Raw genomic sequence first — 95784 nt, forward strand, 5'->3', positions numbered from 1 at the left:
ACGCTGCCCGCCGTGAGCGGGCTGAGGGTTTGGGGCAGGGCGGGGCAGTTGAACAGCAGGCTGCAGTAACCGCACTTTTCCCACATCACATGCAGCTGGCCATCGTTGCCGTGGCCTTGGTGATGATCGTGGTCATGCGCCATGGGCATGGCCATCGACATGTCCATCGGCATGGACATGCCGGCGTGGTGCTCCATCGGCATCGACTGGGAAACCAGTGGGCCGATGAAGATCATCCACATGGCGAACAGGCTCAGCCAGCCGCCACCGACGCGCCTGCGATCAGGGTGGGTGCTGCGCACGGAGCTGTTGCGCGGCAGGCTCATGGCGAGCGCCTGTCAGCTGATCAGTGTGCGTGTTCGTGCGAGGCTGGCTGGTCGGCCGGCGGCTGCTTCTGCACCGCGACGTCGACGGTGACGTCACCGGCTTTTTCGAAGTGCAGGGTCAGCGGGAAGCGCTTGCCGTCGGTGAGCAGGCTGCGGTCCTTGGGCTGCATGATCATCACGTGGTAGGCGCTGGGGGCGAACACCACATCCTTGCCGGCCGGCACCGCTACGCTTTGCACGTGTTGCATCTTCATGGCGCCGGCGGCGCTCATCACGTGCTCGTGCAACTGGGCGTCATTGGTGATGGGGCTGTCCACCGAGAGCAGGCGGTCATCGGCCTTGCCGTTGTTGTGCACCACGAAGTAGGCCGCCACGTTGGGTGCGTTCGGCGGCAGTTCCAGCGACCAGGGGTGGGCAATGTGCAGGTCGCCGACGCTGTATTCGTGGGCGTTGGCATAGGCGCCGGGCAGCAGCAGGGCGGCCAGGACAAGGGCTTGCTTGAGCATGGGTGAATCTCCGGTCTGTTCAGGTTCTGATGGGCAGCGTAGTGAACATCAGGCCAGCGGAGAGGCACGGGGATTGAGCGCGGGCCATAACTGGCGCGGCGTGGGCTGGTAGTCGGCGAGGTGTGGGATGTGCCCGGCCTGCAGCAACGGCGGGATGTGCAGTTGTGGCGGGTAGCTGGGCAAGGCCAGCAAAGGCGCCGCGCCCGAGCAGCACCAGCAGTTCATCATGCTGGCGCTGTCATCGCTTTGCGTGCCGAGGTCGATCTTGGCCAGGGCCTGTACATCGACCTTGGCCTTGTTCGCCATGCTCGAACAGAAAGCCCCCCACAGCAGCTGTTCGGCCGGGCCCTTGGGCGCGGCAGAAGACAGCGGCATGGCCAGCAGGTTGAACAGCACTGCAAGGCAGGCTATCCAGGCGATGTGCCGACGTGGGGGCATGGAGAGATCCGGTCAGGAATCGTGGTGGCTATTGTACGGCGGAGTATAGGTAAAAATGCCGGGGTGCGGTGAAGTGCCGCACCTGGGACTGCTTTGCAGCCCTTTCGCTGGCAAGCCAGCTCCCACAGGTGTTGCGGCGAACCCTGTGGGAGCCGGCTTGCCGGCGAAAGGGGCGCAAAGCGCCCCCGGCGATTTCAAGCCTTGCCGCGCCCCATCAGGCCACGCACGGTTTCCTGCAGGTCGGCCGGCAGCACCACGACTTTCGAATTGTCGCTGCTCGCCAGGTTTTCCATCGCGCCAATGTAGCGCTCACCCAGCAGATACATGGCCGGCACGGTCTCGCTGCCCACCGCTTCCTTCACCAGGGTGATCGCCCGGGCCGAGGCCTCGGCCAGGTTCACCTGGGCTTCGGCATCCAGCTTGGCCGCCTGCAAGCGTGCCTCGGCTTCGAGAATGGCGGCCTGCTTGTTGCCTTCGGCGCGGGTCACGTCGGCTTTACGCTCACGCTCGGCGGCGGCCTGGCGCTCCATGGCAGTCTGCATGCTTGGCGATGGCTTGATGTCCTGGATCTCCACCGAGCGCACGGTCACGCCCCAGTCCTCGGTCTGCTCGGACATCGCCTCGCGCAGGCGTGCCTTGATCTGCTCGCGGCTGGACAGCGCTTCGTCCAGGTCCATGGCGCCGACGATGGCGCGCAGCGAGGTCATGGTCAGGCTGGTGACGGCGAACGAGAAATTCTGCACGCCGTAGGAGGCTTTCTGCGGGTCCACGACCTTGGCGAAGCACAGGGCGTTGGCGACGATCACCGCGTTGTCCTTGGTGATGATCTCCTGCTGCTGCACGTCGAGGATGATGTCCTTGGTCGGCAGGCGGTAGGCGACTACGTCCATGTACGGGATGACGATGTTCAGGCCGGGCTTGAGGGTGCTGTGGTAGCGGCCCAGGCGCTCGACGATCCATTCCTCGCCCTGGGGCACGATGCGTACCCCTTTGAATACGGTGATCAGGACGAATACGGCGAGGGTGGCGACGACGATGAGACTGGTCATGTTTGCGAACTTCCTTTTAGTGCGGATTCAGGCCCGGGTAACCCGGGCGGTGTTGCCTTCGATGGCGGCCAGGCGCACACGCTCGCCGGCGGGGATATCGCTGTCGGCGATGCAGGTCCATTCCTCGTTGCCGAGGATCGGCTTCTGGAAGCGCACGCGGCCTTTCTGGAACTGCGAGACGCTGGCGGTCAAAAGGCCGACCTCGCCGATCACGCTGTCGGCGGTCCAGCGCACGTCCGGCTTCTTGCGGCGCAACACCTTGAACCACAGCACGGTGGTGATGGACGAGAACACCACCCACAGCAGCCCTTGCATATCCAGTTGCAGGCTGGGGGCGAGCAGCGCGATGAACGACACCAGCACGGCGCCGATGCCGAACCAGAGAATGAAGAAGGTGGGGAGCACCAGTTCCAGCAGGATCAGGGCCACGCCGAAGACGAGCCAGATCCACCATTGCATTTCCATATGGGTGGGGCCTTCCAGTAGAGGGGGAGTGATTTTACGGCAAGATCAGGATACAGGGCCATTGAGTGGCCATGGGCGTCAGCGGCAAGTCGACAGCCAATCTTCCACACGCAGGCCGGGAACGCGCTGGAACTCGCGCAGGTTATTGGTTACCAGGACCAGGCCACGTGCCCGGGCGTGCCCGGCGATCATCTGGTCATAAGGGCCAATGGGTGTTCCGGCCTTGGCCAGCTCCGCGCGCAACTGGGCGGTATGGGCCGCACCAAGGGTGTCGTAGTCGAGTACTTCGAGCCGGGCAGTGAAACCTTCGACCACAGCAAGATTGCGTGCTGGGGCTGCTGACTTTTCTGCGCCGTAGACAAGCTCCATCAGTGTCACGGTGCTGATCGCCAATTGGCCGTAATGGCGGTTGAACGCCTCACGCACGACCTGCGGCTTGTTCTTGATGGTGAAGATGCAGATGTTGGTATCGAGCATGTACCTGAGCATCAGAATCCTTCGCGCTCCTGGTCGGCAGGTTGCTCTCGGCTGGCCATGTAATCCGCTGTCACGTCATCGCCTTCGAACCAGTTGTCCCAGGCTTCGCCTGCGGGCGAAATGATGCGTGAGCGCCCGACCGCGACGATATCCACGCGGGTGACGTTATCCGGAAGGGCAAGTGCTTTAGGCATGCGGATGGCCTGGCTGCGGTTGCTTTTGAAGACTGCACCTTGCTCCATGATGTGCCTCCTTGAAAGCGCGAATGTATGACAGGAGTTTATGCGCGACTGTGTATATGTCAACGGGATATACGTTGCGGGCCGCTCAATGGCGGGGAAGCTCGAGTGCCGCCAGCAATTGATTTACGTCTGAGAACTCTTGATCGACTGCGGGCAGTATCGGCCGCTTGAGCACCAGCACCGGCACCCCCCGTTCACGCGCCACTTCCAGCTTCGGCTCAGTCGCCGTACTGCCACTGTTCTTGCTCACCAGCACATCGATCTGCCGGCGCTCGAACAGCGCGCGCTCATCGTCGATACGGAACGGCCCCCGTGCACCAATCACTTCGCAGCGCTCATTGCCTAGGTAGGCTTCGAGGGCGCGCAGGGTCCAGAACTGGTGTGAAGGAATCTCGTCCAGATGCTGCAGGGGCTCGCGCCCGAGGGTGAACAGCGGGCGCTGGAAGGGCGCCAGGGCCTCGATCAGCCCGGCCCAGCCCTCGACCTCGCGCCAGTCGTCCCCCGCTTGCGCCTGCCAGGCCGGGCGCCTGAGGGCCCAGCAGGTGGTGCCGGTCAGCGCCGCAGCCTGGGCGGCGTTGGCGCTGATCTGCGCGGCATACGGGTGGGTGGCGTCGATCAGCAGGTTGATACCTTCGTCACGTAGGTAGCGCGCCAGGCCCTCGGCGCCACCGTAGCCACCGACCCGCACCTGGCAGGCCAGGTCCTGGGGCACCCGGCCGATGCCAGCGAGGCTGTAGACATGCTGCGGCCCGAGTGTGCGGGCGATGGCCAGGGCCTCGGTCACCCCGCCCAGCAGCAGGATGCGCCCGTTCATTGCACACCCGCCTTGCCGACGATGCCGCCCTGGCGGTCGATGGCGAACACTTCCACCTGTACCTGGGCCGGCACCACGCTGCGGGCGAAGGCCAGCGCGTGGCGGCAGACCTCGTCGCCCAGGGCGATACCGGCGGCAAGGGCCAGGGCGAGGGCCTGCTGGCTGGTGTTGGCGTCGACGATAGCCGCTTGCAAGGTTGCATCGGCGCCAATGTCGGCGGCCCAGCCGGCCAGCTGCGGCAGGTCGATGCTCGAATGGCGGCTGTGCAGGTCCATGTGCCCGGCGGCCAGTTTGCTGATCTTGCCGAAGCCGCCGCACAGGCTCAGGCGCGGCACCGGTACCTTGCGCAGGTGCTTGAGCACGGCGCCGACGAAGTCGCCCATCTCGATCAGGGCGATTTCGGGCAGGCCGTACACCCGGCGCATGGTGTCCTCGCTGGCGTTGCCGGTGCACGCGGCGATGTGGGTGTAGCCGTTGGTGTGGGCCACATCGATACCTTGATGGATCGAGGCGATATAGGCCGCGCAGGAGAACGGCCGGACGATGCCGCTGGTGCCGAGGATCGACAGGCCGCCGAGGATGCCCAGGCGCGGGTTCATGGTCTTCAGGGCCAGGGCTTCTCCGTCGCGGACATTGACCGTGACTTCGAAACCACCGGCGTAGGCACATTCGTGTGCCAGCTGCTGCAAGTGTTCGCTGATCATCCGCCGGGGTACCGGGTTGATCGCGGGCTCGCCCACGCCCAGCACCAGGCCCGGGCGGGTCACGGTACCCACGCCTTGCCCGGCGACAAAGCGGATGCCGGGCTCGGCCAGCAGGCGCACCTGGCTATAGAGCAGTGCCCCATGGGTGACATCCGGGTCGTCACCGGCATCCTTGAGGGTGCCGGCCTCGGCGCCCTCTGCCGTGGCGCGGCAGAACTCCAGGCGCATCTCTACCACCTTGCCCTTGGGCAGGGTGATGTGCACCGCATCGTTGTGCTGGGCGGTCAGCAGCAGGCGCGCCGCCGCAAGGCTGGTGGCGGTGGCGCAGCTGCCGGTGGTCAGGCCGCTGCGCAGGGGCGCGGGTTGTTCGCGGGTTTCTTCACGCATCGAGGGGTTTGACCACGTCGAGCAGGGTGATCGGCAGCGCCTGGCGCCAGGTGTCGAAGCTGCCCAACGGCTGGGTGTGGGCGATATGGATACGGGTCAGTTCGCCGCCATGCTGCTCGCGGAACTGCGCCAGGGCCACTTCGCTCTGCAGGGTCACGGCATTGGCCACCAGCCGCCCGCCGGGGCGCAGGCGCTCCCAGCACAGCGGCAAAACGCCTTCGCGGGTGACGCCGCCGCCGATGAAGATCGCATCGGGGCGCTCCAGGTCGTGCAGCGCCTGCGGGGCCTTGCCGCGAATCAACTGCAAGCCGGGTACGCCCAGGGTGTCGCGGTTGTGTTCGATGAAACCCTGACGGCCTTCGTCGGCCTCGATGGCCAGGGTGCGGCAGCTGGGGTGGGCGCGCATCCACTCGATGCCGATCGAGCCGCAGCCGGCGCCCACGTCCCACAGCAGTTCGCCGGGCTGCGGCGCCAGGCGGGCCAGGGTGATGGCGCGCACATCGCGCTTGGTCAACTGGCCGTCGTGACGCAAGGCGCTGTCGGGCAAGCCGGCGACGCGGGGCAGGCGCGGGGCGTCGACGCTGGCCTGGCAGTCGATGGCGACCAGGTTCAGCGCGGCGATATCGGTGTGCGGCCAGTCTTCGGCCGTGCCGCTCAGTTGGCGCTCCAGGGGCCCGCCCAGATGCTCGAACACCTGCAGGCGGCTGGGGCCGAAACCACGTTCATGCAGCAGCGCTGCGATGGCGGCTGGGCTGTGCTGGTCGTTGCTCAGCACCAGCAGGCGAAGGCCGCTGAACAGGTGGGCATTGAGCGCGGCCAGCGGGCGGGCGACCACAGAGACTACCTGCACGTCCTGCAAAGGCCAGCCGAGGCGGGCGGCGGCGAGGGCGCAGGAGGAGGGCATTGGCAGCACTTGCATCTCGCTGCTGGGCAGCTGGCGCGCCAGGCTGGCGCCCACGCCGTAGAACATCGGGTCGCCACTGGCCAGCACGCACACTGGCTGGCCGCGCAGGGCCATCACCGGCTCCAGCGTGAACGGGCTTGGCCAGTGGATCTGCTTGGCGCTTGAGCAGTGGGGCAGCAGGGCCAGCTGGCGCGGGCTGCCGACGATGTGCGTGGCCGCCAGCAGGGCGCGTCGGGCCTGCTTGCCCAGGCCGCTGAAGCCGTCTTCGCCGATGCCTACTATGGTGAGCCAGGGGGCCATGGAGTCCTCTTAGAGCGTATGGGGGCGCTTTGCGCCCCTTTCGCGGCACAAGGCCGCTCCTACAGGGGGTCGTGAATACCTGTAGGAGCGGCCTTGTGCCGCGAAAGGGCTGCGCAGCAGCCCCCGGAATTCTGTGTTCGACCACCGGCTTTTCATGCCGCCGGACAAAGCAGGCATAATACCGCGCCTTCTACACTGAAGCGCACTTTCACGATTGCCGGATGCCCCTTTGAAGCAGGCCCTGCCCCCCGACCTCTCACCCCGTCCCTCGGCCTGCCCGGGGTTGTGGCGCATCGTCGCCGCGCGCGACGGCGGCATCTGCCGGATCAAGCTGCCCGGCGGCCTGCTGCTGGCCGACCAGGCCGACGCGGTGGCCGACGCCGCCGAGCGCTTCGCCGGTGGGGTGATCGAGGCCACCAACCGCGCCAATCTGCAGATCCGTGGCATCGGCGACGACCACCGCGGGCTGGTCGAATACCTGCTGGCAGCGGGCCTGGGCCCGCGCGAGGCGGCCGGCGACGATGTGCGCAACCTGATGCTCAGCCCGCTGGCCGGGCTCGACCCCAGCCTGCTGCTCGACACCCGGCCATTGGCCGGGCAGATCCTCGAGCTGCTCGAAGGCACACCACGCTTCCATGAGCTGTCGGCCAAGTTCGCCGTGCAGCTCGACGGCGGCGAGGGGCTGGCGATGCTTGAACACCCCCATGACCTGTGGCTGTCCGCCGCGCAGTTCGAGCAGCGCACCTGGCTGGTATTCGGCCTGGCTGGCTGCCCGGTCGGCCAGCCAGTGGGCGCGGTGCCGGTGGAGCAGGGGTTGGCGCTGGTAAGGGCAGTGCTTGCACGCTTCCTCGACCTGGCCACGCCCGAGCAGTCGCGCATGCGCCAGTTGCTGACGACCTGCAGCGTCGAGCAGTTCATCGACGGGCTGGACATCCGCCGCGACGATGCTGTGTTGAGCTGGCGGCGAGCCGAGGCACTGGGCGCCTGGTTGGGCGTGTTGGCGCAGCGCCAAGGTGTGGCCCTCGGCGTGGCACCGCCGTTGGGGCGGCTGACCCCGGCCATGTTGCGCGGTGCTGCGCGCATCGCCCGGCAGTGGGGGGACGCCAGCCTGCGCCTGAGCCCCTGGCAGAGCCTGGTGTTGACCTCCCTCGACCCTGCGCAGATCGACGCCGCCCGCGATCGGCTCGCGGCGCTGGGCTTGCTCTGCGCCCCTGACCAGCCATTGGCCCGTGTCAGCGCCTGCACGGGCTCCAGCGGTTGTGCCAAGGCCCTGGCCGACACCAAGGCCGACGCCGTTGCCCTGGCCGCCCGGCTGCACCCTGGCGCCCCCGCCAGCGTGCACCTGACTGCCTGCCCCCGTTCCTGCGCCGTGGCCCATGTCGCCCCGGCCACCCTGCTGGCCCGGGCCCCGGGCCGTTACGACCTTTACTTGCGCGACGCGCGCCTGCCGGGTTTCGGCCGGTTGCGCGGCGCCAACCTCACCCCAGAAGAAGCAGGCGCCATGCTCGACCTGCCGACGGAGCACCTTGATGATTGACTACATCCGCGATGGTCAGGAGATCTATCGCAATTCCTTCCGCATCATTCGCGAGGAGGCCCGGCTCGAGCGCATTCCCGCCGACCTGGAAAAGCTCGCCGTACGGGTGATCCATGCCTGCGGCATGGTCGAGGCCATCGATGGCCTGCAGTTCTCCGAAGGCGCCGGCACTGCCGGGCGTGAAGCCCTGGCCAAGGGCGCGCCGATCCTGTGTGACGCGCACATGGTCGCCGAAGGCATCACCCGCGCGCGCCTGCCGGCGAACAACCCGGTGATCTGCACCCTGCGCGACCCCAGCGTGCCAGACCTGGCCAAGGCTGAAGGCAACACCCGCTCGGCGGTGGCCCTGGAGCTGTGGCGCCCGCACCTTGAGGGCAGCGTGGTGGTGATCGGCAACGCGCCGACCGCGCTGTTCTACCTGCTGGAAATGATCGATGCCGGTGCACCCAAGCCTGCGCTGATCCTCGGTTTCCCGGTCGGTTTCGTCGGTGCTGCCGAGTCCAAGGCCATGCTCGCCGCCGACAGCCGCGGCGTGCCCTTCGTGATCATGCAGGGCCGCCTGGGCGGTAGCGCCATGGCCGCCGCCGCGGTCAATGCCCTCGCCACGGAGGTGGAATGATGCACGCACGCGGACGACTGCTGGGCCTGGGCGTGGGCCCGGGCGACCCTGAACTGATCACGGTCAAGGCCCTGCGCCTGCTGCGTGAAGCGCCGGTGGTGGCGTACTTCGTGGCCAAGGGCAAGCGTGGCAACGCCTTCGGCATCATCGAGGCGCACCTGCAGGCCGAGCAGACCCTGCTGCCGCTGGTGTACCCGGTGACCACCGAGGCGCTGCCGGCACCGCTGTCCTACGAGCAGGTGATCAGCGACTTCTACGACGAAGCCAGTGTGCAGGTGGCCGAACACCTGGATGCCGGGCGCGATGTGGCGGTGATCTGCGAGGGCGATCCGTTCTTCTACGGCTCCTACATGTACCTGCACGACCGCCTGGCCTCGCGCTATGAGGCCCAGGTGATCCCCGGCGTCTGCTCGATGCTTGGCGGTGCCTCGGTACTGGGCGCGCCGCTGGTGTATCGCAACCAGACCCTGACCGTGCTCTCCGGCGTGCTGCCTGCCGACGAGCTCCAGCGCCGCCTGGCCGACGCCGACGCGGCGGTGATCATGAAGCTGGGGCGCAACTTCCCCAAGGTTCGCCAGGTGCTCACCGAGCTGGGCATGGAGGGCCGCGCGTTGTACGTCGAGCGGGCGACCATGGCCAACCAGAAAATCGTGCCGTTGGACGAGGTAGACCCACAGTCCTCGCCGTACTTCTCGCTGATCATCGTGCCGGGTGAAAAATGGCAGGGATGAACAACGCACCGGCCATCGTCATTCTTGGCCCCGGCAGCCTGGCGACCGCGCAGCGCATCCAGCAACGTTATCCACAGGCCGTGATCCATGGCCTGCAAGGGCGCGTGGAGGGGGCCGAGCGCTACTACAGCGCATTCGGCGACACCCTGCGGGCGCTGTATCGGCAGGACACCCCGATCATCGCCCTGTGCGCCGCCGGTATCGTGATCCGCACCCTGGCGCCGCTGCTCGACGAGAAAGGCAGCGAGCCGCCGGTGCTGGCCGTGGCCGAGGATGGCAGTGCCGTGGTGCCGCTGCTCGGCGGGCTGGGGGGGGTCAATGGCATGGCCCGGGACATCGCCGAGGCCCTGGGCGTGAACGCCGCGATCACCACCAGCGGTGAACTGCGCTTTGGCACCTGCCTGCTCAACCCGCCCGAGGGCTATGCCCTGGCGGACCTGGAGCAGGGCAAGCGGTTCGTCTCGGACCTGCTGGCCGGTGAAGCGCTGCGCATCGAAGGCCATGCGCCTTGGCTCGACCAGGCGCAGCTGCCGGTCAGCGACAACGCGCAACGCACCCTCCATGTGGGCAGTGCCGCGCGCCCGGCCAACCGGGACGAGCTGGTGATCCATGCGCGTTGTGTGGTGGTGGCGGTTACGGCCGGTGGCGCCGACCTGGCCCGGCAGGTGCGTGACGCCTTGCAGGCGGCGGGTATCGCCGAAGCGGCGCTGGCTTGCCTGCTGGCGAGCGAGGCCGACATGGCCGAGCCGGCCTTGCACGAGGCTGCCCAGGCGCTTGGCGTTGCCCTGCGCTTCGCCCCTGCGGCCAGCAGCCTTGAGCAGATGCTGGTCGATACGCTGCCGCAGGCGCGCGTCGAAACCCACGCCGGGTTGGCTGTGGCGGTTGCTGGAACGCCGGTCGACAGCGCGCAACTGGGGCGCCGCCGTGGTCGCCTGGCCGTGATCGGCCTGGGCCCTGGTGCTGCCGATTTGATGGTGCCGGCGGTCAAGGCTGAACTGGCCCGCGCCCAGGATGTGTTGGGCTATGAAACCTACGTGCGCATGGCCGGCCCGTTCCGCGACGACCAGGTACTGCACTGCACCGACAACCGCGAAGAGATGCAGCGCGCCCGCCATGCGTTCGAGCTGGCGGCTCAGGGGCGCTCGGTGGTGGTGGTGTCGTCGGGCGACCCGGGCGTGTTCGCCATGGCCGCTGCAGTGCTCGAAGCGCTGCATGAATCAAGTGACCTGGGCTGGCAACGGGTTGACCTGCAGATCCTGCCGGGCGTTTCGGCGTCGCTGGCCACCGCCGCGCAAGCCGGTGCGCCGCTGGGCCATGATTTCTGTGTGATGTCCCTGTCGGACAACCTCAAACCGTGGTCGATCATCGAGAAGCGCCTCGAGCTGGCGGCCCAGGCTGACCTGGTGCTGGCGTTCTACAACCCGATTTCCAAGTCGCGGCCGCATCAGCTGGGTCATGCACTGGAAGTGGTGCGTCGCCATCGCGAGGCCCATACGCCGGTGGTGCTGGGGCGTGATATCGGTAGGCCGGGGCAGACCCTGAGGACCGTCACGCTGGGCGAGCTGGAGCCGGAGATGGTCGACATGCGCACCATGGTACTGGTCGGCTCGTCGACCACCTGCACCTTCCCCCGTGCCGATGGCCGCGAGTGGGTCTACACCCCGCGTTGGTACCCTGCGAAAGCCTGACCTGCAAGGAAGGCTGACCTGCTGAACGGCGCATTCTGACCTGCATAGCCTTCGAGTCTCACCCGGCATCCGCCGGGTTCTGACTCAAGGATATGCATGATGAGCAATAACCTGATTTCCGATACCAATTCTGCCGCCGTCGTCGAGCAATCGCTGATGGCTTTCGCTGCCGGCATGAACCTGCAGAATCGCACCGATGTCATGAATGCCTACCAGTTCGCCTCGCTGGTGGCCTCCAAACTCTATGATGGCGAGCACCAGAGCGAGGCGTGGTACAAGCAGAACCTGAAAGTGATGGAGGACTTGGGCTGGCTGACCGTGCGTCGTACCTACGAGCGCGAGATGTCTGAATCGCAGTCGCTCACCGTGGGCGCCGTCGCCTTTAAAGCCATGCGGGTTGTCGGCCAGGCCGCATTCGGTGGCCCAATAGCCGACGCTATCGGCAAAGTGGCCGAGGCTGCCCTTGAAGGCCTGGGACAAATCACCGAGGCCCAGGACATCTTCAAACACAACTTCAAGGACAGGCTGGTCGGGACCATTGGCCTGGCGGCTTGCCTTGAAACCGACGACGGTCAACTGATGATGGTGCATACCGCCGTCAGCACCAAAGGCATGAACCGCGACCTGGATACCGTGGCCTTCGAATGGAAAAGCACCGGCACCTACCACTACTCGGGCACCGCGCTGCTGACCTTCAACAACCATCACTACGCCCGTGTGCGCGAGCATGTGGAGGCGCGCTTGGGTGATCGTCGTTTCGAGAACGTGCTGCAATACGAAATCTGATCCATGAGCCTTGGTTGCCGCCCGCTATGGCTGCGGCGGTGGCCAGGCCTGCCCGGCAGACAAGGGCCGGGTGCTGACAAGGGAGCACGCATCATGGACAAGCACAGAGCGGCAGTGGCGGGTAGCAGCCTGCTCGCATTCTTGCCTGGCGTTACCGCTGCGCAGCGTAGCGCGGTGCAACTGGCAGCGTTGATGGCCGAGCGCGTGACGCGCACCGACCATGACCAAGGGTTGGTGACTGACTGGTTCAACCATTACCGCAGGCAACTGCAGTTTTATGGATGGGATGCCTTGTCGGCCGAGCAGGAGCATTGGCCTGGGCTCGAGCGCCCTGGCATCGTCAATGCCGCGCTGCGACGGATCGATGCCACCGCGGGCGAGCGTTACTCGACTGTGCTGGGCCTGGCGATGGCGGGGTTGGCCGAGAACGAATGGGCGTTGCTCAATTTCGAGCAGCGAACCCGGGAACGTGGGGTTTTCCAACTGTTGCCGTGTGCGCCCAGCAAGCCGGGATATGTGGATCTGGTGCTCTATCGCGAACACTGCGAACGCGACATGCTCAACACCGGTTTTTTGCTGCGCAATCGTGAAGCGACACGGGTGCAGGCGGAGCTGGTGCGCTTCAATACGCGCTTGTTCGACCAGGCGTATCGCAGCCTGGTGGAGCAACGCCTGGAAAAGGTCGCCCGGCAGCAGATCCTGTCCTTCGAGTGCTGAGGCGCGTTACGGCACCATGTAGCCCTTGATCCCGGTGAAGATAATCTGCGCCGCCAGTGCGCAGACGAACAGGCCCATCAGCCGGCTGACGATCTGCAGGCCCTGGTCGCCAAGCAGCCGTTCGATACGGTGCGAGAGGTACAGCACCAGGCCCACGGTGAAGCTGGCCAGGGCAATACTGACAATGGCCAGCAGCTTGTCGTCCCAGTGCGGCTGGCTCACGCCCATCACCAGCAGCGCACCGATGGTGCCCGGGCCGACGGTCAGCGGGATGGTCAGCGGCACGATGGTCACGTCCTGCTGCACGTTGTCGGTCTGGACCGCCGACTTGCCCTGGGCCATGGCCAGCGCCGAGATGAACAGCACCGAGCCCGCGCCGATACGGAAGGCGTCGGCGGTGATGCCGAACACGCCGAAGATCACCCGCCCGAACAGGTACAGCAGCACGCTGGCGATCAGGGTGGCGATGGCCACGCGCCAGGCCAGTTGCTTGCGCTCCTTGCTGGAGTGGCCGCGGGTCAGGCTGATGAAGCACGACAGCACGAAGAACGGGCTGTAGAGCACGAGCATTTTCAGGTAGACGCTGAACAACTCATGGAGCATGGGGTGGGTCCGCGGCGGGGTAGAGTGGCAACTGTATAGCACGGATCCTGTAGGAGATCCCCCAACCCTGCGGGCTGCGCTGTCGTGCAGGGAACATTGCCAGCACCCGCACCGCGATCCCCTGTGGGAGCGGCTTTAGCCGCGAAGCAGGCGACGCGGTGGATGGCACCGGCTTCGCCGGTGTTCGCGGGCAAGTCGCAGCGGCGAACCGCCGCTCCCACAGGGATCGCGTAGGCTTTTTTAGAATCTGAGCAAGACAGTTGCTCCTACAGGATCTGCGTGGTGTCGCCGGACACCACCTGGCGATGCCCCGCCCAGTGCTGGATCAACTCTCGCAGCTGCGACAGCTCCACCGGCTTGGCCATGTGCCCGTCCATGCCGGCCAGGCGTGCGCGCTCCTTGTGTTCGGCGAGGATGTGCGCGGTCAGCGCCACCACCGGGGTGCGCGGGCGTTGGTTGGCGGTTTCCCAGGCACGCAGCTGTTGTGTGGCGGAAAAACCGTCGAGCACCGGCATTTCGCAGTCCATCAGCACCAGGTCGTAGCGCTTGGCCTTCATCGCCTGCAGGGCCTCTTCACCGTTGCTGGCGGTGTCCGGTTCGAGGCTCAGCTTGCCGAGCATGCCGCGGATGACCTTGGTCGAGATGCTGTTGTCCTCGGCCACCAGTACGCGGAAATCGTGCGGCAGGTCGAGCGGCTGCTGAGTCCCCGGTGGCAAGGGCGGTGCGGCCAGTTCGCGGCCGCGCAGGGCCAGCTCTTCGGCCAGCGTGGTCTTGAGCGTGTAGCCGGCCACGGGCTTGGCGAGGATGCGCTTGACCCCGGCATTGCGCGCGATGACCTTGCTCGGCGCATTGCTGATGCCGGTGAGCATGACCACCAGGATGTCGTGATTGAGGCTAGGGTCTTCCTTGATCTTCGCCGCCAGTTGCATGCCGGTCATGCCGGGCATGTTCTGGTCGAGCAGCACCACGTCGAAATAGTCGCGCAGGTGCGCCTTGGTGCGCAGCAGGGCCAGTGCCTCCTTGCCGGACGGCACGGCGCTGACGTTCATGCCCCAGGCGCTGCATTGCTGCACCAGGACTTTGCGGCAGGTGTCATTGTCGTCGACCACCAACACCCGTGCGTCGCGCAGCGGGCCGTCGAGGTCGGCAGGCGGTTGCTCCAGGCGCTGAGGGTCCAGTGGCAGGGTCAGCCACAGCGTGTTGCCCATGCTGGTGCTGGTCTTGATGCCGAACTCGCCCTGCATCAGGCCGATCAGTTGCTTGGCGATCACCAGCCCGAGGTGGCCGCCGAGCTTGTTGCTGGAGAGGAAGTGGCGGCTGTGCAGTTCGGCCTGCAGCAAGGCGTCGCGTTCGGCCGGCGCCATGGGCGCGCCGCTGTCCTGCACGGCAATGCGCAGGCGCGGGGTGTCGCCACGCTGGTCGAGGGCCACCACCAGCAGGATCTCGCCCTGCTCGGTGTTTTTCAGGGCATTGTCGAGCAGGCTCGACAGGGCCTGGCGCAGGCGGGTCGGGTCGCCGCTGACCACCCGTGGCACTTGTGGCTGGGTGAAGCTGATCAGCTCGATGTTCTGCTGCTCGGCCTTGGCCCGGAAGATGTTCAGGCAGTCTTCGATCAAGGCGTTGAGGTCGAACTGCACGTCGTCCAGTTCGATCTGCCGTGATTCGAGCTTGGAGATGTCGAGGATCTCGTTGATCAGCGTCAGCAGTTCGTTGCCGGCGCTGTGGATGGTCTGCACGTAGTCGCGTTGCTTGACCGACAGCGGCGTGCCCAGCAGCAGCTCGGTCATGCCCAGCACGCCGTTCATGGGGGTGCGGATCTCGTGGCTGATCTTGGCCAGGAACTCGGCCTTGGCGTTGATCTCGGCGTCGCTGGCGGCCAGGGCGCGGCTGGCGCGGAAGCGCTCCTCGCTGATGCGCCGCAGGCGCTCGCTGACCGCCAGGTTGAGCAGCAGGCCGCTGACCACCGTCAGTACCATCAGGATGCACAGCAGCCAGGGCGTGGGGGTGCGCGTAAGGCCCAGCAGCGCCGGCAGCAGCACCAGGCCGCCGATGTTGTACACCAGCATGGCCAGGGCAAACAGCCGCGCCGGCCCGTAGCCCTTGTACCAGTGATAGCTGCTGACCAGCAGCATGCTCAGGCTGCCCAGGGCCAGCAGGGCGTAGGTCATCAGGTTCAGCGGCAGGGTGTCGACGAACAGCAGCACCAGGCCACTGACCGCGGCCACCAGCATTTCCCCGTGCAGCAGGCGGTTAAGGCGTGCCGAACTGCAGGGGGCGAAGAAGTGCAGGGTGAAATACAGGCCGGCCAGCCCGGCCAGCACCAGGGTCAGGTAGGCGGCTGGGGTCTGGGCGCTGTACCACAGGTGCCACCAGGGGCCGCTGAGGTTGAGCAGAATGAGTGCGCTGAGCAGCATCAGGGCGTGGTAGAGCGCCAGGATCAGGGTGGTGCTGGAGCGGCTGTAGGCGAAGCGGATCAGGTTGTGCAGGATCAGCATCAGCAGGCCGCCGAACAGCAGGCCGAACAGCAGCGGCTGGCGCTGGTCGGCGGCGGCCTGGGCGGCAGGCTCCAGGCTGATGGCTGGGCGCAGCTGGTGTTCCGACACCAGCCGCAGGTACACATCCACCGCCTGGCTGCTGCGTGGCAGTGGCAATACGTGGTCGCTGCCATGGACCGACAGGGTGCTGGCTTCGCCCTGGCGCCCGTGGTGCAACTGGCGCAGCAGCTTGCCGCCTTCGAGGGCGTAGAGGTCGATGCGTGACAGGTCGGGGGCGAAGATGCGCAGCAACTGCTCCTGCTCGCCCGGTTCAAGGCGGTAGTGCAGCCACAGGGCCTGGTCGGGGAGGGCAGCGTCCAGTTCGTCGAGCGGCAGGGGGCTGAACTGGTTGCGGTAACGCTCGGAGCGCACGTCGGAAAGCTGCAGATTGGCCTGTTCATCGAGCAGCGCCGACCACCCGCCGGCGTCTTCGGCCGCAGCCGGGAGCAGGCAGAACAGGGTCAGCAGGCTGATGATCAGGGCTGTGGCAATCCGAAGCCGACGCACGACGAAATCCCTTCTTAGCTAATGTGCCGGATAGCAACTATGCGCGGCGCGCCAAGGCGAAGGCAAGGCCCCGTGGGGCCTGGCCGACGAGCCGAGGGCCGTGCGCGACGGCCCTGGGCGACAGCATTACTGCTGGTGTTCACCGCGCTCGCGGGCAATGGCCCGGTAGCCGATGTCGCTGCGGTAGAAGCTGCCTTGCCACTTGACCTGTTCGGCCAGGCGGTAGGCTTGTTGCTGGGCGGCCTCGACGGTATCGCCCATGGCGGTGGCGCAGAGCACGCGGCCACCGGCGGTGACCACCTGGCCATCCTTGAGCGCGGTACCGGCATGGAACACCTTGCCTTCGAGCTTGGCGGCAGCGTCCAGGCCGCTGATTGCCGCGCCCTTGGCGTAGTCACCCGGGTAGCCGCCGGCAGCCAGTACCACGCCCAGGCTCGGGCGCGGGTCCCACTGTGCTTCGACCTTGTCCAGGGCCTTGGCGAAGGCGGCTTCGATCAGCAGCACCAGGCTCGACTCCAGGCGCAGCATGACGGGCTGGGTTTCCGGGTCGCCGAAGCGGCAGTTGAACTCGATGACCTTGGGGTTGCCCGCCTTGTCGATCATCAGGCCCGCGTAGAGGAAGCCGGTGTAGACGTTGCCTTCCTCGGCCATGCCGCGCACGGTCGGCCAGATCACCTGGTCCATCACGCGCTGGTGCACGTCGGCGGTGACCACCGGGGCCGGGGAGTAGGCACCCATGCCGCCGGTATTCGGGCCGGTGTCCTGGTCGCCGACGCGCTTGTGGTCCTGGCTGGTGGCCATTGGCAGCACGTTGTGGCCGTCGACCATGACGATGAAGCTGGCTTCTTCGCCGTCGAGGAACTCTTCGATCACCACGCGCGAGCCGGCTTCACCGAAGGCATTGCCGGCGAGCATGTCGCGCACGGCATCTTCGGCTTCCTGCAGGGTCATGGCGACAATCACGCCTTTACCGGCGGCCAGGCCGTCGGCCTTGATCACGATCGGCGCGCCTTTTTCACGCAGATAGGCCAGGGCCGGCTCGATCTCGGTGAAGTTCTGGTAGTCGGCGGTCGGGATCTTGTGGCGGGCCAGGAAGTCCTTGGTGAAGGCCTTGGAGCCTTCCAGCTGGGCGGCGCCCTTGGTCGGGCCGAAGCAGTCCAGGCCGCGGCTGCGGAACAGGTCGACCACGCCGATGACCAGTGGGGCCTCGGGGCCGACGATGGTCAGGTCGACGTTTTTCTCGGCGAAGTCGGCCAGTTGCTCCAGGGCGGTCACGTCGATGGCGACGTTTTCACACTTGGCTTCGGTGGCGGTGCCGGCGTTGCCCGGAGCGACGAAGATTTTCTCGACCCGTGGGTCCTGGGCGACTTTCCACGCCAGGGCGTGCTCACGGCCGCCGCTGCCGATGATCAAAACTTTCATGTAAGAACCTCGAAATCTGTTTTGCGGCGATCCCGTTCCCCTGTAGGAGCGGCCTTGTGTCGCGAAAGGACCGCAGAGCGGTCCCGGGATTTCTGTGTTGAAGCTTGAATCCTGGGGCCGCTTTGCAGCCCTTTCGCGGCACAAGGCCGCTCCTGCACGGGGCCGGCGATCGGCCTGGTATCTGATTAGTGGCGGAAGTGGCGCATGCCGGTGAACACCATCGCGATACCGGCTTCGTCGGCAGCGGCGATGACTTCGGCATCGCGCATCGAGCCACCCGGCTGGATAACCGCGCTGATACCCACTTTAGCCGCGTTGTCGATGCCGTCACGGAACGGGAAGAACGCATCCGAGGCCATGACCGCACCCTGTACCTGCAGGCCAGCATGCTCGGCCTTGATGGCAGCGATGCGTGCGGAGTTGACGCGGCTCATCTGGCCGGCGCCGACACCGATGGTCTGGCGCTGCTTGGCGTAGACGATGGCATTGGACTTGACGAACTTGGCCACTTTCCAGGCAAACACCAGGTCGTGGATTTCCTGCTCGGTCGGCGCACGCTTGGTGACGATCTTCAGGTCATCGGCGGTGATCATGCCGATATCGCGGCTCTGCACCAGCAGGCCACCGTTGACGCGCTTGAAGTCCCAACCGGCAGCACGCTCGGCTGGCCACTCGCCGCATTCCAGCAGACGCACGTTCTGCTTGGCGGCCACGACGTCGCGGGCAGCCTGGGAGATTTTCGGGGCGATGATCACTTCGACGAACTGACGGTCGACGATGGCTTGGGCGGTTTCGCCATCCAGCTCGCGGTTGAAGGCGATGATGCCGCCGAACGCGGATTCGGTGTCGGTGGCGTAGGCCAGGTCATAGGCCTTGCGGATGCCGCCTTCGTTTTCCGGTACTACCGCGACGCCGCACGGGTTGGCGTGCTTGACGATGACGCAGGCCGGCTTGACGAAGCTCTTCACGCACTCCAGCGCCGCGTCGGTGTCGGCCACGTTGTTGAACGACAGCTCTTTGCCCTGCAGCTGGATGGCGGTGGAAATGCTGGCTTCGCCTTTCTTGGCTTCCACGTAGAACGCCGCGCTCTGGTGCGGGTTCTCGCCGTAGCGCATTTCCTGGGCCTTGACGAACTGGCTGTTGAAGGTGCGCGGGAACTCGCTGCGGTCTTCGGTGCTCAGGGTGTCCTTGGCCTGGTCGATGGTGCCCATGTAGTTGGCGATCATGCCGTCGTAGGCGGCAGTGTGCTCGAACGCCTTGAGCATCAGGTCGAAGCGCTGGGCGTAGGTCAGGCCACCGGCCTTCAGGCCTTCGACGATACCGGCGTAATCGCCGGCGTTGACCACGATGGCCACGTCTTTGTGGTTCTTGGCTGCCGAACGAACCATGGTTGGGCCGCCGATGTCGATGTTCTCGATGGCGGTCGGCAGGTCGCAACCTGGCTTGCTGATGGTGGCTTCGAACGGGTACAGGTTGACCGCGACCAGGTCGATCGGCTTGATGCCGTGCTCGTTCATGATGGCGTCGTCGGTGCCGCGACGGCCAAGGATGCCGCCGTGGATCTTCGGATGCAGGGTCTTGACCCGGCCGTCCATCATTTCGGCGAAGCCGGTGTAGTCGGCCACTTCCACCGCGTTGACGCCGTTGTCCTTGAGCAGCTTGTAGGTGCCGCCGGTGGACAGGATCTCGACACCGAGCTGTTGCAGCTCACGGGCAAATTCGAGGATCCCGGTCTTGTCGGAGACGCTGATCAAAGCGCGGCGGATCGGCAGGCGGGTAGTCTGGTCGGTCATTTCAGATTCCATAACGCGGTGGAGTCAGCAAAAAAGGCGCCTCTTTGCATGAGCGCCTTTTTGGTTGGGGTTCTGGCCTTACAACAGATCGTACTGCTTGAGCTTCTTGCGCAGCGTGCCTCGGTTGAGCCCGAGCATCTCGCTGGCCTTGGTCTGGTTGCCCTTGACGTAGTTCATCACGCATTCGAGCAGGGGCGCCTCGACTTCGGAGAGCACCAGGTTGTACACGTCCGTGACGGTAGCGCCTTCCAGGTGGGCGAAGTAGTTGTGCAGCGCCTTCTCGACGCTGTCGCGCAGGGTCTGGCCCTCCTCGCTCGGCGTGTTCAGGTGCTGCTTGAGGTTGGCGTTGTCGCTCACGGGCGTTGTTCCACTCACTAATGTCTCGGTCATCATCGTCATGCGGCCACCCCTTGTTCGTCCTCTGTCCCAAGGCTCTGTCGACGTTCGGCGAAATAGGCCTGAACGTTGGCGCACTGCGCTTGTGTGTCTTGCAAAGCGTTGAACTGGCTGCGGAACTCCTTGCCGCCAGGTCGGGTTGCCAGGTACCAGCCAACGTGCTTGCGGGCGATCCGCACGCCCATTACATCGCCATAGAAGGCATGCAGCGCGGCCAGGTGCTCCAGCAGAATGCGTTCCACTTCGTCCAGCGCAGGGGCGGGCAGGTGCTCGCCGGTGCGCAGGTAATGCTCGATCTCGCGGAAGATCCACGGCCGCCCCTGGGCGGCACGGCCGATCAAGAGGCCGTCGACCCCGGTGGCGTCCAGCACCGCCCGGGCCTTTTCTGGCGAGGTGATGTCGCCGTTGGCGAATACCGGGATCGACACCGCCTGCTTGATCGCGGCGATGGTGTCGTACTCGGCGTCACCGGTGTACAGGTCGGCGCGTGTGCGGCCATGCACCGCCAGCGCCTGGATGCCAGCCTGTTCGGCGATCTTCGCCACGTTCAGGCCGTTCTTGTTCGCCCGGTCCCAGCCGGTGCGGATCTTCAGGGTCACCGGTACCTCGACAGCGCCGACCACGGCGTGGAGGATCTCGCTGACCAGGGCTTCGTCTCTCAATAAAGCAGAGCCGGCGGCCTTGTTGCAGACTTTTTTCGCCGGGCAACCCATGTTGATGTCGATGATCTGGGCGCCGGCTTCGACGTTGGCCCGTGCAGCGGCTGCCATCATCTGCGCATCACCGCCGGCGATCTGTACCGAGCGTGGCTCGGGATCACCTTCGTGGATGCGGCGCAGGCTCGACTTGCGGCTGTTCCACAGGCTCATGTCGCTGGACACCATTTCCGACACCACCATGCCCGCCCCCAGGCGTTTGCACAGCGTACGGAAAGGTTGGTCCGTGACCCCGGCCATGGGCGCAAGGATCAGGTTGTTGTGCAGTGTGTATGGGCCGATGCGTACCGCCGACATAGGTGTTCCCTGTTGTGGGGCCGAATCAATGGAGTTGAAAAAGGGTGGGCATGATACCCGCTCTCGATGACCGGATAAAGATGAATCTGGATAAAATCTGAACAGTTGCGGCGTTATGCCCAGGGGTTTGGGACAGCCGGTTGGCGCCGGTGATCCGGCGCCGGGCAGGGCCGGATCACTCCGGCGAACGGAAGCTCAGGCTGTAGTTCACCGCCTTCGGCCCCGGGTCGAGGATGTCCAGGGCGATATGGATCGGCGTCTGGCTGGGCATCTCGCCGCGGCCGGCCAACTCCCCCGACAGGTACTCGCTGGGCTTGAAGCGCCGGCTGGCGATCAGCTGGCCATTGAGGTCGGCGAAGCGCAGCTCCAACAGCGGGAAGGGCTGGGCGAAGGGGGCACGGTTGTAGATGATCGCGTCGACGATCAGCGCGCCCTTGAAGTCAGGGTGGCTGCGCACCACCAGGTTGCTGCTCTTGATCCGCGAGATGTCGACGCGGGTCGGCACCTGGCAGCCGACCATCGGGCACAGCTGCTGGAACCACGGGCGGTACTGGTCCTGGCGGGCCATTTCGTCGAAGTGGTACCAGACGTACTGGAACGCCAGCAAAGCGGCCGCCAGCAGCGTCAGCAGCCCCCACAGCAGGCGCTTGCCCCAGTTCGGGGCCGGTTTTTCCCAACCCAGTTGCAGCGGGTCGTCGACCACGTCGACCAGCGGCTCCTTGCGTGTGCGCTCGGGCTTGATCGTCAGGCTCGGTTCCAGGCGCTCGTCGGGTTGTTCGTCCAGGTCGTCGGCGTCGCGGGCCGACAGGCGTACGCTGCGGATATCGTCGTCCAGTGCCGACAGGCCGGGCACGGGGAGCGGCTCGTCGCGGCCGGACAGGCGCTCGACCGGGGCGTCGAGGTCATCGTCGAGTGGCTCATGGCTGACGACGGGTTCGTCATCCAGGTCGAACTGGGCGCTGCCCAGGGTCGGCTCGGTACGTTCGTCGGCGGCCGGTTCCAGGTCCAGCGGCTCTTGCTCGACCAGCACCGGCGCCTCGGTATGCTGCACTGAGGGCTCGACAGGCTCGTCGGTGGCGGTGCCGAACGGCTCGTCGCTGTGCTCGTCGACGCCATGCTCGTCACGGCGGGCATGCAAGGTGGGTGCTGGCGTGGCGGCCCGCCGGTCGCCCGGGCTGCGCCGCTCCAGGCGAGCCAGTTCCTGGTCGAGGTCGAAGTCCTCCAGCGCCTCGGCGGTGCTGGCCCAATCCCGCTTGACCGGTGGTGCAGGCTCGATGGCCGGCGCCACTATCGGCTCGGCCGCCTGTTCAAGCTCGGCCGCCTGTTCAGGTTCGGCGACCGGGGCGGCTGGCTGCCCCGTGGCCGCGCGATTCTGCTCCAGCAACTGCTTGGCGGCGTTGAACACCTGCAGGCAGTTGCCGCAGCGCACCACGCCACGCGCCACGCTCAACTGGTGATGAGTGACGCGAAAGCTGGTCTGGCAATGCGGGCACTGGGTGACGAAACTGTCGGTCATGCGGCGGTCCGGGGGCTGTGCAGGTGTTGAGTCTAGGCGTGCTTAGCGGCGACGACCACTGATACGTACCCAGCCATCGCGCACGACGATCGGGTCCAGGTCGAAGTCGGCGGCGTAGGCTGCGGCCACTTCCTCACCCTGTTCGGCCAGGATGCCCGACAGTGCCAGCAGGCCACCGGGGCGCACCAGGCCGGACAGTTGCGGTGCCAGCGCTACCAAAGGGCCTGCCAGGATGTTGGCGACCAGTACGTCGGCCTGCATGGCCGGCATGTGCTCGGGCAGGTACAGGGGGAATTTTTCGTCGGCGATGCCATTGCGCTGGGCGTTGTCGCGCGAGGCTTCCAGCGCCTGCACGTCGATGTCGGTGCCGACTGCTTCACGGGCGCCGAGCAGCAGCGCGGCGATGGCGAGGATGCCCGAGCCGCAGCCAAAGTCCAGCACCTGGGTGCCTTGCAGCTGTTGGCCGTCGAGCCATTCCAGGCACAGCGCGGTGGTCGGGTGGGTGCCGGTGCCGAACGCCAGGCCCGGGTCGAGCAGCAGGTTGACCGCGTCCTTCTCCGGCGCCTCATGCCAGCTCGGCACGATCCACAGGCGCTGGCCGAAGCGCATGGGCTGGAAGTTGTCCATCCAGCTGCGCTCCCAGTCCTGGTCCTCGATCACCTCGGCTTCGTGCTCGGGCAGCGTGGCGCCGGTCAGCAGGGTCAGGTGGGCAAATACCGCGTCGGGCTGGGTGTCGGCCTCGAACAGTGCCAGCAGGTGAGTGTGCGACCACAGCGGGGTGGTGTTGAGGTCCGGTTCGAAGATCGGCTGGTCTTCGGCATCCATGAACGTCACCGACACAGCACCCACTTCCAGCAGGGCGTCTTCGTAGGTTTCGGCTTGTTCCGGGCTGATGGCCAGGCGTACTTGCAGCCAGGGCATGGCGGGCACCTTTGGTAAATCGACAGGGGCAGCCCGAGGCTGCGCGAAAGGGCGCCAGTTTACGTCAGGCGGGCGCTAAAAGGGAGTGAGGCAGCGAGTGGGGCATAGCAATAGATACCGCGGATCCGTCTGCGCTCAGCGTCAGGCTGCAGCCACATTCACCGTGAGGTACTGATGATGACTAACGAAACACTGGGCGTTCGGCTGACTCAATGGGACGAAATTGTCGGCGAGCGTCTGGCCACGCAGCTGTCGTTGCAAGCCGTGATCGAAGAGCAGATTGCGGTCGAGTTCCAGTTTCTGGTGCCCGAAGTGGCACTCACCCCGCACCTGCTGTCGGCGCTTTACCAGGCCTCGGTGATGCATGCCAGCGGGTTGTTTGCGCAGATCGAGGCTGGCGCCGAGCAGGCATGGCGGGAGCAGGTGCCGCAAGACCAGCATGAAAACGTGGAGATCGTGATCGAAAGTGTCAGTGTGCGTTTCATCACTGCCTATGACGACGCGCTGCGGCGCCACTGGTCGCGACGCCCCGCCGATCTGGTGGAGTCGACGCTTTATGTGCAGCGCCTGCGCGAGGTGCTGTTCGATCATGTGATGGACCTGCAGGCACTGCTGGAGCAAGGGCATGCCGGTGATGCCCTGCAGGGGTATATCCAGGCTTACCAGCAGGCGTGGTTCGAGCAGGCGCCCTCGAAACTGCTGGCCTGACAGAACGTCCATGCAAAGGTGCGCCTAACGTCTGGGAGCTGTTGCGCAGCCCATCGCTGGCAAGCCAGCTCCCACAGGACAGCGCATATCTCAAGCTTTGCGCGGCCCATGTGGGAGCCGGCTTGCCAGCGACGGGCCGCCAGGCGGCCCCAAGCGATCAAGTGATCGACACTAGCACCCGGCCCTTTCACCGTTCACGACGCACCCGGCGAAACGATGATCTTGACGTTGTGCTCCTTGTTGTTGACCAGCTCCTCGAAGCCCAGCTCGACAATCTGTTCCAGCCCGATACGCCCGGTGACCAGCGGCCTGATATCCAGGCGCCCGTCATTGATGAAGGCGATCACGTCGGCGAACTCGCCGTTGTAGGCCAGCGCGCCGAGCACCTGTTTCTCGGTGGCCACCAGTTCGAAGAAGTTGAATTCGCTGGGCTCTTCGAAGATCCCCACCAGCACGCACTTGCCGGCCTTGCGAATCGTGTCGATGGCCAGCTTGGCGGTGTGCTTGTTGCCGATGCACTCGAAACTCACATCGGCCCCCAGCCCGCCGGTCAGTGCGCGGATCTCGGCCAGGGCGTCGCACTGGCTGGGGTCGAGCACGGTGCTGGCCCCCACTTCCAGCGCCTTGGCCTTGCGCGCCGAGGACATTTCCAGGGCAATCACCTGCGCCGCGCCGGCGGCCTTGGCACACATGATGGTGCACAGGCCGATGGTGCCGGCACCGACCACCACCACGTTCTGCCCCAGCAGGCTGCCGGCCTTCTTCACCGCGTGCATGCCCACCGCCAGCGGCTCGATCAGCGCCCCGGCCTCGCGCGGGAAGCCCTCGGGCAGCTTGTACAGCAGGTTGGCCGGCACGTTGACCCGCTCGGCGAAGGCACCGTTGTTCATCAGCCCGGTGAAGGCCAGCTGTTCGCAGATGTTGTACAGGCCGTGGGTGCAGTAGTAGCAGGTGCCGCAGTGCTGGCAGGCATCCGCCGCCACCGGGTCGCCCACGGCGTAGCCCTGCACGCCGTCCCCGAGCTGGACGATCTCGCCGCAGAATTCGTGGCCGAGGATGCACTGGCCCTGGATACCGGTCAGCGGGTGCGGCGCCTCGACCGGGATGAACACGGGGCCGGCGACGTACTCGTGCAGGTCCGAGCCGCAGATGCCGCACCAGTCCACCTTGATCTGCACCCAGCCAGGCGGTGGGTCGGCGGGCAGCGGCACCTGTTCGACGCGGATATCGTGGCGGCCATGCCAGACGGCGGCGCGCATATGGGTGTGGCTCAGGTCGTTCATTGTTGTTGTCTCCAGGCTCACGGGAAAAGGTCAGTGCTTGCGCAGGAACGCCAGCACCTGTTGGTTGACCTGCTCGGCGGCTTCCATCTGCACCATGTGGCCGACCGCCGGTATGACCTGTACTTCGGCGTCCAGGCCCTCGGCATGGCTGGCCGGGATGATCGCGTCGGCGGCGCCCCACACCACCAGCGTCGGGTGCTGGCCGAGCACGGCGCGCAGGTCGTGGCGCTGGCGGTCGCCCTCGGCGAGGGCGGCCGACAGTTGCTGCAGCGCGCTGTCGACACCCTCCAGGCGCTTGAACTTGAGCATGTCTTCGAGCAGTTGCCGGGTGACCAGCCCGGGGTCGGCGAACAGCTGGCTCATCGGCCCCTTCAGCGCATTGCGGTTGGCGGCGGCGACGAAGCCTTGCAGGTACTGGCCGTTGATGGCGTCGCCGAGCCCGGCGCTGGCGATCAGGCTCAGGCTGGCCACGCGCTGGGGCGCCCTGCGCGCGAGGTTGAGGCTGACCGCACCGCCCATGGAGTGGCCGGCCAGGTGCGCGCGGGGGATGTCCAGGTGGTCGAGCAGGGCCAGCACGGCGTCGCTCAGTTCATCCAGGTCGCCGCGTTGCAGGGCCTTGGCCGACTCGCCATGGCCGGGCAGGTCGAGGGCGATGACCCGCCGCTCGGCGGCCAATGCCGGGTGGTTGAACAGCCAGTTGTTGAGGTCGCCGCCAAAGCCATGCACCAGCACCAGCGGCGTGCCGCCTTCGCCCAGCTCGAACCAGCGCAGCAGGCGCCCGTTCACTTCGGCCTTGTGCGGGGTCGGCCCCTGGGCCTGCTCGCCACCACCCTGGGCGACGAACTCGGCCTGGAAGCGCTGCACCACGGCGTCGATCTCGGCTTCTTCGGCTTCGCCTTCGACCACCACCGCCAGCAACGCACCCACCGGCAGGGTTTCGTCGGGCTGCGCCACCAGCCGGCGCAACACGCCGCTGAACGGGGCTTCGACACTGCTGCTGATCTTGTCGGTCTCGACGTCCAGCACCTCGTCGCCCTTGTGGATTTCATCGCCCTCCTGCTTGAGCCAGGTGTCCACCCGGCCCTCGGTCATCGACAGGCCCCACTTGGGCATGGTCAGTGTGTGGATCTGGCTCATGCGGCGCTCCTTGCGGCTTCGATCACTTTGCGCACAGCGGCCTCGACCTTCGCCGCGTCGGGGATGTACAGGTCTTCCAGGGCGTCGGAGAACGGCACCGGGGTGTGCGGCGCGGTGACCATCTCGATCGGGCCCTTGAGGGCGCCGAAGGCTTTCTGCGCCACCAGTGCACTGATGTCGGTGGCCATCGAGCAGCGCGGGTTGGCTTCGTCGATCACCACCAGGCGCCCGGTTTTCTCGACGCTTTCCAGGATGCTGTCTTCGTCCAGCGGGCTGGTGGTGCGCAGGTCCAGCACTTCGCAGTCGATGCCCTGGCGCGCCAGGTTGTTGGCCGCCTCCAGCGCCACATGGACCATGCGCCCGTAGGTCACCAGGGTGACGTCGTCGCCGTCACGCACGAAGTTGGCCTCGCCGAACGGCACCGTGTAGACCTCTTCCGGCACCTCGCCCTGCAGGCTGTAGAGCAGCTTGTGCTCGCAGAAGATCACCGGGTCGTTGTCGCGGATTGCCTGGATCAGCAGGCCCTTGGCGTCGTAGGGCGTGGCCGGGCACACCACCTTCAGGCCGGGAATGTGGGTCCACAGCGAGGTGAGCATCTGCGAGTGCTGGGCGGCGGCGCGCAGGCCGGCGCCGTACATGGTGCGCATCACCAGCGGGGTGACCGCCTTGCCGCCGAACATGTAGCGGAACTTGGCGGCCTGGTTGAGGATCTGGTCCAGGCAGCAGCCGGCGAAGTCGACGAACATCAGTTCGCACACCGGGCGCAGGCCCTGGGTGGCGGCGCCCACGGCGGCGCCGACATAGCCGATCTCCGACAGCGGCGCATCGAGCACGCGGCCGGGGAACTGGTGGTACAGGCCCTTGGTGACGCCGAGCACGCCGCCCCAGGCATCGTCCTCGCCGGGCGCACCGGCGCCGCCGGCGACGTCCTCGCCGATGATGAACACCGTGCTGTCACGGCGCATTTCCTGGGCCAGGGCTTCGTTGATGGCCTGCTGGTAGCTGATCTTTCTTGCCATGGTGGTGCTCCTTCTTGTTCTTGTTGGTCCGGGCTCAGGGGTAGCTGACGTAGACGTCGGTGAGCAGGTCGGCGGGCTGTGGCTTGGGGTCGGACTTGGCGCGCTGCACGGCGTCCTCGATCAGGTCGGCGACACGGGCGTCGATGGCGTCGAGTTGCTCGGGGCAGAGCAGCCCGGCGCGGGTGGTCTTGTTGCGAAACTGCAGCAGGCAGTCGCGCTGCTCGCGCAGGTTCTTCACCTCGTCCGGGGCGCGGTAGGTCTGGGCGTCGCCTTCGAAGTGGCCGTAGTAGCGGCTGAGCTTCACTTCGATCAGCGACGGCCCCTGGCCTGCGCGGGCGCGCTCGATGGCGGCGCCGGCGGCCTCGTACACCGCGAAGAAGTCGAAGCCGTCGATGGTGACGCCCGGCATGCCGAAACCGGCGGCGCGGTCGGCGATATGGTCACAGGCCACCGACCAGGTCGAGGCGGTGGCCTCGGCATAGCCGTTGTTCTCGGCGACGAAGATGCACGGCAGGTTCATGATCGAGGCCAGGTTCATGGCCTCGAATACGGCACCTTCGTTGGAGGCGCCATCGCCGAAGAAGGCGATCGACACATCGTCGCGGCCCTTGAGCTTGGCCGCCAGGGCGGCGCCGGCCACCAGGGGCGCGCCGGCACCGACAATGCCATTGGCACCGAGCATGCCTTTCTCAAGGTCGGCGATGTGCATCGAGCCGCCCTTGCCGCCGCACACGCCGGTCTTCTTGCCGTAGATCTCGGCCATCATCCCGTACACGTCGACGCCCTTGGCGATGCAGTGGCCGTGGCCGCGGTGGGTGGAGGCGATGCAGTCGCTGTCGCGCAGGTGCGCCATGACCCCGGCGGCGGAGGCTTCTTCGCCGGCATAAAGGTGGACGAAGCCAGGGATTTCGCCGGTGGCGAATTCCACGTGCAGGCGTTCTTCGAAGGCGCGGATGGTGCGCATCACTTCATAGGCATGCAGCAGGTTTTCCGAACTGAGCTGATTGGACATCTTGTTGTTCTCCAGGGTTGTCTCAACACGGGGTTGCAGGGTGCAGCCGGTGGCCACGGGGGACCGCCAGCAGGTGATGGCGGGCGGCATGCGCGAGCACGGCTTCGACGTCCACGGTCAGCGGGCCCTGGGCATCGAGGGTGATGGTCGGGGTGTCGTGGGCGGCGAATTCGATCTCGCGCTCGCCGTCCAGGGCCAGGGTGCCGCTGGCCAGGCACAGGCGCTTGGGGATGCCGGGCGTGAGCGTGCCGCTGGCGCTGATCCCGCAGCCTTGCAGCAGGCCCGGGGCCAACGGGGCGAGCAGGGCCTGTTCGGCGCCGGGGTTCAGGCGTACCCAGGCGCCGTGCGGGGCCTGGCGCGAGACCGGCTGCCACAGCCCGCACAAGGCGGACAGGCCGATGGCGTGGGGTTCGGCGAAGCAGGCGAAGACCTCGGCCAGGTCATCGCTGCGGCTCAGGGCGCGGGCGCCGATGAAGCGCTGCGGCGATACCGCGACCTCGACCAGCGCCCATTCGCACAGGCCCTGCTCGGGCACCTTCACCAGCAGCCGTTTGTTGCGGCGCAGGCCGAGGCTGGGCGGGATGCGCCCGCTGGCCAGCAGGCCACCGGCCAGGCCGGCGCTGGTGGCTTCACGCAACTCGGGGAAGGCGTTGTTGGTGCCGGTGGACAGCGTCAGCAACGGCACGTCACCGGCCTCGGCGGCCACCGCCTTGTGGGTGCCGTCGCCGCCGAGCACGGCGATCATCGCCACGCCGGCCTCGACCATGCGCCGGGCGGCCAGGCGGGTGTCGGCGACGGTCTGGGTCAGTGGCAGGTCGAGCAGTTGCAGGGCTGGCCAGCTTTGCTCGCGGGCATGCGGGCCCTGGCTGGCCTTGAGCACGGCAGCGGCGATGCCGGTCATGTCGGTGGGCAGCAGCACCCGTGCGATGCCGGTGGCGCCGAAGGCGGCCAGCAGGCGCTGGATCGCCGAGGCCTTGTCGGTACTGGAGTACAGCCCGGCACTGGCGGTCAGGCGGCGCAGGTCACGGCCGGAGGCAGGGTTGGCGATGATGCCGATGGCGGCGGGTTGCGGCATGGCGCACCTCGAATTCTTGTTTGCCAGGGCAGGAGCAAGCGCGGTGCCAGGTTTTTTCAAAGGCGCTGGGAGTACCGACGCAGAGCGCTTTGGCCGCTGCTGACGGGGAGAGGCGAAGGCCCTTGGCGAGACGCCCGGTGCCAGGGCGGGCGGGGCTTGGGCGAGACGCTGAGACGCTGCGTCTCAGGTGGGCCGGCAATCACACAGCGCTTGTCGGGTTATCCGCGCTGGCGCTTAATGGCCGCACAACGACAAGAACAATGAGAACCGGAGGGCCCCAATGCTTGCCGCGAACTCCAAAGCCCATGTCGACTGCGTCAGCCGGGTGCTGAAGAACGCCGAACGCCTGCCCCAGGCGCCGGTGCCGCCGCTGATCCTCGATTCGTGGCGCCGTTCCATGGAGCTGTACCGCCTCGACCCTGCCTCCCAGCAGGGCCCGCGCATCCTTTCGCAAAGCCTGCTCAACGAATGCCGCGAGCGCGCCGAACTGTTCCTGCGTATCGCCAGCGATGCCGTCGCACGCCTGCATGAGCGGGTGCGGGGCGCCGACTACTGCGTGCTGCTCACCGATGCCCAGGGCCGCACCATCGACTACCGGGTCGAGTCGGCGATCCGCAACGACTGCCGCAAGGCCGGGCTGTACCTGGGCACCTGCTGGTCGGAAGGCGAGGAGGGCACCTGTGGGGTGGCGGCGGTGCTGACCAGCAAGGCGCCGGTCACGGTGCACAAGCGCGATCACTTTCGCGCCGCGTTCATCGGCCTGACCTGCACCGCGGCGCCGGTGTTCGACCCGGCCGGCGAGCTGCTTGGAGTGGTGGACGTGTCGGCGCTGCAGTCGCCGGATGACCGACGCAGCCAGCACCTGATCCGCCAGTTGGTGGAGCAGACCGCACGGGAGATCGAGAACGCCTTCTTCATGCACAGCGTGCAGGGGCATTGGGTGATGCGCGCCCATGGCACGCCGGGCTACGTCGAGAGCCAACCGGACTACCTGCTGGCCTGGGACAGCGATGGCCGCCTGCAGGCGATTAACAGCCTGGCCCGGCAGCGCCTGCTGGAGCGTGACGGGCGGCTGCCCGAGCATATCGGCGAGTTGTTCGACCTGGACCAGTTGCGCCGCGCCCACGATGCCTCGGCCCAGCGCCTGCCGGGGTGGGGCGGGCTGTATGGGCGGGTCAGCGCGCCGCAGCGGCGTGGGCGTGCGCAGCCCGTGCGCCAGGCCCAGGATGCGCGCATCGAACAGCACCTGCGCCTGGCCACGCGGGTCAAGGACTGCAACCTGGCGGTGCTGGTACAGGGGGAAACCGGGGCCGGCAAGGAGGTATTCGCGCGCCAGTTGCACCAGCAGAGCCAGCGCCGCGACGGGCCTTTTGTCACCCTCAACTGTGCGGCTATCCCCGAGAGCCTTATCGAGAGCGAACTGTTCGGTTATGTCGCCGGGGCCTTCACCGGTGCCTCGGCCAAGGGCATGCAGGGCCTGTTGCAGCAGGCCGGTGGCGGCACGCTGTTCCTCGACGAGATCGGCGACATGCCGCTGCACCTGCAGACCCGCCTGCTGCGTGTGTTGGCCGAAGGCGAGGTGGCGCCGCTGGGCGCGGCACGGCGCGAGCGTGTGGATATCCAGGTGATCTGCGCCACCCACCGCGACCTGGCGGCGATGGTCGTCGAGGGGCGTTTCCGTGAGGACCTTTACTTCCGCCTGGCCAACGCCCGCTTCGAATTGCCGCCGCTGCGCGAGCGTGACGACCGGCTGGGGTTGATCCACCAGTTGCTGGGTGAGGAGGCGGCCGCCTGTGGGGTCGAGGTGCTGTTGGCGGATGCGGCGCTGGAGGCGTTGCTGGTGTATCGCTGGCCGGGCAATTTGCGCCAGCTGCGGCAGGTGTTGCGCTATGCCTGCGCGGTGAGCGAGGGCGGGGAGCTGCGGCTGGAGGATTTGCCGCAGGAGGTGCGTGGCGAGCGGGTGGCCGTGGTGCAGGCGGCGTCTTGCCCGGCGCGGCAGCTGTTGCTCGATGCGCTGATTCGGCACCGCTGGAAGCCGGCGGAGGCGGCGCGGGCCTTGGGGATTTCGCGGGCCACGTTGTATCGGCGGGTGCATGAGCACCGGATCGAGATGCCGCGGATGAAGCGATGATCGCCGGGGGCCGCTGCGCAGCCCAATCGCCGGCAAGCCGGCTCCCACACGGAACGCGTACACCTTGTGGGAGCGGCTTTAGCCGCGAAACAGGCGACGCGGTGGATGGCACCGGCTACGCCGGTGTTCGCGGCTAAAGCCGCTCCCACATGGACCGCGCCATCCTCAAGGCTTGCGCCGTGCCTGTGGGAGCTGCGGTTCGCCGCTGCGACTTGCCGGCGATTGGGGCGCGCAGCGGCCCCAGGTTTTCTAAGGCCATAAAAAACCCCGGCACCGGGCCGGGGTTCTTTCATCTCGCTAACGCGATCACTCCTGGTTGGCCAGTTTGTGCTCGAGGTAGTGGATGTTGACGCCGCCTTTGCAGAAACCTTCATCACGCACCAGGTCGCGGTGCAGCGGGATGTTGGTCTTGATGCCGTCGACGACGATCTCGTCCAGGGCATTGCGCATGCGCGCCATGGCTTCGTCGCGGTCTTTGCCGTAGGTGATCAGCTTGCCGATCAGCGAGTCGTAGTTCGCCGGCACCGAATAACCGCTGTACAGGTGCGAATCGACGCGAACGCCGTTGCCACCCGGGGCGTGGAAGTGCTTGACCTTGCCTGGGCTCGGGATGAACTTCTTCGGGTCTTCGGCGTTGATCCGGCACTCCAGCGAGTGGCCGCGGATCACCACGTCTTCCTGGCGGAACGACAGCTTGTTGCCAGCGGCGATGCTGAGCATCTCCTTGACGATGTCGATGCCGGTGACCATTTCCGAAACCGGGTGTTCAACCTGGACGCGGGTGTTCATCTCGATGAAGTAGAAGCGGCCGTTCTCGTACAGGAACTCGAAAGTACCGGCACCGCGGTAGCCGATCTCGATGCACGCGTCGACGCAACGCTTGAACACTTCCTGGCGGGCCTTCTCGTCGATGCCCGGGGCCGGTGCTTCTTCGAGGACCTTCTGGTGACGGCGCTGCAGCGAGCAGTCACGGTCGCCCAGGTGCACGGCGTTGCCCTGGCCGTCGGACAGGACCTGCACTTCCACGTGGCGTGGGTTGGTCAGGAACTTCTCCAGATACACCATCGGGTTGCCGAACGCAGCACCGGCTTCGGTGCGGGTCAGCTTGGCCGACTCGATCAGGTCTTCTTCCTTGTGCACCACGCGCATGCCGCGACCACCACCGCCACCGGCGGCCTTGATGATCACCGGGTAACCCACCTCGCGGGCGATTGCCAGCGCGGTTTCTTCGTCTTCCGGCAGCGGGCCGTCGGAGCCCGGAACGGTCGGTACGCCCGACTTGATCATGGCGTCCTTGGCCGACACCTTGTCGCCCATCAGGCGGATGGTGTCGGCTTTCGGGCCGATGAAGATGTAGCCGGAGTTTTCCACCTGTTCGGCGAAATCGGCGTTTTCCGCGAGGAAGCCGTAACCCGGGTGGATCGCGGTGGCGCCTGTCACTTCGGCAGCGGCGATGATCGCCGGGATGTGCAGGTAGGAGTTCTTGGACGGCGCAGGGCCGATGCAAACCGTTTCGTCCGCCAGGCCCAGGTGCATCAGTTCAACGTCGGCCTTGGAGTAGACAGCGACGGTCTTGATGCCCATCTCTTTGCAGGCACGCAGGATCCGCAGGGCAATTTCCCCGCGGTTGGCGATCAGGACTTTTTCGAGCTTCCCAGACATCGTTGGCTCTCCGCGGTTCAAACGATGGTGAACAGCGGCTGGTCGTATTCAACCGGCTGACCGTCTTCTACCAGGATGGCGTCGATCACACCGCCGATTTCGGATTCGATGTGGTTCATCATCTTCATGGCTTCGACGATGCACAGGGTGTCGCCCTTCTTCACGGTCTGCCCCACTTCGGCGTAGTTCGGCGAGGTTGGCGAAGGCTTGCGGTAGAAGGTGCCGACCATCGGCGAGCGCACCACGGTGCCTTTCAGGGCTGGGGCGGCAGCGGCGGCTTCGGCAGCCGGGGCAGCAGCAGCGGCAACCGGGGCGGCGACAGGCGCGGCCATCGGAGCAGGTGCGTAGTACTGTTGAGCGGCCGGGGTCTTGCTGTTACGGCTGATGCGAACGGACTCTTCGCCTTCCTTGATCTCCAGTTCGTCGATGCCGGACTCTTCCAGCAGTTCGATCAGCTTTTTGACTTTACGGATATCCATTAATCAGCAACTCCCAAGGTTCGGTCGGGGACTTAATTTGAAAACGTGTCGAAAACGTTTCTTCTGAGCCTCGGCCCGTGGGCCAAGGCTTTGTGTCATCAGGGCTGTGCGTTGGCAGCCAGGTGTTCCAGCGCAGACTCAAGGGCCAGCCGGTAACCGGTGGCGCCCAGGCCGCAGATCACCCCTACGGCAACATCGGAGAAGTAGGAGTGATGACGGAACGGCTCGCGTTTGTGCACGTTGGAAAGGTGCACTTCGATGAATGGGATGCTCACCGCGAGCAATGCGTCACGTAATGCGACGCTGGTGTGGGTGAAAGCGGCCGGATTGATCAGGATGAAGTCCACGCCTTCGTTGCGCGCTGCGTGGATACGGTCGATCAATTCATATTCGGCATTGCTCTGCAGGTATTGCAGATGGTGGCCGGCGGCGCGGGCGCGCTGCTCCAGGTCCTGATTGATCTGCGCCAGCGTGGCTGCGCCATAGTGGCCCGGTTCGCGGGTGCCGAGCAGGTTCAGGTTGGGGCCGTGCAGCACCAGTAGGGTTGCCATCTGCGATTCCTTGGTTTTGTAGGGCAATTCGACATAGCGCGGCGACTATGCCGCAAGCAGCGATGAGTGTCCAGTTCCCGGCAATAGCCAGCACGATGAGCGAGATTCGCGCAAAGTATGTGACCAGATGATTAACTCTGGTCACTTGTTACCGGTTTTTTCACCGGTCGCGGGAAGTTATAGACCGAGTTGGCCGCGCACGCGCGCCAAAACCTGGGCAAAATCGCCGGCGTTTATCTCGCCGATCACCCGATCAGTGGTCATTTCGCTGCCGTTCGCCGCAAAAAACATCAGCGCGGGCGGGCCGAACAGGCGGTAGCGGTCGAGCAGGGCGCGCTGTTCGGCGTTGCTCTGGGTGATGTCGAAGCGCAGCAGGCGGAACGCGCCCAGTTGCTTGACCACAGGCTCGGCGTTGAGCACTTCGTGCTCGATCACCTTGCAGCTGATGCACCAGTCGGCGTACCAGTCGAGCAGCACCGGCTGGCCGGCGGCCTTGGCCTCGGCCAGGGCCGCGTCGAGGGCGGCCGGGGTGGTGAGGGTCTGCCAGGCATCGGCCTGGGCCTGGGGGGCTGCAGTGGCCGCGACTGGCGCGGGCAGCGGGCGCAGCGGGTCGCCCTGGCCGTTCAGGGCGCCATACCAGCAGGCCAGTGCGTACACCAGCAACACCAGGCCCAGCAGCTGCGCCAGGCGTTGGCGCGGTGACTTGACCACGAACTCCAGGGCGCCCAGGAACAGCGCCACGCCAGCGGCCAGCAGGCCGACCAGCAGCAGGGTCAGCGGCCCCGGCAGCACACGGCTGAGCAGGCCGATGGCCAGGCCCAGCAGCAGTACGCCAATGGCGTTTTTCACGGTGTTCATCCACGGGCCGCTCTTCGGCAGCCAGGCCGCGCCACCGGTGGCCACCAGCAGCAGCGGGGCGCCCATGCCCAGGCCCAGGGCGAACAGCTTCAGCGCGCCACCCACGGCGTCGCCGCTGGCGCTGATGTACAGCAGCGCACCGGCCAACGGCGCCGATACGCAAGGTGAAACCAGCAGGCTCGACAGCACGCCGAGCACCGCCGCACCCAGCAGCGAGCCGCCGCGGGTGTGGTTGGCGACCTTCTCCAGGCGGTTGCCCAGGGCCTGGGGCAGCTTGATCTCGAACAGGCCGAACATGGCCAGGGCGAACAGCACGAAGAACCCGGCGAACGGCACCAGCACCCAGGCCGACTGCAGGCGCGCCTGCAGGTTGAGGCCGGCGCCGAACAGGCCCATCAGTGCACCCAGCACGGCGAAGCTCGCCGCCATCGGCAGCACATAGGCCAGCGACAGCGACAGGCCACGCAAGCCGCCGACCTGGCCGCGCAGCACCACCCCGGACAGGATCGGCAGCATCGGCAGCACGCAGGGGGTGAAGGTCAGGCCAAGGCCAGCCAGGAAGAACAGCGCCAGGGATTTCCAGTTCCAGCCCGCTTCACCGGTGGCCGGCAGCGTGCCGCCTTCGCCCGGAATGCTCAGCCGCTCGGTTTCCGGCGGGTAGCACAGGCCTTTGTCGGCGCAGCCCTGGTAGCCCACCAGCAGGGTGAAGGCACGTTGATCGGTGCGTGGCAGCTCTATGTCGAGGATGCCGTGGTACACCTCGACGTCGCCGAAGAACTCGTCGTGCTTGGCCTCGCCCTTGGGGATGTTCGGTGTGCCCAGGGTGATGTCCGCAGGTTCGGTGCGGAACTGGAAGCGGTGGCGGTACAGGTAGTAGCCGTCGGTGGCAACGAAGCGCAGCTTGATGCTTTGCGCGTCGGCCTGGACCAGGCTGAGCTTGAAGGCTTCGTGTACCGGCAGGAAGTCGGCGCTGTTGGACAGCGAGGCGGCGCCGAGGGTGGCGCTGGGGCGGTTGTCGAGCAGGCCGCTGGCGAAGGCGGGGCTGGCCAGCAGCAGGAACAGCAGGAAAAACAGGCGGCGCATGGCGGACTCGCGAGGTGGAACTTGGCGGGCATGATAGCGGAGTTGGGAGAAATATAGGGTTGTTGTGCCTAGGGGAGTGACGCAAGGCCGCAGGCAGTGGTTTGCCTGTGCCGGCCTCTTCGCGGGCAAGCCCGCTCCCACAGGGACAGCGCTGACTTCATGACTTGCGCACTACCTGTGGGAGCGGGCTTGCCCGCGAAGAGGCCAGCACAGGCGCCGCCGACCTCAGAGCCGGAACGCGCGCACCGCCGTATTCAGCTCACGACCCAGCTTGAGCAACTGCTCGCCCTGCTCGCGGCCTTCACCAATGCGCTGCAGGTTGTCCTCACCCAGCGCGTGAATCCGCTCGCTGTGCCCGCGAATATCGCTCACCGCGCCGGTCTGCTGCGCGGTCACATCGGCAATCCGCACGGCGGTGTCGGCAATGGTGCGGATGGCGCTGACAATCTCGTCCAGCGCGCCATCGGCCGATTGCGCCTGGTTGGCGGTGGCCTCGGCATGCTCCAGCTGGGCGCGCATGCCGTCCACCGAGTCGCGGGCGGCTTGCTGCAGGCGGTCGATCAGCGCCTGGATCTCGCCGGTGGCACCGGTGGTGCGCTGGGCCAGCGAACGTACTTCGTCGGCGACCACGGCAAACCCTCGGCCCATTTCGCCAGCGCGGGCGGCTTCGATGGCGGCGTTCAGGGCCAGCAGGTTGGTCTGTTCGGCAATCGCGCGGATGACGGTGAGCACGCCGCCGATGGTGGCCGACTCCTCGGCCAGCTGTTCGATCATGCGCGCGTTGCCCTGCACCTCGTCGACCAGCGAGCGCAGCCCGGACAGGCTTTGGCCGATCACCGTCTGGCCCTGTTCCACCGCACGTCCGGCGTGGTGGCTGGCCTGGGCGGCGGCGCTGGCATCGCCGGCCACCTGCTGGATAGTCGCCTCCAGTTCGCCCAGGGCATCGCGGATCTGCGCGGTGTCGCCGGCCTGGCGCTCGGCGCCGTCGTGCAGGGCGCTGCTCATGCCGGCCAGGGCGTGGCTGCTGCCCGCCACCTGCTCGGCGTTGTGGCGCAAGGTGCCCACCAGCTCCACCAGGTACTGGCGCAGGCGGTTCAGCGATTCCTGGATGTCGTGCAGTTCGCGGTTGGTCTTGCCCAGCTCGATGGTTTGCGCGAAGTCGCCTTCGGCCCAGCGCGAAAGGGCTGGCGCCAGGCTGCTCAGGGTGCCTGCCAGGCGCCGTTGCAGGGTATCGATCAGCAGGGCGATCAGCAGGATCAGGCCGATCATCAGGCCTTGGAGGATGCGTACTTCGCCGGCGATTCTGGCGTGCTGGGCGCGCACTTGTGGTTCGAGCCCGGCGATGGCCTGCTGCACGGCATCAAGACGTTCGCCGGTGCTGGCGGCCAGGGCAGTGCGCCGCTCGATCTGCTCGCGGGTGCGTTGCAGCTCGGCGGGGTAGCGGTTGAGCAGGCTTTGCAGCTCACGCTTGAGGCCGACTGCGACGTCTTCCTGTTGGGCGCTGGTTTGTGCGTCCAGGCCCATCATGGCGGCAAAGTCGTCGGCGTTGGATTCGGCGGCGCGGGTCACCCCCAGCAGCGGCAGGCCGTCGAGGGTCTGCGCCTGGGCGGCGATCAGTTGCAGTTCGCGCTGCACTTCATCGGCCAGTTCCGCGCGGCCACTGCTGACCAACTTGTCGCGGGCCAGCGACAGCCGGCCCAGGTGCAGGGTGGCTTCCATCAGCGGGGCAAGGTAGCGGCTGGCCTCGGCATGGCCGCTGTCGCGGGCGTAGCCGGCCAGTTGCTCGAGGTTGGCCCCCAGTTCGCGCTCGGCCTGCAGCAGCAGTGCTTGCGGGTCGCCAGCCAGTTTGCCGGCGGCCAGCAGTTCGTTGGCAGTGAAGGCCTGCAGGCTGTCGAGGCTCGGGCGCAGTTTGCCCGACAGGTCCTCGGGCCAGTCGGCCAGGGCGGCCTGCAGTTGCTTGTTGGCCTCCACTGCGGCGGCATGGCGCAGGGCATCACCGCTGGCCAGGTAGGCCTGGGTGTTGCGCGCGGCATCGTTCTGGAACTGCTGCGACAGGCCCAGGTAACGCTCCATCAGTTGATAGGGGCGCTCCAGTGCGCGTTGTGACCACCACAGGGTCGCGCCCAGGGCGATGCACACGGTTACCAGCAACAGGGTGTTGAAATTGGTCAGCCACTTCAGGCGCATAGCCGCGAACTTCCTGCGGGGGAGTGGAGGTAGGTGCCTGAAGTTATTGCGGTTTTATGACGCGGTGATGACGACGCGGGGTTGGCGCCAAAAATAAGTGGCACAGTGCCGGTATTGGGTGGCTTGGCCGCTCCTACACACAGGTCGGTGTGGGCGTCAGCGTCTACGGATCGACCCGCACCACGCAATTGCGCCCGGCATGCTTGGCCCGGTACAGCGCTTCGTCCGCCGCGCTGGCCATGGTCAGCGCATCGAGGCTGTCATCCAGCTGCACCACGCCGCCGCTGAAGGTGCACTGCAGGTCGTGGGGCTGCGCCGGGTAATGGATTTCGGCAAAGCGCCGGCGGATCTCGTCGAGCACCTTGTGTGCTGCCGCAAGGCCCGTGTTGGGCATGACGATGGCAAACTCCTCGCCGCCATAACGGCCGATGAAGTCGGTCTTGCGCAGGCGTTGCTTGAGGAACAGCGCAAGGCTCTTGATCACCCGGTCGCCCATGGGGTGGCCATGGCGGTCGTTGATCTTCTTGAAATGGTCGATGTCGAGCATGGCGAAGCACAGCGGTTGCTCTTCGCGCCGGGCGCGGAAGCTGCAGTCTTCGAGCAGTTGCAGGATGTGGGTGTGGTTGTACAGCCCGGTGAGGCTGTCGCGGACCATGCGCGCCTTGAGGTGGCGGGCACGGGCGGCGCGGTTGCGCACGGTGGTGATCAGCTGGCGCGAGCGGATCGGCTTGGTAAGGAAGTCGTCGCCGCCTTCGCTCATGGCGTCGAGCTGCTTGTCCAGGTCGTCCTCGGCCGACAGGTAAATGATGGGCACGCTGACATAGCGGTCGTTGTGGCGGATCACCTTGGCCAGCTCCGGGCCGGTGCAGGTGGGCATGTACAGGTCGAGGATGATCAGGTCGGGCTGGAAGTCCGCCAGCTCGCTCATGGTGCGGATCGGCTCGGTGAGCGTGCGGGTGATGATCCCGGCGCTGTTGAGCAGGCGCTCGGTGTGCAGGGCCTGGGCCCGCGAGTCGTCGATCACCAGCACGCGGAACGGGTCGTATTGGGTGGCGCTGGTCAGCAGCTCGACCTTTTCCAGCAGGCTGGAGGCTTCCAGGGTGCCGGTGAGGAATTCCTGGCCGCCGGCGCGCACGGCGGCCAGGCGGGTGGGGGTATCGGTTTCGTGCAGGCTGAAGAACAGCAGCGGGATGTGCTGCTCCAGCCCTTGCTGGGCCTGGGCTGCGAGCTGCAGGCCAGCACCGGGGCCGGTGAAGTCCACGTCCATGATGATGGCTGCCGGCAGGCGCTCGCTCATCGACGCCTGGAAGGCGTTGGCGCTGAACAGGGCCTGCACGGTCAGGCCGAAGAACTCCAGCTGCTGGGCCAGGCGCTCGGCGCGCTCATGGTCCTGCAGGACGATATACACCGGTTTGCGCAGGGGGGGCAGCGGCACATTGTCGAGTTGGTCGCCCTTGCGCAGGCCGGTGCGCGACAGGCGCTGCATCAGGCGGTTGAGTTCGGCGATCAGCTCGGAGTTGAGGCGCGCACTGTTGGCTTCGATGGCGCGCAGCGTCTGGCCGATGGCCGTGGACAGGTCGCCGTGCTCGGGTTGCTCGAAGCGTTCGGCGTAGCGCTGCAGCCGCAGGTTGGCTTCGCCCAGTTCACCCAGGCCGGCGCTCGACCATTCGCCACGCTGCAGGCGCTGCCAGATCTCGAGGATCTGCCGGGCCTGGTGGATGACCCGCTGGGCAAAGTGCTGCTTGAGGCGCTCGTGGCTCGGGTCGGCTGGCTGGGTCATGTCCTGACTGCTTGTTAGTAGAGGAGGTGCAGGTTCAGTGATGGCTCTATGCTAGCACCGCTTTTCCGACAAGCGAGTGCCCAGGGTCAACAAAGTGTTCAAGGATGATTATTCAGTTGTCGACCCGTTGGTCGCTTATACGAATGGCGGCGTCTGCTTTATAGTGCTGCCACGCGGGCTTGCCGTGGCACCCTGGCGCCAGCCAGAGGTCCAAGCCCTGTACCGTCTCCACTGATCAAGGACAATGCCATGCTGGATTGGAAAAACCGTGAGGCCAAAGCCGAGCCTCGCGAGCGGGTCGAAGCCCGTGGCTCGGCCACCCGTAGCTACCTGGGCGGCCTCTGGAGCCGCGCCCTGGGGACCCTGATCGGTCTGTACCTGTTGGTCTGCCTGGGCCTGGGCTGGTACTGGAGCGAGGAGCCGGCACTGTTCCCGGTGCAGCAGAATGCCCAGGCTGCCGCCGAGCGCAGTGGCCAGCAGATGGTGATCGGCTACACCACCGTCGAAACCCTCAAGACCGTCGCCGGCACCTTGCTCGACAAGCCGGGTGGCTACATCTCCAACGACCGCTTCCCGCCGGGGCTGTGGATGGACAACATGCCGAGCTGGGAATATGGCGTGCTGGTCCAGGTTCGCGATTTGTCCCGCGCGCTGCGCAAGGACTTCGCCCGCTCGCAGTCGCAGTCCACTGAAGACGCCGACCTGGCCAAGGCCGAGCCGCGCTTCAACTTCGACAACAAGAGCTGGATCCTGCCGTCGAGCGAGTCGGAGTTCGAAGAAGGCATCAAGTCGCTGACCCGCTACCAGAACCGCCTGGCCAAGGGCGACCAGGGCGCGATCTTCTATACCCGTGCCGACAACCTCAACAACTGGCTGGGTGACGTCGCGACCCGCCTGGGTTCGCTGTCGCAACGGCTGTCGGCCAGCGTTGGCCGGGTCAAGCTCAACAACACCCTGAAGACCGAGTCGGTGGCCCCGGGCCAGGCGCCTCAGGTCGATGAAGAGGTGGTCGAGACGCCGTGGCTGCAGATCGACAACGTGTTCTACGAGGCCCGTGGCCAGGCCTGGGCGCTGTCGCACCTGCTGCGCGCCATCGAGGTCGACTTTGCCGACGTGCTGGCGAAGAAGAACGCCACGGTCAGCGTGCGCCAGATCATCCGCGAGCTGGAAGCGTCCCAGGAAGCGCTGTGGAGCCCGATGGTGCTCAACGGCAGCGGCTTCGGCATGTGGGCCAACCACTCGCTGGTAATGGCCAACTACATTTCCCGGGCCAACGCCGCGGTCATCGACCTGCGCCAGCTGCTGTCCCAGGGCTGACATGGCCATCAGCACTGAAGAGGCCGCGCACCGCGCGGCCTCCGACGCTGAACGGGTGGCCTGGGTGGATGACCACGACCAGCCGCTCGGTGCCCTGCCACGGGCCGAGCTGCGTGAGCGCGGCCTGATCGGGCGCTGCACCTTCATCTTGCTGTTCAACAGTACAGGCGAGCTGTGCGTGCACCGGCGAACCCTGAGCAAGGCGCTGTACCCCGGGTATTGGGATGTGGCGGCGGGCGGTATGGTCGGGCATGAGGAAAGCTATGCCGACTCGGCGGCCCGGGAGCTGGAAGAAGAACTGGGGGTGAGCGGCGTTGCGTTGCGCTTCCACGAGAAGTTCTACTTCGACCAGCCGGGCAACCGGCTGTGGTGCGCGGTGTTTTCGGCGGTGTGGGACGGGGCGTTGCGCTTGCAGCCTGAAGAGGTGAGCGAGGCGCGGTTCATCGCTGTCGAGCAGGCCGAGCTGGAAAGTGCTTCGCTGCCGTATTGCCCGGATTCGCTGGCGGCTTTGCAGCGGTACAAGGCCAGCCAAGGGTAACGGCCGCAGGCCCCATCGCCGGCAAGCCGGCTCCCACAGTGATATCGCTAACCCTGTGGGAGCCGACTTGCCGGCGATGGGGCCCGAAAGGTCGCAAATCATTCGTAAATTGGCGCAATCCTGTACTTAGCAAGCGCCGGATTTATCGTTACACTGCGCGCCCTTTTCGGGCTGCCGCACAACCTTGCGGCAGTAGCGCCGCCCCTGCCAGAGTGGGGCTTCGCGGTCGGCTCCCGTCGGCCAGTTTTTGTCCTCAGCACCGAGGCACAAAAGTGACCAAGAAAGCTTCTTCCTTCGCCGCCCTTGGCGGTCTCGTTTACTCCACCGATGCCGGTCGGCACTGTCCTGACTGTGGCAAACCGGTGGACGCCTGCATCTGCAGCCAGCAGGTCATCCCCGAAGGCGACGGCATCGCCCGCGTACGCCGCGAAAGCAAAGGCCGTGGCGGCAAGACCGTCACCACCATCACCGGTGTGCCGCTGCCCCTGGACCAGCTCAAGGAGCTCGCCACCGCCCTCAAGCGCCGCTGTGGCACCGGCGGCGCGCTCAAGGACGGGGTCATCGAGATCCAGGGCGACCACGTCGAGCTGTTGCTCGGCGAGCTGACCAAGCAGGGTTTCAAGGCGAAAAAGTCCGGCGGCTGAGGCCGTCACGGGATTTTTGCCCAAGGCTTTCTAAACTCGGTTCTGTGCGCGTGGTCTACCTGCGGGCACGGACGAATCGTCATTTTCAGCTTCTACACTGCGCCCGCCCCTTGCGGGGCAGTGTCTTCGACTTATCCATAGGGGACTTGAATGTCCGTACGACGCACACGCAAAGACGATGGTAGCCAATGGACCGTGGCGGACAGCCGCAGTGTTTACGGCATCCGCCATTGGGGCGCGGGTTATTTCGCCATCAATGAAGCCGGGCGCGTCGAAGTGCGCCCCAACGGCCCGGGCAGCGCCCCGATCGACCTGTTCGAACAGGTTGAAGAACTGCGCCAGAGCGGCCTGTCGCTGCCGCTGCTGGTGCGCTTCCCGGACATCCTGCAGGACCGCGTGCGCCAGCTGACCGGCGCGTTCGACGCCAACATCGCGCGCCTGGAATACCAGAGCCAGTACACCGCGCTGTACCCGATCAAGGTCAACCAGCAGGAGGCGGTGGTCGAGAACATCATCGCCACGCAAAACGTCTCCATTGGCCTGGAAGCCGGCTCCAAGCCCGAGCTGCTGGCAGTGCTGGCGCTGGCACCGAAAGGCGGCACCATCGTCTGCAACGGCTACAAGGACCGCGAGTTCATCCGCCTGGCGCTGATGGGCCAGAAGCTCGGCCACAACGTGTTCATCGTGATCGAGAAGGAGTCCGAGGTCGCCCTGGTGATCGAAGAGGCCGCCGAGCTCAAGGTGAAACCGCAGGTGGGCCTGCGCGTGCGCCTGTCGTCGCTGGCGTCGAGCAAGTGGGCCGACACCGGGGGCGAGAAGTCCAAGTTCGGCCTGTCCGCCGCCCAGCTGATTTCGGTGGTGCAGCGCTTCCGTGACGCCAAGCTGGACCAGGGCATCCGCCTGCTGCACTTCCACATGGGCTCGCAGATCGCCAACCTGGCCGACTACCAGCACGGCTTCAAGGAAGCCATCCGCTACTACGGCGAACTGCGCGCCCTGGGCCTGCCGGTCGATCACATCGACGTCGGCGGTGGCCTGGGTGTCGACTACGACGGCACCCACTCGCGCAACGCCAGCTCGATCAACTACGACATGGACGACTATGCCGGCGTGGTGGTCGGGATGCTCAAGGAGTTCTGCGACGCGCAGGGCCTGCCGCACCCGCACATCTTCTCCGAGAGCGGCCGTTCGCTGACCGCGCACCACGCCATGCTGGTGATCCAGGTGACCGACGTCGAGAGCCACAACGACGAAGTGCCGCTGATCGAGAACAAGGAAAGCCTGCCCGAGACGGTGCAGTGGCTGGCCGATCTGCTGGGCCCGACCGACATCGAGATGGTCACCGAGACCTACTGGCGCGCTACCCACTACATGGGCGACGTGGCCGCGCAATACGCCGACGGCAAGCTGACCCTGGCCGAGAAAGCCCTGGCCGAGCAGTGCTACTTCGCCGTGTGCCGCCGCCTGCACAACTCGCTCAAGGCCCGCCAGCGCTCGCACCGCCAGGTGTTGGACGAGCTGAACGACAAGCTGGCCGACAAGTACATCTGCAACTTCTCGGTGTTCCAGAGCCTGCCGGACACCTGGGCCATCGGCCAGGTGCTGCCGATCATCCCGCTGCACCGCCTCGACGAAGAGCCGCTGCGCCGCGCGGTGCTGCAGGACCTGACCTGCGACTCCGACGGCAAGATCAACCAGTACGTCGACGAGCAGAGCATCGAGACCAGCATGCCGGTGCATGCGGTCAAGGAAGGCGAGGACTACCTGCTGGGCGTGTTCCTGGTGGGTGCCTACCAGGAGATCCTGGGTGACATGCACAACCTGTTCGGTGACACCGACTCGGTGAACATCTACCAGAACGCCGATGGCAGCGTGTACCACGCCGGTATCGAGACCCACGACACCATCGAGGACATGCTGCGCTACGTGCACCTTTCGCCGGAGGAGTTGATGACTCACTACCGCGACAAGGTGGCCAGCGCCAAGATCACTGCGCGCGAGCGGACCCAGTTCCTGGATGCGTTGCGCCTGGGGTTGACCCGGTCTTCTTACCTGTCGTCCTGATGATCCAAGGCCGCTCTTGCACGGTGTTGTAGGAGCGGCCTTGTGTCGCGAAAGGGCCGCAAGGCGGCCCCGGCGTTATTGAATCCAGCCCCCATTTTTCTGCAACCGCCACCCAGCCCACCCCAGCGTCACCGCCCGCAGCGCCATGAACAGCAAAAAGGCCAACCACAATCCATGGTTGCCCAACCCGCTCAGCCCCAGCGCAAAGGGCAGGGCGATCAGCACCGACACCAGCATTGCATTGCGCATCTCCCGCGCCCGCGTGGCGCCGATGAACAACCCATCCAGCAAGTAACTCCACACCGCAATCAACGGCAGCAGCGCCAGATACGGCAAGTACGGATACGCCGCTGCGCGCACGCTGGCGATATCGGTCTGCAGGTCGATGAACAAATGCCCGCCCAGCAGGAACAGCACGGCAAAGCCCAGGCTGACGATCAGCGACCAGCCGCAGGCCACCACCAGTGCGCGGCGCAGGCTGTCACGGTCGCGGGCGCCAATGGCATGGCCGCACAGGGCCTCGACCGCATGGGCCAGGCCGTCCAGCGCATAGGCGGTGAGCAAGAGGCCGTTGAGCAGCAGGGCATTGGCCGCCACCGTGGCCTCACCCAGGCGTGCGCCCTGCACGGTCAGCAGCAGGAACACCAGTTGCAGCGCCAGGCTGCGCAGGAAGATATCGCGGTTGACTGCCAACAGCGGCCGCCAGGCCTGCCAGCGTTTAAGCGCGGCCCAGGCAATACGCCCGGGGTAGGCGCGCAACGCCGGGCGGGTGAGGGCCAGGCCCAGCAGCGCACCGCTCCATTCGGCGATCACCGAGGCCCGCGCCGAGCCGATCACGCCCCAGTCCAGGCCCAGCACGAACCACAGGTTCAGGGCGATGTTGAGCAGGTTGGTGGTCAGCAGGATCGCCAGCGGCGCCCGGGCGTTCTGGGTGCCGAGGAACCAGCCGACCAGGGCGTAGCTGGCCAGCGCCGCCGGCAGGCCGAACAGGCGGGTGTGGAAGAAGGCTTCGGTGGACTCATGCAAGGCGGCGCTGGGCTGTATCGCCTGTAGCGCCAATTGGCTGAAGGGCAGGGCCAGCAGGCCGATCAGCGCGGCGAAAGCCAGTGCCAGCAACAGCCCCTGCACCAGCACCTGGCGCAGCGCGGCGCCGTCGGCACGGCCGGCAGCCTGGGCGGCGAAGCCGGTGGAACCCATGCGCAAAAAGCCCATCAGGCCGACCATGAAGGTGAACAGCGTGGCGCCGACGGCCACCGCGCCCAGCTGGTGGGCATGGGGCAGGTGGCCGATCACCGTGCTGTCGACCAGCGCCACCAGCGGCACCGAGATGTTGGACAGGATCATGGGCGCGGCCAGGCCCCAGACCTTGCGGTGGGTGGGGCGGTGGTGCCAGGCGGTGGACAGTTCAGACATGCGTAGGCCGGGGGTGCTTGGGGCCGCTTCGCAGCCCATCGCTGGCAAGCCAGCTCCCACAGGCTATGCGCCGAACCCTGTGGGAGCTGGCTTGCCAGCGATGGGGCGCGAAGCGGCCCCTTGTATGAAGGTCGGCCATTGTACCGACCCTGCAACCAAACCGCGCGAACAGGGTCTCACTTGCCGCGCCTGGCCAGGTAACCCCTGCCCCGTTGCGCTATAGTTGCCCCCCTCACGTACACGCTGCCGAAGAGTTCACTCTCAAATGCTCAACAAAGGATTGTTGCTGGCCTGCGCGCTGGCATTGCTCAGTGCCTGTGATTCCTCCACCCCGGACAAACCAGCGGCGCCCACCGAGGCCGCCACCGCTGCCGCGCCTGCCGAAACGAAAACGGCCAAGCGCGAAGACCCGGCCGTGCTCGCCAAGCGCTACGCCGGCCGCGAGCTCAACGTACTGGATGTTTCGGAAGTGCAGCTCGACGGTGCCAGCACCCTGTCGGTCAGCGTGTCCGCGCCGCTGGACGCCAACCAGGACTTCGCCTCCAAGTTGCACCTTGTCGACACCGTCAAGGGCAAGGTCGACGGCGCCTGGGAACTCTCCGACAACCAGATGGAGCTGCGCCTGCGCCACCTGGAACCGCAGCGCAAGATGGTCCTGACCATCGACAATGGCCTGCTATCGGTCAACGGCAATTCGCTTGAAGCCGAATCGGTCAGCCGCTTCGAAACCCGCGACATGCAGCCCACCGTCGGCTTCGCCAGCCGTGGCTCGCTGCTGCCCACCCGTCTGGCCGAAGGCCTGCCGGTGATCGCGCTGAACGTGCCCAAGGTCGATGTCGAGTTCTTCCGGGTCAAACCCGAGATGCTCTCGACCTTCCTGGCCAACTGGGGGCGCAACAGCAGCCTGTACTACTACCAGTCCAAGGAAACCCTGGACATGGCCGAACTGGTCTACGGCGGCCGCTTCGACCTCAACCCTGCGCGCAACACCCGCGAGACCGTGCTGCTGCCGATCGCCGGGATCAAGCCGTTGCAGGCGCCGGGGGTGTACCTGGCGGTGATGCGGGCCTCGGGCACCTACGACTACTCGCAGCCAGCGACCCTGTTCACCCTGAGTGACATCGGCGTTTCCGCCCACCGCTACCGCGACCGCCTGGACGTATTCACCCAGGCCCTGGAAGGCGGCAAGGCACTCAAGGACGTGACCCTCGAACTGCATGACGACAAGGGCAAGCTGCTGGCCCAGGCCAAGACCGACGGCGACGGCCACGCGCAACTGCCGATCACCGCCAAGGCCGACACCCTGATCGCCACCCAAGGCGTGCACACCACCCTGCTGCGCCTGAACACCGCGGCGCTGGACCTGGCCGAATTCGACATCACCGGCCCCCAGGCCAACCCGCTGCAGTTCTTTATCTTCGGCCCGCGCGACCTGTATCGCCCAGGCGAAACCGTGCTGCTCAATGGCCTGCTGCGCGACCAGGACGGCAAGCCGGTCAAGGCCCAGCCGGTCAGCGTCGAAGTGCGCCGCCCGGACGAGCAGGTGAGCCGCAAGTTCGTCTGGGAGGCCGACCAGAACGGCCTGTTCCAGTACCAGCTGCAGCTGGCCACCGAGGCACCGACCGGCCGCTGGCAACTGCTGCTGGACCTGGGCGGTGGCCGCAAGCAGGTCTACGAATTCCTCGTCGAAGACTTCCTCCCCGAGCGCCTGGCGCTGGAGCTCAAAGGCAGCAGCAAACCGTTGTCGCCCGAGCAGACCGCCACCATCCAGGTCAATGGCCGTTACCTCTACGGCGCCCCGGCGGCCGGCAACCGCCTCAGTGGCCAGGCCTACGTGCGCCCACTGCGCGAAGCCGTCAAAGCGCTGCCTGGCTACCAGTTCGGCGCGGTCACCGAGACCGAGCTGAACCAGGACCTGGAGCTGGACGAAGTCACCCTCGACCAGGCCGGCAAGGCCCGTATCGATATCGAAAGCCGCTGGAGCGAAGCGCGTTCGCCGCTGCAACTGACCGTGCAGGCCAGCCTGCAGGAGTCCGGTGGCCGGCCGATCACCCGCCGCCTGGAACAGCCGATCTGGCCCGCCGAGCGCCTGCCGGGGCTGCGTGGGCTGTTCGACGGTGAAGAAACCGACGGCGACGGCCCGGTGGAGTTCGAGTTCCTGGTCGCCGACCAGAACGGCAACAAGCTCGCCGCCAACGACCTCAAGGTGCGGCTGATCCGCGAGCGCCGCGACTACTACTGGAACTACTCGCAGAGCGACGGCTGGAGCTACAACTACAACGAAAAATTCCTCACCCAGAACGAAGAGACGATCAGCGTCAAGGCCGGCTCCACCGCCAAGCTGAACTTCCAGGTGGAGTGGGGCCCGTACCGCGTCGAAGTGGAAGACCCGCAGACTGGCCTGGTGTCGAGCGCGCGCTTCTGGGCGGGCTACCGCGCCCAGGACAACGCCGAAGGCGGCGCGGTGCGCCCCGACCAGGTGAAGATCGCCCTGGACAAGCCGGCCTTCAAGGACGGCTCCACCGCCAAGGTCACCGTCACCCCACCGGCTGCAGGCTCCGGCTACCTGATGATCGAGTCCGCCGACGGCCCGCTGTGGTGGCAGGAAATCGACGTGCCGGCCGAAGGCAAGACCTTCGAGGTCGAGCTGGATAAAAAGTGGGCACGCCATGACCTGTACATCAGCGCCCTGGTGATCCGCCCGGGCGAGCGCAAGGCCAATGCCACGCCCAAGCGCGCCGTGGGCGTACTGCACCTGCCGCTGGACCGCGCCGAGCGCAAGCTGGCGGTGAGCCTGCAGGCGCCGGAGAAAATGCGCCCGAAACAACCGCTGACCGTGAAGTTCAAGGCCGTGAATGCCGACGGCAGCGTGCCCAAGCAGGTGCACGTGCTGCTGTCTGCGGTGGACGTGGGCATCCTCAATATCACCGACTTCAAGACCCCCGACCCGTTCGCCAGCCTGTTCGGCCGCAAGGCCTACGGCGCCGACCAGCTGGACATCTACGGCCAGCTGATCGAAGCCGGCCAGGGCCGTTTGGCCAGCCTGGCATTCGGTGGCGACGCGGCCATGGCCAAGGGCGGCAAGCGCCCCAACACCACGGTGACCATCGTTGCCCAGCAGAGCCTGCCGGTGACGCTGGATGAGAAAGGCGAGGGCCAGGCCACGGTCGATATCCCCGACTTCAACGGCGAACTGCGCCTGATGGCCCAGGCCTGGACCGAGGAGCACTTCGGCATGGCCGAAGGCAAGACGGTGGTGGCCGCACCGCTGATCGCCGAACTGTCGGCGCCGCGCTTCCTGGCCGGTGGCGACCGCACCAGCCTGGCACTGGACCTGGCCAACCTGTCCGGCCGCGCCCAGCAACTGACCGTGCAAGTGATCGGCGAAGGCCAGCTGAACCTGCTGGGCGGGGCCCAGCAGAACGTCGCGCTGGGCGAAGGCCAGCGCACCACCTTGATGATCCCGGTACAGGCCCAGGGCGGCCTTGGCCAGGGCAAGGTGCGGGTGCAGGTCAATGGCCTGCAACTGCCGGGCGAACCGGCCAACGCCTTCGAGCGTGAGTGGACCCTGGGCATCCGCCCGGCTTATCCGGCGATGCTCAAGCACTACCGCGTGGCCCTCAAGGACCAGCCGTGGAGCCTGCCGGGCAGCGACCTGGCCGAGTTCGAGCCCGCGGGCCTGGAGGCCACGCTGGCCTTGTCGAGCCGCCCGCCGCTGAACCTGGCCGAGCAGATCCGCGCCCTGGAAGCCTACCCCTATGGCTGCCTGGAGCAGACCACCAGTGGCCTGTACCCCTCGCTGTACGCCGATGCCGACAGCCTCAAGCGCCTGGGCATCAAGGGCGAGCCCGCCGACGTGCGCAAGCGCAAGATCGAGATGGGCATCGAGCACCTGCTGGGCATGCAGCGCTACAACGGCAGCTTCGGCCTGTGGAGTTCGGACAGCGAGGAAGAGTATTGGCTGACCGCCTATGTCACCGACTTCCTGCTGCGCGCCCGCGAGCAGGGCTATGGGGTGCCGGCCGAAGTGCTGAAGAAGGCCAGTGAGCGCCTGCTGCGTTATGTGCAGGAGCGCAACCTGATCGAAGTCGACTACAGCGAGAACGCCGAGCACACCCGCTTTGCCGTACAGGCCTATGCCGGGCTGGTGCTGGCGCGCAGCCAACAGGCGCCGCTGGGTGCCTTGCGCAGCCTGTTTGACCGGCGCAGCGATGCCCGCTCCGGCCTGCCGCTGGTGCAACTGGCGGTGGCGCTGGACAAGATGGGCGACAAGCCGCGTTCGCAGCAGGCGTTGCAGGCGGGCCTGGCGGTCAGCCGCAGCAAGGGCTGGATGGCCGACTATGGCAGCGCGTTGCGTGACCAGGCGCTGATCCTCGCGCTGTTGCAGGAGAACAACCTGGCCGGTAACCAGGTTGACCAACGCCTGTTCGCCCTGTCCGACGAGCTGGCGGCCAACCGCTGGCTGTCGACCCAGGAGCGCAACGCCCTGTTCCTCGCCGGCCGCGGCCTGCTGGGCAAGCCGGAGGGCAGCTGGAAGGCACGCCTGGACAGCGCCGGTGAGGTTCGCGAGTTCAGCAACAGCGACGCGGGCATGAAGCTCGAAGGCCCGCTGCTGGCCTCGCCACTGACGGTGCAGAACGAAAGCAGCGACACTCTGTACCAGCAGCTGACGCTGTCGGGTTACCCGCGCCAGGCCCCGGCCGCCAGCGGCAATGGCCTGGAGATCCGCCGCGAGTACCTGGGCATGAATGGCCAGGCGCTGGATGTACGCAGCCTGCGCAGTGGCGACCTGGTGTTGGTGCACCTGGCGCTCAAGGCCCAGGACCGCGTACCCGATGCCCTGGTGGTCGACCTGCTGCCGGCGGGCCTGGAGCTTGAAAACCAGAACCTGGCGCAGAGCGCCGCCAGCCTGGACAACGCCAGCAGTGCGGTGAAGCAGTGGCGCGAGTCGATGCAGAACGCCAGCGTGGTGCACCAGGAGTACCGCGACGACCGCTACGTGGCGGCGCTCAAGCTCGACAGCTACGGCACCACCCACCTGCTGTACCTGGCGCGTGCGGTGACCCCGGGCAGCTACCGCATCCCGCCGCCGCAGGTGGAGTCGATGTACCGGCCGAACGTGCAGGCGGTGGGCGAGAGCCAGGGTGAGATGGTGGTGCGCGCCCGCTGAACCTGCGCTTGCCTGTGTAGGAGCGGCGCACAGGCTCAATGCACCACCCAACTCAACACCCACAACCCCAGCAACGCCCAGATGACCCCGAGAATGATCGATGCCCGCATGAACGCGCGCACCGCCGAGTACAGCAGTAACAGGCCAACGATCAGGGCGAGGATGCTGACCAGCGAAGTGTCCATGCCCAGCGTGCGTGCCAGGCCATCGATGAAGTTGCCACCGGCATTGGCCAACAGGTTGAACAACCCGCTCAGGCCATCGACGATGAAACGGATCACCGACCCCAGCACCTGGCCCAGCCACTCGAAAAAACCTTCTACATGCATAGTTGCTTCCTGATGAACGAATCGGTGGTTCCAAGCCTTTGGCCATCACCCGGCCCGGTCGGTTCCCGATGCCAAGCTTAGCCCGGCAACGCCTGAGGAGAGTCCTGCGGCGCGGCGGCGTTGGCCTGTTACTGGCCATCGCCCTGTTGTGGCTGGCCGACCGCATCTGGCCGCTGCCGATGCCGGGCGATGACCTGGCGCGGGTGGTGCTGGCCGAAGATGGTACACCGCTGTGGCGCTTTGCCGATGCCGATGGTGTGTGGCGCTACCCGGTCAGCCCGGACGAGGTGTCGCCCCTGTACCTGGAAGCCTTGCTCGGCTATGAGGACCGTTGGTTCTATCACCACCCGGGGGTCAACCCCATGGCCTTGGCCCGTGCGGCCTGGCTCAACCTGCGGGGTGGGCGCGTGGTGTCCGGCGGCAGCACCTTGTCGATGCAAGTGGCGCGTCTGCTCGACCCGCACGACCGCACCTTGCCGGGCAAGCTGCGCCAGCTGTGGCGTACGGCGCAACTGGAATGGCACCTGTCCAAGCGCGAGATCTTGCAGATCTACCTCAACCGCGCACCGTTCGGCGGCACCTTGCAGGGCGTGGCGGCGGCCAGCTGGGCTTACCTGGGCAAGTCGCCGAAACACCTGACACCGGCCGAGGCGGCCTTGCTCGCCGTGCTGCCCCAGGCACCCAGCCGGCTGCGCCCCGACCGCCATCCGCAGCGCGCCCAGCGTGCCCGCGACAAGGTGCTGCAGCGCCTGGCCGAGTACCAGGTGTGGCCGGCACAGCGCATCGCCGAGGCGCGTGAGGAGCCGCTGCTGCTCGCCCCGCGCCAGGAACCGGCGCTGGCACCGCTGCTGGCCCGGCGCCTGAACACCCCGGACAGCCCGCCATTGATCCGCACCACCCTCGACGCCGCCCTGCAGCGCAGGCTGGAAGACCTGCTGCTGGGCTGGCGCGCGCGCCTGCCCGAGCGCACCTCGGCGGCGCTGCTGGTGGTGGAGACGCAGAGCATGGCGGTACGTGCCTACCTGGGCTCGATCGACATCGGCGACGAGCGGCGCTTTGGGCATGTCGACATGATCCATGCCCTGCGCTCGCCCGGCTCGACCCTCAAACCCTTCCTCTATGCCATGGCCATGGACGACGGGTTGATCCATTCCGAATCGTTGCTGCAGGATGTGCCACGGCGCTATGGCGATTACCGGCCGGGCAACTTCTCCATGGGCTTCAGTGGCCCGGTGTCGGCCAGCTCGGCGCTGGCGCTGTCGCTCAACCTGCCGGCGGTGCAGTTGCTCGAAGCCTACGGGCCGAAGCGCTTCGCCGCGCAGATGCGCATGGGCGGTGTGCCCTTGGTGTTGCCACCCTTGGCCGAGCCGAACCTGTCGTTGATCCTCGGTGGCGCCGGCAGCCGGCTGGAAGACCTGGTCGGCGGCTATGCTGCCTTCGCCCGCGAGGGGCGCAGCGCGAAGATCCGCCTGCAGCCGCAGGACCCGCTGCTGGAGCAGCGCCTGCTGTCACCGGGTTCGGCATGGATCACCCGGCGTATTCTCAGCGGCCTGGCGCGCCCCGACCGCGACCCGCACGCCGAACTGGTGCAGCGCCCGCAGTTGGCCTGGAAGACCGGTACCAGCTATGGCTTTCGCGATGCCTGGTCGGTGGGCGTCGGCCCGCGTTACCTGATCGGCGTGTGGATCGGCCGCCCCGACGGCACCCCTGTGCCGGGCCAGTTCGGCCTGGCCTCGGCGGCGCCGTTGATGCTGCAGGTGCACGACCTGCTGAGCAACCGTGATGCCCAGCGTGGCATCCGGCTGCCGGTGGAGGCCGTGCCGGGTTCGGTGGGCGTTGCGGCGATCTGCTGGCCGCTGGGCCAGCCGATGAACCGCCAGGACCCGAATTGTCGTCGCCAGCGCTTCGCCTGGACCCTCGACAACACCACGCCCCCTACCTTGCAGGCAGCCGACCAGCCGCTGGGCCTGGGCCTGCGCGACACAGTTTGGGTCAACAACCAGGGGCTGCGCGTCGATGCCGGCTGCCCGGGTGCCAAGGCCCGTGATATTGCCCTGTGGCCGGCACCGCTGGAGCCCTGGCTGCCGCGAGTGGAGCAGCGTGCGGCGCGGCTGCCGGCCGTGGACCCGAGCTGCCCGCCGCAGGTGGCGGCCAGCGCACCGCCGCTGTCGATTGTCGGTGTGCGCCCGGGTGACAACCTGCGCCGCCCGGCCAGCAACAGCGAGCCGCTGCAGGTGCGGGTGTCGGCGCTGGGCGGTGGCGGGCAGCGCTGGTGGTTCATGAACGGCCAGCCACTGGGCGAAACGCGCGGGCAGGACAGCCTGCTGGTGCGTTTCGAACAGGCCGGGCGCATCGAGCTCAGTGCGCTGGACGAAAGCGGCGAGACCGCGCGGGTGGAGTTCCAGGTCAGCGAGTGATCCCCGGCCTCGGTGGCTGACTGCAGCCCCGGCACCTACGCTTGCTGTGGCGGGGGCGAGCAACGGGCACCCCGGTACCCTCGGGATCACGGAGCGTCCGCATGCGTCCACTGCTGGTGATGTTACTGGTGTGCTGGGGCTGCATGGTGCGCGCCGCCCCGCTGCCGGGCTTCCTCGACAGCAGCCAAATCGAAGCCCTCCTGCCCACGCCAAACCTGCCGGTGGATGCCTACCGTCCCGCCATGCCTGTGCTGCAACTGCCCGCACCGGGCTCGGTGCAGCAGCCAGAGCTGTCGATGAGCACACCGGTGCTGGTGCACAAGGTGCGTTTCGAAGGGGGCACCGTCTACCCCTTGAGCGACTTGCGCGAACACTACCAGCCGGTGATCGGCCGGCTGGTCAGCCTGGGCGAACTGGCCGAGTTGACTGGCCGCCTCACCCAGCGCTATCAGCAGGACGGCTACCTGCTTTCGTACGCCTTCCTGCCGCCCCAGGATCTCAGCGAGGGGCGGGTGCGGGTGGTGCTGGTGGAAGGCTACATTCACGATTACCAGGTCGAGGGCGACATCGGCCCCGCGCGCGCCTACCTGGCCCAACTGCTGGATAAACTCAGGGCCGAGCGGCCACTGACCCGCGCAAGCCTGGAGCGCTATACCGGCCTGATCGGCCGCATCCCCGGTGTCACCGCCCAGGCGCAGGTCCTGGCACCGGCTGACGCCGAAGGTGGCGCGCACATGGTTGTTCGGGTCTCGCGCAAGCCGTTCACCAGCACTGTCCACCTCAACGACAGCAGCCGCGATGACCCGCAGGCACTGCTGGGTGTCAGCAGCAACGCCCAGACCCGTTTCGCCGAGCAGCTGAGCACCAACGTGCTGGTACCGCCGGGCGAGGACGAGGTGCACTACTATCGCCTGGATTACGCCCAGTTCGTCGACAGTGGGGGCTCGCAACTGCAGCTGTCAGCTTCGCGTTATCGCAGTGATCCGCACACGCGGATTCGCCTGGACAAGGGCAGCGACTTGACCCAGCAGCGGGATAGCGAGCGCTATTCACTTGGCCTGAGCCAGCCGCTGATCGTCTCGGCAAACGAGTGGCTGGAGGCGGTAGGGCGCCTCTACATGGTCAAGGACCGTATCGACTACCAGGGCGCGCGCGCGCCCTTTCAGACGGGCAGCGAGACTAGTGTCCGCGCGCTGTCGTTTGAGGCCGATTGGCGCAAGCTGCAGGCCCGGCGCCTGCGCATCGTGAGCGGCGGGGTGTACCAGGGGCTGGACCATTTCGGTGCGCGCAGCAATGCCGGCTACGACCTGGATTTCTTGCGCCTGCGCTTGTCAGGCCTGCAGAGCGACGACTTCACCGACAACTGGCAGGGTGTGGCTTCGGCAGCGGGTTACTGGAGCAACGACAACCTGCCCGACAGCGAACGGGAAGTGTTCGGCGGGCAGAACTTCGGCCGCGGCTACCCTCGGGACCAGGCCAGCGGTGACAAAGGCTGGGGGCTGGCCTACGAGCTCAACTACAGTTTCAGGCATGAAGGTGATCTGCTTCGGGTGCTGCAGCCGTATGCCGTGCTCGATGTTGCGCGGGCCTGGTTCAACAAGCTGGATGTGCAATCGGCGCATATGTCCTCCGTAGCTGTCGGCCTGCGCTTAGGTGATAGACACAGCTACAACTTCGCCGTCGAGGTGGCCAAGCCGATGTCGGACATCGCCTTGGATAGCCTCAACCGGCGGCCACGGTTGAACCTCAGCTTCAGCTATCCGCTCTGATGTGACAGGTAGACGGGTTGACGGGTTGACGGGTTGACGGGTTGACGCAGGGTCGGTGCCGCTATAGGCTGATGGGCATTGATACCTCGCCACTGATGAGGCCACGCCATGAAAGTCGCCGAAGCCAGCGCCGCCTGTCTGTCCCATGCCGCATCCGAGGCGACCAAAACTGCGCTATTGCTAGGCTTCGAGCAATTCCTCGAGCAGTTGTCCCAACCCCAACTGGCGGCACTGGCCGAGGGTGATTCCGAGCGCAACTATTTCGAGGCTTTGCAGGCCGCCTTGACACGCCTTGACCGACAGCCACGCAGCCCCAAGGTGCGGAACCAGATTGCCTATGCCAAGGGCAAGGCGCTGGCTTTCGAGCAGATCGGCCAGGGTTATGAACTACTCGACTCCAAGACCGTCTGCGCGATACTCGGTATCACCCGCCAGGCCTTGAACAAGCGGGTGCTGCAAGGTCAGGTGCTGGCTTATAGCGAAGGGGCGCGCAAGCACTATCCGGCTTTCCAGTTCGTCGACAATGCGGCATTGCCCCAGGTGGCGAAGCTGGTACAGGCTGTGGCTGTCCAGCCACGGGATGCAGCGCAAGTGAACCTGCTGCTCGGCTTCCTGCTCGAGAGCATGGACTACTCCAACCCTGGGCAGGCGCCCAACGAGCTCCCTCGCTACCACTTGCTCGATGAACCCGGTGCATTCGCCATCATCGTTCGCGACTTTGGCAATCGCTTGAGCATGGGCAAATGACAAACCGGCCTGCGGGCCGGTTTTCTATTGCACCGCCACCTGCATTCGCAAGAGCACTTCGCCGACGGTTTCGTCAGTGCTCAGTAGCAGATCATCCAGCGCTCGGTAGCTCAAGGCTGCCAACTGGTCACCTCGCCCTTCGAACAGCACCAGGTTGCAGCCAGCGAGGCTCCCGGTGATGGGGTAGGCCTGCGAGGGATAGAGGATGCCGTCCACCTGTGCGGCATGGCGCATGAGTTCGTCGCTGAGCAGTTGGGTATAGAGATAGCCCACGTTGCCTTGCCCTTTCGACGCCACGATCGCCTGCAAAGTGTTGCCAGCATTGCGGGCCAGTGCGCCAGCATCGACCACGACAAGCTCCCGGATGGCCTTCAACTCATGCAGGGCCAGCATCGCGATCTCGCTGCGCAGCACAGGGCTGGCGCTACCTGCCCGGCCATGCTGGAGGGTTTCAGCCACCGCAACGATGTCACTGAGCGCCACATAGCAGACACCAATGGCCAACTGAGGGTCGCCGTAGCGGCTGTCAGAGTTGCGGTTGTAGTAGATCGGGTTTTCGAAGCCGCAGTGCTGTACGCGATAAACGCGCGTGGCGCAGGCAATGCGCTGGATGGGCAGGCCATGACGGGTAATGGCATTTACGATGAGCTGACGTGGTGCTTGGGCGAGCATTGGCGCAGGCAGTCCTCGATGGCTTTGGCCCCGGCAGGGGGGCGGCCATTGTTGCAGGGCTGCCCGACGATTGTCGTCTGTGAAGCCGTGACAGGATGTGCCTCGTTAGCAGGCCAGGCGCTAGTTAACCGCGTGCATCAGTGGCTTGGGGAACAGGTTGTCCAGCGTCTCCAGCAGGCGCGCGTGGTAGATCGGCTTGCGGAACAGGTCGAGCACCTGCAGGCGCAACAGATCGCTGCAGTCGTCCATGTCGGCGTGCCCGGACATGACGATCACGGGCAGGTGCTGGCGGGCGGTGTGGTCGCGCAGGCGCTTGATCAGGCCGATGCCGCTTTCTTCAGGCATGCGCAGGTCGGTGATCACCAAAGCGACATCCGGGTGGCGGGTGAGCAGTTGCAGGGCCGTGTTCACCGAAACGGCGGTATGGCAGCAGAACCCTTGGTTTTCCAGCAGTTCGGCCAGCTCCAGCAGAGCCTCCTCCTCGTCATCGACCAGCAGGATCTGTTGACGCAAGGAAGAGGTCGGCATGGTCGGCTCCCGAAGGTCTGGATCAATCGGCATGCACGCAGCGCAGGGTTACTGGGTGATCGCGGTCTGGATAGTGGTCATGATCGCTTTCACTTCGGCCGAGATGGGGGTGACGAACCCGGCCAGTACCACCGCGACCATGGCCGCGATCACCGCGTACTCGATACCGGAGGCGCCGTCCTTGCGCTGAAGGAAGTTCTTGCAGTGGAGGATGATCAGGTGCAGCAGCATGGCACATCTCCTTGCGCACGGTCGGCGCCGGTCACGGGGCTTGAAAAGTGACACCCCTTTGCCATCACAGGATTGCCAAGCCGTGGCAGCCTGCAAATGTAACAAAGCATTAATTCCAAAGTATTAACTTTAATCAGCGAGGCTAAGTTACTGTTTTTTTTATGCGTCAATCTTATGGCTCAAAAAACGTAGGCCGGCAAATGGCGATTCGACGGGGCTGCGCTAACTTGCAATAGCGAAATAGTTACTTTTTGCCAGCATTGGTCCCCGGCGCAGGGAGTGCGGAAATGAGCAGTCGCTTGACCATGGTCCTCGCTGGCCTGTTCCTGTTGGCAGCATTGCTGGCCGGCTATTGGGGCCTGCGCCTGAGCCGCCCGGCGCAAACCACGCCGGCACCTGTCGTGGTTGCTCCTACCGAAGCGTCGGCTCCCGCCCTTGCCCCGGCCCCCGCACAACCTCCGGAACCGCCGCGTACGCCGATCCTGGTGCTGCGCAGGGCAGTGCCGGCCAATACCCCGTTGACCGCTGACGACGTGCTGGTCGAGCGCTTGCAGGTGGTGCCCGCCGGGGCTTTCCAACAGCCTGAGCAGGTGCTGGGGCGCAGCAGTTCACGGCCGCTGGAGGCCGGCAGTTGGCTCGACGAGTCGAGCTTCCAGACCGGTGGCCCGCTGGCGCGGATGATCCGCCCTCACGAGCGCGCGGTGGCGGTGGCGGTGGACGATGTAGTGGGCGCAGCCGGACAACTGCGGCCCGGCGACTATGTCGATGTGCTGCTGTTCCTGCGGGAAGAAACCAACAACCCGCAATCTTCCGCCCAGGTGGTGCTGCCGGCCCTGCGTGTGCTCAGCGTCGACCAGCAGACGGGCCTGGCCAACGACGGCCGCCCGGCGCAGACCGTCGACGAGCAGAAAACCCGCCGTGACCAGCAGCAGATGATGGGCGGCACGGTCACCCGCACCGTGGGCCTTGCCGTGCCCCAGGCCCTGGCCAGCCGCCTGATGCTGGCCGCTCAGGCCGGCACCTTGCGCCTGGCAGTACGCAGTGCCGATGAGCAGTTGCTGGCGCGCTACTGGTCTGGCCAGGACGCTGGCGCCCAGGTGGACGCCGCCAACCGTGAGCTCTACCGCTTCAGCCAGCTGTCCCAGGTACCGCTGGCCGGCCCGGCCTCGGTCGCGGCGGTGCCCACCATGCAGATCATTCGAGGCGCTGCCCAGGCCGCTGACTCGAACAAGACCCCCTGACCCGGCAAGGATGCATTCCATGCGTAGTTCTTTGCGTTGCACGCCGTGCCGCACCGCGCGGCTTACCAGGCTGTTGTGGCTCGCCCTGCCGCTGTTGATGCCGGTGGCCCAGGCGGCTGGCAAGGGGTGCGCGGCATTCGACCAACTGCCTTCGGTGATCGAGATGGACCAGGGCCTGCAGCAAGAGCTGCGCCTGCCGGTGGCCGTCATCCGCGCTGCGGTGGGCGACCCCAAGGTGGCCGATGTGCAGCCCAGCGGCGAGCGTGCCGTGCTGTTGACCTCGGTGGGGCAGGGCTCCACCAGCGTGATGCTGTGGACCGACTGCGCAGCGCGGCCGCACCGGGCCATGCTGTTCGTCAAAGGCCGGGCCAGTGCCGACATGGCCGAAGTGGCGCAACCGGCCGCCGGGCAGGACAGCCTGCCGATCCAGGTGCAGGCGGATATCCGCTTCGTCGAAGTACGCCGGCAAAAATACAAGGAAGCCGGCGCCAGGTTGTTCTTCAAAGGTTCCAACAACAGCCTGTTCGGTTCGCCCGGCACCGTCCCCAACACCTTCGTGCGCCCCGGCTACGTGCCCGGGATCCAGACCGGCACCAACCCGGTGACCTACGCCGATGTGCGGCCGGGCATCCCGCTCGACAACAACGTCTTCAACATCGTCTGGGGCGGTGGCAGCAGCCGCTTCCTGGCGATGATCAACGCCCTTGAGAACAGCGGTTTCGCCTACACCCTGGCGCGCCCCAGCCTGACCGTGCTCAGCGGCCTGACCGCAAGCTTCCTGGCCGGCGGCGAGGTGCCGATTCCGGTGCCCAGCAGCGGCAGCGACAACGTCTCGATCGAGTACAAGGAGTTCGGCGTGCGCCTGGCGCTGACCCCTACAGTGGTCAGCCGCAACCGTATCACCCTCAAGGTGGCCCCCGAGGTCAGCGAGCTGGACTACAGCAACGCGGTGACCATCGCCGGCACCCAGGTGCCGGCCCTCAGCGTGCGGCGCACCGACACCAGCATTTCCCTGGCCGATGGCGAGAGTTTCATCATCAGCGGGCTGGTCAGCAGCAACGTGCGCTCGGCCGTGGACAAGCTGCCGGGGCTGGGCAGCCTGCCGGTCATCGGCGCGTTCTTCCGCCAGTCGGCGATCAACCGTGAAGAGACCGAACTGCTGATGATCGTCACCCCGCACCTGGTCCAGCCGTTGGCTGCCGACGCGCGCCTGCCGGAGCTGCCGGGCGAGGCGCTGCGTACCTACGACCCCAGCTGGGGCCGCCTGTTCTTCATGGAAAACGGCAGTTTCGATGGCCAAGGCGGGTTGTCCCGATGAACGAAAGCCACAATCAGACCTACCTGGCCCTGACCCGCAACCAGGACGACCTGCACTGGTTGCAGGGCGCCCTGGCACCCTTGGGGCAGGTGATCGGTGCCAATGGCCCGAGCCTCGACGAGCTGCTGGCGCTGGTCGACATGACCTTCAGCAACCTGGTGTTCATCGGCCTCGACCGCGAGCAGCTGATCGCCCAGTGCGCACTGATCGAAGGGGTGCTGGAGGCCAAGCCGATGCTGGCCATCGTTGCCCTTGGCGATGGCATGGACAACCAGTTGGTGCTGCATGCCATGCGTGCCGGCGCTCGCGATTTCGTCGCCTATGGTTCGCGCGCCAGCGAGGTGGCCGGGCTGGTACGGCGCCTGGGCAAACGCCTGCCGACGGTGGCCAGCAACCCCAGCCTGGGTGGGCTCAGCGTGCTCTACGGGGCCCAGCGCGGCGCCGACGGTGCGCTGCTGACCACCCACCTGGCGCGGGTGGTTCAAGACAGTGGTCAGCAGACCTTGCTACTGGACCTGGGTTTGCCCCGGGGCGACAGCCTGGCGTTGCTGGGGCTGGAGGCGTCGTTCCACTTCGGTGATGCCTTGCGCCATCTGCGTCGGCTCGACGCCACCTTGATCGACAGCGCCTTCACCCGCGACAAGGGTGGCCTGCGCATTCTCGCCTACGCCGCCAACGACGAGGCGCTGGAGCAGACCAGCGCCGCCGAGCTGTACATGCTGCTCAGTGCCTTGCGCCAGCACTTCCAGCACATCGTGCTGAACCTGACCGGGCAGGCCGACAGCGAGGCCCTGCGCACGCTGGTCAGCCATTGCGACAAGCTGATCCTGTACACCGACCAGAACATCCTCGATTGCCGGCGCAACCTGGAACTGCTCGAGCAGTGGCGCGATCGCGGCATCAAGCTCGAGCATGCCAGCCTGCTGGTCGACCGCTTCATGCGCCATGTGGCGCCAGATGCCGAGGCCCTGGCCAAGCGTTATGGCTTGAAGCTGCTCAAGGTCATGCCCTACAGCCCGGAGCTGCGCCTGAATGCCAAGAACCAGGGCCTGAGCCTGTTCGAGCTGGCCCCGCGCGAAGCGCTGAGCCAGGCGCTGCGTGAGCTCGGCGAGCGCCTGGCGCGGCGCTCGGAAAACCTGGCGCCCCCCACCCACACCTGGCTGCGCCGCCTGTGGAGCAACCGATGAGCAGCGAAGAACCCTTTGGTGGGCCGCGGCAAGCGGCAAACGATCCGCAGGTGCTCAAGCGTGCCCTGCACCGGCATGTCATCGATGCCATCGAAGATACCGGCCGCAACTTGCTCGAAGGTGCGCGCCCGGCCCTGGCGCAGTTCGTCCTGGAGCAGGTGGGCGACTACGTGGCGCGCCTGCGCCTGGCCCTGTCGCGCTACGAGATGGAGCGCCTGGCCGAAGAAATCGTCGACGAGCTGACCGGCTACGGGCCGCTGGAAGTGCTGCTGCGCGACCCGAGTGTCACCGAGATCCTGGTCAATGGCCCGTACCGGGTATTCGTCGAGCGGGGTGGGTTGCTGCAGCACACCGACCTGCGCTTTATCGACGCGCACCATGTGCAGCGGGTGATGCAGCGCATCCTGGCACCGTTGGGGCGGCGCCTGGACGAGTCGTCGCCGATGGTCGATGCGCGCATGCCCGACGGCAGCCGGGTCAATGCGATCATCCCGCCGGTGGCGCTGGACGGGCCGTGCCTGTCGATCCGCAAGTTCCGCCAGGACATGCTCAAGAGTGCCGACCTGCTGGCCACCCGGGCCATCGACCAGGCCATCTACGACTTCCTCGAACGTGCCGTGGGCCGGCGCTGCAACATCCTTGTCAGTGGTGGCACCGGCACCGGCAAGACCACCTTGCTCAACATTCTCAGCCAGATGATCGCGCCCCAGGAGCGGCTGGTGACCATCGAGGATGTTGCCGAGCTGCAACTGCACCACCCCCACGTGGTGCGCCTGGAAACCCGCCCGCCCAACGCCGAAGGCAATGGCGAGATCAAGGCCAGCGAGTTGATCCGCAACGCCCTGCGCATGCGCCCCGACCGCATCATCCTGGGCGAAATCCGCGGTGCCGAAGTGGTCGATGTGATGACGGCGATGAACACCGGTCACGATGGCTCGATGAGCACCGTGCACGCCAACAGCGCGCAGGATGCCCTGCTGCGGTTGGAGACCCTGGTCGGCCTGACGGGCCGTCAGGTAGCCGAGAAGACCTTGCGACAGATGATCTGCGCGGCACTGGATGTGGTGATCCAGCTGACCCGCCTGGCCGATGGCCGCCGTTGTGTGAGCGAAGTGCTGGAGGTGGTCGGTGTGCGCGACGACGTGTATGTGACCAATACGCTGTTCCGCCTCGACCGGCGTGGCGGCGATGTGTTCCTGACCGAGGCGCCGCACCCGGCGGGCGCCAAGCTGCGCCACGAAGGTGTGCTGTGATCGGCCCGCTGCTGCTGGCACTGGCGCCACTGTGCCTGGGCATGGCGCTGCTGCTGTGGCGCATCGCCCTGCACAAACGCGGTGAAGAGCGCATCCTGCAGCGCCTGGGGCGGGCCTACCGCGCGGTGCGCAGTGTCAGCGCCAGGCGTGACTGGCTCGACCCGTTGCTGCAGCGGGCCGGCCTGGCGCCGGATGAGCGTGGCCTGCACCACGGATTGCTGGCCTGGCTGGGCCTGGTGGTGGTCGCCGGTTTGCTCGGGGGATGGGTGGCGGCATTGCTGACGCTGTTTTGCCCGCCTTTGCTTGGCTATGCCTACCTCAGTTGGCGCTGCCGCCGACGGGTGCGGCAGATCGTCGAGCAACTGCCTGGGTTATTGGACTACAGCGTGCGCAGCCTCAAAGCCGGGCGTACCTTGAACGACGCGGTGCTCGGGGGTATCGATGGCACGCGCGAGCCACTGCACTCGGCGATGCTGCGGGTGCGGCGCAACGTGCGGATGGGCGTGCCGCTGGAGGATGCGGTCAGCGAGCTGGCCGAATTGTACCGCCAGGACGAGCTGCGCCTGTTCGCCCTGGGCCTGCGCATCAACCAGCGCCATGGCGGTAATGCCAGCGAACTGATGGAGAACCTGATCAAGCTGATCCGCGAGCACGAGCAGGGCGACCGCCAGTTGCGCGCAATGACCGGCGAAACCCGAATCACCGCGTGGATCCTGGGGGCCTTGCCGTTGGGCATGGTCGGTTACTTTCTGTTCGCCAACCCCGGTTACCTGCTGGCCATGTGGCGCGACAGCCATGGGCAGACGATGCTGCTGCTGGCCTTCGCCCTGCAGGCCATCGGCTGCCTGGTGCTGTGGCGCATGATGAGGCGCCTGTGAACAGCGCCTGGCTGCTCTGCGCCCTGTGCCTGCTGGCCGGCTTCGCCCTGCTGGCGTTGCAGGCCGCGCGGCAGTTGCGCGCGCGCCAGCGGGTGGCGCGGCGCCTGCAGGGCCGCCTGGCCCCTGACGAACGGCTGGGCGACTGGCTGCACTGGCTGGGCAGCAGCCCGCTGGGGCGGCGCCTGCAGCGGCTCGATGGCGAGGCCCAGGTCTTGCTCGATCGCCTGGGCTGGCGCAGAAGCCGGCAACGGGCCTTGTTCGCAGCGCTGCAACTGGGGCTGCCGCTGCTGGCCACTGGTTTGGTGCTGGTGATGGTGCATGGCTTGCCCGGTGAGCGCCGGGGCAACTGGACGGTGCTGGTGCTGTGTGCACTGGGGGCCGGCTACCTGGTGCCCAAGCGCCTGCTGGCGGCGGCGGCGGCGCGGCGCCAGCGCAAGATCGCCCAGGAGGTCAGCCTGATGATCCCGTTGCTGCGCATTCTGTTCGAGACCGGCCTTGCGGTGGAGCAGGCCTTGCGCGTGCTGGCCCTGGAGGGGCGCAGCCTGGTGCCGAACATCTGCGACGAGTTGCAGCTGGTGTTGCAGCGGGTCGACTCGGGCCTGGCACTGGGGCCGGAGCTGGAAAAGACCGCACGGCTGCTGGCGGTGGACGAGTTCATTGACACCTGCGTGATCCTCCAGCAGTTGCTGGTGCAGGGCAGTGGTTCGATGAAGTCGTTGCTGGCGCTCAAGGAACTGCTGGATGACCGGCGCCTGACCGGCCTGCAGGAGCGGGTGTCGAAGATGTCGGCGAAGATGTCGGCGGTGATGATGGTGTTCCTGTTCCCGGCCCTGCTTATCGTCCTGGCCGGGCCGGGCTTTTCCGCGTTGGCGCGGGCATTGGGATCCTGAGGGGGAGAGGGATGAAAGCGATCATGCTGATGATGGGCCTGGTGCTGCTGACCGGTTGTGCCGGGCAGCCGCCCGAAGGCCTTGCCCGCCTGCTCGGGGGCGGCAGCTGCGGCAAGCCTGCGGCCGACCAGCAACTGAGCCTGGACATGGCCGACCAGATGATTGGCGAAGGCCGCCCGCATGCGGGGCTTGCGCACCTGGAGCAACTGCCGGAAACCCTCGACCAGGTGCGCCTGCGCAAGGCCAAGGTGCTGCGCCTGCTGGGGCGCAGCGAGGCCGAACCGCTGTACCGCAGCCTGCTGGGTGGTTGCCTGGCGGCGGAGGGCGAGCATGGCCTGGGGCAGATAGCCGCAGCCAGAGGCGACGACACCCAGGCCCTGCGCAACCTGCAGCGCGCGGTGCGCCTGGCGCCGACCGATGAAAAAGTGCGCAACGACCTGGGCGTGGTGCAGATGAAGCTGGGCAACGATGAGCAGGCGCGCTTCGAGTTCCTCACCGCCCTTGAGCTCAAGGATGACAACCCGTTGCCGGCGGTCAACCTGGTGACCCTGTCATTGGTGCAGGACAACTGGAGCCAGGCCGAGGACCTGGTCAAGCGCTTGCATCTCAAGCCCGAGCAGTTCGCCGAAGCCCAGGCCCGTGCCCAGCAGCTCAGAGCCAGCGGGCGCGGCCCGCTCGCCGCCCGCAGCACACCGACGGCGGCCATCAACTGAACGGGAGGTGATCATGTTCAAACCCTGGATTGTCCTGGCCTGCCTGGCCACGCCATTGCTGGCACAGGCCGAGGAACCGGCGCGCCAAGCGCGGGCAGAAACCGCCACCGAGGCGTTGTTGCGGGTGCAGGCGAGCAATCGGCAGGCCTCGCCGGTGCGCCAGCAGCAGACCGACAAGGAGCGCGACCAGTCCATGCAGCGCTGGCTGGACAGCTACAAGTACGAGATTCCAGACTTCTATCGCTGGACCAAGATCAGCTCGTCGAACAACGGCGGTTGAGGGCCGTCAATGGGTGGTGAAACGCTGGTGCAGTGGCGACGAGCGAGGCGCCAGTGCCAGTGCCAGCTGTGTGCGGTTGTGCATGTGGGTCAGGCGCAATACCTGTGACACATAGAGCTTGACGTTGTTCTCGGTGATGCCCAGCTCGCAGGCGATCTGGTAGTTGGTCTTGCCCTTGCTTACCAGCTTTGCCACTTCCATCTGGCGCGGGGACAGTTTCTCGAACGCCGCCGGCAGTTCCGGCTCGGCCTCCTCGATGTCCGTGGCGCGGCGATGCACGCCCTGGCCGCGGGCTTTTTCCAGGTCCTGGTAGAGTTCGTCGATTGAATCGGCCAGGCCCTGCAGGCGCTGGTTGAGGTTGCCCAGTGCGCGGAAGTTGCGCTGGCGCTCGAGCAAGGCGAGTTCCTGGCGCCTTACGCCTTCGAGCAGTTCGCTCAGGTCCATGGGTTTCTGGTAGTAGTCGGCGAAGCCTTCACGCAGGGCGCGGATCACATCCTGCTTGTCGGCGCGGCCGGTCAGCATGATCGCCTCGAACAGCCGCTGGTTGCCGGCGATCTGCTTCAGCGCACGGACCAGCTCGATGCCATCGCGCTCGGGCATGTGCAGGTCGCACAGCACCAGGCCGATGGCTTCGTCGGCGATGTATTGCTCGATGGCCTGGTCCGTGGAGTGGGCCGGGACGCAGCGATAGCCTTCACTTTCCAGCCAGTCGCACAACTCTTCGACAATCAACGGCTGGTCGTCGACAACCAGCACTTTCACTTCACTGACGGACTTGTTCACGATCAACTCCATGTCGTATCGGCCTTGCTCCCGGGCCGCAGGCACCGGCAACAAAAAAGTAGTCGCACTTTGCAATCAAGTACATGGACTGTACACCTTATCCAGGCGCTCAGTCTTCATTGGATCCAAACGGCTGTCAGGAGAAAGCCGGCCAGTACATAAGGTGCAAAAGGCTGCTTGTCGCCGACGTCTTCAGCGATTTTCTGCAGGCGTTTTTTAAGTTTTGGGTTGAGCAGGGTCCACAGGCGGCGCCGGCCCAGCAGCCAGGCCAGTACGGTGATGCCGGCACCGATGAAGGTCCCCAGCACATACTGCGGGCTGGTGGCCAGGGCCAGGGCGGCCATCAACTTGACGTCGCCGGCACCGAAACGGCCAAGCATGTAGCCGGGCAACGTCAACAGCATGACGATGGCCAGCGCCCAGCCGGCTTCGCTGGCATCGGCGCCGATCCAGGTATGGCCGGTGGCGAACAGCCAGGCCAGGGCGCAGGACGCCACACCCAGGGTGAGGGCGTTGGATATCTGCCGTTCACGGACATCTTGTTCGGTGCACAAGGCAAGCCACATCAGGAGAACAATGCTTTGCATTGGCAAATTGCCATCCCTATTCGTTGAACGGTTCTATGCTGTCAGACAGGTCTCACAGTCAGGGTAGACGCGAACATGCAAGCAAGCCCGGCGGGACGGCAAAAAGGCGCGGCAGCCATCGAGTTTGTCGCGGTTTTCATGATTTTTTTCGCGGTGTTCTATGGGCTGGTCAGTTATGCCCTGCCGATGCTGATGCTGCAGTCGTTCAACCAGGCCAGCAGCGAGGCGGTGCGCCGTTGTGTGGCCGTCGACCTGTCCAGCGCCACCTATGCCCTGGACGTGCAAGGCGTGGCGCACCAGGTGATTGGCCGCCAATTGGCCTGGATGCCCGCCGCCCTCGGTTTCAACGTGGCGGGCGACACCCGGGTTGTGGTGGGGGCGGACAAGCTGCTGACGGTGACCATCGATTACCCCCGCGAACGGCTGGAGCGGGTGTTGCCGGTGTTGGTGCTGCCGCTGATCGGCGAGGTACCCAAGTTGCCTGAGCGCCTTAAGGCCCAGGCGAGCCTGCAACTGTGACGGGCGGCCTGTTCGACCGTTGGCGGCTATCGTCACCCCCTGTGCCCGAGCTACCCAATGTGCCAGCGGTGGGCCTGCAACTGTGGCTTGACGACCAGGCACGGGTGCTGCGCCTGGCGGGCCCGTTGCGGACCTTGCTGGCCTTGCCCGGGCGTTCCGCGGCACGGGTGCACGACTACCTGCAGCGCCACAGCTGGCTGGTGCTCGAAGGCGAACCCGGCGACTGGCAGGGGCAGCCGCTGGACCTGGACTTCCACACGGTCATGGGCCAGGCGCTGCATACCCGTGGCTGGTTGCAGCGCCACGGTGAAGCCTGGCTGCTGCAGCTGTTCGATATCGGCGATCTACTGCGCGAGCAGCGCTGGGACCGCCAGCGGCCATTGCTGGTCGAGATTGGCCATGCATTGCGTGAATGCGGCGCCGAGCGCCTGCTGCAGACCACCCGCGAGCAGCTGCAGGCGCTGGCCGAACACTGGCAGGCCGCCTCGCTGCGGCTGATGCTGCGTGAATCGGGCGGTTGGCGCCACTATGCCAGCAACGAGGACCAGTGGCCCTGGCCGGACGACGGCCGCCTGCAGCCTTGGCTGCGGCAGTTGCCGGCGCAGACGTTGATCGAGGTTACCGATGACCCCGAGCTGCTGGCGCGCTGCGGGGGGCTTTCGCTGTTCCTGGTGCCCTACCGCCAAGGGCTGGATGCCCAGGCCTGGCTGTTGTGCGCAGGGGCCACGCAGACGCCCCCGGCCGACATGGCGCTGGCGTTGGCGCGGACCTTGGTCGAGCCGTTGCTGGCGCGTCATCGGCACCAGCAGTTGCAGCGCCAGGCCAGCCACCTCGACGACCTCCAGCAGCAACTGGGGGCGGGCTGGTGGGAGTGGCCGCTGGGCGGCCAGTTGCAACTCGATCCGGCGCTGGCGATGACCCTGGCATTGCCGCGCCAGGTGGGCGAAGGGCAATGGTTGGCGCGCCTGCACCCGGCCGACCGTGAGCCCGCGCAACTGGCGTTGCAGCAGGCGCGTGAGGGGCAGGCGCTGAACCTGAGCCTGCGCCTGGGCGAGGTCGATGGTACCGCTGCGCAGCGCTGGTACCACTGGGTCGGCCAGTTGCAGGGGCAGCAGTTGCGCGGTTTCTTGCTCGACATCAGCGCGCTCAAGACCCAGGAACATCAGGCTGGCACCGCACGGGCACGGCTGGAGAACCTGATCGCCAGTTCGCCTGCGGTGATCTACGTGCAGCGCTACGCCGACGGCGCGCTGCACAGCGAGTTCTTCAGCGCCAGCCTGGCGCCGTTGCTGGGCTGGCCGGCCGACGGTGAACTGGCGCGCCAGCCGGGCCTGGCCGTGCACCCGGATGACCGGCCGCTGTGGCTGGCGCGCACGCGTGACCTGTTGCGCGACGGCCAGGTGCGCTGCCGTTACCGCCTGCGCGACCAGCTTGGCGGCTACCACTGGATGCACGATGAGGCGCGCTTGCTGCGTGACGACCTCGGCCAGCCGCTGGAGGTGGTCGGGCTGTGGCTGGATGTCAGCGAAGCCACCGAGGCCGCTGAACGCACGCGCCAGAGTGAGGAGCGCTACCGCGTGCTGGTGGAAGACTCGCCGGCGATGATCTGCCGCTACCGCCCGGACCTGAGCCTGGTGTTCGGCAACCGGCCTCTGGCCGACTACCTGCACTGCACCCCGGAGCAACTGGTGGGCGCCAACCTGGGCCAGTGGCTGTCTGCCAGCCAGCGCGAGGACTTCCTTCAGCGCTTGCAGGCGCTGACCCCGGCGCAGCCGATGAGCAGCGCGGAAATCTGCCTGCAACTGCCCGGCCGCGAACAGGCCTGGTGGGTATGGGCCGACCGCGGGCTGTTCGATGCCCAGGGCCGCCTGCTGGAGATCCAGGCTGTCGGCCGTGACAACACGGCGGTACGGCGCAGCCAGCAGCAATTGCTGCAGGGGGCGAAGATGGCCACGCTGGGCGAGCTGGCGACCGGGCTGGTGCATGAAATCAACCAGCCGCTCAACGTGATGCGCATGTCGGTTGCCAACGCACTGCAGCGCCTGGAGAACGGCAGCGCCGAGCCTGCGTACATGGAACAGAAACTGCGCCGGATCGAGGCCCAGATCGAGCGCGCCGCGCGGCTGGTGGAGCACATGCGCGTGTATGGCCGGCGTTCGGCGCCCGAGCGTGAGTGCTTCAGCGCCTGGGGCGCGGTGGAGGGTGCCCGCGCCTTGCTGGAGGAGGGGTTGCGCGGCAAGGGCGTGAACCTGTGCGTCGAGGCGCCTGCCGAGCAACCGCAGGTGCTCGGCCATCAGGACCAGCTGGAGCAGGTGTTGATCAACCTGATGGTCAACGCCCGTGACGCCTTGCTCGAACAGCGCCGCGCGCAGCCGTGGATCCGTGTGCGCCAGACCGTGCAGGGCCCACGCCTGTGCCTGCTGGTGGAAGACAACGGCGGCGGCATCGACCCGCACCTGCTCGAGCGGATCTTCGAACCCTTCTTCACCACCAAGCCGGCCGGGGTCGGTACCGGCCTTGGGCTGTCGGTCAGCCATGGCATCGTCAGCCACATGGGCGGCAGCCTGACCGTGGCCAACAGCGACGAGGGGGCATGTTTCCGGGTTGAGTTGCCGCTTCACAGCAGCAACTGAGCGTGCCCGCTGCTGCAACTTAGGTTTGCACCGACCTGGGCGTTGGCCAGGTCGATGCCCAAGGCCTTGAGCAGCACGTTGAGCAAGGGGTCGATCAGTGGGCTGAGCAGGTTTTTGATCAGCGGCTCAAGGATACTTTTCACGGTAGTGAGCGTGCCGGCGACCAGGGTCATCAGATCGCCGAACACATTGCTCACGTCAGGTTTGTAGGCTTCTATCTGAACGCCCGCAATCGTGCTGGTCAGGCTGCCGACCACATCCTGGTTGCTCATGCGCAGGTAGGCCGGCACTTGGTTGAGCTCGGGCGGCGCAGAACTCCCTTCGAACAGCAATGGCGTGGTCGTCGCTTGCATGATCGGGGCATTGGCCTTGAGCCCAAGGCCACCTCCGGCGAATGCGACACGGGTGCACGCGGCGCCCAGAGGGCCGCAGGTCTTGATGCCGATATCAACGAGCGGCAATGGGGTGAGCGCCGTGCTTCCATTCACGAAAAAGCTGTTCGCGTCCTTGTACTTGCCGATGGTCACGATGGCCGCCGCGCTGCGCGTGGTGGCAGTAAGACGCTTGTCTGGTTGGCAGCGGTAGTCGGTCACCCGACTTTCGGCCTTGGCCACCTCGATACCGATGTGCAGTGATGCTTTGTCCGGCACGACTTTCACGTCGACATACTTGCACTGGCTGAGCCCCAGTGCACAGGTCAATGACTGGACGACATCCACCAGGTTCAGATGCAGCAGGCTGTTGAGCACTGAAGTCAGCGGGGCGGCCAGGTTGGTCACGGCATTGACCAGCCCAAGCACGCCATCGAGCAGCGGCAGGTCTAGCGATACTAGGGCCTTCACCTGCGCCGTATGCACTTCGATCACGTCAGTGTCAGGGTTGCCCACTGCCGATACCTGTTCGGGCTGGATCACCTTCATCTGGACCCGGCCATTGACCAGCCCCAGCACGCTGATAGGCAGGTCGACATTGGCGGCGTTCTTGCTCACGGCCAGCTGGATCACCCCCTGAACCAGTTGCAACAACTGAATGCTGCTGTCCAGGCCGGCCTGCGCCGTACCGTTCTGGATGTCGAGAATGTCACCCAGATGAAGTTTGCCGCTGGGTGTGCCGACTGCAACATTGCCAAGGTTGGTGGCGACACCGAGCGTTGAACTGCTCTGTTGCAGGACATGGACGGCGGCGTTCAGTAACTGGGTGAGCGTGGCATCGGTGTTGAGCAACTTGTCGTAATCACCAGCCTTGATATTCAGGTCTATCGCCAGTTGCTCGACATACTTGAGCAGGTTGATCTGGGTATCGGCGATGCCCTGCCAGCCGGCCAGGTTGAGCTGGACGTTACCGCCCAGGCTGGTCAGCAGGGCATTGAGCAAGGTGGAGTGGCGCGAGTCGAGGGTTGCCAGGGTACTGCGAATCCGCAGCATCGCCTGGGGCGCCGCAGCCTTGGCTGCCACGGCACTGGCATGCAGCGTGGTGGTACGCGAGAAGTTGCCATCGATCAGGCTGAACAGGCCGCCGGCAGCACTGGTGGTCACCGGGTTTCTGACTTCGACCTTGATCGCTTCGGGGCGGCTGTTATCGGCGGTGAATACCCGCAGGTTGCCGGTGCTTGTCATCAGGTAGCCACAGCTGGCGATCAATGGATTGTTGACGGAGTGGCCGTTGCGGGTGGCGGCGTTGCGGGCCAGGGTCGAAGCCTGGATGCCGTTGCCCGTGCAGGCGCCACCATGCTCGGCGGCTTCCAGCGCGGCCATGTCGGCGATGCGCTGCAGCTTGCGTTGCTCCAGGTACAGGCGCCCGCTGTCGACGGCGAGCAGCATGAACAGCAGGGCCAGGCCGAGGGTCAGTGCGGCCATCAGGCCGATCGCGCCGCGTTGGCGTATTGCTGGATGGGCAACCACAGGCACTCCTTTGCCGGCCAGTGGCCTGGCAGCACGGCGGCGGTGCAGGGAGTGTAGTCAAGGTGGTGGCACGTTGCCTTGATTGGCAGGCCGCTCCTACAGGGGGCGTGCAGGCCCATCGGGCCGTCACCAACTCAATGGGGTGGGTAGTTGCTCAGCACCTGGGTCACGGTTTTCTGGATCGCTGCGTTGCGCTCCTGAGGGCTGGGCGGGTAGTTGTTCATGATCTGCTCGGCGCTGCCGCGCCAGACCAGCTTGCCGTCGCGGCCATCGAACAGGTCGACCTGGATGGTCGCTACCTTGTAGTCGACGCTGCGGGTCTCGTTATACATGGGGCCGCCCCAGTAGCCCCCCCAATAGCCGCCCCAGGCACCCCCGTAGTTGGTGGTGATCTGCTGCTGGCGGTCCTCGACGATCAGGTAGGCGCGCACTTTTACATCAGCCTTGGCATTGCCCTGCACCGGGCGCAGGCCACGCTGGTCGAGCTGGCCGGCGACGGCCTGGCGGATGCGCTGTTCGGTGAGGTCGCTCTTGATCCGTGGGTCATCCGGCCGGTACTGCAGGCCGGGCTCCTGCCAGGCCCAGCTGCGGTAGGCGGCGAAATCGCGGCTGGCATCGAAATCCTGCTGGACGTTGTTGCTCGCACAGGCACCGAGCAGCAGCGCGAAGGACAGTACAACGAGACGTCGCAACATGATGGTTCTCCGTTAAAACGTTAACTGGGAGGATAGCCGCTCAGTGCCTTGCTCACCGATTCGCGCAGGGCGCTCTCGCGCTCGCGCGGCGAGTCCTTGTCGCTGCCGCTTTCGGCGCTGGCGCTCCACACGGGCTGGCCGTTGCGCGCGTCGAACAGGTCGATGCGCACCACCATCACCTCGACCTGGTAGGTGCGCACGATCGGTACGCTGCCATAGGCGCCGTAGCCGTTGCGGTAGCCGCCGTAGCCGACGCTGCCATACGGGTAGGGCCCGTAGTAGGGGTCGTAGCTGTCGTAGTCGCGCACCTGGCGCAGGCGCCGTTCCAGGCGGATGTCGGCGCTGACCAGCAAGTCTGGCGTGCCACCCCGGGCCGGGCGCAGGCCTTGCTGATCGAGGGCGCTGCTCACCGCGTCGGCCAGTTGGCCCGGTTCGCCGTTGGCCAGGCCCATGGGCTGCTGGTTGTTGCGCCAGCTCCAGCTGCGGTAGCGGCCATAGTCGCGCGGTGGCGTCGGGTAGGCGCTGGCATCGAAGGTGCTGGCGGCCTGGGGTGGGGCCGGTGGGATGGGCTTGCCACTGGCCACGTAGGGGTTGCTGCCTTGGCAGGCGGCCAGGGCGAAGGGCAAGAGGGCCAGGCAGAGCGAGCGGTACGGCATGGTTCCTCCTGGCCGTTGGGGTCAGTGCGGGCGGCAGATCCAGTGCAGGTAGCGGCCGAGCCCGGCGAAACTCGGGTGGCGGCGGTGCGCCAGCTCCATTTCCAGCAGGTCGAGCAGCTCGGCCTTGTCCTGGAACTCCTTGGGCATGTAGTCGTGGAATACGCGCACGCCACTTTCGCTTTCGACCTGCCACAGAGGTTCAAGTTGCGCCCGCAATTGGCGCGGATCAAGTGGTTTTTGCGGGGTGAGGCTCTGCTTTTCACCCGCCAGGCGGTTGCTGCGCAACTTGCGAAAGTGCCCCTTGAGCAGGTTGCGGTACACCAGCGCGTCGCGGTTGTAGAACGCCAGCGACAGCCAGCCGCCGGGGGCGGTCAGCTGGTGCAGGACTGGCAGGATGCTTTCCGGTTCGGCCAGCCATTCCAGCACCGCGTGGCACAGCACCAAATCGTAGGGCTCGGTCAGCTGGCCCAGCAGGTCTTGCCACGGCGCCTGGATGAACGTGGCCTGCACGCCGGCTTCGGCGAAGCGGGTGCGGGCACCTTCGAGCATTGGCTCGGCGGGCTCGGCCAGGGTCAGTTGGTGGCCGCGCTGGGCCAGCCACAGGGCCATGTGACCGAGGCCGGCGCCGATGTCGAGGATGCGCAGCGGGCGGTCGGGCAGGGCGTCGGCCAGGTCGGCCTGGAGCACCGCCAGGCGGATCGCGCCCTTGGCGCCACCGTAGATCTTCTCGGCGAAGCGGGTGGCCAGTTCATCGAAATGACGGTCGTTCATTTGCCGAAGCGCCTCTCGCTGTCAGCCAGCTTGGCCCGTACCACTTCGTTCATGTCCAGGCCCAGCTCGCTGCACAGCAGCAACAGGTAAAGGACGATGTCGCCGACTTCCTGGCCGGCATGGGCGAGCTGTTCGGGGGGCAGCTGGCGTGATTGGTCTTCGCTCAGCCATTGGAAGATTTCCACCAACTCGGCCATTTCCACGCTGGCGGCCATGGCCAGGTTCTTCGGGCTGTGGAAGCCGCGCCAGTCGTTGGTGTCGCGGATCCGGTGCAGGCGTTCGGTCAGTTCTTGCAGGTTCATCGGGGCTCTCCTCGTGGCGCATAGCTTCCGGCGAGGCGCCGTGCAAAGCAAGTGGCAGTGGGGCTGCAGCGCAGCCCCGTGATTCACAGCGAGCGCCAACGCCCGAGCATGTGCAGCAACCCGCCATGCCCATCCAGCCTCAGTTCACCCGTTGGTGCCACCGCACTGGCGCTCAGCATCACTTCCGACGGCAGCCGCACCGGCTTGTGGAAATCCACCTCGAAGCCATAGCCGGCCTTCGGTAGATGGCCCTGCAGCGCCGCCAGCGCCATGGCCTTGCTCCACATACCGTGGGCAATGGCCTTGGGGAAACCGAACAGGCGTGCGCTGGCCGCGCTCAGGTGGATCGGGTTGTAGTCGCCGCACACCCGGGCGTAGCGCCGGCCGATATCGCTGTCGGCGTACCAGCGGGTGGCCTCGGGCAACTCGGCGGGTTCGGGTTCGCTGGCGGGTTGCGCGGTGCCGTCGAGTTTCAGGCCGCGTACCAGCATGCGGCTGGTCTCGCGCCAGAGCAGGCCCAGGCCATCCTCGGCCTCGGTGATCAGGTCGAACGTGCCGCCTTTGTCGTGCGCCTGCAGGTTCTGGGCATGCACCGCGAACCGCAGCCCGTCGATGCCGCCGAGCGGGCGCAGCACTTCGATGCTGTTGTGCAGGTGCACCATGCCCAGCAGCGGGAAGGGGAAGGCGTTGGCGGTCAGCAGTTGCAACTGCAGGGTGAAGGCCAAGACGTGCGGGTAGGTGCCCGGCAGGCGGCCATCGTCGGGGAAGTGACAGAGCCGGCGGTAGGCCGCCAGGTGGTTGGGGTCGACCCGCAGGAAGCAGCGCAAGCCTTGCTCGGGGAGCTGCGTGGCGCTGATCGTGCGTTTGCGCAGGGCGCGCAGGTACAGGTTGGCCCGCGCGTCGGGGTTGTGCAGTTCGTGCCAGGTCAGGGTCATGTCAGGCTCCTATCAGTGCCTGCCCGCAAACGCGCAGGACCTGGCCGTTGACCGCCCCCGAACCCGGCTGGCTGAGCCAGGCGATGGCTTCGGCGACATCCTGCGGCAGCCCACCCTGGCCCAGCGAGCTCAGGCGGCGACCGGCCTCGCGCAGGCCCATGGGCATGGCGGCGGTCATGTGGGTCTCGATGAAACCGGGTGCCACTGCGTTGATGCTGGCGCCGTGTTTGGCCAGTGTCGGTGCCCAGGCCTGGGCAACACCGATCAGCCCGGCCTTGCTCGCCGCGTAGTTGGCCTGGCCGCGGTTGCCGGCGATGCCGCTGACCGAGGCGAGCAGGGTGATGCGTGCGCCGTCGTGCAGCTTGCCGGCCTCGAACAGCGCCTGGGTGAGCACTTGCGGCGCCTTGAGGTTGACCGCCAGCACCGCGTCCCAGTATTCCGGAGTCATGTTGGCGAGGGTCTTGTCGCGGGTGATGCCGGCGTTGTGCACGAGGATATCGAGGCCATCGGGCAGCGCTTCGACCAATTGCGTGGCGGCGTCGGCGGCGCAGATGTCCAGGGCCAGGGCGCGGCCACCCAGGCGCTCGGCGAGGGCGTCGAGGTCCTTTTGCGCCTGGGGCACGTCGAGCAGGGTCACCTCGGCGCCATCGCGGGCCAGGGTTTCGGCGATGGCCGCGCCAATGCCACGGGCGGCGCCGGTGACCAGGGCGCGGCGCCCGGCCAGTGGGCGGGTCCAGTCAGAGACCTCGGCGTTGCAGGCGCCCAGGTGCAGGACCTGGCCGCTGATGAAGGCACTTTTAGGCGAAAGGAAGAAGCGCAGTGCACCCTCCAGCTGGTCTTCGGCATCGGTGCCCACATACAGCAGGTTGGCGGTGGCGCCGTTGCGCAACTCCTTGCCCAGCGAGCGGCTGAACCCTTCGAGGGCGCGCTGGGCCACGCTGGCCTGTGGATCGTCGGTGGCCTGCGGGGGGCGGCCGAGGATCACCACGTGGGCGCAAGGCGCCAGGCTGCGCAGCAGCGGTTGGAAGAATTCGCGCAATTGCTTGAGCTGGTCGCTATCGGCCAGGGCGCTGGCATCGAACACCAGCGCCTTGGGTTTTGGCCCGAGGCCGGCGACCCAGGCCGGCGACTGCAGGGTGTCGTCATTGAAGCTGTAGCATTCGGCGGTCAGGCGCGGGGCAATGCTTTCCACCTGCCTGGCCAGTGGCCCGCCGCCCAGCACCAGGGCACCTTCCACCGGGCGCAGGCGGCCAGGCTGCCAGCGCTCCAGCGGGGCCGGGCGTGGCAGGCCGAGGGCATCGACCAGGCGCCGGCCGAGGTTCGAGTTGGCAAAGCCGAGATAGCGGTCACTCATGTACGGATCTCCCTGAAGGCAAGCCTGCAAGTGTGGACCATGTTTGTGGCAGGGGCGTTCGACCGGGCGAAAAGAACTACGCTTACGGATCAATTTGCATCGGAGGTACAGGCATGCGTTCAACTCGCCGGGTCGCGATCCTGGGTGGTAACCGGATTCCCTTTGCCCGCTCCAATGGCGCCTACGCCCGGGCCAGCAACCAGGCGATGCTGACGGCGGCGCTGGAGGGCCTGATCGAGCGTTACCGCCTGCACGGGCTGTGCCTGGGTGAGGTGGCGGCGGGGGCGGTGCTCAAGCATTCCCACGACATGAACCTGACCCGCGAATGCGTGCTCGGCTCGCGCCTGTCGCCGTGCACCCCGGCCTACGATATCCAGCAGGCCTGCGGCACGGGGCTGGAGGCCGCGCTGCTGGTGGCCAACAAGATTGCCCTGGGGCAGATCGACAGTGGCATCGCCGGCGGCGTCGACACCACCTCCGATGCGCCGATCGCGGTCAACGAGGGCCTGCGCCAGATCCTCCTGCAGGCCCACCGTGGCCGCACCCTGGGCGAACGCCTCAAGCCCTTCCTGAAGTTGCGCCCACGGCACTTGAAACCCGCGTTGCCGCGCAACGGTGAGCCGCGCACCGGGCTGTCCATGGGCGAGCATTGCGAGCGCATGGCGCATACCTGGCACATCGAACGGGCCGCGCAGGATGAGCTGGCGCTGCTCAGCCACCAGCACCTGGCCGCCGCCTACGCTGAAGGCTGGCACGACGACCTGTTGACGCCCTACCTGGGCCTGACCCGCGACAACAACCTGCGCCCCGACCTCACCCTGGAACAGCTGGGCAGGCTCGAGCCGGTGTTCGACCGCAGTGGCCAGGGCAGCCTGACGCCTGGCAATTCCACGCCGTTGACCGATGGCGCCTCGCTGGTACTGCTGGGCAGTGATGACTGGGCCCAGGCCCATGGCCTGGACGTGCTGGCGTACCTGGTCGATGGCGAGAACGCCGCCGTCGATTTCGTCCACGGCCAGGAGGGCCTGCTGATGGCGCCGGTGTATGCGGTGCCACGGCTGCTGGCGCGCAACGGCCTGACCTTGCAGGACTTCGACTACTACGAGATCCATGAAGCCTTCGCCGCCCAGGTGTTGTGCACCCTCAAGGCCTGGGAAGATGCCGAGTACTGCCGTACGCGCCTGGGGCTGGATGCGCCGCTGGGGGCCATCGACCGCAGCAAGCTCAATGTGAAGGGCAGCTCGCTGGCGGCCGGGCATCCATTTGCGGCGACCGGTGGGCGCATCCTGGCCAACATGGCCAAGCTGTTGGCCGGGCGCGGTAAAGGGCGCGGGCTGATCTCGATCTGCGCGGCGGGCGGGCAGGGGGTGACGGCCATCGTCGAGCGCTAAGCCGGCGCGGGGCTGTTAGTCTTGTCCGATCAGAAACAACAGGCCCCGCCATGCCGACCGTCGGACAGACCCCCGCCCCGCGCACCATCCCCGCCCTGGACCATCTGCCCAGGCCACTCTACGCCCGTGCCGAAAGCCTCGGCGCCGGCTCCTGGACCACGCGCCACCAGCACGACTGGGTGCAGTTCTCCTATGCCATCAGCGGCGTGTTGGGCGTCTACACCCGCGATGGCAGCTACTTCGCCCCGCCGCAGTGGGGGGTGTGGATACCGGCGGGGGCCGAGCATGAGGTGGTGACTTCGATGCAGGCCGAGATGCGCAGCCTCTACGTGCGCCGCGATGCCTGCCCCTGGGCCCCGGAGGAGTGCCGGGTGCTGGAGGTGACGCCGCTGGCGCGGGAGCTGATCAAGCAGTTCTGTACCTTTGCCGTGGACTACCCCGAAGGGGACAGCGCCGAGGCACGCTTGGTGGCGGTGCTGCTCGATCAGTTGCGGCACTTGCCGCAAGTGGCGTTCTCCCTGCCGTTACCTCGTCACCCCGGCCTGCTGGCGCTGTGCAACGGCTTGATCGCCGCGCCCGACCAGGTGCAGACGTTGCAGCAGTGGGCCGTGCAGCTGGGGGTGTCGGAGAAGACTTTGATGCGTTTGTTCCAGCGCGAGACGGGGTTGAGCTTTCGTAACTGGCGCCAGCGCATGCGCCTGTTGTCGTCGCTGGCGCTGCTGGAGGCGGGGGAGAGTGTGACGGACGCGGCGTTGGGCTGTGGCTATGACTCCACGTCGGCCTTTATTGCGGCGTTCAAGCAGTTGTTTGGGGCGACGCCGGGGGAGTTGAGGCTTTGAGTTAATCGCGGGGCTCGCATGGGCCCTGTAGGAGCGGCCTCGTGCCGCGAAAGGGTCGCAAGCGGCCTCAGGATCTGTGGTTTCCCACAAGATCGCCGGGGCTGCTGTGCAGCCCTTTCGCGGCACAAGGCCGCTCCTAGAGAAAAGCCGCGCAAGACAGTTGCTCCGCAGGGCGCTGGCTTGCCGGCGATGAGGGGGGGCAGGTGCGGAAGCGCCGCACCAGGGCATCCAGCTCGTTGGACAGCCCGGCCAGGCTTTCGGAGTCCTGGCGGGCGGCCTGGGCCAGCTCGGCCACCAGCTGCGCATCGCCATGGATCTGGCTGATGTGCCGGTTGATGTCCTCGGCCACCTGGTGCTGCTCCTCGGCGGCGGTGGCGATCTGGGTGTTCATGTCGCGGATCACGTCCACCGATTCGCGGATCTGGCCAAAGCTGTCGCGGGCCAGGCCAATGCGGCTGACCGACTGCTGCGACACCTCGATGCTGGCGTGCATCTGTTCGGCCACTTCGGCGGTGCGGCTGGCCAGGTTGCCCAGCAGGCCGTCGATTTCGGCGGTGGAGTCGGCGGTGCGCTTGGCCAGGGCGCGGACTTCGTCGGCGACCACGGCAAAACCACGGCCTTGTTCTCCGGCGCGGGCGGCCTCGATGGCAGCGTTGAGCGCCAACAGGTTGGTCTGCTCGGCGATCGAGCGGATGGTGCCGAGGATCGACTGAATGGCATTGCTGTCGCGCTCCAGCTGCTGGATCGACTGCGCCGACTGCTCGATCTCCTGGCTCAGGCGGTCGACGCTCTGTACCGCGGCGTCGATCTGCTGCTGGCCTTCGCGGGCCTGTTGCTGGCCGCTGTCGGCGGACTGTGCGGCCTGGCTGCACGAGCGCGCGACTTCGTTGGCCGTGGCGACCATTTCGTGGAAGGCGGTCGAGACCATGTCCACCGCTTCGCGCTGGCGCCCGGCAGCTTCGGTCATGTCGGCGGAGACCCGGGTCGAACTGCTGGAGGTGCTGAGGATCTTGCTGGCCGCCGTGCCGATGTGCTGGATCAGGCTGCGGATGGCGCCCAGGAACTGGTTGAACCAGCTGGCCAGCTGCGCGGTTTCGTCGCGGCCGCGAATTTCCAGGTTGCGGGTCAGGTCGCCTTCGCCCTGGGCGATGTCTTCCAGGCCATGGGTGACGCTGTTGATCGGGCGCACGATGAGCTTGGCGAAGGCCGCGCCGACCACCGCGAACACGGCGGCGAGGATCAGCGCCACGGCGCCGATCAGCCAGGTCAGGCGGGTGGTGGTCTGCATTACTTCGCTCTCGTGGATCAGGCCGATGAAGGTCCAGCCCAGTCGCTCGTCGGGATAGACGTTGGCCATGAAGCGCTCGCCGTTGATCTCGACCTCGACCAGACCTTTACCGGCCTTGGCCAGGTCGGCGTAGCCATCGCCAAAGCTGGAAAGCTGCTTGAAGTTGTGGCTGGCGTCGCGGGGGTCGACCATCACGTTGCCGTTGTTTTCCATCAGGATCAGGTAACCGCTTTCCCCCAGCTTGATCTGCTTGACGATCTCGGTCAGGCCCTTGAGCGATACGTCGATGTTGACCACGCCGCCCGGGTTGCCCAGTTGGTTGGCCACGGCGCGCACGGTGCTGACCAGCACGGCGTCGTCACCGGCCCAATAGTAAGGCGCGGTACGCAGGGTTTTGCCGGGGTTGGCCATGGCGGCCTGGTACCAGGGGCGGGTGCGCGGGTCGTAGTTGGCCATTTTCGGATCGCCCGGCCAGAACGCATAGCCACCGTCCTTCAGCCCATAGGACACATAGGCGTAGTCCGGGTGGCTCTGGGCCAGGCGGCTGAACAGGTCGAACAGGACCTTGTCCTGCTCGCCGGGGGCAATGTTGGCGGCATCGGCGCTGATGTGCTTTTTCACGTTGTCGGCGCTGGCGGCCACCAACGGCTGCGCGGCGAGGTAGTCGACGTTCTGGGTGATGCCCTGGAAGAACAGGTTCATGGCGTTGCCGACCTGGCGGATTTCCCGGCTGCTGTTGTCGAGGAAATCGTCGCGGGCTTCACCGCGCAGGTTGACCACCACCAGGGTGGCGACGATGACGATGGGCAGGCCGGCAATGACGGCGAACGCCCAGGTCAGTTTTTGCTTGATGTTCATCCACGCTCCCAGATTATTTTTTTCGATACACGAGGCAGGTACTCAGGGCATCGGCAGCATCTGGGTTTCTTGAAGGAAAAATCCCGTATTTATTGGATGAAACGGGTGTTTGAGGGGGAATCGGTCGGGGTTGGCTAATATGGCATACCAGCTTGCGCCGCACGCTGTAGGAGCGGCCTTGTGCCGCGAAAGGGCCACAGCGTGGCCCCTGATCTTCGATAACGCCAGAATCGCCGGGGCTGCTACGCAGCCCTTTCCGGCCGGTCCGGCGCCCCGGCAAGGCCGCTCCTACAGACGGCTGCATTGAAATCAGTGACAGCACCCACCGCCATTGGCCAGGTCCTTGAGGATCGGGCAATCCGGGCGGTCGTCGCCCTGGCAGTGGGCGACCAGCTCACCGAGGGTATCGCGCAGGCTCACCAGCTCTTCGATACGCCGGTTGAGCGCCTCGATGTGCTGGGTGGCCAGCGCCTTCACGTCGGCGCTGGCCCGCTGGCGGTCCTGCCACAGGGTCAACAGTTTTGCCACTTCATCCAGCGAGAAGCCCAGGTCACGCGAGCGCTTGATGAACGCCAGGCTGTGCAGGTCTTCCGGGCCGTACAGGCGGTAGCCGCTGTCGCTGCGCGTGGCCGGGCGCAGCAGGCCGATGGACTCGTAGTAGCGGATCATCTTGGCGCTGAGCCCGCTGTGGCGGGCGGCCTGGCCGATGTTCATGACGCCTCCTGGTCGGTGCCGGTGGGTTTCCAGGTTTTCAGCCACAGGGCGTTGCTCACCACGCTGACGCTGGACAGGGCCATGGCGGCGCCGGCCAGCACCGGGTTGAGGTAGCCGAAGGCGGCCAGGGGGATGCCGACCAGGTTGTAGATGAAGGCCCAGAACAGGTTCTGGCGGATCTTGGCGTAGGTCTTGCGGCTGATCTCCAGCGCGGCCGGCACCAGGCGTGGGTCGCCGCGCATCAGGGTGATGCCGGCGGCCTGCATGGCCACGTCGGTACCGCCGCCCATGGCGATGCCAATGTCGGCGGCGGCCAGCGCAGGGGCGTCGTTGATGCCGTCGCCGACCATGGCCACCACGCCATCCTGCTTGAGTTTGGCAACGGTGGCGGCCTTGTCGGCCGGCAACACTTCGGCGTGCACATCGTCGATGCCCAGGGCGTCGGCGACGACCTTGGCGCTGCCACGGTTGTCGCCGGTCAGCAGGTGGCTGCTGATGCCGCGGGCGTGCAGGGCGTCGATGGCCGGGGCTGCGCCGGGCTTGAGGCTGTCGCCGAAGGCGAACAGGCCCAGCACGCGGGGTTGGCTGCCCCGTTCGATCAACCAGGACAGGGTGCGGCCCTCGGCCTCCCAGGCCTGGGCATTGGCCGCCAGCCCACCGGGCAGCAGCTGGCTTTCGTCGAGCAGGCGGCGGTTGCCCAGCGCCAGGTCGCGACCGTTCACCAGGCCGGCGATGCCACGGCCGGTGAGGGACTGGCTGTCATTCACCTGCGGAACATCCAGGCCTTGCTCGGCGCAGGCGTCGAGTACCGCTTTGGCCAGGGGGTGTTCACTGCCGCGTTGCAAGGCCCCGGCCAGGCGCAGCAACTCGCCCTTGTCGCCACTGGCTGCCTGGCTGTGGACAATGCGCGGGCTGCCGGAGGTGAGAGTGCCGGTCTTGTCGAAGACCACGCGGTTGACCGCATGGGCGCGCTCCAGCGCTTCGGCGTCCTTGATCAGGATGCCGTGGCGGGCGGCGACACCGGTGCCGGCCATGATCGCGGCGGGCGTGGCCAGGCCGAGGGCGCAGGGGCAGGCGATCACCAGCACGGCAACAGCGTTGATCAGCGCGGTTTCCAGCGGTGCGCCGGCCAGCCACCAGCCCACCAGGGTGAGCAGCGCCAGCACCAGCACGGCGGGGACGAACACCTGGCTGACCCGGTCGACCAGTTTCTGGATCGGTGCCTTGGCCGCCTGGGCATCCTCGACCAGGCGAATGATGCGCGCCAGCACGGTTTCGGTACCCAGTGCGCGGGTCTGTACCAGCAGCCGGCCCTCGCCGTTGATGGCGCCGCCGGTGACCGCGTCGCCGGGCTGTTTTGGCACAGGCAGGCTTTCGCCACTGATCAGTGCTTCGTCGGCATGGCTACTGCCTTCGAGCACTTCGCCGTCGACCGGGAAGCGCTCGCCGGGTTTGACCAGCACCAGGTCGCCGAGGCGCAACTGGCTGATCGCCACGTCTTCTTCATGGCCATCGACCACCCGCACCGCCCGCTCCGGGCGCAGTGCTTCGAGGGCGCGGATGGCGCTGGCGGTCTGGCGTTTGGCGCGGCTTTCCAGGTACTTGCCGAGCAGTACCAGGGCAATCACCACCGCCGAGGCTTCGAAATACAGGTGCGGCTCCATGCCGGCATGGGCATTGGCCCATTGGTACAGGCTCAGGCCGTAGCCGGCGCTGGTGCCCAGGGCGACCAGCAGGTCCATGTTGCCGGCCCCGGCGCGCACGGCCTTCCAGGCGGCGACGTAGAAGCGCGCGCCGAGGATGAACTGCACCGGTGTGGCCAGCAGGAACTGCGCCCAGGCCGGCAGCATCCAGTGCAGGCCGAACGGCTGTACCAGCATCGGCAGCACCAGTGGCAGCGCCAGCAGCAGGGCGGCACCGACGGCCAGGCGTTCGTTGCGCAGGCGGCGTTGTGCCTGGGCCAGGTCATCGTCTGCGGTGCGTGGCAGGGTGGCGCTGTAGCCGGCTTTTTCGACCGCCGCGATCAGCGCGGTGTCATCGACGGCCTGCAGCACTTCGAGGTGGGCACGTTCGCTGGCCAGGTTGACGCTGATCTGCTCGACCCCCGGCACTTTGCCGAGGGCACGCTCGACACGGCCGGCGCAACTGGCGCAGGTCATGCCGCCGATCTGCAGTTCGAGGGTGCGGGTGGGTACGCTGTAGCCGGCCTCGCGCACGGCGTTGACCAGCGCCGGCAGGCTGTCGGCCGGGGCCTGGACCCGGGCCTGTTCGGTGGCGAGGTTGACACTGACCTGTGCTGCGCCGGTGACCTTGCGCAGGGCGCGCTCGACCCGACCTGCGCAACTGGCGCAGGTCATGCCGGCGATCGGCAGGTCGAAGGTGGTGGATGCGGGCATGGCTCTTTCCTCCGTGGACAAGCCAGCAGCATCAACCTTGCCATGCTGGCAAGGTCAATAGCCCAGGCTGGCTCGCTTGAGCACCAGGCCACTGTGCCCCATGGCAATGCGGTATTTGTTGATCTGGCCCGCCTGTAATGTCAGGCGCGTGCTGCGTTGGTCCTCGATACCGGGGGCGCAACCGGGGCTCTGCCCGGGCAGCAGGCGCAGGCGCACATCGACCGGGCCGGCGGGCAGGTTGAAGGAGGTCGACTGCTCCTGGAACACCCGGCCGGACAACTGATCGTTGAGGTAGATGCCGATCTCGCAATTGGTGGCCACTTCCAGGCGCTCCCGGGAAATGATCAGCACGCTGTAGTCTGAATTGCCCTCGGCGCTGGCCGGTGGCACCGTGGCCAGCGCGCCCAGCAATCCGGCGAGTGTCAGTGCGGTCCTGATCATGAAGAATCTCCTGCTGGCAAAAACGTCAAAGGCGCAGCTTGGCCGAGCCGCGCGTAGATTTCCAGCCCGGCCGTTGCAGCCGGAACTTGACCTTGCCCCGAGGGCAAGGCTGAGACTGCGAAAAACCCTGAAGGAGGCAACCTCGATGCAAGTGTTCAATGTACAAGGCATGACCTGCGGCCATTGTGTGAAGGGCGTAACCCGGGCGGTGCAGGAGCATGACCCAGAGGCGCGGGTGGAGGTGGACCTGGCGGCGCGGCAGGTGCGGGTGGAGAGTGCACTGGCTGCCGAGCGAATCGTCGCGGCGATTCGTGAAGAAGGCTACCAGGCTGAGGTGGCCTGACGGCTGCGAGGGGGCGCCCGGCGCCCCCAATTATTACAAAGGTTTTCAGCGAAGGATCATCCACAGCGGTTAGACTAACGCACTTGCTTAGCCTGCTATGGATTCTTCATGAACCTGCGAACCTTGCTGATCCTCGGCGCCCTTAGTGCGTTCGGGCCTTTGGCGATCGACTTCTATCTGCCAGCCTTCCCGGCCATGGCACATGCTTTCGCCACCGACGAAAAGCACGTGCAGGCCACCCTGGCCGCCTATTTCCTCGGCCTTTCGCTGGGCCAGTTGGCCTACGGCCCGGTGGCCGACCGCTTTGGCCGACGCATACCCCTGTTGTTCGGGGTCGGCCTGTTCACCCTGGCGTCGCTGGCCTGTGCCTACGCGCCCACGCTCGACAGCCTGATCGTGGCGCGTTTCGTCCAGGCGCTGGGTGGCTGCGCCGGCATGGTGCTGTCGCGGGCGATCGTCAGTGACAAGTGCGATGCGGTGGCATCGGCCAAGGTGTTCTCGCAGTTGATGCTGGTGATGGGGCTCGCGCCGATCCTGGCGCCACTGCTCGGTGGCGTGCTGGTGAACGTGGCCGGCTGGCAGTCAATCTTCCTTGCCTTGAGCCTGTTCAGCGGCGTATGCCTGCTGGCCGTTGGCCTGGGCTTGCCGGAAAGCCTGCCGGCGCATGTGCCGCGCCAGCCGCTGTCCGGCGCCTTGCGCCAATACCTGCGGTTACTGGCTGACCGGGCGTTCGTTGGCCATGCGCTGACTGGTGGCATCGCGATTGCCGGGATGTTCGCCTATATCGCCGGTTCGCCGTTCGTTTTCATCAAACTGTACGGCGTACCGCCGGAGCACTATGGCTGGCTGTTCGGCAGCAACGCCGCAGGGTTCATCCTGATGGCCCAGGTCAACGCCCGTTTGTTGGCCAAGCGTGGCCCGGCCTTCCTGCTGGCCCGTGCGGTCTGGTTGTACCTGGCGGCTGCCTTGGTCCTGCTGGCGGTGGCGGCACTGCGCCCGAATGCCTTGTGGCCACTGCTGGTGCCGCTGTTCGTGTGTATTGCCAGCCTGGGATGCATCATCCCCAACGCCTCGGCCTGCGCCATGAGCGGGCAAGGCGCGCGGGCCGGGAGTGCTTCGGCGTTGATGGGTTGCCTGCAGTTCAGCGTCGCCGCCGGGGCGGCAGCGTTGGTCGGTTTGCTGCACGACGGCAGCGCGGTGCCCATGGCATTGGTGATCAGCCTGTGCGGCGCGCTGGTGGTCAGTGTCGCAGTGCTGACCCGGCGCTTGCAGGCCAGGCGCTCGGCGTGAGCGGGTGGGGGGCATTGAGCCGCGTTTCCAGCAGCGCGACGAAGGCACGCGCTTCGCTTTCGCTGCGAAAGCTCACGACGTGCTGATCGAGCTGGACCTGCCACGGGCAATTGGGGTTTCGGTTCGACGTACAGACGACAATCTTCATGGCGATTCACCTCCAGTGAGCGAGCGCCGATGAAGTTTAGCGCCGCACTAGGCGCTCGCCATGACCGACATCAGTACTCGGACTGACGGTCATGGCGGGCAAAAGGCGGGAAGCTTTCTGGTTTGATACCTGAAACTGATGTAGGGCGCTGTCGGTAATGTCGCTCGGTGCGACCGGTGCGGATGGCCGTTGCAGGCTTTGGGCGCTGTTTCGCGGGGCGAAGGCCTTGCCGGGTGTCCGACGACGGACATGCCAGCCAGGTGCCCCCCCTCACGCCTGCGCTCGGTCACTGGCAAGGCGCCTGTTTTCATGCGGCTTATACTGCTCCCGGCAGCCATTGCCAGCCAGAGATACTTCCCTGCCAGTAGGGCGCGTCAGCGCATCAGGGATGCGCCGGGGGTATCGCAGCATTCGCCGATCACTCATCGACACCCTCGCCAGGGCCTCTGGGATGAGACGTGGCGGGTTCGCTCTGGCTGTTCAGACGAGAACTTACAGGGAGCTTCAGGTTCATGAACGCAGTCCACAGCATCAGCCAGGCCGCCGGCCTGATGGCAGACCCCAAGCGCAGCGCCATGTTATGGGCGTTGATCGATGGTACTCCGCGTGCGGCGGACGAGTTGGCGAGCATGACCCGGCTGAGCGCCTCTTCTGCCTGTTCACACCTGACCCTGCTGGCCGCCGCGGGCTTGCTGCGGCTGGAGATTCGCGGGCGCAAACGCTTCTACCGTCTTGCCACCCCGCAAGTGGTTGCAGCGGTGGAGGCGTTGGCCAGCGTGCAGTTCGAGAGCCGTGCGGGGGGGCAGGCCGGCATGTCGTTGCAGATACCTTTGCCCATGCGCAAGGCGCGCCTGTGCCGCGATCACCTGGGCGGCGAAGTGGTCGCCGAGTTGTACCAGCGCCTGCTTGCCGCCGGCTGGCTGGAGGGCAGCGAGCAGCACATGTTCGTGAGCCAGGAGGGGCGGCTGCGGTTGGAGGCGATGGGGCTCTACATCGATGCATTGGCGCCGGGGCAGCCACGTGATTGCGTGATCTGCCATTGCAGCGAATGGAGTGATCAGGGCCCGCATCTTGGCGGCAGCCTGGGGCAGGCCCTGCTCAAGCTGTTCGTGCAGTCGGGCTGGGTGCGTGAGCAGGAAGGCAGCCGGGCGGTGCATATCACCCCGCTGGGCCTTCAGCAGATCAACGGCATTGCCAGCCTGCCTGCCCGGCAGGTGGGTTAGCGTACCAGGCGGGCGTCCAGGCTGTTCTGCGCCAGGCGGCGAGCCTGGTCCTCGGTCATGCCCAGGTGCTGGTGCAGGGCGTGGAAGTTTTCGGTGACGTAGCCACCGAAATAGGCCGGATCATCGGAGTTGACCGTGACTTTCACACCGCGCTCGAGCATGTCGAGGATGTTGTGCTGGCTCATGTGGTCGAACACGCACAGCTTGGTGTTGGACAGCGGGCAGACGGTCAGCGGGATTTGCTCGTCGATGATCCGCTGCATCAGGCGCTCGTCTTCGATGGCGCGCACGCCATGGTCGATGCGCTTGATCTTGAGCAGGTCGAGGGCTTCCCAGATGTACTCGGGCGGGCCTTCCTCGCCGGCATGGGCCACGGCCACGAAGCCTTCGCTGCGAGCGCGGTCGAACACCCGCTGGAACTTGCTCGGTGGGTGGCCTTTCTCCGAACTGTCCAGGCCGACGGCGATGAAGGCATCGCGGAAGGGCAGGGCCATGTCGAGGGTCTTTTGCGCTTCGTCTTCGCTCAGGTGGCGCAGGAAACTGAGGATCAGGCCACTGCCGATACCCAGCTGTTCGCGGCCATCCTTGAGCGCCTGGTCGATGCCGCGCAGCACCACTTCGAAGGGGATGCCGCGGTCGGTGTGGGTCTGCGGGTCGAAGAACGGTTCGGTGTGGATAACGTTCTGCGCCTTGCAGCGTTGCAGGTAGGCCCAGGTCAGGTCATAGAAGTCCTGCTCGGTGCGCAGTACGTCGGCGCCCTGGTAATAGAGGTCGAGGAATTCCTGCAGGTTGTTGAAGGCGTAGGCGCTGCGCAGGGTTTCCACATCGGCCCAGGGCAGGGTGATTTTGTTGCGTTCAGCCAGGGCGAACAGCAGTTCGGGCTCCAGCGAGCCCTCCAGGTGCATGTGCAGTTCCGCCTTGGGAAGGGCGTTCAGCCAGTCATACATGTGTGCAATCTCGATCAGGTACGGTTGGCCGCTATTCTACAGGGCCCGGCCGGGCATTGCGCCCATCCGGGCCTGCATCGCCCGGGGCTTACCAGATAAGTGCTTCGCCCTTGTAGTTGATGAAGCGCAGGCCGCCCTTGCCGCTTTGGGCCTTGATCTGGTCGAGCATGCCACGGGTGCTGGTGAGCACGTCGATCTCGGCGTTCTCGCCGCCCATGTCGGTCTTCACCCAGCCTGGGTGCATGGCCAGCACGCACAGGTCGGGACGCTGCTGCTCGACCACGAAGCTGTTGATCATCGAGTTGAGCGCGGCCTTGCTGGCCTTGTACAGGCAGATCTCGCCGCCGTCGGGGATGGTCACGCTGCCCAGGATCGAGCTCATGAAGGCCAGCACGCCGCTGCCTTCACGCACCTGGCCGACCAGGCGTCGGGCAACGCGGATCGGCGCCACGGCGTTGGTCATGAACAGGTCGCCGACCTGCTGCACCTGGACGCTCTCCAGATCCTGTGGCAGGGGGCCCATTACGCCGGCGTTGACGAACACCAGGTCGAAAACCTCGCCGTGCAGGCGCTGTTTGAGGCCATCGAGCTGGGTGGTGTCGTTCATCTCCAGGCGCTCGATACGCACGCCCGGCACCTCGCCGAGTGCGCCGGGCTGCTGTGGATCACGCACGGTGGCGACGATGTTCCAGCCATCTTCGCGCAGGCGTTGCACCAGGCCGAGGCCGAGGCCTCGGGAGGCGCCAATGATCAGGGCGGTCTTGTTCGCGGTCATTGCGATGCTCCTTGATAGGGCGAAACGAGTGGCTGCTCGCCCCACGGCAAAGTGTGGGTGCCCTCTTACGCTGGAGGGCGTGGATGAGGAGCATATCCCAGTACCGCGTCGCTGGCCTGTACGACTGCTGAAGGCTGTTCAAAAAACGAACAGCTCGCTGCGCAGCTGATGGAATAGGGCTTTGGCTGACTGGTTCACGGGTTATCCACAGCCTGCTCCACAGTAATTGTGCGCAAGCGAATCGCCGCTGAAATGCTCTTTTCAGAGCGTGCTGGTGTTCACTGCTGGGGATAACTCACTGGCTTTCAGTGACTTGAGTCACCGTCATACTATTGTGATCAAAATATGATCAATGCGCTGAAGCCCTTGAGGCGTAAGGCCTAGGCAAGAATGCCCCAAGCTTATCCACAGGCAGGCCCACAGTAGTTGTGGGCAACGCTCAGCGGCGTTCCAGCAGGATGCGCCCGCGGCTCAAGTCGGCCAGTTGTTGTTGCAGGGTGTGCAGGTGTGCATCACCCAGCGCGATATGCAGGTCGACGCCATTGGCGGTGAATTGTTCGTCCAGCACCAGGCCATCTATCTCAGCCAGGCGCAGCTTGAGCAGTGCCAGTTCACTGAAGGTACAACTGCAGGTGAATTCACTGCGCTGCACCAGCAGTCGTTTGGGTGCTTGCTGCAGACACTTGTTGGCGCCGCCACCGTAAGCGCGGGCCAGGCCGCCAGTGCCCAGTTGGATACCGCCGTACCAGCGGATCACCAGTACCACCACCTGGTCGCAATCCTGCGCCTCGATGGCGGCGAGGATAGGGCGCCCGGCGGTGCCACCGGGTTCACCGTCGTCGCTGCTGCGGTACTGGCCACCGAGCTTCCAGGCCCAGCAGTTATGGGTGGCCGCCAGGTCGCTGTGGCGTTCGATGAAGGCCATTGCCTCGGCGGGGCTGGCGATCGGGCCGGCCAGGGTGATGAAGCGGCTCTTGCGGATTTCCTCGCGGAACTCGCAGAGGTCGAGCAGGGTAGAAGGCATAGGTCCGGGTCAGGCGGGCGTGTTGATGCCGCAGCCTTTGAGAATGATGTGGATAAGGTTGTTGCTGGCGTCTTCCATGTCCTGCTTGGTGAGGCGGCTGCGGCCGGTGACCTGGCAGATCTGGGTGGCGAAGTCGGCGTAGTGCTGGGTGCTGCCCCACAGCAGGAAGATCAGGTGCACGGGGTCGACCCGGTCCATCTTGCCGGCCTCCATCCAGGCCTGGAACACCGCGGCGCGGCCACGGAACCATTCGCGGTAGTCGGCGCTGAAGTATTCGGTGAGGCACTCGCCGCCGCTGATCACTTCCATGGCGAAGATCCGCGAGGCCTGCGGGTTGCGCCGGGAAAACTCCATCTTGGTGCGGATGTACTGGCTCAGTGCTTCACCGGGGTCGTCGTCGACGCTCAAGGCGTTGAAGGTACTGTCCCACAGCTCGATGATGTTGCTCAGCACCGCGATGTAAAGGCCCAGCTTGTTGGTGAAGTAGTAGTGCAGGTTGGCCTTGGGCAGCCCGGCCTTGAGCGCGATGGTGTTCATGCTCGTGCCCTTGTAGCCGTGGCGGGCGAATTCGTCTTCGGCGGCCTGGATGATGGCCTGCTCGTTCTTCTGGCGGATGCGGCCGGCGGGCTTGCCCGAGGCAGGGGAGCGATGCGCAGGGACTTCTAGGGTCATGGACGATTCCGGACGGGTCGTTACGAATGTCGGACAGATTACCTGCCTGTGCCGAAGTGACAAGCATTTGCGGCCTGGATAAGTATCAACGTGTCGCAGCCAGGCTCTCGAGGAAGCTTTCCAGTACCAGGTTGGGGCGCCGGCCTTTGCGCGTCACCCAGCTCAGGCCCAGGTCGTAGAAGCGTTGCGCCGGCTTGAGCGCGCGCAGGCGGCCTTGCTGGACCCAGAAGCTGGCGTAGTGGTCGGGCAGGTAACCGATGAAGCGCCCGGTAAGGATCAGGAAGGCCATGCCTTCGCGGTCCGATGCGCTGGCGGTGCAGTGCAGTGCCTGATAATGCGCCTGGATATCGGCGGGCAGGCGGAACGTCGGGGCGATGGCGTCCTGGCTGTTGAGGCGCTCGTCGTCGACCTGTTGGTCGTCGGCGTAGAACAGCGGGTGGCCGACCGCGCAATAGAGCAGAGAACGCTCGCTGTACAGCGGCTGGTACTCGAGCCCCGACAGCGGGCTGGTCTGCGGTACCACGCCGACGTGCAGGCTGCCGTCGAGCACGCCTTGTTCGACCTGGCTGGGGGCGATCATGCGGATCTGGATGCGCACGTCGGGGCCGCGATCCTTGAGTTCGGCCAGGGCGTGGGTGATGCGCATGTGCGGCAAGGTCACCAGGTTGTCGGTGAGGCCGATGTTCAGCTCGCCGCGCAAATGCTGGTGCAGGCCGTTGACCTCGGTGCGGAACGACTCCAGGGCGCTGAGCAGCTGCAAGGCCGAGTGGTAGACCTCGCGGCCCTCTTCGGTGAGCGAGAAGCCGGCGCGCCCGCGCTGGCAGAGGCGCAGGCCCAGGCGCTGCTCGAGGTCATTCATCTGCTGGCTGATCGCCGAACGGCCGATACCCAGCACGTTCTCCGCCGCTGAAAAGCCGCCGCACTCGACCACACTGCGGTAGATCTTCAGCAGACGAATATCGAAATCGCTGACTTGGGCGAGGGCATCGGGACGTCGGCTCATATGTTTAGCTATCTGCTGACTGAAGGTTAGAAATGTTGGGTTTTCCGGACTTTATCCCCGTGCGAATTTAGCTGCAACAACATCCATCGTTGCCTAATCGTCTTCCGAGGAACCGCCGATGAACATGCCCGAAACCGCCCATTCCGGCCTGGCCAGCCAGCTCAAGCTGGACGCCCACTGGATGCCCTACACCGCCAACCGCAACTTCCAGCGCGACCCGCGCCTGATCGTGGCGGCCGAAGGCAACTACCTGGTCGATGACAAGGGGCGCAAGATCTTCGACGCGTTGTCCGGCCTGTGGACCTGCGGCGCCGGGCACACCCGCAAGGAGATCACCGACGCGGTGGCCCGCCAGTTGGCCACGCTCGACTACTCCCCGGCCTTCCAGTTCGGCCACCCGCTGTCGTTCCAGCTGGCCGAGAAGATCGCCAACCTGGTGCCAGGTGACCTGAACCATGTGTTCTACACCAACTCCGGCTCCGAATGCGCCGATACCGCGCTGAAGATGGTCCGTGCCTACTGGCGCCTGAAAGGCCAGGCCACCAAGACCAAGATCATCGGCCGTGCCCGTGGTTACCACGGTGTGAACATCGCCGGCACCAGCCTGGGCGGCGTCAACGGCAACCGCAAGATGTTCGGCCAGCTGCTGGATGTCGACCACTTGCCTCACACCGTGCTGCCGGCCAACGCCTTCAGCAAGGGCATGCCGGAGGAGGGCGGTATCGCCCTGGCCGACGAGATGCTCAAGCTGATCGAGCTGCACGACGCCTCGAACATCGCTGCGGTGATCGTCGAACCGCTGGCCGGTTCCGCCGGCGTATTGCCGCCGCCTAAGGGTTACCTGAAGCGCCTGCGTGAGATCTGCACGCAGTACAACATCCTGCTGATCTTCGACGAAGTCATCACCGGCTTCGGCCGCATGGGCGCCATGACCGGTGCCGAGGCCTTCGGCGTGACCCCAGACCTGATGTGCATTGCCAAGCAGGTCACCAACGGCGCCATCCCGATGGGCGCGGTGATCGCCACTGGCGAGATCTACCAGACCTTCATGAACCAGCCGACTCCTGAGTACGCGGTGGAATTCCCCCACGGCTACACCTACTCGGCGCACCCGGTCGCCTGCGCCGCCGGTATCGCCGCGCTGGACCTGCTGCAGAAAGAGAACCTGGTGCAATCCGCCGCCGAGCTGGCGCCGCACTTCGAGAAGCTGCTGCATGGCGTCAAGGGCACCAAGAACGTCGTCGACATCCGTAACTACGGCCTGGCCGGCGCGATCCAGATTGCCGCGCGCGACGGTGATGCGATCGTCCGCCCGTACGAAGCAGCGATGAAACTGTGGCAAGCCGGCTTCTACGTGCGCTTCGGTGGCGACACCCTGCAGTTCGGGCCGACCTTCAATACCCAGCCGCAGGAGCTGGACCGCCTGTTCGACGCGGTGGGCGAAGCCCTCAACAAAGTCGACTGATCATTCTGATTCTGATGCCAGGTGCGTGAACGTCACGCGCCTGGCACTCCCTTCTTTATCTGGAGTTCTGCATGAGCATTGTTCAGCACCTGATCCACGGCGAACTGGTCACCAAGGGTGAGCGCACCGCCGATGTCTTCAACCCGTCCACCGGCCAGGCCGTGCGCAAGGTCGAATTGGCCAGCCGCGCCACTGTCCAGGAAGCCATCGATTCGGCCAAGGCCGCCTTCCCGGCCTGGCGCAACACCCCACCGGCCAAGCGCGCCCAGGTGATGTTCCGTTTCAAGCAGCTGCTTGAGCAGAACGAAGCGAAGATCTCGCAGATGATCAGCGAGGAGCACGGCAAGACGCTGGAAGACGCTGCAGGCGAACTGAAGCGTGGTATCGAGAACGTCGAGTTCGCCTGCGCAGCACCGGAAGTACTCAAGGGTGAGTACAGCCGCAACGTTGGGCCGAATATCGATGCATGGTCCGACTTCCAGCCGCTGGGCGTGGTGGCTGGTATCACCCCGTTCAACTTCCCGGCCATGGTGCCGCTGTGGATGTACCCGCTGGCCATCGCCTGCGGTAACGCATTCATCCTCAAGCCGTCCGAGCGTGACCCGAGCTCTACCCTCTATATTGCCCAGCTGTTGCTGGAGGCAGGCCTGCCCAAAGGCATCCTCAATGTCGTGCATGGCGACAAGGAAGCGGTCGATGCGCTGATCGAGGCGCCGGAGGTGAAAGCGCTGAGCTTTGTCGGTTCGACCCCGATTGCCGAGTACATCTATGCCGAAGGAACCAAGCGCGGCAAGCGCGTGCAGGCCCTGGGCGGTGCGAAGAACCATGCCGTGCTGATGCCGGATGCCGACCTGGATAACGCGGTCAGCGCGCTGATGGGCGCGGCCTATGGTTCTTGCGGCGAGCGCTGCATGGCCATTTCGGTGGCCGTGTGTGTGGGTGACCAGGTGGCCGATGCCCTGATCGCCAAGCTCGAGCCACAGATCAAGGGGCTGAAGATCGGTGCTGGTACTTCGTGTGGCCTGGATATGGGGCCGTTGGTAACCGCAGCTGCGCGTGACAAGGTGCTTGGCTACATCGACGATGGCGTCGCTGCTGGCGCCAGGCTGGTGGTCGATGGCCGTGGCTTGCGTGTGGCGGGCAATGAAGATGGTTACTTCGTGGGTGGCACCCTGTTCGACAAGGTGACCCCGGAAATGCGCATCTATAAAGAAGAGATCTTCGGCCCGGTGCTGTGCGTGGTGCGGGTGAACAGCCTGGAGCAGGCCATGCAGCTGATCAACGATCACGAGTATGGCAACGGGACCTGCATCTTCACCCGTGACGGTGAGGCGGCGCGTCTGTTCTGTGACGAGATCGAAGTGGGCATGGTCGGTGTCAACGTGCCGCTGCCAGTGCCGGTGGCTTACCACAGCTTTGGCGGTTGGAAACGTTCGCTGTTTGGTGACCTGCATGCTTACGGCCCAGATGGTGTGCGCTTCTATACCCGTCGCAAGGCGATCACCCAGCGTTGGCCGCAGCGCGCCAGCCATGAGGCATCGCAGTTCGCGTTCCCTAGCCTGTAAGGCGGTTGCTATATAAAAGCGGGGAGGCCGACAGGCCTCCCCGCTTTGTTTTCAGTCGTATTTAGGTTTTGTGAAATTAAAGGTTGACGGGGTTTCAGATCCCCTTATAATGCGCCCCACTTCCAGCGACAACGGAACGCAAAACTCCTTGAGATTCAACGAGTTAAGCGATTCGAAAGGTCCGGAAGCGTTTCGGTCTCACGATCGGCAGCGGTGAAAAAGGTGGTTGACAGCAGGTTGTAACGCTGTATGATTCGCCTCCCGCTACGAGAGATCGCAGCGAGTTAAGCGGTTGAAGCTAAACGAA

General features: G+C 66.1%; 85 protein-coding genes and 2 pseudogenes. 33 read left to right on the forward strand and 54 right to left on the reverse strand.

What is annotated here, in order from left to right:
• The 10 genes from L6D77_RS19235 to cbiE form a co-directional block, all read right to left on the reverse strand.
• Window positions 1–326 (reverse strand): DUF2946 domain-containing protein (locus L6D77_RS19235; protein WP_236170111.1); only part of this gene is annotated, 326 nt, incomplete at its 3' end.
• A gap of 20 nt (window positions 327–346) precedes the next feature.
• Window positions 347–832: a copper chaperone PCu(A)C gene (locus L6D77_RS19240; RefSeq protein ID WP_232884677.1), complete on the reverse strand. Its 486-nt coding sequence runs from the start codon at window positions 830–832 to the stop codon at window positions 347–349.
• Window positions 833–880: 48 nt separating this feature from the next.
• A complete protein-coding gene (locus L6D77_RS19245; protein WP_232884676.1) occupies window positions 881–1270 on the reverse strand; it encodes a DUF2946 domain-containing protein in 390 nt (129 codons plus the stop codon).
• A 194-nt stretch (window positions 1271–1464) separates the two neighbouring features.
• Window positions 1465–2319 carry an SPFH domain-containing protein gene (locus L6D77_RS19250; RefSeq protein WP_232884675.1) on the reverse strand — a complete coding sequence of 285 codons (855 nt, stop codon included), beginning with the start codon at window positions 2317–2319 and terminating at the stop codon, window positions 1465–1467.
• 27 nt (window positions 2320–2346) lie between these two features.
• A complete protein-coding gene (locus tag L6D77_RS19255) occupies window positions 2347–2784 on the reverse strand; it encodes an NfeD family protein (RefSeq protein WP_232884674.1) in 438 nt (145 codons plus the stop codon).
• Between the two features lie 78 nt (window positions 2785–2862).
• Window positions 2863–3273 carry a type II toxin-antitoxin system tRNA(fMet)-specific endonuclease VapC gene (gene vapC / locus L6D77_RS19260; protein ID WP_232884673.1) on the reverse strand — a complete coding sequence of 137 codons (411 nt, stop codon included), beginning with the start codon at window positions 3271–3273 and terminating at the stop codon, window positions 2863–2865.
• Window positions 3273–3503, reverse strand: a complete 231-nt coding sequence (gene vapB, locus L6D77_RS19265; protein ID WP_232884672.1) for a type II toxin-antitoxin system VapB family antitoxin — start codon at window positions 3501–3503, stop codon at window positions 3273–3275. Before vapB ends, vapC begins: the two co-directional genes overlap by 1 nt.
• Window positions 3504–3588: 85 nt before the next feature.
• Window positions 3589–4317 carry a cobalt-precorrin-6A reductase gene (locus L6D77_RS19270; RefSeq protein ID WP_232884671.1) on the reverse strand — a complete coding sequence of 243 codons (729 nt, stop codon included), beginning with the start codon at window positions 4315–4317 and terminating at the stop codon, window positions 3589–3591.
• Window positions 4314–5408 carry a cobalt-precorrin-5B (C(1))-methyltransferase gene (locus L6D77_RS19275; protein ID WP_232884670.1) on the reverse strand — a complete coding sequence of 365 codons (1095 nt, stop codon included), beginning with the start codon at window positions 5406–5408 and terminating at the stop codon, window positions 4314–4316. The genes L6D77_RS19270 and L6D77_RS19275 overlap by 4 nt, the downstream gene beginning before the upstream one ends.
• Window positions 5401–6612 (reverse strand): precorrin-6y C5,15-methyltransferase (decarboxylating) subunit CbiE, encoded by a 1212-nt coding sequence (cbiE, locus tag L6D77_RS19280; protein WP_232884669.1) that lies wholly within the window; start codon window positions 6610–6612, stop codon window positions 5401–5403. The genes L6D77_RS19275 and cbiE overlap by 8 nt, the downstream gene beginning before the upstream one ends.
• Before the next feature lie 214 nt (window positions 6613–6826).
• On the opposite strand from cbiE, the gene cobG reads away from it, so the two are divergent.
• The 6 genes from cobG to L6D77_RS19310 all read left to right on the forward strand — a co-directional run bounded on the left by cobG (window position 6827) and on the right by L6D77_RS19310 (window position 12690).
• Window positions 6827–8149 (forward strand): precorrin-3B synthase, encoded by a 1323-nt coding sequence (gene cobG / locus L6D77_RS19285; RefSeq protein WP_275094589.1) that lies wholly within the window; start codon window positions 6827–6829, stop codon window positions 8147–8149.
• Window positions 8142–8768: a precorrin-8X methylmutase gene (locus L6D77_RS19290; protein WP_153785772.1), complete on the forward strand. Its 627-nt coding sequence runs from the start codon at window positions 8142–8144 to the stop codon at window positions 8766–8768. The genes cobG and L6D77_RS19290 overlap by 8 nt, the downstream gene beginning before the upstream one ends.
• A complete protein-coding gene (locus L6D77_RS19295) occupies window positions 8765–9499 on the forward strand; it encodes a precorrin-2 C(20)-methyltransferase (protein ID WP_232884667.1) in 735 nt (244 codons plus the stop codon). The genes L6D77_RS19290 and L6D77_RS19295 overlap by 4 nt, the downstream gene beginning before the upstream one ends.
• Complete coding sequence (gene cobJ / locus L6D77_RS19300; protein ID WP_232884666.1) at window positions 9496–11187, forward strand: precorrin-3B C(17)-methyltransferase; 1692 nt, start codon at window positions 9496–9498, stop codon at window positions 11185–11187. The genes L6D77_RS19295 and cobJ overlap by 4 nt, the downstream gene beginning before the upstream one ends.
• 99 nt (window positions 11188–11286) lie before the next feature.
• Window positions 11287–11973 carry a hypothetical protein gene (locus L6D77_RS19305; RefSeq protein ID WP_232884665.1) on the forward strand — a complete coding sequence of 229 codons (687 nt, stop codon included), beginning with the start codon at window positions 11287–11289 and terminating at the stop codon, window positions 11971–11973.
• Between the two features lie 93 nt (window positions 11974–12066).
• The gene (locus L6D77_RS19310; RefSeq protein ID WP_232884664.1) at window positions 12067–12690 is read left to right on the forward strand and encodes a hypothetical protein; all 624 of its coding nucleotides are present in this window, start codon (window positions 12067–12069) and stop codon (window positions 12688–12690) included.
• A gap of 6 nt (window positions 12691–12696) precedes the next feature.
• On the opposite strand, the gene L6D77_RS19315 is transcribed toward L6D77_RS19310, so the two are convergent.
• From L6D77_RS19315 to prmA, 8 genes are all read right to left on the reverse strand, one after another.
• Window positions 12697–13293 (reverse strand): MarC family protein, encoded by a 597-nt coding sequence (locus L6D77_RS19315; protein WP_232884663.1) that lies wholly within the window; start codon window positions 13291–13293, stop codon window positions 12697–12699.
• A 266-nt stretch (window positions 13294–13559) separates the two neighbouring features.
• A complete protein-coding gene (locus L6D77_RS19320) occupies window positions 13560–16334 on the reverse strand; it encodes a hybrid sensor histidine kinase/response regulator (protein ID WP_232884662.1) in 2775 nt (924 codons plus the stop codon).
• 126 nt (window positions 16335–16460) lie between these two features.
• The gene (purD, locus tag L6D77_RS19325) at window positions 16461–17756 is read right to left on the reverse strand and encodes a phosphoribosylamine--glycine ligase (protein WP_232884661.1); all 1296 of its coding nucleotides are present in this window, start codon (window positions 17754–17756) and stop codon (window positions 16461–16463) included.
• A gap of 185 nt (window positions 17757–17941) precedes the next feature.
• Window positions 17942–19549 (reverse strand): bifunctional phosphoribosylaminoimidazolecarboxamide formyltransferase/IMP cyclohydrolase, encoded by a 1608-nt coding sequence (purH, locus tag L6D77_RS19330; RefSeq protein ID WP_232884660.1) that lies wholly within the window; start codon window positions 19547–19549, stop codon window positions 17942–17944.
• A 78-nt stretch (window positions 19550–19627) separates the two neighbouring features.
• Window positions 19628–19948 (reverse strand): DNA-binding transcriptional regulator Fis, encoded by a 321-nt coding sequence (fis, locus tag L6D77_RS19335; RefSeq protein WP_011535876.1) that lies wholly within the window; start codon window positions 19946–19948, stop codon window positions 19628–19630.
• Entirely contained in the window at window positions 19945–20958 is a 1014-nt protein-coding gene (dusB, locus tag L6D77_RS19340) for a tRNA dihydrouridine synthase DusB (RefSeq protein ID WP_110992941.1), read from the reverse strand. Before dusB ends, fis begins: the two co-directional genes overlap by 4 nt.
• A gap of 175 nt (window positions 20959–21133) precedes the next feature.
• Entirely contained in the window at window positions 21134–22474 is a 1341-nt protein-coding gene (locus tag L6D77_RS19345) for a DUF3426 domain-containing protein (RefSeq protein ID WP_232884659.1), read from the reverse strand.
• Window positions 22475–22516: 42 nt separating this feature from the next.
• The gene (gene prmA, locus L6D77_RS19350) at window positions 22517–23395 is read right to left on the reverse strand and encodes a 50S ribosomal protein L11 methyltransferase (RefSeq protein ID WP_232884658.1); all 879 of its coding nucleotides are present in this window, start codon (window positions 23393–23395) and stop codon (window positions 22517–22519) included.
• Window positions 23396–23572: 177 nt separating this feature from the next.
• Here prmA and L6D77_RS19355 point away from each other — a divergent pair, with 177 nt between their 5' ends.
• On the forward strand, window positions 23573–24103 hold the full coding sequence (locus L6D77_RS19355; protein ID WP_232884657.1) for a hypothetical protein: 531 nt from the start codon (window positions 23573–23575) through the stop codon (window positions 24101–24103).
• 194 nt (window positions 24104–24297) lie between these two features.
• Here L6D77_RS19355 and L6D77_RS19360 read toward each other — a convergent pair whose 3' ends face one another.
• From L6D77_RS19360 to L6D77_RS19380, 5 genes are read right to left on the reverse strand one after another with little or no spacing between them, the layout of a single operon-like run.
• Complete coding sequence (locus L6D77_RS19360) at window positions 24298–25362, reverse strand: 2,3-butanediol dehydrogenase (protein WP_232884684.1); 1065 nt, start codon at window positions 25360–25362, stop codon at window positions 24298–24300.
• 54 nt (window positions 25363–25416) lie between these two features.
• On the reverse strand, window positions 25417–26523 hold the full coding sequence (locus L6D77_RS19365; protein ID WP_232884656.1) for an acetoin dehydrogenase dihydrolipoyllysine-residue acetyltransferase subunit: 1107 nt from the start codon (window positions 26521–26523) through the stop codon (window positions 25417–25419).
• Window positions 26520–27542 carry an alpha-ketoacid dehydrogenase subunit beta gene (locus L6D77_RS19370; protein ID WP_232884655.1) on the reverse strand — a complete coding sequence of 341 codons (1023 nt, stop codon included), beginning with the start codon at window positions 27540–27542 and terminating at the stop codon, window positions 26520–26522. Before L6D77_RS19370 ends, L6D77_RS19365 begins: the two co-directional genes overlap by 4 nt.
• 34 nt (window positions 27543–27576) lie before the next feature.
• The gene (locus L6D77_RS19375; protein ID WP_232884654.1) at window positions 27577–28554 is read right to left on the reverse strand and encodes a thiamine pyrophosphate-dependent dehydrogenase E1 component subunit alpha; all 978 of its coding nucleotides are present in this window, start codon (window positions 28552–28554) and stop codon (window positions 27577–27579) included.
• Between the two features lie 22 nt (window positions 28555–28576).
• Entirely contained in the window at window positions 28577–29629 is a 1053-nt protein-coding gene (locus L6D77_RS19380) for an ATP-NAD kinase family protein (protein ID WP_232884653.1), read from the reverse strand.
• A 280-nt stretch (window positions 29630–29909) separates the two neighbouring features.
• Here L6D77_RS19380 and L6D77_RS19385 point away from each other — a divergent pair, with 280 nt between their 5' ends.
• Entirely contained in the window at window positions 29910–31760 is a 1851-nt protein-coding gene (locus tag L6D77_RS19385) for a sigma-54-dependent Fis family transcriptional regulator (protein ID WP_232884652.1), read from the forward strand.
• 306 nt (window positions 31761–32066) lie between these two features.
• On the opposite strand, the gene accC is transcribed toward L6D77_RS19385, so the two are convergent.
• The 6 genes and pseudogenes from accC to L6D77_RS19415 form a co-directional block, all read right to left on the reverse strand.
• Complete coding sequence (accC, locus tag L6D77_RS19390) at window positions 32067–33422, reverse strand: acetyl-CoA carboxylase biotin carboxylase subunit (RefSeq protein WP_232884651.1); 1356 nt, start codon at window positions 33420–33422, stop codon at window positions 32067–32069.
• A gap of 17 nt (window positions 33423–33439) precedes the next feature.
• A complete protein-coding gene (gene accB, locus L6D77_RS19395; RefSeq protein WP_232884650.1) occupies window positions 33440–33901 on the reverse strand; it encodes an acetyl-CoA carboxylase biotin carboxyl carrier protein in 462 nt (153 codons plus the stop codon).
• Between the two features lie 98 nt (window positions 33902–33999).
• Entirely contained in the window at window positions 34000–34452 is a 453-nt protein-coding gene (aroQ, locus tag L6D77_RS19400; protein WP_011535870.1) for a type II 3-dehydroquinate dehydratase, read from the reverse strand.
• Window positions 34453–34629: 177 nt separating this feature from the next.
• Entirely contained in the window at window positions 34630–36393 is a 1764-nt protein-coding gene (locus L6D77_RS19405; RefSeq protein WP_232884649.1) for a protein-disulfide reductase DsbD, read from the reverse strand.
• 225 nt (window positions 36394–36618) lie between these two features.
• Window positions 36619–37134 (reverse strand): annotated as a pseudogene (locus L6D77_RS27550) (methyl-accepting chemotaxis protein); the annotation flags it as partial.
• 1609 nt (window positions 37135–38743) lie between these two features.
• The gene (locus L6D77_RS19415; RefSeq protein WP_232884647.1) at window positions 38744–40360 is read right to left on the reverse strand and encodes a response regulator; all 1617 of its coding nucleotides are present in this window, start codon (window positions 40358–40360) and stop codon (window positions 38744–38746) included.
• A 249-nt stretch (window positions 40361–40609) separates the two neighbouring features.
• On the opposite strand from L6D77_RS19415, the gene L6D77_RS19420 reads away from it, so the two are divergent.
• The 4 genes from L6D77_RS19420 (at window position 40610) to speA (ending at window position 44923) form a co-directional block, all read left to right on the forward strand.
• Window positions 40610–41677, forward strand: coding sequence for a DUF2333 family protein (locus tag L6D77_RS19420; protein ID WP_232884646.1), 1068 nt, complete (start codon window positions 40610–40612; stop codon window positions 41675–41677).
• 1 nt (window position 41678) lies between these two features.
• Window positions 41679–42215 (forward strand): NUDIX hydrolase, encoded by a 537-nt coding sequence (locus tag L6D77_RS19425; RefSeq protein ID WP_232884645.1) that lies wholly within the window; start codon window positions 41679–41681, stop codon window positions 42213–42215.
• A gap of 272 nt (window positions 42216–42487) precedes the next feature.
• Window positions 42488–42859, forward strand: coding sequence for a translation initiation factor Sui1 (locus L6D77_RS19430; protein ID WP_232884644.1), 372 nt, complete (start codon window positions 42488–42490; stop codon window positions 42857–42859).
• A gap of 150 nt (window positions 42860–43009) precedes the next feature.
• Entirely contained in the window at window positions 43010–44923 is a 1914-nt protein-coding gene (gene speA, locus L6D77_RS19435; protein WP_232884643.1) for an arginine decarboxylase, read from the forward strand.
• A 75-nt stretch (window positions 44924–44998) separates the two neighbouring features.
• Here the strand turns inward: speA and L6D77_RS19440 are convergent, their stop codons facing one another.
• Window positions 44999–46336, reverse strand: coding sequence for an MATE family efflux transporter (locus L6D77_RS19440; RefSeq protein WP_232884642.1), 1338 nt, complete (start codon window positions 46334–46336; stop codon window positions 44999–45001).
• A gap of 265 nt (window positions 46337–46601) precedes the next feature.
• On the opposite strand from L6D77_RS19440, the gene L6D77_RS19445 reads away from it, so the two are divergent.
• Window positions 46602–51506 carry an alpha-2-macroglobulin family protein gene (locus tag L6D77_RS19445; RefSeq protein WP_232884641.1) on the forward strand — a complete coding sequence of 1635 codons (4905 nt, stop codon included), beginning with the start codon at window positions 46602–46604 and terminating at the stop codon, window positions 51504–51506.
• 35 nt (window positions 51507–51541) lie between these two features.
• Here the strand turns inward: L6D77_RS19445 and L6D77_RS19450 are convergent, their stop codons facing one another.
• Window positions 51542–51835: a hypothetical protein gene (locus L6D77_RS19450; protein ID WP_232884640.1), complete on the reverse strand. Its 294-nt coding sequence runs from the start codon at window positions 51833–51835 to the stop codon at window positions 51542–51544.
• A gap of 68 nt (window positions 51836–51903) precedes the next feature.
• On the opposite strand from L6D77_RS19450, the gene pbpC reads away from it, so the two are divergent.
• The 3 genes from pbpC (at window position 51904) to L6D77_RS19465 (ending at window position 56768) form a co-directional block, all read left to right on the forward strand.
• The gene (gene pbpC, locus L6D77_RS19455) at window positions 51904–54252 is read left to right on the forward strand and encodes a peptidoglycan glycosyltransferase PbpC (protein WP_232884639.1); all 2349 of its coding nucleotides are present in this window, start codon (window positions 51904–51906) and stop codon (window positions 54250–54252) included.
• Between the two features lie 101 nt (window positions 54253–54353).
• The gene (locus L6D77_RS19460; RefSeq protein ID WP_232884638.1) at window positions 54354–56021 is read left to right on the forward strand and encodes a ShlB/FhaC/HecB family hemolysin secretion/activation protein; all 1668 of its coding nucleotides are present in this window, start codon (window positions 54354–54356) and stop codon (window positions 56019–56021) included.
• Between the two features lie 108 nt (window positions 56022–56129).
• Complete coding sequence (locus tag L6D77_RS19465) at window positions 56130–56768, forward strand: hypothetical protein (protein WP_232884637.1); 639 nt, start codon at window positions 56130–56132, stop codon at window positions 56766–56768.
• A 24-nt stretch (window positions 56769–56792) separates the two neighbouring features.
• Here L6D77_RS19465 and L6D77_RS19470 read toward each other — a convergent pair whose 3' ends face one another.
• The 3 genes from L6D77_RS19470 to L6D77_RS19480 form a co-directional block, all read right to left on the reverse strand.
• The gene (locus L6D77_RS19470) at window positions 56793–57440 is read right to left on the reverse strand and encodes an RES family NAD+ phosphorylase (protein WP_232884636.1); all 648 of its coding nucleotides are present in this window, start codon (window positions 57438–57440) and stop codon (window positions 56793–56795) included.
• A gap of 120 nt (window positions 57441–57560) precedes the next feature.
• Entirely contained in the window at window positions 57561–57968 is a 408-nt protein-coding gene (locus tag L6D77_RS19475; RefSeq protein WP_232884635.1) for a response regulator, read from the reverse strand.
• A gap of 48 nt (window positions 57969–58016) precedes the next feature.
• Window positions 58017–58199, reverse strand: coding sequence for a Flp family type IVb pilin (locus L6D77_RS19480; RefSeq protein WP_232884634.1), 183 nt, complete (start codon window positions 58197–58199; stop codon window positions 58017–58019).
• 287 nt (window positions 58200–58486) lie between these two features.
• Between L6D77_RS19480 and cpaB the strand changes: the two genes are divergently transcribed.
• Genes cpaB through L6D77_RS19520 form a run of 8 tightly spaced genes read left to right on the forward strand, consistent with a single transcriptional unit; the run spans window position 58487 to window position 65959 of the window.
• Window positions 58487–59440 (forward strand): Flp pilus assembly protein CpaB, encoded by a 954-nt coding sequence (cpaB, locus tag L6D77_RS19485; RefSeq protein ID WP_232884633.1) that lies wholly within the window; start codon window positions 58487–58489, stop codon window positions 59438–59440.
• Between the two features lie 19 nt (window positions 59441–59459).
• Window positions 59460–60758, forward strand: coding sequence for a type II and III secretion system protein family protein (locus L6D77_RS19490; protein WP_373870602.1), 1299 nt, complete (start codon window positions 59460–59462; stop codon window positions 60756–60758).
• Window positions 60755–61945 (forward strand): CpaE/TadZ family protein, encoded by a 1191-nt coding sequence (locus tag L6D77_RS19495; RefSeq protein WP_232884632.1) that lies wholly within the window; start codon window positions 60755–60757, stop codon window positions 61943–61945. The genes L6D77_RS19490 and L6D77_RS19495 overlap by 4 nt, the downstream gene beginning before the upstream one ends.
• Entirely contained in the window at window positions 61942–63198 is a 1257-nt protein-coding gene (locus L6D77_RS19500) for a TadA family conjugal transfer-associated ATPase (protein WP_232884631.1), read from the forward strand. Before L6D77_RS19495 ends, L6D77_RS19500 begins: the two co-directional genes overlap by 4 nt.
• On the forward strand, window positions 63195–64076 hold the full coding sequence (locus L6D77_RS19505) for a type II secretion system F family protein (RefSeq protein ID WP_232884630.1): 882 nt from the start codon (window positions 63195–63197) through the stop codon (window positions 64074–64076). The genes L6D77_RS19500 and L6D77_RS19505 overlap by 4 nt, the downstream gene beginning before the upstream one ends.
• The gene (locus L6D77_RS19510; protein ID WP_373870603.1) at window positions 64073–64966 is read left to right on the forward strand and encodes a type II secretion system F family protein; all 894 of its coding nucleotides are present in this window, start codon (window positions 64073–64075) and stop codon (window positions 64964–64966) included. The genes L6D77_RS19505 and L6D77_RS19510 overlap by 4 nt, the downstream gene beginning before the upstream one ends.
• Before the next feature lie 11 nt (window positions 64967–64977).
• Complete coding sequence (locus tag L6D77_RS19515; protein ID WP_232884629.1) at window positions 64978–65679, forward strand: tetratricopeptide repeat protein; 702 nt, start codon at window positions 64978–64980, stop codon at window positions 65677–65679.
• 13 nt (window positions 65680–65692) lie between these two features.
• A complete protein-coding gene (locus tag L6D77_RS19520; protein WP_232884628.1) occupies window positions 65693–65959 on the forward strand; it encodes a DUF3613 domain-containing protein in 267 nt (88 codons plus the stop codon).
• 6 nt (window positions 65960–65965) lie between these two features.
• Here L6D77_RS19520 and L6D77_RS19525 read toward each other — a convergent pair whose 3' ends face one another.
• Both L6D77_RS19525 and L6D77_RS19530 read right to left on the reverse strand, forming a co-directional pair.
• Complete coding sequence (locus L6D77_RS19525) at window positions 65966–66754, reverse strand: response regulator (protein ID WP_236170112.1); 789 nt, start codon at window positions 66752–66754, stop codon at window positions 65966–65968.
• 104 nt (window positions 66755–66858) lie between these two features.
• On the reverse strand, window positions 66859–67329 hold the full coding sequence (locus L6D77_RS19530) for an A24 family peptidase (protein WP_232884626.1): 471 nt from the start codon (window positions 67327–67329) through the stop codon (window positions 66859–66861).
• 75 nt (window positions 67330–67404) lie between these two features.
• Between L6D77_RS19530 and L6D77_RS19535 the strand changes: the two genes are divergently transcribed.
• Together L6D77_RS19535 and L6D77_RS19540 are read left to right on the forward strand one after the other, a co-directional pair.
• Window positions 67405–67848: a TadE/TadG family type IV pilus assembly protein gene (locus tag L6D77_RS19535; RefSeq protein WP_232884625.1), complete on the forward strand. Its 444-nt coding sequence runs from the start codon at window positions 67405–67407 to the stop codon at window positions 67846–67848.
• A 41-nt stretch (window positions 67849–67889) separates the two neighbouring features.
• Window positions 67890–70481 (forward strand): PAS domain-containing sensor histidine kinase, encoded by a 2592-nt coding sequence (locus tag L6D77_RS19540; RefSeq protein WP_236170113.1) that lies wholly within the window; start codon window positions 67890–67892, stop codon window positions 70479–70481.
• On the opposite strand, the gene L6D77_RS19545 is transcribed toward L6D77_RS19540, so the two are convergent.
• The 7 genes from L6D77_RS19545 to L6D77_RS19575 form a co-directional block, all read right to left on the reverse strand.
• Window positions 70466–72382, reverse strand: a complete 1917-nt coding sequence (locus tag L6D77_RS19545; RefSeq protein ID WP_232884623.1) for a pilus assembly protein TadG-related protein — start codon at window positions 72380–72382, stop codon at window positions 70466–70468. The two genes, L6D77_RS19540 and L6D77_RS19545, sit on opposite strands and share 16 nt — an antisense overlap.
• Window positions 72383–72516: 134 nt before the next feature.
• Entirely contained in the window at window positions 72517–73077 is a 561-nt protein-coding gene (locus tag L6D77_RS19550; RefSeq protein ID WP_232884622.1) for a DUF4136 domain-containing protein, read from the reverse strand.
• 20 nt (window positions 73078–73097) lie between these two features.
• The gene (locus L6D77_RS19555; RefSeq protein ID WP_232884621.1) at window positions 73098–73733 is read right to left on the reverse strand and encodes a DUF4136 domain-containing protein; all 636 of its coding nucleotides are present in this window, start codon (window positions 73731–73733) and stop codon (window positions 73098–73100) included.
• A gap of 21 nt (window positions 73734–73754) precedes the next feature.
• The gene (locus tag L6D77_RS19560; protein ID WP_125465668.1) at window positions 73755–74504 is read right to left on the reverse strand and encodes a methyltransferase domain-containing protein; all 750 of its coding nucleotides are present in this window, start codon (window positions 74502–74504) and stop codon (window positions 73755–73757) included.
• Entirely contained in the window at window positions 74501–74806 is a 306-nt protein-coding gene (locus L6D77_RS19565; protein WP_110992909.1) for a MazG-like family protein, read from the reverse strand. The genes L6D77_RS19560 and L6D77_RS19565 overlap by 4 nt, the downstream gene beginning before the upstream one ends.
• 83 nt (window positions 74807–74889) lie before the next feature.
• Window positions 74890–75741, reverse strand: a complete 852-nt coding sequence (locus tag L6D77_RS19570) for a MaoC family dehydratase (protein WP_232884620.1) — start codon at window positions 75739–75741, stop codon at window positions 74890–74892.
• Window position 75742: 1 nt separating this feature from the next.
• Window positions 75743–77095 (reverse strand): 3-oxoacyl-ACP reductase, encoded by a 1353-nt coding sequence (locus tag L6D77_RS19575; RefSeq protein ID WP_232884619.1) that lies wholly within the window; start codon window positions 77093–77095, stop codon window positions 75743–75745.
• 113 nt (window positions 77096–77208) lie between these two features.
• On the opposite strand from L6D77_RS19575, the gene L6D77_RS19580 reads away from it, so the two are divergent.
• Both L6D77_RS19580 and L6D77_RS19585 read left to right on the forward strand, forming a co-directional pair.
• Entirely contained in the window at window positions 77209–78486 is a 1278-nt protein-coding gene (locus tag L6D77_RS19580) for an acetyl-CoA C-acetyltransferase (RefSeq protein WP_232884618.1), read from the forward strand.
• Window positions 78487–78536: 50 nt separating this feature from the next.
• Window positions 78537–79325: an AraC family transcriptional regulator gene (locus L6D77_RS19585; protein ID WP_232884617.1), complete on the forward strand. Its 789-nt coding sequence runs from the start codon at window positions 78537–78539 to the stop codon at window positions 79323–79325.
• Window positions 79326–79461: 136 nt separating this feature from the next.
• Here L6D77_RS19585 and L6D77_RS27555 read toward each other — a convergent pair whose 3' ends face one another.
• The 5 genes and pseudogenes from L6D77_RS27555 to L6D77_RS19605 form a co-directional block, all read right to left on the reverse strand.
• On the reverse strand, window positions 79462–80292 hold the full coding sequence (locus L6D77_RS27555) for a methyl-accepting chemotaxis protein (protein ID WP_373870604.1): 831 nt from the start codon (window positions 80290–80292) through the stop codon (window positions 79462–79464).
• 90 nt (window positions 80293–80382) lie between these two features.
• A pseudogene (locus L6D77_RS27560) lies at window positions 80383–81471 on the reverse strand (HAMP domain-containing protein); the annotation flags it as partial.
• Window positions 81472–81780: 309 nt separating this feature from the next.
• Complete coding sequence (gene cueR / locus L6D77_RS19595) at window positions 81781–82185, reverse strand: Cu(I)-responsive transcriptional regulator (RefSeq protein ID WP_232884616.1); 405 nt, start codon at window positions 82183–82185, stop codon at window positions 81781–81783.
• Window positions 82182–84581, reverse strand: a complete 2400-nt coding sequence (locus tag L6D77_RS19600; protein ID WP_232884615.1) for a heavy metal translocating P-type ATPase — start codon at window positions 84579–84581, stop codon at window positions 82182–82184. Before L6D77_RS19600 ends, cueR begins: the two co-directional genes overlap by 4 nt.
• A 54-nt stretch (window positions 84582–84635) precedes the next feature.
• Window positions 84636–85022, reverse strand: a complete 387-nt coding sequence (locus L6D77_RS19605; protein WP_232884614.1) for a hypothetical protein — start codon at window positions 85020–85022, stop codon at window positions 84636–84638.
• Between the two features lie 145 nt (window positions 85023–85167).
• On the opposite strand from L6D77_RS19605, the gene L6D77_RS19610 reads away from it, so the two are divergent.
• Together L6D77_RS19610 and L6D77_RS19615 are read left to right on the forward strand one after the other, a co-directional pair.
• Entirely contained in the window at window positions 85168–85365 is a 198-nt protein-coding gene (locus L6D77_RS19610) for a heavy-metal-associated domain-containing protein (protein ID WP_232884613.1), read from the forward strand.
• Window positions 85366–85473: 108 nt separating this feature from the next.
• Complete coding sequence (locus tag L6D77_RS19615) at window positions 85474–86655, forward strand: multidrug effflux MFS transporter (protein WP_232884612.1); 1182 nt, start codon at window positions 85474–85476, stop codon at window positions 86653–86655.
• Here L6D77_RS19615 and L6D77_RS19620 read toward each other — a convergent pair.
• Window positions 86606–86803 carry a hypothetical protein gene (locus tag L6D77_RS19620; protein ID WP_232884611.1) on the reverse strand — a complete coding sequence of 66 codons (198 nt, stop codon included), beginning with the start codon at window positions 86801–86803 and terminating at the stop codon, window positions 86606–86608. The genes L6D77_RS19615 and L6D77_RS19620 overlap by 50 nt on opposite strands.
• A 512-nt stretch (window positions 86804–87315) precedes the next feature.
• Here L6D77_RS19620 and L6D77_RS19625 point away from each other — a divergent pair.
• Window positions 87316–88026, forward strand: coding sequence for an ArsR/SmtB family transcription factor (locus L6D77_RS19625; protein ID WP_232884610.1), 711 nt, complete (start codon window positions 87316–87318; stop codon window positions 88024–88026).
• Here the strand turns inward: L6D77_RS19625 and L6D77_RS19630 are convergent.
• The 5 genes from L6D77_RS19630 to L6D77_RS19650 form a co-directional block, all read right to left on the reverse strand.
• Entirely contained in the window at window positions 88023–88973 is a 951-nt protein-coding gene (locus L6D77_RS19630) for an adenosine deaminase (RefSeq protein WP_232884609.1), read from the reverse strand. The two genes, L6D77_RS19625 and L6D77_RS19630, sit on opposite strands and share 4 nt — an antisense overlap.
• An 88-nt stretch (window positions 88974–89061) precedes the next feature.
• Entirely contained in the window at window positions 89062–89748 is a 687-nt protein-coding gene (locus L6D77_RS19635; RefSeq protein ID WP_232884608.1) for an SDR family oxidoreductase, read from the reverse strand.
• 439 nt (window positions 89749–90187) lie between these two features.
• Window positions 90188–90772 (reverse strand): IMPACT family protein, encoded by a 585-nt coding sequence (locus tag L6D77_RS19640; protein ID WP_232884607.1) that lies wholly within the window; start codon window positions 90770–90772, stop codon window positions 90188–90190.
• A 9-nt stretch (window positions 90773–90781) separates the two neighbouring features.
• Window positions 90782–91444, reverse strand: a complete 663-nt coding sequence (locus L6D77_RS19645; RefSeq protein WP_125465651.1) for a TetR/AcrR family transcriptional regulator — start codon at window positions 91442–91444, stop codon at window positions 90782–90784.
• Between the two features lie 85 nt (window positions 91445–91529).
• On the reverse strand, window positions 91530–92447 hold the full coding sequence (locus L6D77_RS19650; RefSeq protein ID WP_232884606.1) for a LysR family transcriptional regulator: 918 nt from the start codon (window positions 92445–92447) through the stop codon (window positions 91530–91532).
• Window positions 92448–92565: 118 nt separating this feature from the next.
• Between L6D77_RS19650 and aptA the strand changes: the two genes are divergently transcribed.
• Together aptA and L6D77_RS19660 are read left to right on the forward strand one after the other, a co-directional pair.
• Window positions 92566–93912 carry an omega-aminotransferase AptA gene (gene aptA / locus L6D77_RS19655; RefSeq protein WP_232884605.1) on the forward strand — a complete coding sequence of 449 codons (1347 nt, stop codon included), beginning with the start codon at window positions 92566–92568 and terminating at the stop codon, window positions 93910–93912.
• A gap of 71 nt (window positions 93913–93983) precedes the next feature.
• Window positions 93984–95477 (forward strand): CoA-acylating methylmalonate-semialdehyde dehydrogenase, encoded by a 1494-nt coding sequence (locus tag L6D77_RS19660; RefSeq protein WP_232884604.1) that lies wholly within the window; start codon window positions 93984–93986, stop codon window positions 95475–95477.
• The last annotated feature ends 307 nt before the right edge of the window (window positions 95478–95784 follow it).

This window comes from Pseudomonas parasichuanensis (assembly GCF_021601385.1).
Lineage (GTDB): Bacteria > Pseudomonadota > Gammaproteobacteria > Pseudomonadales > Pseudomonadaceae > Aquipseudomonas > Aquipseudomonas parasichuanensis.

Excerpts from the sequence above, each read along its gene's own strand:
- L6D77_RS19240 (WP_232884677.1), bottom strand. The coding sequence starts at position 832 with ATGCTCAAGCAAGCCCTTGTCCTGGCCGCCCTGCTGCTGCCCGGCGCC.
- L6D77_RS19245 (WP_232884676.1), bottom strand. The coding sequence starts at position 1,270 with ATGCCCCCACGTCGGCACATCGCCTGGATAGCCTGCCTTGCAGTGCTG.
- L6D77_RS19250 (WP_232884675.1), bottom strand. The coding sequence starts at position 2,319 with ATGACCAGTCTCATCGTCGTCGCCACCCTCGCCGTATTCGTCCTGATC.
- L6D77_RS19255 (WP_232884674.1), bottom strand. The coding sequence starts at position 2,784 with ATGGAAATGCAATGGTGGATCTGGCTCGTCTTCGGCGTGGCCCTGATC.
- vapC (WP_232884673.1), bottom strand. The coding sequence starts at position 3,273 with ATGCTCAGGTACATGCTCGATACCAACATCTGCATCTTCACCATCAAG.
- vapB (WP_232884672.1), bottom strand. The coding sequence starts at position 3,503 with ATGGAGCAAGGTGCAGTCTTCAAAAGCAACCGCAGCCAGGCCATCCGC.
- L6D77_RS19270 (WP_232884671.1), bottom strand. The coding sequence starts at position 4,317 with ATGAACGGGCGCATCCTGCTGCTGGGCGGGGTGACCGAGGCCCTGGCC.
- L6D77_RS19275 (WP_232884670.1), bottom strand. The coding sequence starts at position 5,408 with ATGCGTGAAGAAACCCGCGAACAACCCGCGCCCCTGCGCAGCGGCCTG.
- cbiE (WP_232884669.1), bottom strand. The coding sequence starts at position 6,612 with ATGGCCCCCTGGCTCACCATAGTAGGCATCGGCGAAGACGGCTTCAGC.
- L6D77_RS19290 (WP_153785772.1), top strand. The coding sequence starts at position 8,142 with ATGATTGACTACATCCGCGATGGTCAGGAGATCTATCGCAATTCCTTC.
- L6D77_RS19295 (WP_232884667.1), top strand. The coding sequence starts at position 8,765 with ATGATGCACGCACGCGGACGACTGCTGGGCCTGGGCGTGGGCCCGGGC.
- cobJ (WP_232884666.1), top strand. The coding sequence starts at position 9,496 with ATGAACAACGCACCGGCCATCGTCATTCTTGGCCCCGGCAGCCTGGCG.
- L6D77_RS19305 (WP_232884665.1), top strand. The coding sequence starts at position 11,287 with ATGAGCAATAACCTGATTTCCGATACCAATTCTGCCGCCGTCGTCGAG.
- L6D77_RS19310 (WP_232884664.1), top strand. The coding sequence starts at position 12,067 with ATGGACAAGCACAGAGCGGCAGTGGCGGGTAGCAGCCTGCTCGCATTC.
- L6D77_RS19315 (WP_232884663.1), bottom strand. The coding sequence starts at position 13,293 with ATGCTCCATGAGTTGTTCAGCGTCTACCTGAAAATGCTCGTGCTCTAC.
- purD (WP_232884661.1), bottom strand. The coding sequence starts at position 17,756 with ATGAAAGTTTTGATCATCGGCAGCGGCGGCCGTGAGCACGCCCTGGCG.
- purH (WP_232884660.1), bottom strand. The coding sequence starts at position 19,549 with ATGACCGACCAGACTACCCGCCTGCCGATCCGCCGCGCTTTGATCAGC.
- fis (WP_011535876.1), bottom strand. The coding sequence starts at position 19,948 with ATGACGATGATGACCGAGACATTAGTGAGTGGAACAACGCCCGTGAGC.
- dusB (WP_110992941.1), bottom strand. The coding sequence starts at position 20,958 with ATGTCGGCGGTACGCATCGGCCCATACACACTGCACAACAACCTGATC.
- L6D77_RS19345 (WP_232884659.1), bottom strand. The coding sequence starts at position 22,474 with ATGACCGACAGTTTCGTCACCCAGTGCCCGCATTGCCAGACCAGCTTT.
- prmA (WP_232884658.1), bottom strand. The coding sequence starts at position 23,395 with ATGCCCTGGCTGCAAGTACGCCTGGCCATCAGCCCGGAACAAGCCGAA.
- L6D77_RS19355 (WP_232884657.1), top strand. The coding sequence starts at position 23,573 with ATGACTAACGAAACACTGGGCGTTCGGCTGACTCAATGGGACGAAATT.
- L6D77_RS19360 (WP_232884684.1), bottom strand. The coding sequence starts at position 25,362 with ATGCGCGCCGCCGTCTGGCATGGCCGCCACGATATCCGCGTCGAACAG.
- L6D77_RS19365 (WP_232884656.1), bottom strand. The coding sequence starts at position 26,523 with ATGAGCCAGATCCACACACTGACCATGCCCAAGTGGGGCCTGTCGATG.
- L6D77_RS19370 (WP_232884655.1), bottom strand. The coding sequence starts at position 27,542 with ATGGCAAGAAAGATCAGCTACCAGCAGGCCATCAACGAAGCCCTGGCC.
- L6D77_RS19375 (WP_232884654.1), bottom strand. The coding sequence starts at position 28,554 with ATGTCCAATCAGCTCAGTTCGGAAAACCTGCTGCATGCCTATGAAGTG.
- L6D77_RS19380 (WP_232884653.1), bottom strand. The coding sequence starts at position 29,629 with ATGCCGCAACCCGCCGCCATCGGCATCATCGCCAACCCTGCCTCCGGC.
- L6D77_RS19385 (WP_232884652.1), top strand. The coding sequence starts at position 29,910 with ATGCTTGCCGCGAACTCCAAAGCCCATGTCGACTGCGTCAGCCGGGTG.
- accC (WP_232884651.1), bottom strand. The coding sequence starts at position 33,422 with ATGTCTGGGAAGCTCGAAAAAGTCCTGATCGCCAACCGCGGGGAAATT.
- accB (WP_232884650.1), bottom strand. The coding sequence starts at position 33,901 with ATGGATATCCGTAAAGTCAAAAAGCTGATCGAACTGCTGGAAGAGTCC.
- aroQ (WP_011535870.1), bottom strand. The coding sequence starts at position 34,452 with ATGGCAACCCTACTGGTGCTGCACGGCCCCAACCTGAACCTGCTCGGC.
- L6D77_RS19405 (WP_232884649.1), bottom strand. The coding sequence starts at position 36,393 with ATGCGCCGCCTGTTTTTCCTGCTGTTCCTGCTGCTGGCCAGCCCCGCC.
- L6D77_RS19415 (WP_232884647.1), bottom strand. The coding sequence starts at position 40,360 with ATGACCCAGCCAGCCGACCCGAGCCACGAGCGCCTCAAGCAGCACTTT.
- L6D77_RS19420 (WP_232884646.1), top strand. The coding sequence starts at position 40,610 with ATGCTGGATTGGAAAAACCGTGAGGCCAAAGCCGAGCCTCGCGAGCGG.
- L6D77_RS19425 (WP_232884645.1), top strand. The coding sequence starts at position 41,679 with ATGGCCATCAGCACTGAAGAGGCCGCGCACCGCGCGGCCTCCGACGCT.
- speA (WP_232884643.1), top strand. The coding sequence starts at position 43,010 with ATGTCCGTACGACGCACACGCAAAGACGATGGTAGCCAATGGACCGTG.
- L6D77_RS19440 (WP_232884642.1), bottom strand. The coding sequence starts at position 46,336 with ATGTCTGAACTGTCCACCGCCTGGCACCACCGCCCCACCCACCGCAAG.
- L6D77_RS19445 (WP_232884641.1), top strand. The coding sequence starts at position 46,602 with ATGCTCAACAAAGGATTGTTGCTGGCCTGCGCGCTGGCATTGCTCAGT.
- L6D77_RS19450 (WP_232884640.1), bottom strand. The coding sequence starts at position 51,835 with ATGCATGTAGAAGGTTTTTTCGAGTGGCTGGGCCAGGTGCTGGGGTCG.
- pbpC (WP_232884639.1), top strand. The coding sequence starts at position 51,904 with ATGCCAAGCTTAGCCCGGCAACGCCTGAGGAGAGTCCTGCGGCGCGGC.
- L6D77_RS19460 (WP_232884638.1), top strand. The coding sequence starts at position 54,354 with ATGCGTCCACTGCTGGTGATGTTACTGGTGTGCTGGGGCTGCATGGTG.
- L6D77_RS19465 (WP_232884637.1), top strand. The coding sequence starts at position 56,130 with ATGAAAGTCGCCGAAGCCAGCGCCGCCTGTCTGTCCCATGCCGCATCC.
- L6D77_RS19470 (WP_232884636.1), bottom strand. The coding sequence starts at position 57,440 with ATGCTCGCCCAAGCACCACGTCAGCTCATCGTAAATGCCATTACCCGT.
- L6D77_RS19475 (WP_232884635.1), bottom strand. The coding sequence starts at position 57,968 with ATGCCGACCTCTTCCTTGCGTCAACAGATCCTGCTGGTCGATGACGAG.
- L6D77_RS19480 (WP_232884634.1), bottom strand. The coding sequence starts at position 58,199 with ATGCTGCTGCACCTGATCATCCTCCACTGCAAGAACTTCCTTCAGCGC.
- cpaB (WP_232884633.1), top strand. The coding sequence starts at position 58,487 with ATGAGCAGTCGCTTGACCATGGTCCTCGCTGGCCTGTTCCTGTTGGCA.
- L6D77_RS19490 (WP_373870602.1), top strand. The coding sequence starts at position 59,460 with ATGCGTAGTTCTTTGCGTTGCACGCCGTGCCGCACCGCGCGGCTTACC.
- L6D77_RS19495 (WP_232884632.1), top strand. The coding sequence starts at position 60,755 with ATGAACGAAAGCCACAATCAGACCTACCTGGCCCTGACCCGCAACCAG.
- L6D77_RS19500 (WP_232884631.1), top strand. The coding sequence starts at position 61,942 with ATGAGCAGCGAAGAACCCTTTGGTGGGCCGCGGCAAGCGGCAAACGAT.
- L6D77_RS19515 (WP_232884629.1), top strand. The coding sequence starts at position 64,978 with ATGAAAGCGATCATGCTGATGATGGGCCTGGTGCTGCTGACCGGTTGT.
- L6D77_RS19520 (WP_232884628.1), top strand. The coding sequence starts at position 65,693 with ATGTTCAAACCCTGGATTGTCCTGGCCTGCCTGGCCACGCCATTGCTG.
- L6D77_RS19525 (WP_236170112.1), bottom strand. The coding sequence starts at position 66,754 with ATGGAGTTGATCGTGAACAAGTCCGTCAGTGAAGTGAAAGTGCTGGTT.
- L6D77_RS19530 (WP_232884626.1), bottom strand. The coding sequence starts at position 67,329 with ATGCAAAGCATTGTTCTCCTGATGTGGCTTGCCTTGTGCACCGAACAA.
- L6D77_RS19535 (WP_232884625.1), top strand. The coding sequence starts at position 67,405 with ATGCAAGCAAGCCCGGCGGGACGGCAAAAAGGCGCGGCAGCCATCGAG.
- L6D77_RS19550 (WP_232884622.1), bottom strand. The coding sequence starts at position 73,077 with ATGTTGCGACGTCTCGTTGTACTGTCCTTCGCGCTGCTGCTCGGTGCC.
- L6D77_RS19555 (WP_232884621.1), bottom strand. The coding sequence starts at position 73,733 with ATGCCGTACCGCTCGCTCTGCCTGGCCCTCTTGCCCTTCGCCCTGGCC.
- L6D77_RS19560 (WP_125465668.1), bottom strand. The coding sequence starts at position 74,504 with ATGAACGACCGTCATTTCGATGAACTGGCCACCCGCTTCGCCGAGAAG.
- L6D77_RS19565 (WP_110992909.1), bottom strand. The coding sequence starts at position 74,806 with ATGAACCTGCAAGAACTGACCGAACGCCTGCACCGGATCCGCGACACC.
- L6D77_RS19570 (WP_232884620.1), bottom strand. The coding sequence starts at position 75,741 with ATGACCCTGACCTGGCACGAACTGCACAACCCCGACGCGCGGGCCAAC.
- L6D77_RS19575 (WP_232884619.1), bottom strand. The coding sequence starts at position 77,095 with ATGAGTGACCGCTATCTCGGCTTTGCCAACTCGAACCTCGGCCGGCGC.
- L6D77_RS19580 (WP_232884618.1), top strand. The coding sequence starts at position 77,209 with ATGCGTTCAACTCGCCGGGTCGCGATCCTGGGTGGTAACCGGATTCCC.
- L6D77_RS19585 (WP_232884617.1), top strand. The coding sequence starts at position 78,537 with ATGCCGACCGTCGGACAGACCCCCGCCCCGCGCACCATCCCCGCCCTG.
- L6D77_RS27555 (WP_373870604.1), bottom strand. The coding sequence starts at position 80,292 with ATGACCGAAGCTGCCGGGCGCCAGCGCGAAGCGGTGGACATGGTCTCG.
- cueR (WP_232884616.1), bottom strand. The coding sequence starts at position 82,185 with ATGAACATCGGCCAGGCCGCCCGCCACAGCGGGCTCAGCGCCAAGATG.
- L6D77_RS19600 (WP_232884615.1), bottom strand. The coding sequence starts at position 84,581 with ATGCCCGCATCCACCACCTTCGACCTGCCGATCGCCGGCATGACCTGC.
- L6D77_RS19605 (WP_232884614.1), bottom strand. The coding sequence starts at position 85,022 with ATGATCAGGACCGCACTGACACTCGCCGGATTGCTGGGCGCGCTGGCC.
- L6D77_RS19610 (WP_232884613.1), top strand. The coding sequence starts at position 85,168 with ATGCAAGTGTTCAATGTACAAGGCATGACCTGCGGCCATTGTGTGAAG.
- L6D77_RS19615 (WP_232884612.1), top strand. The coding sequence starts at position 85,474 with ATGAACCTGCGAACCTTGCTGATCCTCGGCGCCCTTAGTGCGTTCGGG.
- L6D77_RS19620 (WP_232884611.1), bottom strand. The coding sequence starts at position 86,803 with ATGAAGATTGTCGTCTGTACGTCGAACCGAAACCCCAATTGCCCGTGG.
- L6D77_RS19625 (WP_232884610.1), top strand. The coding sequence starts at position 87,316 with ATGAACGCAGTCCACAGCATCAGCCAGGCCGCCGGCCTGATGGCAGAC.
- L6D77_RS19630 (WP_232884609.1), bottom strand. The coding sequence starts at position 88,973 with ATGTATGACTGGCTGAACGCCCTTCCCAAGGCGGAACTGCACATGCAC.
- L6D77_RS19635 (WP_232884608.1), bottom strand. The coding sequence starts at position 89,748 with ATGACCGCGAACAAGACCGCCCTGATCATTGGCGCCTCCCGAGGCCTC.
- L6D77_RS19640 (WP_232884607.1), bottom strand. The coding sequence starts at position 90,772 with ATGCCTTCTACCCTGCTCGACCTCTGCGAGTTCCGCGAGGAAATCCGC.
- L6D77_RS19645 (WP_125465651.1), bottom strand. The coding sequence starts at position 91,444 with ATGACCCTAGAAGTCCCTGCGCATCGCTCCCCTGCCTCGGGCAAGCCC.
- L6D77_RS19650 (WP_232884606.1), bottom strand. The coding sequence starts at position 92,447 with ATGAGCCGACGTCCCGATGCCCTCGCCCAAGTCAGCGATTTCGATATT.
- aptA (WP_232884605.1), top strand. The coding sequence starts at position 92,566 with ATGAACATGCCCGAAACCGCCCATTCCGGCCTGGCCAGCCAGCTCAAG.
- L6D77_RS19660 (WP_232884604.1), top strand. The coding sequence starts at position 93,984 with ATGAGCATTGTTCAGCACCTGATCCACGGCGAACTGGTCACCAAGGGT.